103 protein-coding genes, 6 tRNA genes and 1 other RNA gene (1 of these 110 running past the window's edge) are annotated in these 114,224 nt (G+C 64.5%); 42 read left to right on the plus strand and 68 right to left on the minus strand.

Going from position 1 to position 114,224, the window contains the following annotated elements:
- Positions 1–119: 119 nt before the first annotated feature.
- The 4 genes from ACOJCM_RS17190 to bioA all read left to right on the plus strand — a co-directional run bounded on the left by ACOJCM_RS17190 (position 120) and on the right by bioA (position 3,064).
- Positions 120–803: a methyltransferase domain-containing protein gene (locus tag ACOJCM_RS17190; protein WP_445213497.1), complete on the plus strand. Its 684-nt coding sequence runs from the start codon at positions 120–122 to the stop codon at positions 801–803.
- Positions 800–1,501, plus strand: a complete 702-nt coding sequence (bioD, locus tag ACOJCM_RS17195; protein WP_445213291.1) for a dethiobiotin synthase — start codon at positions 800–802, stop codon at positions 1,499–1,501. Before ACOJCM_RS17190 ends, bioD begins: the two co-directional genes overlap by 4 nt.
- A gap of 44 nt (positions 1,502–1,545) precedes the next feature.
- Positions 1,546–1,630: transfer RNA gene (locus ACOJCM_RS17200), tRNA-Leu, on the plus strand.
- A 168-nt stretch (positions 1,631–1,798) separates the two neighbouring features.
- The gene (bioA, locus tag ACOJCM_RS17205; protein WP_445213498.1) at positions 1,799–3,064 is read left to right on the plus strand and encodes an adenosylmethionine--8-amino-7-oxononanoate transaminase; all 1,266 of its coding nucleotides are present in this window, start codon (positions 1,799–1,801) and stop codon (positions 3,062–3,064) included.
- A 66-nt stretch (positions 3,065–3,130) separates the two neighbouring features.
- On the opposite strand, the gene lpxC is transcribed toward bioA, so the two are convergent.
- From lpxC to rsmI, 17 genes are all read right to left on the minus strand, one after another.
- Entirely contained in the window at positions 3,131–4,042 is a 912-nt protein-coding gene (gene lpxC / locus ACOJCM_RS17210; RefSeq protein ID WP_445213292.1) for a UDP-3-O-acyl-N-acetylglucosamine deacetylase, read from the minus strand.
- Positions 4,043–4,154: 112 nt separating this feature from the next.
- Positions 4,155–5,321 (minus strand): cell division protein FtsZ, encoded by a 1,167-nt coding sequence (gene ftsZ, locus ACOJCM_RS17215; protein ID WP_445213293.1) that lies wholly within the window; start codon positions 5,319–5,321, stop codon positions 4,155–4,157.
- 33 nt (positions 5,322–5,354) lie between these two features.
- Positions 5,355–6,638 (minus strand): cell division protein FtsA, encoded by a 1,284-nt coding sequence (ftsA, locus tag ACOJCM_RS17220; protein WP_445213294.1) that lies wholly within the window; start codon positions 6,636–6,638, stop codon positions 5,355–5,357.
- A gap of 196 nt (positions 6,639–6,834) precedes the next feature.
- Positions 6,835–7,557 carry a cell division protein FtsQ/DivIB gene (locus ACOJCM_RS17225; RefSeq protein WP_445213295.1) on the minus strand — a complete coding sequence of 241 codons (723 nt, stop codon included), beginning with the start codon at positions 7,555–7,557 and terminating at the stop codon, positions 6,835–6,837.
- The gene (locus ACOJCM_RS17230) at positions 7,554–8,483 is read right to left on the minus strand and encodes a D-alanine--D-alanine ligase (RefSeq protein WP_445213296.1); all 930 of its coding nucleotides are present in this window, start codon (positions 8,481–8,483) and stop codon (positions 7,554–7,556) included. Before ACOJCM_RS17230 ends, ACOJCM_RS17225 begins: the two co-directional genes overlap by 4 nt.
- Complete coding sequence (gene murC / locus ACOJCM_RS17235) at positions 8,480–9,892, minus strand: UDP-N-acetylmuramate--L-alanine ligase (protein WP_445213499.1); 1,413 nt, start codon at positions 9,890–9,892, stop codon at positions 8,480–8,482. Before murC ends, ACOJCM_RS17230 begins: the two co-directional genes overlap by 4 nt.
- 58 nt (positions 9,893–9,950) lie before the next feature.
- Positions 9,951–11,006, minus strand: coding sequence for an undecaprenyldiphospho-muramoylpentapeptide beta-N-acetylglucosaminyltransferase (gene murG / locus ACOJCM_RS17240; protein ID WP_445213500.1), 1,056 nt, complete (start codon positions 11,004–11,006; stop codon positions 9,951–9,953).
- A gap of 29 nt (positions 11,007–11,035) precedes the next feature.
- Positions 11,036–12,292: a putative lipid II flippase FtsW gene (ftsW, locus tag ACOJCM_RS17245; RefSeq protein ID WP_445213297.1), complete on the minus strand. Its 1,257-nt coding sequence runs from the start codon at positions 12,290–12,292 to the stop codon at positions 11,036–11,038.
- Complete coding sequence (gene murD / locus ACOJCM_RS17250) at positions 12,282–13,664, minus strand: UDP-N-acetylmuramoyl-L-alanine--D-glutamate ligase (RefSeq protein WP_445213298.1); 1,383 nt, start codon at positions 13,662–13,664, stop codon at positions 12,282–12,284. Before murD ends, ftsW begins: the two co-directional genes overlap by 11 nt.
- Positions 13,665–13,701: 37 nt before the next feature.
- Positions 13,702–14,784, minus strand: a complete 1,083-nt coding sequence (mraY, locus tag ACOJCM_RS17255) for a phospho-N-acetylmuramoyl-pentapeptide-transferase (RefSeq protein WP_445213299.1) — start codon at positions 14,782–14,784, stop codon at positions 13,702–13,704.
- 9 nt (positions 14,785–14,793) lie between these two features.
- The gene (locus ACOJCM_RS17260; RefSeq protein WP_445213300.1) at positions 14,794–16,161 is read right to left on the minus strand and encodes a UDP-N-acetylmuramoyl-tripeptide--D-alanyl-D-alanine ligase; all 1,368 of its coding nucleotides are present in this window, start codon (positions 16,159–16,161) and stop codon (positions 14,794–14,796) included.
- A complete protein-coding gene (locus ACOJCM_RS17265) occupies positions 16,158–17,666 on the minus strand; it encodes a UDP-N-acetylmuramoyl-L-alanyl-D-glutamate--2,6-diaminopimelate ligase (protein WP_445213301.1) in 1,509 nt (502 codons plus the stop codon). The genes ACOJCM_RS17260 and ACOJCM_RS17265 overlap by 4 nt, the downstream gene beginning before the upstream one ends.
- Positions 17,667–17,697: 31 nt before the next feature.
- The gene (locus ACOJCM_RS17270) at positions 17,698–19,407 is read right to left on the minus strand and encodes a peptidoglycan D,D-transpeptidase FtsI family protein (RefSeq protein ID WP_445213302.1); all 1,710 of its coding nucleotides are present in this window, start codon (positions 19,405–19,407) and stop codon (positions 17,698–17,700) included.
- Entirely contained in the window at positions 19,404–19,736 is a 333-nt protein-coding gene (ftsL, locus tag ACOJCM_RS17275) for a cell division protein FtsL (protein ID WP_445213303.1), read from the minus strand. The genes ACOJCM_RS17270 and ftsL overlap by 4 nt, the downstream gene beginning before the upstream one ends.
- 8 nt (positions 19,737–19,744) lie before the next feature.
- Positions 19,745–20,701, minus strand: a complete 957-nt coding sequence (gene rsmH / locus ACOJCM_RS17280; RefSeq protein ID WP_445213304.1) for a 16S rRNA (cytosine(1402)-N(4))-methyltransferase RsmH — start codon at positions 20,699–20,701, stop codon at positions 19,745–19,747.
- A 64-nt stretch (positions 20,702–20,765) separates the two neighbouring features.
- Positions 20,766–21,130, minus strand: an RNA gene (gene rnpB, locus ACOJCM_RS17285) — RNase P RNA component class A.
- 32 nt (positions 21,131–21,162) lie between these two features.
- Positions 21,163–22,041 (minus strand): 16S rRNA (cytidine(1402)-2'-O)-methyltransferase, encoded by an 879-nt coding sequence (rsmI, locus tag ACOJCM_RS17290; RefSeq protein WP_445213305.1) that lies wholly within the window; start codon positions 22,039–22,041, stop codon positions 21,163–21,165.
- 101 nt (positions 22,042–22,142) lie between these two features.
- Here rsmI and ACOJCM_RS17295 point away from each other — a divergent pair, with 101 nt between their 5' ends.
- From ACOJCM_RS17295 to ACOJCM_RS17310, 4 genes are read left to right on the plus strand one after another with little or no spacing between them, the layout of a single operon-like run.
- Positions 22,143–23,909: a penicillin-binding protein activator gene (locus ACOJCM_RS17295; protein ID WP_445213306.1), complete on the plus strand. Its 1,767-nt coding sequence runs from the start codon at positions 22,143–22,145 to the stop codon at positions 23,907–23,909.
- Entirely contained in the window at positions 23,893–24,261 is a 369-nt protein-coding gene (locus ACOJCM_RS17300) for a YraN family protein (RefSeq protein ID WP_445213307.1), read from the plus strand. The genes ACOJCM_RS17295 and ACOJCM_RS17300 overlap by 17 nt, the downstream gene beginning before the upstream one ends.
- A gap of 37 nt (positions 24,262–24,298) precedes the next feature.
- Positions 24,299–24,892 carry a phosphoheptose isomerase gene (locus tag ACOJCM_RS17305; protein ID WP_445213308.1) on the plus strand — a complete coding sequence of 198 codons (594 nt, stop codon included), beginning with the start codon at positions 24,299–24,301 and terminating at the stop codon, positions 24,890–24,892.
- Positions 24,893–24,897: 5 nt separating this feature from the next.
- A complete protein-coding gene (locus ACOJCM_RS17310) occupies positions 24,898–25,476 on the plus strand; it encodes a BON domain-containing protein (protein WP_445213309.1) in 579 nt (192 codons plus the stop codon).
- A gap of 90 nt (positions 25,477–25,566) precedes the next feature.
- On the opposite strand, the gene ACOJCM_RS17315 is transcribed toward ACOJCM_RS17310, so the two are convergent.
- From ACOJCM_RS17315 to zapE, 8 genes are all read right to left on the minus strand, one after another.
- Positions 25,567–26,031: a ClpXP protease specificity-enhancing factor gene (locus tag ACOJCM_RS17315; RefSeq protein WP_445213310.1), complete on the minus strand. Its 465-nt coding sequence runs from the start codon at positions 26,029–26,031 to the stop codon at positions 25,567–25,569.
- A gap of 49 nt (positions 26,032–26,080) precedes the next feature.
- Positions 26,081–26,707, minus strand: coding sequence for a stringent starvation protein SspA (sspA, locus tag ACOJCM_RS17320; RefSeq protein WP_445213311.1), 627 nt, complete (start codon positions 26,705–26,707; stop codon positions 26,081–26,083).
- A gap of 151 nt (positions 26,708–26,858) precedes the next feature.
- Positions 26,859–27,626, minus strand: a complete 768-nt coding sequence (locus ACOJCM_RS17325; RefSeq protein WP_445213312.1) for a cytochrome c1 — start codon at positions 27,624–27,626, stop codon at positions 26,859–26,861.
- Complete coding sequence (locus ACOJCM_RS17330; protein ID WP_445213313.1) at positions 27,626–28,885, minus strand: cytochrome b; 1,260 nt, start codon at positions 28,883–28,885, stop codon at positions 27,626–27,628. The genes ACOJCM_RS17325 and ACOJCM_RS17330 overlap by 1 nt, the downstream gene beginning before the upstream one ends.
- Positions 28,885–29,484: a ubiquinol-cytochrome c reductase iron-sulfur subunit gene (gene petA, locus ACOJCM_RS17335; protein ID WP_445213314.1), complete on the minus strand. Its 600-nt coding sequence runs from the start codon at positions 29,482–29,484 to the stop codon at positions 28,885–28,887. The genes ACOJCM_RS17330 and petA overlap by 1 nt, the downstream gene beginning before the upstream one ends.
- A gap of 214 nt (positions 29,485–29,698) precedes the next feature.
- A complete protein-coding gene (gene rpsI, locus ACOJCM_RS17340) occupies positions 29,699–30,088 on the minus strand; it encodes a 30S ribosomal protein S9 (RefSeq protein ID WP_445213315.1) in 390 nt (129 codons plus the stop codon).
- A gap of 13 nt (positions 30,089–30,101) precedes the next feature.
- A complete protein-coding gene (gene rplM / locus ACOJCM_RS17345) occupies positions 30,102–30,530 on the minus strand; it encodes a 50S ribosomal protein L13 (RefSeq protein WP_445213316.1) in 429 nt (142 codons plus the stop codon).
- A 168-nt stretch (positions 30,531–30,698) separates the two neighbouring features.
- Positions 30,699–31,877, minus strand: coding sequence for a cell division protein ZapE (gene zapE, locus ACOJCM_RS17350; protein ID WP_445213317.1), 1,179 nt, complete (start codon positions 31,875–31,877; stop codon positions 30,699–30,701).
- A gap of 207 nt (positions 31,878–32,084) precedes the next feature.
- On the opposite strand from zapE, the gene ACOJCM_RS17355 reads away from it, so the two are divergent.
- The gene (locus ACOJCM_RS17355) at positions 32,085–32,534 is read left to right on the plus strand and encodes a YhcB family protein (protein ID WP_445213318.1); all 450 of its coding nucleotides are present in this window, start codon (positions 32,085–32,087) and stop codon (positions 32,532–32,534) included.
- A 22-nt stretch (positions 32,535–32,556) separates the two neighbouring features.
- Here ACOJCM_RS17355 and ACOJCM_RS17360 read toward each other — a convergent pair whose 3' ends face one another.
- Entirely contained in the window at positions 32,557–33,318 is a 762-nt protein-coding gene (locus ACOJCM_RS17360) for a Nif3-like dinuclear metal center hexameric protein (protein ID WP_445213319.1), read from the minus strand.
- Positions 33,319–33,417: 99 nt separating this feature from the next.
- On the opposite strand from ACOJCM_RS17360, the gene ACOJCM_RS17365 reads away from it, so the two are divergent.
- Complete coding sequence (locus ACOJCM_RS17365) at positions 33,418–34,629, plus strand: Do family serine endopeptidase (protein WP_445213320.1); 1,212 nt, start codon at positions 33,418–33,420, stop codon at positions 34,627–34,629.
- A 9-nt stretch (positions 34,630–34,638) separates the two neighbouring features.
- Here the strand turns inward: ACOJCM_RS17365 and hisD are convergent, their stop codons facing one another.
- From hisD to ACOJCM_RS17410, 9 genes are all read right to left on the minus strand, one after another.
- Positions 34,639–35,961 (minus strand): histidinol dehydrogenase, encoded by a 1,323-nt coding sequence (gene hisD / locus ACOJCM_RS17370; protein ID WP_445213321.1) that lies wholly within the window; start codon positions 35,959–35,961, stop codon positions 34,639–34,641.
- A 54-nt stretch (positions 35,962–36,015) separates the two neighbouring features.
- Entirely contained in the window at positions 36,016–36,678 is a 663-nt protein-coding gene (gene hisG, locus ACOJCM_RS17375; protein WP_445213322.1) for an ATP phosphoribosyltransferase, read from the minus strand.
- A gap of 34 nt (positions 36,679–36,712) precedes the next feature.
- Positions 36,713–37,975 (minus strand): UDP-N-acetylglucosamine 1-carboxyvinyltransferase, encoded by a 1,263-nt coding sequence (gene murA / locus ACOJCM_RS17380; protein ID WP_445213323.1) that lies wholly within the window; start codon positions 37,973–37,975, stop codon positions 36,713–36,715.
- 13 nt (positions 37,976–37,988) lie between these two features.
- Entirely contained in the window at positions 37,989–38,258 is a 270-nt protein-coding gene (locus ACOJCM_RS17385) for a BolA family protein (protein WP_445213324.1), read from the minus strand.
- A gap of 134 nt (positions 38,259–38,392) precedes the next feature.
- Entirely contained in the window at positions 38,393–38,725 is a 333-nt protein-coding gene (locus ACOJCM_RS17390) for an STAS domain-containing protein (RefSeq protein WP_445213325.1), read from the minus strand.
- Positions 38,722–39,384: an MlaC/ttg2D family ABC transporter substrate-binding protein gene (locus tag ACOJCM_RS17395; protein ID WP_445213326.1), complete on the minus strand. Its 663-nt coding sequence runs from the start codon at positions 39,382–39,384 to the stop codon at positions 38,722–38,724. The genes ACOJCM_RS17390 and ACOJCM_RS17395 overlap by 4 nt, the downstream gene beginning before the upstream one ends.
- A gap of 24 nt (positions 39,385–39,408) precedes the next feature.
- Positions 39,409–39,873, minus strand: coding sequence for an outer membrane lipid asymmetry maintenance protein MlaD (gene mlaD, locus ACOJCM_RS17400; RefSeq protein WP_445213327.1), 465 nt, complete (start codon positions 39,871–39,873; stop codon positions 39,409–39,411).
- Positions 39,874–39,898: 25 nt separating this feature from the next.
- Positions 39,899–40,681, minus strand: a complete 783-nt coding sequence (gene mlaE / locus ACOJCM_RS17405; protein WP_445213328.1) for a lipid asymmetry maintenance ABC transporter permease subunit MlaE — start codon at positions 40,679–40,681, stop codon at positions 39,899–39,901.
- Complete coding sequence (locus tag ACOJCM_RS17410; RefSeq protein ID WP_445213501.1) at positions 40,678–41,490, minus strand: ABC transporter ATP-binding protein; 813 nt, start codon at positions 41,488–41,490, stop codon at positions 40,678–40,680. Before ACOJCM_RS17410 ends, mlaE begins: the two co-directional genes overlap by 4 nt.
- A gap of 140 nt (positions 41,491–41,630) precedes the next feature.
- On the opposite strand from ACOJCM_RS17410, the gene ACOJCM_RS17415 reads away from it, so the two are divergent.
- The 11 genes from ACOJCM_RS17415 (at position 41,631) to ACOJCM_RS17465 (ending at position 49,802) form a co-directional block, all read left to right on the plus strand.
- Entirely contained in the window at positions 41,631–42,581 is a 951-nt protein-coding gene (locus ACOJCM_RS17415; RefSeq protein ID WP_445213329.1) for a calcium/sodium antiporter, read from the plus strand.
- A gap of 27 nt (positions 42,582–42,608) precedes the next feature.
- Positions 42,609–43,622 carry a KpsF/GutQ family sugar-phosphate isomerase gene (locus tag ACOJCM_RS17420; RefSeq protein WP_445213330.1) on the plus strand — a complete coding sequence of 338 codons (1,014 nt, stop codon included), beginning with the start codon at positions 42,609–42,611 and terminating at the stop codon, positions 43,620–43,622.
- A 24-nt stretch (positions 43,623–43,646) separates the two neighbouring features.
- Complete coding sequence (locus ACOJCM_RS17425) at positions 43,647–44,204, plus strand: KdsC family phosphatase (RefSeq protein WP_445213331.1); 558 nt, start codon at positions 43,647–43,649, stop codon at positions 44,202–44,204.
- 13 nt (positions 44,205–44,217) lie between these two features.
- A complete protein-coding gene (lptC, locus tag ACOJCM_RS17430) occupies positions 44,218–44,838 on the plus strand; it encodes an LPS export ABC transporter periplasmic protein LptC (RefSeq protein ID WP_445213332.1) in 621 nt (206 codons plus the stop codon).
- The gene (gene lptA / locus ACOJCM_RS17435) at positions 44,835–45,359 is read left to right on the plus strand and encodes a lipopolysaccharide transport periplasmic protein LptA (protein WP_445213333.1); all 525 of its coding nucleotides are present in this window, start codon (positions 44,835–44,837) and stop codon (positions 45,357–45,359) included. The genes lptC and lptA overlap by 4 nt, the downstream gene beginning before the upstream one ends.
- 7 nt (positions 45,360–45,366) lie before the next feature.
- Complete coding sequence (gene lptB / locus ACOJCM_RS17440) at positions 45,367–46,092, plus strand: LPS export ABC transporter ATP-binding protein (protein WP_445213334.1); 726 nt, start codon at positions 45,367–45,369, stop codon at positions 46,090–46,092.
- A gap of 155 nt (positions 46,093–46,247) precedes the next feature.
- Positions 46,248–47,666: an RNA polymerase factor sigma-54 gene (locus tag ACOJCM_RS17445; protein WP_445213335.1), complete on the plus strand. Its 1,419-nt coding sequence runs from the start codon at positions 46,248–46,250 to the stop codon at positions 47,664–47,666.
- Between the two features lie 108 nt (positions 47,667–47,774).
- Positions 47,775–48,083: a ribosome hibernation-promoting factor, HPF/YfiA family gene (hpf, locus tag ACOJCM_RS17450; RefSeq protein ID WP_086509853.1), complete on the plus strand. Its 309-nt coding sequence runs from the start codon at positions 47,775–47,777 to the stop codon at positions 48,081–48,083.
- Positions 48,084–48,089: 6 nt separating this feature from the next.
- Positions 48,090–48,560 carry a PTS IIA-like nitrogen regulatory protein PtsN gene (gene ptsN, locus ACOJCM_RS17455; protein ID WP_445213336.1) on the plus strand — a complete coding sequence of 157 codons (471 nt, stop codon included), beginning with the start codon at positions 48,090–48,092 and terminating at the stop codon, positions 48,558–48,560.
- Positions 48,561–48,610: 50 nt separating this feature from the next.
- Positions 48,611–49,561 (plus strand): RNase adapter RapZ, encoded by a 951-nt coding sequence (gene rapZ / locus ACOJCM_RS17460; RefSeq protein ID WP_445213337.1) that lies wholly within the window; start codon positions 48,611–48,613, stop codon positions 49,559–49,561.
- Positions 49,533–49,802 (plus strand): HPr family phosphocarrier protein, encoded by a 270-nt coding sequence (locus ACOJCM_RS17465; protein ID WP_445213338.1) that lies wholly within the window; start codon positions 49,533–49,535, stop codon positions 49,800–49,802. The genes rapZ and ACOJCM_RS17465 overlap by 29 nt, the downstream gene beginning before the upstream one ends.
- Before the next feature lie 150 nt (positions 49,803–49,952).
- On the opposite strand, the gene pmbA is transcribed toward ACOJCM_RS17465, so the two are convergent.
- On the minus strand, positions 49,953–51,293 hold the full coding sequence (pmbA, locus tag ACOJCM_RS17470) for a metalloprotease PmbA (protein WP_445213339.1): 1,341 nt from the start codon (positions 51,291–51,293) through the stop codon (positions 49,953–49,955).
- A 161-nt stretch (positions 51,294–51,454) separates the two neighbouring features.
- On the opposite strand from pmbA, the gene yjgA reads away from it, so the two are divergent.
- Positions 51,455–51,961 (plus strand): ribosome biogenesis factor YjgA, encoded by a 507-nt coding sequence (gene yjgA / locus ACOJCM_RS17475; protein WP_445213340.1) that lies wholly within the window; start codon positions 51,455–51,457, stop codon positions 51,959–51,961.
- A gap of 159 nt (positions 51,962–52,120) precedes the next feature.
- On the opposite strand, the gene tldD is transcribed toward yjgA, so the two are convergent.
- From tldD to ACOJCM_RS17510, 7 genes are all read right to left on the minus strand, one after another.
- Entirely contained in the window at positions 52,121–53,575 is a 1,455-nt protein-coding gene (tldD, locus tag ACOJCM_RS17480) for a metalloprotease TldD (RefSeq protein ID WP_445213341.1), read from the minus strand.
- Entirely contained in the window at positions 53,572–57,402 is a 3,831-nt protein-coding gene (locus tag ACOJCM_RS17485) for a YhdP family phospholipid transporter (RefSeq protein ID WP_445213342.1), read from the minus strand. Before ACOJCM_RS17485 ends, tldD begins: the two co-directional genes overlap by 4 nt.
- 7 nt (positions 57,403–57,409) lie before the next feature.
- On the minus strand, positions 57,410–58,873 hold the full coding sequence (gene rng, locus ACOJCM_RS17490; protein ID WP_445213343.1) for a ribonuclease G: 1,464 nt from the start codon (positions 58,871–58,873) through the stop codon (positions 57,410–57,412).
- A gap of 53 nt (positions 58,874–58,926) precedes the next feature.
- Entirely contained in the window at positions 58,927–59,523 is a 597-nt protein-coding gene (locus ACOJCM_RS17495; protein ID WP_445213344.1) for a Maf family protein, read from the minus strand.
- A 10-nt stretch (positions 59,524–59,533) separates the two neighbouring features.
- Positions 59,534–60,025 (minus strand): rod shape-determining protein MreD, encoded by a 492-nt coding sequence (gene mreD / locus ACOJCM_RS17500; RefSeq protein ID WP_445213345.1) that lies wholly within the window; start codon positions 60,023–60,025, stop codon positions 59,534–59,536.
- A complete protein-coding gene (gene mreC / locus ACOJCM_RS17505) occupies positions 60,025–60,900 on the minus strand; it encodes a rod shape-determining protein MreC (protein ID WP_445213346.1) in 876 nt (291 codons plus the stop codon). The genes mreD and mreC overlap by 1 nt, the downstream gene beginning before the upstream one ends.
- Before the next feature lie 131 nt (positions 60,901–61,031).
- Positions 61,032–62,069: a rod shape-determining protein gene (locus ACOJCM_RS17510; protein WP_104201758.1), complete on the minus strand. Its 1,038-nt coding sequence runs from the start codon at positions 62,067–62,069 to the stop codon at positions 61,032–61,034.
- Between the two features lie 178 nt (positions 62,070–62,247).
- Here ACOJCM_RS17510 and gatC point away from each other — a divergent pair, with 178 nt between their 5' ends.
- From gatC to ACOJCM_RS17535, 5 genes are all read left to right on the plus strand, one after another.
- A complete protein-coding gene (gene gatC, locus ACOJCM_RS17515) occupies positions 62,248–62,535 on the plus strand; it encodes an Asp-tRNA(Asn)/Glu-tRNA(Gln) amidotransferase subunit GatC (RefSeq protein WP_445213347.1) in 288 nt (95 codons plus the stop codon).
- Between the two features lie 80 nt (positions 62,536–62,615).
- Positions 62,616–64,076 (plus strand): Asp-tRNA(Asn)/Glu-tRNA(Gln) amidotransferase subunit GatA, encoded by a 1,461-nt coding sequence (gene gatA, locus ACOJCM_RS17520; protein ID WP_445213348.1) that lies wholly within the window; start codon positions 62,616–62,618, stop codon positions 64,074–64,076.
- Positions 64,076–65,530 (plus strand): Asp-tRNA(Asn)/Glu-tRNA(Gln) amidotransferase subunit GatB, encoded by a 1,455-nt coding sequence (gene gatB, locus ACOJCM_RS17525; protein ID WP_445213349.1) that lies wholly within the window; start codon positions 64,076–64,078, stop codon positions 65,528–65,530. The genes gatA and gatB overlap by 1 nt, the downstream gene beginning before the upstream one ends.
- A gap of 49 nt (positions 65,531–65,579) precedes the next feature.
- Positions 65,580–66,131, plus strand: coding sequence for a cupin domain-containing protein (locus ACOJCM_RS17530; RefSeq protein ID WP_445213350.1), 552 nt, complete (start codon positions 65,580–65,582; stop codon positions 66,129–66,131).
- Positions 66,132–66,364: 233 nt separating this feature from the next.
- Complete coding sequence (locus ACOJCM_RS17535; RefSeq protein WP_445213351.1) at positions 66,365–68,059, plus strand: methyl-accepting chemotaxis protein; 1,695 nt, start codon at positions 66,365–66,367, stop codon at positions 68,057–68,059.
- Positions 68,060–68,083: 24 nt separating this feature from the next.
- Here the strand turns inward: ACOJCM_RS17535 and ACOJCM_RS17540 are convergent, their stop codons facing one another.
- The 4 genes from ACOJCM_RS17540 to ACOJCM_RS17555 all read right to left on the minus strand — a co-directional run bounded on the left by ACOJCM_RS17540 (position 68,084) and on the right by ACOJCM_RS17555 (position 73,217).
- A complete protein-coding gene (locus ACOJCM_RS17540) occupies positions 68,084–69,460 on the minus strand; it encodes a DNA recombination protein RmuC (RefSeq protein WP_445213352.1) in 1,377 nt (458 codons plus the stop codon).
- A 63-nt stretch (positions 69,461–69,523) separates the two neighbouring features.
- On the minus strand, positions 69,524–71,032 hold the full coding sequence (locus tag ACOJCM_RS17545) for an aldehyde dehydrogenase (protein WP_445213502.1): 1,509 nt from the start codon (positions 71,030–71,032) through the stop codon (positions 69,524–69,526).
- Positions 71,026–72,435, minus strand: coding sequence for an aspartate aminotransferase family protein (locus ACOJCM_RS17550; protein WP_445213353.1), 1,410 nt, complete (start codon positions 72,433–72,435; stop codon positions 71,026–71,028). Before ACOJCM_RS17550 ends, ACOJCM_RS17545 begins: the two co-directional genes overlap by 7 nt.
- Positions 72,436–72,449: 14 nt before the next feature.
- Positions 72,450–73,217: a gamma-glutamyl-gamma-aminobutyrate hydrolase family protein gene (locus ACOJCM_RS17555; protein ID WP_445213354.1), complete on the minus strand. Its 768-nt coding sequence runs from the start codon at positions 73,215–73,217 to the stop codon at positions 72,450–72,452.
- A 234-nt stretch (positions 73,218–73,451) separates the two neighbouring features.
- On the opposite strand from ACOJCM_RS17555, the gene ACOJCM_RS17560 reads away from it, so the two are divergent.
- A complete protein-coding gene (locus ACOJCM_RS17560; RefSeq protein WP_445213355.1) occupies positions 73,452–74,831 on the plus strand; it encodes a glutamine synthetase family protein in 1,380 nt (459 codons plus the stop codon).
- Positions 74,832–74,879: 48 nt separating this feature from the next.
- On the opposite strand, the gene ACOJCM_RS17565 is transcribed toward ACOJCM_RS17560, so the two are convergent.
- The 12 genes from ACOJCM_RS17565 to hemA form a co-directional block, all read right to left on the minus strand.
- On the minus strand, positions 74,880–76,172 hold the full coding sequence (locus ACOJCM_RS17565) for an NAD(P)/FAD-dependent oxidoreductase (protein ID WP_445213356.1): 1,293 nt from the start codon (positions 76,170–76,172) through the stop codon (positions 74,880–74,882).
- A gap of 40 nt (positions 76,173–76,212) precedes the next feature.
- Complete coding sequence (locus ACOJCM_RS17570; RefSeq protein WP_445213357.1) at positions 76,213–77,049, minus strand: ABC transporter permease subunit; 837 nt, start codon at positions 77,047–77,049, stop codon at positions 76,213–76,215.
- 2 nt (positions 77,050–77,051) lie between these two features.
- Entirely contained in the window at positions 77,052–77,960 is a 909-nt protein-coding gene (locus ACOJCM_RS17575) for an ABC transporter permease subunit (RefSeq protein ID WP_445213358.1), read from the minus strand.
- Positions 77,961–78,011: 51 nt separating this feature from the next.
- Entirely contained in the window at positions 78,012–79,088 is a 1,077-nt protein-coding gene (locus ACOJCM_RS17580; protein ID WP_445213503.1) for an ABC transporter ATP-binding protein, read from the minus strand.
- Between the two features lie 266 nt (positions 79,089–79,354).
- Positions 79,355–80,458 (minus strand): polyamine ABC transporter substrate-binding protein, encoded by a 1,104-nt coding sequence (locus tag ACOJCM_RS17585; RefSeq protein WP_445213359.1) that lies wholly within the window; start codon positions 80,456–80,458, stop codon positions 79,355–79,357.
- 191 nt (positions 80,459–80,649) lie between these two features.
- Positions 80,650–81,996: a glutamine synthetase family protein gene (locus tag ACOJCM_RS17590; RefSeq protein WP_445213360.1), complete on the minus strand. Its 1,347-nt coding sequence runs from the start codon at positions 81,994–81,996 to the stop codon at positions 80,650–80,652.
- A gap of 38 nt (positions 81,997–82,034) precedes the next feature.
- Positions 82,035–83,330, minus strand: a complete 1,296-nt coding sequence (locus ACOJCM_RS17595) for an NAD(P)/FAD-dependent oxidoreductase (protein ID WP_445213361.1) — start codon at positions 83,328–83,330, stop codon at positions 82,035–82,037.
- Positions 83,331–83,707: 377 nt separating this feature from the next.
- Positions 83,708–84,457: a HesA/MoeB/ThiF family protein gene (locus ACOJCM_RS17600; RefSeq protein ID WP_445213504.1), complete on the minus strand. Its 750-nt coding sequence runs from the start codon at positions 84,455–84,457 to the stop codon at positions 83,708–83,710.
- Between the two features lie 5 nt (positions 84,458–84,462).
- Positions 84,463–84,963, minus strand: a complete 501-nt coding sequence (locus ACOJCM_RS17605; protein ID WP_445213362.1) for an Lrp/AsnC ligand binding domain-containing protein — start codon at positions 84,961–84,963, stop codon at positions 84,463–84,465.
- A 180-nt stretch (positions 84,964–85,143) separates the two neighbouring features.
- Positions 85,144–85,989, minus strand: coding sequence for a peptide chain release factor N(5)-glutamine methyltransferase (gene prmC / locus ACOJCM_RS17610; RefSeq protein WP_445213363.1), 846 nt, complete (start codon positions 85,987–85,989; stop codon positions 85,144–85,146).
- Positions 85,989–87,077, minus strand: a complete 1,089-nt coding sequence (prfA, locus tag ACOJCM_RS17615; protein ID WP_445213364.1) for a peptide chain release factor 1 — start codon at positions 87,075–87,077, stop codon at positions 85,989–85,991. The genes prmC and prfA overlap by 1 nt, the downstream gene beginning before the upstream one ends.
- 11 nt (positions 87,078–87,088) lie before the next feature.
- Positions 87,089–88,354 (minus strand): glutamyl-tRNA reductase, encoded by a 1,266-nt coding sequence (gene hemA / locus ACOJCM_RS17620; RefSeq protein ID WP_445213365.1) that lies wholly within the window; start codon positions 88,352–88,354, stop codon positions 87,089–87,091.
- 235 nt (positions 88,355–88,589) lie between these two features.
- On the opposite strand from hemA, the gene ACOJCM_RS17625 reads away from it, so the two are divergent.
- The 8 genes from ACOJCM_RS17625 (at position 88,590) to ACOJCM_RS17660 (ending at position 95,592) form a co-directional block, all read left to right on the plus strand.
- Complete coding sequence (locus ACOJCM_RS17625) at positions 88,590–90,377, plus strand: tetratricopeptide repeat protein (protein WP_445213366.1); 1,788 nt, start codon at positions 88,590–88,592, stop codon at positions 90,375–90,377.
- Entirely contained in the window at positions 90,374–90,994 is a 621-nt protein-coding gene (lolB, locus tag ACOJCM_RS17630; RefSeq protein ID WP_445213367.1) for a lipoprotein insertase outer membrane protein LolB, read from the plus strand. The genes ACOJCM_RS17625 and lolB overlap by 4 nt, the downstream gene beginning before the upstream one ends.
- Positions 90,987–91,847 carry a 4-(cytidine 5'-diphospho)-2-C-methyl-D-erythritol kinase gene (ispE, locus tag ACOJCM_RS17635; protein WP_445213368.1) on the plus strand — a complete coding sequence of 287 codons (861 nt, stop codon included), beginning with the start codon at positions 90,987–90,989 and terminating at the stop codon, positions 91,845–91,847. Before lolB ends, ispE begins: the two co-directional genes overlap by 8 nt.
- A gap of 96 nt (positions 91,848–91,943) precedes the next feature.
- A complete protein-coding gene (locus ACOJCM_RS17640; RefSeq protein ID WP_010629229.1) occupies positions 91,944–92,885 on the plus strand; it encodes a ribose-phosphate pyrophosphokinase in 942 nt (313 codons plus the stop codon).
- A 99-nt stretch (positions 92,886–92,984) separates the two neighbouring features.
- Positions 92,985–93,629 carry a 50S ribosomal protein L25/general stress protein Ctc gene (locus ACOJCM_RS17645; protein ID WP_445213369.1) on the plus strand — a complete coding sequence of 215 codons (645 nt, stop codon included), beginning with the start codon at positions 92,985–92,987 and terminating at the stop codon, positions 93,627–93,629.
- An 83-nt stretch (positions 93,630–93,712) separates the two neighbouring features.
- A complete protein-coding gene (gene pth, locus ACOJCM_RS17650) occupies positions 93,713–94,294 on the plus strand; it encodes an aminoacyl-tRNA hydrolase (protein ID WP_445213370.1) in 582 nt (193 codons plus the stop codon).
- A 70-nt stretch (positions 94,295–94,364) separates the two neighbouring features.
- A complete protein-coding gene (gene ychF, locus ACOJCM_RS17655) occupies positions 94,365–95,456 on the plus strand; it encodes a redox-regulated ATPase YchF (RefSeq protein WP_445213371.1) in 1,092 nt (363 codons plus the stop codon).
- Between the two features lie 59 nt (positions 95,457–95,515).
- A tRNA-Met gene (locus ACOJCM_RS17660) sits at positions 95,516–95,592 on the plus strand.
- Between the two features lie 51 nt (positions 95,593–95,643).
- On the opposite strand, the gene ACOJCM_RS17665 is transcribed toward ACOJCM_RS17660, so the two are convergent.
- Positions 95,644–96,942, minus strand: a complete 1,299-nt coding sequence (locus ACOJCM_RS17665) for a M18 family aminopeptidase (RefSeq protein WP_445213372.1) — start codon at positions 96,940–96,942, stop codon at positions 95,644–95,646.
- Positions 96,943–97,068: 126 nt separating this feature from the next.
- Between ACOJCM_RS17665 and ACOJCM_RS17670 the strand changes: the two genes are divergently transcribed.
- Both ACOJCM_RS17670 and ACOJCM_RS17675 read left to right on the plus strand, forming a co-directional pair.
- Positions 97,069–99,156: a carboxy terminal-processing peptidase gene (locus ACOJCM_RS17670; protein WP_445213373.1), complete on the plus strand. Its 2,088-nt coding sequence runs from the start codon at positions 97,069–97,071 to the stop codon at positions 99,154–99,156.
- 277 nt (positions 99,157–99,433) lie between these two features.
- Complete coding sequence (locus tag ACOJCM_RS17675) at positions 99,434–101,581, plus strand: putative bifunctional diguanylate cyclase/phosphodiesterase (RefSeq protein ID WP_445213374.1); 2,148 nt, start codon at positions 99,434–99,436, stop codon at positions 101,579–101,581.
- On the opposite strand, the gene ACOJCM_RS17680 is transcribed toward ACOJCM_RS17675, so the two are convergent.
- The 7 genes from ACOJCM_RS17680 to ACOJCM_RS17710 all read right to left on the minus strand — a co-directional run bounded on the left by ACOJCM_RS17680 (position 101,571) and on the right by ACOJCM_RS17710 (position 106,021).
- Positions 101,571–103,829 (minus strand): ATP-binding protein, encoded by a 2,259-nt coding sequence (locus ACOJCM_RS17680; RefSeq protein ID WP_445213375.1) that lies wholly within the window; start codon positions 103,827–103,829, stop codon positions 101,571–101,573. The genes ACOJCM_RS17675 and ACOJCM_RS17680 overlap by 11 nt on opposite strands.
- Before the next feature lie 9 nt (positions 103,830–103,838).
- The gene (locus ACOJCM_RS17685; protein WP_445213376.1) at positions 103,839–104,339 is read right to left on the minus strand and encodes a molybdopterin-dependent oxidoreductase; all 501 of its coding nucleotides are present in this window, start codon (positions 104,337–104,339) and stop codon (positions 103,839–103,841) included.
- Positions 104,340–104,460: 121 nt separating this feature from the next.
- Positions 104,461–104,536: transfer RNA gene (locus ACOJCM_RS17690), tRNA-Asn, on the minus strand.
- A gap of 43 nt (positions 104,537–104,579) precedes the next feature.
- A tRNA-Asn gene (locus ACOJCM_RS17695) sits at positions 104,580–104,655 on the minus strand.
- Between the two features lie 30 nt (positions 104,656–104,685).
- A tRNA-Asn gene (locus tag ACOJCM_RS17700) sits at positions 104,686–104,761 on the minus strand.
- Between the two features lie 143 nt (positions 104,762–104,904).
- Positions 104,905–104,981 (minus strand) — tRNA-Met (locus ACOJCM_RS17705).
- 77 nt (positions 104,982–105,058) lie between these two features.
- Positions 105,059–106,021, minus strand: a complete 963-nt coding sequence (locus ACOJCM_RS17710) for a choline ABC transporter substrate-binding protein (protein WP_445213377.1) — start codon at positions 106,019–106,021, stop codon at positions 105,059–105,061.
- A gap of 158 nt (positions 106,022–106,179) precedes the next feature.
- Here ACOJCM_RS17710 and betI point away from each other — a divergent pair, with 158 nt between their 5' ends.
- From betI to ACOJCM_RS17730, 4 genes are all read left to right on the plus strand, one after another.
- On the plus strand, positions 106,180–106,800 hold the full coding sequence (betI, locus tag ACOJCM_RS17715; protein WP_445213378.1) for a transcriptional regulator BetI: 621 nt from the start codon (positions 106,180–106,182) through the stop codon (positions 106,798–106,800).
- On the plus strand, positions 106,797–108,266 hold the full coding sequence (gene betB / locus ACOJCM_RS17720) for a betaine-aldehyde dehydrogenase (protein ID WP_445213379.1): 1,470 nt from the start codon (positions 106,797–106,799) through the stop codon (positions 108,264–108,266). Before betI ends, betB begins: the two co-directional genes overlap by 4 nt.
- A gap of 202 nt (positions 108,267–108,468) precedes the next feature.
- A complete protein-coding gene (gene betA, locus ACOJCM_RS17725; RefSeq protein WP_445213380.1) occupies positions 108,469–110,160 on the plus strand; it encodes a choline dehydrogenase in 1,692 nt (563 codons plus the stop codon).
- Between the two features lie 149 nt (positions 110,161–110,309).
- Positions 110,310–112,757, plus strand: a complete 2,448-nt coding sequence (locus tag ACOJCM_RS17730) for an acyl-CoA dehydrogenase (RefSeq protein WP_445213381.1) — start codon at positions 110,310–110,312, stop codon at positions 112,755–112,757.
- Positions 112,758–112,858: 101 nt separating this feature from the next.
- Here the strand turns inward: ACOJCM_RS17730 and ACOJCM_RS17735 are convergent, their stop codons facing one another.
- A protein-coding gene (locus tag ACOJCM_RS17735; protein ID WP_445213382.1) for an SLC13 family permease crosses the window boundary here: on the minus strand, positions 112,859–114,224 show its 3' portion. The gene runs 536 nt beyond the window's last position; the window shows 1,366 of its 1,902 coding nt (coding positions 537–1,902); its start codon lies off the right edge, out of view — the gene reads right to left on this strand; its stop codon occupies positions 112,859–112,861.

Here is a 114,224-nt window from a genome sequence, read left to right on the forward strand (position 1 = left end):
CACCGGCAATGCAATACTCCACTGCACCTTTCGAAGCCAGCGTCTGGCGCCGGCAAGTGGCACGAGCATTCTCACGCTCGTCGGAGCGTTACACTCGCCTGGCCACGGCACAACAGCGGATGGGCGAAGCGCTCTGGCCCTTGCTCCCACCAAGAGCGAGCCGCGTGCTCGACCTGGGCTGCGGTCCGGGCCACTGGGGCAGGCGACTCGCAGCCCGGTTCGGCTTGGACTGCCGCGTGTTTGGACTTGACTTGGCCATGGGCATGCTCGATATAGCCCGCCGGGAATCTGCGACGAATATCGACTGGCTGTGTGCGGACGCCGCTGCCCTGCCCCTGGCCAATGGCCGAGTGGATCTGGTCTTCTCCAACCTTGCCATCCAGTGGTGCCCCGATCTCGATGAAGTCATGGCGGAGCTCCATCGGGTGCTGCGTCCCGGCGGGCGCGCCGTGATCAATACCCTTGGCCCCGGTACGCTGAGCGAGGTCGCCCAGGCCTGGTCGTCGCCCCAGGCCTTGCTCGACTTTCGCGCACGAGACCAATACACGGCCTGCGCCCGCCTGGCCGGTTTCGCGCAAGTTCGCTGCCTTGAAGTTACCGAACGCTTCTTCTATCCGGACTTGGCAGCGGTCATGGCCTCGATCAAGGGGGTCGGGGCCCAGACCCCACGCCCTGCCGCACGACTCACCCGCTCCGACCTAACCCGCGCCCGGCAACGCTTCGAAGCGTTGCGCGAGCCAGCGGGACTACCGGTTAGCTACCGTCGCCTCACCCTACTTCTCGACAAGGAAGCGGAAGCATGACGTGCTACTTCGTCACCGGTACCGATACCGACGCCGGCAAGACCCTGGTGACCGCCGGGCTGCTGGCCCTGGCCCGCTCGCGTGGCCTGAGCACCCTCGGGCTAAAGCCCGTCGCTTCGGGATGCCGGCGAACCGACGCCGGCCTGCGCAATGACGACGCCCTTGCCCTGATGGCGCGAAGCATACCGACACCGGCCTACGAGACGATCAACCCCTTCGCTTTCGAACCGGCTATCGCCCCACACCTGGCGGCTCGCCAGGCGGGAGTGAGCATCGGCCTCGCTCAGCTCAGCAAGCATGTCGCTTCACTGCTGGAAGAGCCACGTGATCTCGTCCTGGTAGAGGGGGCCGGGGGCTGGCGCGTGCCGCTCAGCGACGGCGAGGACCTCGCTGGCCTGGCAACTCATCTCGGCCTGCCGGTCATCCTCGTGGTCGGTCTCAGGCTCGGCTGCCTCAACCATGCCCGCCTGACGGCCGAGGCCATACGCGCGGATGGAGCGATGCTGGCTGGCTGGGTCGGCAACTTGCTGGCCGTCGACTTCGCCCGTGACGCCTCGCTATATGCCGACAACCTGGCCACGCTGCAGCGCACCCTCGATGCGCCATGCCTGGGGGTGGTGCCGCGCCTGAGCCGGGTGGCTCGAGCAAGGCGCCCGGAAGCCGCCATTGCCCATCTCGAGCTGCCCAATGGCGATTGACTTGCGACCGAGGGTCCGTACAATGTGGACGCCTGCCCAGCCCTGCGGATGTGGTGGAATTGGTAGACACGCCAGATTTAGGTTCTGGTGCCTTCGGGCGTGGGAGTTCAAGTCTCCCCATCCGCACCATCGCGGCTCGCGCCTGACGAGCTTCGCGATACCCTTGCTACCCCCCAAGCCAAAGTCCTCGACGACCCCGGTGGCTGCCGTGCCTCCGCTCGGTTTCAGTGCGCCACGGGTAATTCCGGCTCACGCCCCGTCGTTAAACATATTTCTCCGGCCCGAAACGGAGGCATGATGGCTTCCCCCGTCTGGCATCCCTATGCCCACCTGCGAACCCAGCAAATCGCCCCCAGGGTCGTTGGCGGCGAAGGCCCCCGCTTCACCTTGGAGAACGGCGAGACACTGCTCGACGCCACCTGCTCATGGTGGTGCATGATCCATGGCTACGGTCACCCGCGCCTGGTCAATGCCATCAAGCAGCAGGCCGACACCTTGTGCCACGTCATGCTAGGCGGCCTGACCCATGAACCCGCCGACCGCCTGGCCAGCGAGCTGGTGCGGATCACGCCGCCGGGACTCAACCATGTCTTTTTCTCCGATAGCGGTTCGGTGGGCATGGAAGTGGCCATGAAGATGGCAGTGCAGTACCAGCACCTACGCGGAAAACCCGGCAAGCATCGCATGCTGTCGCTGATGAAGGCCTATCACGGCGACACCAGCGGCTGCATGGCGGTATGCGATCCCGCAGAGGGGATGCATCGCCTGTTCACCGGTTACCTGCCCAAACACCATTTCGCCCCGGCCCCCGCGGCGCCGTACGACGCCGATCCCAGAGCCGTGGAGCATGACCTCCTCGCCTTGCGCGCAGTACTCGAGCGCCATCACGATGAACTCGCTGCGTTGCTGATGGAACCGCTGTTGCAAGCCGCCGGCGGGCTGAACATGACATCACCGCTCTATCTCAAGCGGGCTCGCGCACTCTGCGATGAATTCGACGTGCTGCTGGTGTTCGATGAAGTCGCCACCGGCTTCGGCCGCACCGGCAAGCTGTTCGCTGCCGAGCACGCTGAGGTGACGCCGGACATCATGGTGCTCTCCAAGGGATTGACCGGCGGCTACCTGGGTCATGCCGCGACGTTGGCCACCGATCGCGTACATGACGCCTTCATCGGCGACACCCCGCTGCACGCCTTCATGCACGGCCCCACCTTCATGGGCAACCCGCTGGCCTGCCGCGTGGCGCTGGAGAGCCTCGCCGTGTTCGAGGAAGAGCACTATCTGGACAAGATCGCCAGCCTGAACCGGGTATTGCGCGATGAACTGCTGCAAGACCCAGCACTGCGCCACCATCCGAGGGTGAACGACGTCAGGGTGCTGGGAGCCACCGCCGTCATCGAGGCCAGAGCCTCAGGCGACCTGGCCGGCGTCGCCTCCTTCGCTCGCGCACGGGGCGTCTGGCTACGCCCCATCGGCCGCTGGCTCTACACCATGCCGGCCTACGTCACGTCTGAAGCGGACATGTGCCGCATCGCTCATGTCATGAAGGAGTGGTTTCGCTGACGACAACGCCGCCCTCTAGAGGACGGCGTTGGGCGTATCCGCTTGAAGGTACCGCTACCGGGGCCGTCAGGCCATGGCCGGCTGGGCATAGGAGATTGGCGCCAGCTCGCGTTCCTTCTCGAAGGTGACGATCTCGTAGGCATCGGGCTGGGCCAGCAGGGCGCGGCACAGCTGGTTGTTCAAGGCATGACCCGACTTCACACCGCGGAACTCGCCGATCAGGCTGTAGCCCAGCAGGTACAGGTCGCCGATAGCATCGAGCACCTTGTGTTTGACGAATTCGTCCTCGTAGCGCAGCCCACCCTCGTTGACGATGCGGTAGTCGTCGACGACGATGGCATTGTCGAGACTTCCGCCTAGCGCCAGGTTGTTGGCGCGCAGGTATTCGAGGTCACGCATGAAGCCGAAGGTCCTGGCGCGGGAGACTTCCTTGACGAAAGAGGTCGTGGAGAAGTCCACCACGGCGGTCTGCTTCTGGTCTTCGAAAACCGGGTGATCGAACTCGATGGCGAACGATACCTTGAAGCCCTGATGCGGCAGGAAGCGTGCTTCCTTGCCATCCTCCTGTACCACCACTTCGCGCTTGATGCGGATGAACTTCTTCGGCGCTTCCTGTTCGGCGATGCCCGCCGATTGGATCAGGAACACGAACGGGCCGGCACTGCCATCCATGATGGGCACTTCGGGCGCACTGAGGTCGATATAGGCGTTGTCGATTCCCAATCCGGCCAGAGCGGACATGAGGTGTTCCACTGTCGCGACCTTGACGTCATCGCAGGAAAGCGCGGTACACAAGGTCGTGTCGGTAACCAGAGCAGCGCTGGCCGGTACCTGGACTTCAGGCTCCAGGTCCGTACGCACGAACACGATACCAGTGTTCACCGGGGCCGGACGCAAGGTCAGGTAAACCTTCTTGCCGGAGTGGAGGCCAACGCCGGTGGCGCGGATGGTATTTTGCAGGGTGCGTTGTCTGATCATGGGCAGTAGCCAGGCCGTTGTAAAGTTATCAAACACCGTTCACTATAACACCGAACGAGTGTTTCAACAAAAAAACATCTCCCGGCTCTGCCCAAGCGTGCGATAGCTTTTATCAATCAGCCTGTCGACGCAGGAAGGCCGGGATGTCGAGGTAATCGTCAAGTTCCTGAGGAGAGCGGCGCTTCTCAGGCTGCGGCTTGGCGGCCTCCTGGGGCTCGGCCTTGGCCACCGCGCTCTGCTGGCGCATGGCCGGCTGCGGGCGCTGGCGATATTCGTTGCCCTCGCTGCGCTTCGCCGTCTGGCTTTGTGCCTTGACCTGGCGCCCCTCGAGACCCGCCGCCACCACCGTCACGCGCAACTCGTCGGTCATGTCCATGTCGATGGACGTGCCCACGACGATGGTCGCATCCTGGGAAGCGAACTCCTGCACGGTGGCGCCCACATCGTTGAATTCACCGATCGACAGGTCCGGCCCAGCCGTGATGTTGACCAGGATACCGCGTGCTCCATGGAGGTCGATGTCCTCCAGCAGCGGGCTGCGAATGGCCTTCTCGGCCGCCTCGCGGGCGCGGTTCTCGCCGGTGGCGCCACCCGTACCCATCATTGCCATGCCCATCTCCGACATCACGGTGCGGACATCGGCGAAGTCGACGTTGATGATGCCCGGGCTGGTGATCAGCTCGGCAATGCCTTGCACGGCGCCCAGCAGCACGTCATTGGCGGCGCTGAAGGCGGTCAGCAGGCTGGCGTTCTTGCCCAGTACCGAGAGCAGCTTCTCGTTGGGAATGGTGATCAGCGAGTCGACATGCTCGGAGAGCTCCTTCATCCCCTCTTCGGCGACGCGCATTCGCTTCGGGCCCTCGAAGGGGAACGGCCGGGTCACCACCGCCACGGTGAGGATGCCCAGCTCCTTGGCCACCTGGGCCACGACCGGTGCGCCGCCGGTGCCGGTGCCGCCGCCCATGCCGGCGGTGATGAAGACCATGTCGGCACCGCTGATCAGCTCGGCGATACGTTCACGATCCTCCATCGCGGCCTGACGGCCCACGTCGGGGTTGGCGCCGGCACCAAGACCCTTGGTGATCTCGTTGCCGAGCTGGAGCACGGTCTTGGCGGCCACCCGCTTGAGCGCCTGGGCATCCGTGTTGGCGCAGATGAACTCGACGCCTTCGATATTGCTTTCGACCATGTGGTTGACGGCATTGCCGCCGCCCCCACCTACGCCGACGACCTTGATGACCGCACTGCTCGAGGGTGCGCTATCTACCAGTTCGAACATAAGCCCCGTCTCCTGGACCGCGCCGCGGCCCTGTCAGAAATTTCCTTTCAACCAGCCCTTGAGTTTTGCCAGCGCCGGAATCCCTTCTCCTACCCCACGCTGGGAGACGTCATCACGCCTGGGTGGTGCAGCCACCGCCCTGCCCTCGCGGCCATGCCCATGCCGAGCCTCCTGAAGGGCGTAATGTAGCAAACCTACACCGGTGGAATAAATCGGATTGCGCACCACGTCGGACAGCCCGCGCACATTGAGAGGGCAGGCGATGCGAACCGGCATGTGAAAAATCTCCTCGGCCAGCTCGACGACGCCCTCCATGCGTGACGTACCGCCTGTCAACACGACGCCGGCCGCCACCAGGTCTTCATAGCCGCTGCGCCGCAGTTCGTCGCGGATCAACGTGAAAAGTTCCTCGTAACGCGGCTCCACGACCTCGGCCAAGGCTTGGCGCGATAGATCGCGGGAAGGGCGATCGCCCACACTCGGCACCTTGATCATTTCGTCGCTGGCGGCCAGTTGCGTCAAGGCGCAGGCGTACTTGACCTTGATCTCTTCGGCGTACTGAGTCGGTGTGCGAAGCGCCATGGCGATATCGTTAGTGACCTGGTCGCCAGCAATGGGAATCACCGCCGTGTGGCGAATGGCACCTTCGGTGAATACGGCAATGTCGGTGGTGCCGCCGCCGATGTCGACCATGCAGACCCCGAGTTCACGTTCATCCTCGGTCAGCACCGCCATGCTGGAGGCAAGTTGCTCGAGAATAATGGCATCGACTTCCAGGCCGCAACGACGCACGCACTTGTCGATATTCTGTACCGCATTGAGTGCTGCAGTTACAAGATGGACACGCGCCTCCAGACGTACGCCGGACATACCGAGCGGCTCGCGAATGCCGCCTTGGGTATCGATGGAGAATTCCTGAGGCAAAACATGAAGTACACGTTGCCCTTCGGAGATGGCTCGAGCCCGAGCTGAATCGATGACACGATCAATATCGGAAGGCGTCACTTCACGCTCTTTAATCGCCACCACGCCATCAGAATTCATCGAACTGATATGGCTGCCCGCCACGCCGACATACACCGAATGGATATCGCAGCCGGCCATCAGTTCGGCTTCTTCCACGGCACGCTGAATCGACTGTACCGTCGACTCGATGTTGATCACCACGCCTTTCTTCATGCCACGTGATGGGTGCGATCCGATGCCGGCAATCTCGATGCCACCGTCATCGGTTGGCTGTCCGACAATGGCCACTACCTTGGATGTTCCTATATCCAGCCCGACTACCATGTTGGATGAGTTGGAAGTGACTGCCATGCGCCGGAGTGTCTCCTGAACTTTGAACCGCTGGGTAACCCATTATTCTGATAAAAAGGTCATTGCGCCCATTATAGAAACAATTGACGTTAAACCACCAGTCCATTACGAAAAACCTGGATCACGATACGGGTTATTGGCGACAAAGAAAACACTGAAACAGCGACAAGACGGGATCAAAACGTGACGAAAGGTTTCAACCGGCGTCGTCGTCCTCTTCCTGGACCTCGGTTTCACCATGCCAGGCCACGGCGACACCGTTGGGATAACGCAGATCGATATAGCGAATGTGCGATGCCTGCGGCCCCAGTTGCCGCTGCCATGCGGCCGACAACCTGGCCAGGCGCGCTTCGCGATCGTTGCGCCCCAACATGACCCATACGCCGTCGTCCAGTTCTAGACGCCATGCGCCGCGGGGCTCCAGCCGCAGCTGCGTGATGGTCAGCCCCTGCCGCTCGAAGCGTGAGCTGAGCCGCTCGTGGTAGGCCAGAACCTCGGCACCGCTGCCCACTGGGCCAGCCATGTCCGGCAGTCCTTCGGGCGGCTCAATCGGCGCGAAGGCGAACGGCTCACCCTTTGCGTTAAGCAGGTAATCGTCGTTCCAGCGTGCCACCGGAACCTGCTCGACCAACTCGAAAACCAGCGCGTAGGGCCACTCACGCGACAGCCGGACCTCGGCCAGCCAATCGATGTTGCGTGCCGCGCGGCGCAGCTCGGGCAGGTCGGCGGAGAGCCAGGTCTGCCCCTGCAGCAGCGGTGCGAGCTGCGAACGCAGGTAGTCAGCGCTGACATGATGCAGCTCACCGCGGATCGCCACCCGTTCGATGGGCCGGTCGAGCCAGGTCCACAGGGCACGTCCACCCGCCCCCAGCAGGATCAGCAGCAGCAAGATACCCAACGTGGAGCCACGGGTACTCATGCCCTGCACGACTCCAGCGAGGTACGCAATATGCGCAACACCAGCTCATCGAAGCCAATCCCGGCATGTGCGGCAGACTGGGGTACCAGGCTATGGTCGGTCATGCCCGGCGAGGTGTTGACCTCAATCAGCCAGAACCCTCCCTCCCGGTCACGCATCACGTCGACACGTCCCCACCCCTCGCCGCCAACGGCCACGAAAGCTCGGCGGCACAACTCACCAAGCGCCGCTTCGCGTTCGGCATCGAGGCCGCAAGGGAGATGATAGCGGGTATCGTTGGAGAGGTACTTGGCTTCGTAATCGTAGAACCCGCTGGGCACTTCGACGCGGATGGCCGGCAGTACGCGCCCGCCCAACAGCGACACCGTGTACTCTTCGCCACGGATGAAGCGTTCGGCCATGACACGGGCATCAAAGCGGGCCGCCTCCTGGTAGGCCGATTTCAAGGCCTCCCGGCTTTCGACGATGCTGATGCCCAAGGTCGAACCTTCGTGCACCGGCTTGACGATCAACGGCAAGCCCAGCTGCGCGACGATGCCGTCCCAGTCGGCATCGTCGGCCAGCATCAGCGACTCGGGGGTAGGCAGCCCTTCTGCCTGCCAGATCTGCTTGGTACGCTGCTTGTCCATGCCCAGCGCCGAGGCCAGCACGCCGCTGCCGGTATAGGGTATGCCCAGCAGCTCGAGGGCGCCCTGGAGGGTTCCATCCTCACCGCCGCGGCCATGCAAGGCGATGAAGACTCGATCGGGGGCCAACGCCTCGAGCCCTACCAGCCCCCCTTCGGCAGGATCGTAGCCAAAGGCGTCGACGCCGCTGCGCTCCAGTGCCGCCAGCACCGCCGCCCCGCTCTTGAGCGAGACCTCGCGCTCGGCGGAGTTCCCGCCGTAGAGCACCGCGACCCGACCGAATTGCTGCGCTTGCGTCATAACACCACCTCATCGAGAATCAGCCGGCTCTCGGCCAGCCCCTGAGCGATGCCGCCCACGTCGCCCGCGCCCTGCGTGATCAATATATCGTCGTCGCGCAGTACTCTGGAAAGCAGCGCCGGCAATTCCGACTTGTGCTGCACGAAAATCGGGTCGAGGGAACCGCGCTGGCGTATGGAGCCGGCCAGGGTCTTGCCATCGGCGCCGGGAATGGGGGCCTCGCCGGCGCTGTAGACATCGAGCAGTAGCAACACGTCCACTCCGGCAAGCACGCGCACGAAATCCTCGTACAAGTCGCGGGTACGGGTATAGCGGTGGGGCTGGTAGATCATCACCAGTCGACGCCGCGGCCAGCCGGCCCGCACTGCATTGATGACCATTTCCACCTCGCGCGGGTGATGGCCATAGTCGTCCACCAGCATGACCTCACCGCTGCCGCTCGGCGGCTCAAAGCTGCCGTGCACCTGGAAGCGCCGCCCGACGCCGGCAAAACCCGCCAGCCCGCGCAACATCGCAGCGTCCTCGACGCCGGCATCGGTGGCCACGGCGATGGCCGCCAGAGCGTTCAATGCATTGTGCCGACCTGGCATGCCCAGGCGGACTTCCAACGGAGCCAGCCCATCGGGGCGCAGTGCGGTGAAACGAATCTCGCCGGCCTGCTGAGTGAAGTCGGCAATTCGATAATCGGCATCCTCGCTGAAGCCGTAGGTGACGAACTGACGGTGAATGCGGTCGAGCAACCCGCGTACGTGCTCATCGTCGATGCACAGGATGGCCAGGCCGTAGAAGGGCAGGTTGTGCAGGAACTCGATGAAGGTGCCCTTGAGCCGTTCGAAATCCCCCCCATAGGTGCTCATGTGATCGGCATCGATATTGGTGACGATGGAAACCATCGGCTGCAGGTGCAGGAACGAGGCGTCGGACTCGTCGGCTTCCGCCACCAGATAGTCGCCCTCGCCGAGTCGCGCATTCGTCCCGGCACTGGTCAGCTTGCCGCCGATGACGAAGGTCGGATCGAGCCCTCCTTCGGCCAATAGCGTTGCCGTCAGGCTAGTCGTGGTGGTCTTGCCGTGGGTACCGGCCACCGCGATACCATGGCGAAACCGCATCAGTTCGGCGAGCATCTCGGCGCGGCGCACCACTGGCACGCGATGCTCGTGTGCCCAGCGAATCTCGGGATTAGCAGGCTCCACGGCGGTGGAGACCACCACCACGTCGGCACCCAGCACATTATCCTCATGGTGACCGATGGCCACTCGGATACCGTGCTCGCGCAACCGGGACACTACCGGCGAAGCCTTGAGGTCACTGCCGCTGACCCGATAGCCCTGGTTGGCAAGTACTTCGGCAATGCCGCACATGCCGGCACCGCCGATGCCCACGAAATGGATGTGTCGAATCCGGCGCATGCCCAGGCCACGCCCGTGACGTGGCAGCTTTGCCTGGCCGGGAATCGGCCTCACGTTGCTATCGCTCAAGCGCTGTCTCCATGCAACCGGCCACCATGCGCTCGACGGCATCGAGGTGCGCGCAGTGGCGCGCCTGTCGAGCCATGGTGGCGAGAGTGTCGGGGTCGAGCAGCGTCGCCAGGCTCTCGGCCAGCGCCGCTGCACTCATATCCTTCTGCGGGATCAGGCGGGCCGCGCCCGCCGCCACCAAGGCTTCGGCATTGGCCGTCTGGTGGTCATCCACCGCGTGAGGCAAGGGCACGAACAGGGCCGGCTTGGCAGCGGCGGCCACCTCGGCCACGGTGAGCGCACCGGCCCGGCACACCACCAGGTCGGCCCAGTCGTAGGCCTCTGCCATGTCGTCGATGAAGGCGCTCACCTCGGCATCGACACCCTGCGTCGCGTAGGCCTCGCGGGTCGCCACATCCTTGTCGCGGCCGGCCTGGTGGCGCACCTCGGGACGGCTCACCTCGGGCAGCGTGGCCAGTGCCTCGGGCAGGCGCTGGTTGAGCGGCTGCGCCCCCAGCGAGCCCCCTACCACCAGCAGCCGTAGCCGCCGTCCACGCATCGCCTGTGCCTCTCGCGGCGACGCGCCCAGGGCCGCGATATCCTCGCGCACCGGGTTTCCAACCACCTCGCCCCGGCTACCGAAGGCCTGGGGGAAGGCGGCGTAGACGCGCCGCGCCAGTCGTGCCAAGGCACGATTGGTCATCCCTGCCACGGCATTCTGCTCGTGTATGACCAGTGGCCGGCGCAGCAGCCAGGCCGCCAGGCCGCCGGGGCCGCTGGCGAATCCCCCCAGCCCCACCACCAGCGCCGGGTCGAGCCGATGAATGATGCGCGCTGCCTGCCACACGGCACGGCTCAGGTTGAACGGCGCCTTGAGCCATCCCGCCAGGCCATTGCCGCGCAGCCCGGCTATCGAGATACGGTGCAGGGGGAGCTCGGCCGCTGGCACCAGGCGGTTCTCGATTCCCCTCGGGCTGCCCAACCAGTGCACTTCCCAGGCCTGTGCCTGTAACCCACGCGCCAACGATAGCGCAGGTATGACATGCCCGCCGGTGCCGCCCGCCATGATCAGTACGCGCCGCCTTGCTACCTGCTTCACTTCATGACCTCGTGTCCGTCGAGCCTGGGCTCACGCCGGCCCAGGGTTTCCCGCGGTGCCGTGGGCGTGGCACGCCGCAGCGCCGCGCGTGTGTCGATATCGGCACGCAGCAGTAGCGCCATCATCATGGTACTGATCAGCAGGCTTGAGCCGCCATAACTGAGCAGCGGCAGCGTCAGCCCCTTGGTCGGCAGCATCCCGGTGCTCACGGCGATGTTGATGAAGGCCTGGGCGCCGATCACCAGGGCGATCCCATAGCTGACATAGGCGGCAAAGGCGTGCCCCGCCAGTTCGGCTCGCCGTCCCACCGCCAGAGCGCGCCAGATCAACAGCGCGAACAGCCCCACCACGCCGATGGCGCCGAACAAGCCCAACTCCTCGGCGAGGACGGCAAAGACGAAGTCGGTATGCGCCTCGGGCAGGTAGAACAGCTTCTGTACGCTGTTGCCCAGCCCCATGCCCAGCCAATGGCCGCGCCCGAAAGCGATCAGCGCCTGGGTGAGCTGGTAGCCGCTGGCGAACTGATCTGCCCAGGGGTCGGAGAAGCTTGTCAGGCGCGCCAGACGATAAGGTTCGGCAATCGCCACATAGAAGCCAAGCAGGCCCACCGCCGCCAGTATCAGGACGAATCGCCCCCAGGGGGCACCCGCCAGCAGCAGCATGCCCATGACGCACCCGGTCATCACCACCACTGCCCCATAGTCGGGCTCGAAGATCAGCAGCAGGGCAATGACGCCCATCACCAGCAGTGGCCGCAGGAAGGCGCCCCAGCTACGGCGAACCTCGGGCAGAAATCGCTCGAGATAGCCGGCCAGATAAACGATCAGGCACAGCTTGGCTACTTCCGATATCTGCAAATTGAACGGCAGCAGCGGAATGGCCAGCCAGCGGCGGCTACCGTTGACTTCACGACCGACCAGCAAGACCAGCAGCAGCAGTACGATGCTGACCAGCAGCAGCAGCGGTCCATTGGCTCGCCACCACGCCAATGGCGAACGCAGCGTGGCTGCCGCCGCGAACAGGGCCATGAAGACGAACAGCGCGTGCCGCTGGCTGAAGTACCAGGGGTTGCCGGTCAGGCTCGCCGCCACCTCGGTGGAGGCCGAGGTAACCATGATCCAGCCGATCAGAATCAGTGAAAGCGCCGCGAAGAGCAGCCACCCGTCGAACGGTTGATTGCGGGTCGAGAGTCGCTCGCGCAGCTGTCGCAGCCGGGCAACACTATGGGCTGCTCGCTTGGTCCTAGACACCATGTCCCGCCTCCTCGGCAAACTGCTGGGCTCGCTGTCGAAACGCCTCCCCACGGGCTTGATAGCCTGGGAACTGATCGAGGCTGGCGCAGGCCGGCGAGAGCAGCACGCAGTCGCCCGGCCTGGCGATCTTTCGCGCACGCTCCATGGCCGCCTCGAGATCGGCGACGCGGGTCACGGTCACGCTACCTTCCAGGGCGCTGGCAAGCTTGTCGGCATCGGCGCCGAACAGAATGGCTTCACGCCCATGGCGCGCCATGGGCTCGGCCAGCGGCGTGAAATCAGCTCCCTTGCCGAGCCCGCCCGCGAGCAGCACCAGACGCCCCTGCAGGGTCGGACCCAGCCCGGCAAGCGCGGCCAGGGTGGCGCCTACGTTGGTGCCTTTCGAATCGTTGATCCAGGGTATACCGCCGACATGGGCAACCAGCTCGCTGCGATGCGCCAGCCCCTTGAAGCGGCGCAGCACCTGACACATCGACTCGAGAGAAAAACCGAGACGGCTGCCCATGGCCAAGGCCGCCAGTGCATTGGCCTGGTTGTGCCGACCGGCCAGTCCCAACTCGGCGGTCGCCAGCACCGGCGTGCTGCCATGCATCAACCAATCGCACCCACGGTGTGTGGCAATGCCCCACTCCAGCCCTTGCGGTGGCTGGGTAGTGAAGCGATCCATGGCCGAAAGCGGCTCGAGCGGCCATGTCATGGGGTCCTCGGCGTTGATCACGGCGTGTCGCGCGCCGCGGAAGATACCCAGCTTGGCGGCGCGATACCCCGCCATGTCGCCATGACGATCCAGATGATCCTCGGAAAGGTTGAGAAAGGCTGCGGTCTCGGCACCCAGGCACGGCGTGGTCTCGAGCTGGAAGCTGGAGAGCTCGAGTACATAGAGCTCCGCCCCGGGGACCTCGACCAGTAGATCGAGCGCCGGCGTGCCCAGATTGCCCCCGACCGCCACACGGCATCCGGCGGCTCTTGCCATGTCGCCAAGCAGTGTGGTCACGGTGGACTTGGCATTCGAACCGGTGACGGCCGCGATGGGAGCACGCGCTGCGCGCACGAACAGGGCGATCTCCCCCACGACCAGCGGCTCGCCGTCATCCCGCCGGCGTCCGTGTATTTCGGCCAGCCCCGGCGTATGCGGGTCGACGCCGGGGCTCACCACGATCTCCTGCGCCTCGCTCATGTCAAGCGTGGCGAGGGAGCCGCAGTGAAGCGGCACGCCAGGGTGAGCGGCACGGAATTCATCGACTCCCGGCGGCGTGGCTCGGGTGTCCACGACCATGAACGGCGTGCCTTCCCGAGCCAGGTATCGGCAGATCGCCCGACCGGACAGGCCAAGCCCGACCACCAATGTCACACCCTTCGGCACCTTGAGCATGCAAGCCTCCTCGCCCGGTCGGAGCGGTATCGCCCGGTCAGCGAATCTTCAACGTGGCCAGGCCGGCCAGCACCAGCACCACGGTGATGATCCAGAAACGCACGATGACGCGAGGCTCAGGCCAGCCCTTGAGCTCATAGTGGTGATGCAACGGTGCCATGCGGAAGATGCGGCGTCCGGTAAGCTTGTAAGAACCGACCTGCAGGATCACGGAAACGGTCTCCATGACGAAGATGCCACCCATGACGAACAACACGATTTCCTGGCGCACGATGACGGCGACCACGCCGAGCGCCGCCCCCAGTGCCAAGGCGCCGACGTCGCCCATGAAAACCTGGGCCGGGTAGGTGTTGAACCACAGGAAGCCGAGGCCGGCCCCGGCGATGGTGGCGCAGAATACCGCCAGTTCGCCGGCACCGACGATGTTGGGAATCTGCAGGTAGTTGGCGAATACCGCATTGCCGCTGGCGTAGGCGAATATCGCCAGGCCCATGGCCACCATCACGGTCGGCATGATCGCCAGCCCATCGAGGCCATCGGTGAGATTGACCGCATTGGAACTGCCGACGATCACCAGGTACGTGAGCACCACGTAGAACACGCCCAGCGGAACCACGATATCCTTGAACAGCGGCACGATCAGGCTGGTCTCCACCGCGCTCGTTGCCGTCAGGTAGAGCATCAGGGCGGTACCCACGCCGATGACCGACTGCCAGAAGTATTTCCATCGCGCCGGCAGGCCTCGAGGGTTCTTCTCGACGACCTTGCGGTAATCGTCGACCCAGCCGATCGCCCCGAAGCCCAGCGTCACGACCAGCACGATCCATACGAATCGGTTGTCCAGGTCGGCCCACAGCAGCGTGCTGACCGCGATGGCCATGAGTATCATCGCCCCGCCCATGGTCGGCGTACCCGCCTTGGATAGGTGCGACTGCGGTCCGTCATCGCGAACCGCCTGACCGATCTGGCGCTCCACCAGCCGGCGAATCATCCACGGGCCCAGCCAAAGGCACAGCAGCAAGGCCGTCATGGTGCCCAGTATCATGCGCAGGGTCAGGTAATTGAAGACGTTGAAGGCGCTCTGGTACTGCGCCAGGAAATTAGCCAGAAAAAGCAGCATGTGTTGCGTTCACCTTGATGCGTCAGCTCGTAGCGCCGCCACTACCCGTTCCATGCCAGCACTGCGCGACCCCTTGACCAGTACGCTGGCACCGACGGGCAGATGGTTCAGGACATGGCGCAACAGCGCCTCGTGATCGTTGAAATGACACCCATCGCCGCCAAAGGCCTCGCTCGCGGCGCGTGCCGGCTCCCCGCAGGTCATTAGCACGTCGATGCCCGTTTGTCGTGCGTATTGGCCGACTTCGGCATGGAGCCGCTCCGAATCCGCCCCCAACTCGCCCATGGCACCCAGAAGGCACCACCGTGGGCCCGGCAATTCCGCCAGAAGCCCCAGTGCCGCCTTTACCGCCCCCGGGTTGGCGTTATAGCTATCGTCCAGTAACCGGCACTCCCGGATCCCCGGTAACGGGCTCAGCCGTCCCGCCATCGGCTCCGCTGCCGCCAGGCCTGCCAGCACCCGCTCCTCACCGAGCCCCAGCGCCAGCGCTCCCGCCGCGGCGGCCATGGCGTTGGCCACGCTGTGGCGACCCAGTAGCGCAAGCTGCACGCGTCCGATCCGGCGGCCGTCCACGACAAGCGTGAAAGCATAGCGTCCCAGGACGTCGCAGGCCAGCTCGGTCGCCCGCACCCGGCTGTCTGCGGCGAAACCGAAGTCGAGCACCTCACGCGGCGCGGCCAGCCGCTCCCAAACCGGAAAGTAGCGGTCGTCGCGGTTGAGCACCGCCACGCCGTCACCGCCGAGACCGACCAGAATCTCGGCCTTGGCCTGCGCGATCTGGCCCATGCCGCCGAATTCGCCGACGTGGGCGCCGGTGACGTTGGTAATGATGGCCACCTGCGGTTCGGCCAGGGTCGCGGTCCAGGCGATTTCACCGAGATGGTTGGCGCCCAGTTCCACGACCGCCTGGCGATGCTCGTCGGTCAGCTCCAGCAGGGTGAGAGGAGCGCCGATATCGTTATTCAGATTCCCCCGTGTCGCCAGCGTCTTGCCGCGCCGGCCAAGCATATGGGCAAGCAGTTCCTTGACGCTGGTTTTGCCGCTGTTACCCGTCACCGCCACTAGCGGGCCAGCCCAGGCACGGCGTCGAGCACGCCCCAGCAGACCCAGTGCCAGGCGTGTATCCGGCACCACCAACTGGGGCAGTGGATCGTCGACACGCCGTTCGACCAAGGCCGCCGCCGCTCCGGCTTCACGCGCCTGGGCGATGAAATCATGGGCATCGAAGCGCACCCCGCGCAGCGCCACGAACAGGCTGCCTGGGGTGAGCCGGCGCGTGTCGCTGACGATATCGCCTAGCGGGATGTCTTGGCCGGGGGCTCTCACGCCCAGCGCTTCGGCTACGGCAGACAGGGTTTTCAGACCGGAACCGCTCACTGTCTCACCTCACGTCGAGTGAGGGCGGCCTCGGCCTCGGTCACGTCACTGAAAGGGTGGCGCACGCCGTCGATCTCCTGATAAGTCTCGTGGCCCTTGCCGGCGATCAGCACCACGTCGGCGTCGCCAGCCTGTGCCAAGGCACGGGCAATGGCTGCGCTGCGACCCGGGATGCTCTCGGTGCGCTGCCTGGCCTCGTCCGATACCCCGGCGAGTATCTGCTCGCGTATGCGGGCGGGATCCTCGCTGCGGGGATTGTCGTCGGTGATCACCAGTCGGTCGGCGTTACGCTCCGCCGCGGCGCCCATCAGCGCACGCTTGCCGCTGTCGCGATCCCCTCCACAGCCGAACAGGCACCAGAGCCGACCTTGGCCGGGCAAGTGCTCGCGCAGCGCACCCAGGGCGTTTTCCAGCGCCTCGGGAGTATGCGCGTAATCGACAATCACCGTGGGGGTCCCGGGACCTTCCATTCGCTGCATGCGACCCGGAACGGGGGTCAATCGAGCCGCCGCGTCGAAAAGACGACTCAGCGGCTCCCCGCGTCCGTACAGGGTAGCGACGGCCAGCAGGACGTTGTCGAGATTGAAGCGCCCCATGAGCGGAAGTTCGAGCGAACGCTCCCCTTCCGGCGTCGCGACCAGCGCCACCTGACCGGAGCGCGTCGGTTGCCAGTCGACCACTCTCAGCGTCGCCGCGGGGTCATCGCCGACGGCAAGCACCCTCACGCCTTCGGGCAATCCGGCCAGCATCAGGCGCGCCAGCGGATCATCGGCATTGACCACCGCCAACGCCAACTCGGAACGGCGGAACAGACGCGCCTTGGCGGCGGCATAGGCCGCCATGCTGCCATGGTAGTCCAGGTGATCGCGGCTGAGGTTGGTGAAGACCGCTGCGGTGACGTGGCAACCATCCAGGCGCCCCTGCTCGAGCGCATGTGAGGAAACCTCCATGGCTACCCGATCGATGCCGCTGGCGGCCATCTCACCCAGCGCTGCCTGCAGGGCCAACGGACCCGGCGTCGTCAAGCCTGTATCCTCGAGGCGTCCGGGGCGCCCCGTTCCCAACGTTCCCACGAGACCGGCATCACGGCCCAGCGCTCTGCTCAACTCAACGAGGTAATGGGTGACCGAACTCTTGCCGTTGGTTCCGGTAACGCCGATCAGCTCCAGCGTCTCGGGTACCGCGAAGAGTCTGCGTCCCAGCTCACCGAGTCGCTGACGCAGGAACGGCAGACCCAGCACCGGTCGCCCCAGCGCCGAGTCGGGAAGCGATTCGTCCGGTTCCAGATGGTAGAGTACCTGTATGGCGCCAGCCTCAAGCGCTTCGGACAAGTACTCGCGACCGTCGCCGGCCACCCCCGGCACGGCGACGAAGACATCGCCCGGCGCAAGCCGGCGGCTGTCGAGTACCAGGCGGACCGGTGCATCATGGGGCAGCTCCGGTATCGCCAGGTTGAGCCAGCAGTGCTGCAGTGCCGACTGGAGACGGGTAGCACTCACCTGCATCGACACACCTCTGTCGTGGAAAAGGCAGGATTCATCTTGTTTGTTGATCCGGTGGTACGTCCAGCAGACGCAGGGCGCTCCCGGTGACCCGCGAGAACACCGGGGCCGCCACGGCACCGCCAAAGTAGTCGCCGGCTCGCGGATGGTCGATCATGACGATCGTGACGATACGCGGGTCGGAGACGGGCGCAATGCCGGCGAACAGGCTGCGATAGGCATTCTCTTCATAGCCCTGAGCCGAGCTCTTGCGTACTGTACCGGTCTTGCCGGCCACTCGATAGCCCGGCACTGCCGCCCGCCTCCCACCGGTACTCGGCTGCACGGAGCGCTCCATGATGCGCAGCAACTCGTGGGCCACTTCTGGATCGATGGTCGGCGTGCCAGTCGGCGGTTCGTCAAGCTTCAGCAGAGAGGGCGGCATTCGCACCCCGCCGTTGGCCAACGCCGTGTAGGCGCTGGCCAGCTGCAAGGCGGAGACCGACAGGCCATAGCCGTACGAGAGCGCCGCCCATTGACTGCGCGACCAGCGCACCGGTGCCGGCAGATAGCCCACGGCTTCGCCGGGAAACCCTGTCTCGGTGCTCTGTCCGAAGCCGAGCCGGCGATACAGTTCGGGTACCAGCGGATCGTCCAGTTCGAGTACCAGCTTGGACATGCCGATATTCGACGACTTCTCCAGGATACCCGCCAGATCCAGCTCGCCGTAGTTACGTATGTCGCGAATGGTGAAGCGGTCGATGCGCATCCAACCCGGCGACGTATCGACGACGACATCGCTGTCGAAGCGACCGCTTTCCATGATCGCCGCCATGGCCAGCGGCTTCATGACCGAACCCGGCTCGAAGACGTCGACGACCGCCTGGTTGCGCAACCCGCGCGGATCGAGGCCAGCGCGGTTATTGGGGTTATATGAGGGCTGGTTGGCCATGGCCAGCACTTCGCCGGTGAGGGCGTCCATCATCACCACGACGCCACCGTCGGCCTCGTGTTCGGCGACGGCGGCCTTGAGCTCGCGATAAGCCATGTATTGCAGCCGCTGGTCGATCGCAAGTGTCAGCTCGCCACCCGGCTGAGCCTCGCGCAGCACTGCCAGATCACGGACCAGGCGCCCGCGCCGATCCTTGATCACTCGCCGTTGCCCCGGTGTGCCGGCCAGATAGGGCTGGTAGGCGAGCTCCACGCCCTCCTGCCCCATGTCGTCCACGTTGGTCACGCCCAGCAACTGGGCAACGACCTCACCGGCCGGATAGTAGCGCTTGTATTCATGCTGGCCATATACCCCCGGCATGCGCAGATCGAGCACCCGCTGGGCTGCAACCGGCGTGAGCTGGCGCCGCAGGTACATGAATTCGCGCTCGGCGAAGCGCTCCAGCCTGGCATCGAGCTCGTCGAGCCCCATGCCCAGCGCCTGGGCCAGCATCAACCGCTGGATGCGATCCTCGGGCACTTCCTGGGGGTTGGCCCACAGCGTCACGACCGGGGTGGAGATGGCCAGCGGCTCGCCGTTGCGATCGGTGATCATGCCACGATGGGCGGTGAGCGACTCGGTGCGCAGGGTACGCGCATCACCCTGGCCTTGCAGAAAGGTACGGTCGAAGACGTGCAGCGTCACGATACGCCCGGCCAGCAGCAACAGGCCCAGGATGACCAGGCCGAGCACCACGCTGTAGCGCAGCCCGCCCATCGGCGCCATGGGTGCACGGCGACGGGGCGTCACACCGCTACGCACATCCGTGCTCATGGTCGGATGACCTCGACTTCGTTGACATTGGGGAGTCGCATTTCAAGCCGATCGACGGCCAGGCGTTCGATACGCGCCGGCGACGACCACGCGCTCTCCTCGAGCAGCAGTTGCCCCCACTCCGTCTGCAGCTGGTCGCGCTCGCGCTCGAGCTGTTGCAAACGCGCGTATTGCTCGCGAGTCTGGTGACTGGTCCCGATGACGGCAAAGGCGCTGGCCAGACAGGCCAGCGCCAGGCCGCCTATCAGCAATAGCCGTCCACTGGGCCACCTGGCCTTGGGCCAGGCGGCGCGCAACATACGGGGCGACAGTCGTCCTTGTTGAGCCATGGGGTTCCTCAAAACCGCTTGCGCGCCGCACGCATTACGGCACTACGCGCGCGCGGATTGGCTTCGACTTCCGCCGGGGAGGGACGACGCGCCTTGCCCAGCATCTCCAGCCGCTTGGCGAGCTGTTCCTCCCGCACCGGCATGCCGCGCGGCAGGTCGCTATCGCCGCGCACGTGCTCGCGTATGAAACGCTTGACCCGACGATCCTCGAGCGAATGGAAGCTGATCACCACCAGGTGCCCTCCCGGCGCCAGCGCCTCGAGCGCTGCCGAAAGCGCCGCATCCAGCTGCTCGAGCTCGCCGTTGATGTGGATGCGCAAGGCCTGGAAGGCTCGCGTCGCAGGATGCTTGCCCTTCTCCCAGGCAGGGTGCGCCGCCTTGAGCACCTCGGCCAGGTCGCCGGTGCGCAGGAACGGTTTATCCGCACGCCGCGTGACGATGGCTCGCGCCAGACGGCGGGCGAAGCGCTCTTCGCCATAGACTTTGAACACGTGGGCGATGTCCGCTTCTCGGGCCCGGGCCAGCCAATCGGCGGCACTCTCGCCGTGCGTGGGGTCCATGCGCATGTCGAGCGGGCCGTCACGCAGGAAACTGAAGCCTCGTTCGGGGTCATCCAACTGAGGCGACGACACGCCGATATCAAGCAGAACGCCGGCTAGTTTTCCATGCAGATCATGGCGAGCGGCGATATCGCCCAGGCGGGCAAACTCACCCTGCTCGATGGCGAAGCGGGAGTCGTCGATACTGAACGCCTCGGCGATGGCCTGGGGATCGCGGTCGATGGCGAGTAGACGGCCCTGCGGCGCCAAGCGCTCGAGGATCGCGCGAGAATGGCCGCCACGACCAAAGGTTCCATCGAGATAAGTGCCACTGGGATCGTGAACGAGGACATCCACGGCGCCGTCCAGCAGCACGCTGGCATGACGAAAGCCAGGTCGGCTCGGTTCAGCTGCGGATGGCGGCATGCGCTTTCCTGATGTCTCGTCTTGTGGAGGCGCACCGGTACAACCGGCCGCGGAGGGTTCGATATGGGGGAGTCGGCCGATAAGCCGGGTTCTGTCGTGGACAGCCATTCATCTAGGAGCCGCGTCACCGCGGCCCTCCAGCAACCTACCCGAACCCGACGCGGGCCACGCCATGGGGTTCCTATTTGGTCTTGCTCCGGGTGGGGTTTACCTTGCCACGCACTGTTGCCAGGCGCGCGGTGCGCTCTTACCGCACCCTTTCACCCTTGCCGGCCTCCCGAGGGAGACGTAGGCGGTCTGCTCTCTGCTGCACTTTCCGTCGGCTCGCGCCGCCCAGGCGTTACCTGGCACCCTGCCCTATGGAGCCCGGACTTTCCTCCCCCGGATCGAGCGTAAGCTCGATCCGGCGGCGACTGTCTGGCCGACTCCGAGCGCAAGAATACCAGTGCGCCCAAGGCCTCTCAATGTCTTTCCTCGTCTTGACCGCGCAGCTCCTTCAGCGCCTGGGCGCGGCTGTACCATGCCTTCTTCGCACCGCCCAGCAGGCGCGCCGCCACCGCTGCCGCCTGCTTCACGCCTACGCCCTCGTTGAGTAACGCCTCGAGCACGGCATCAGCCTCCAGGCTGACTGCCGCGGCGTCCTCGCGCGCCTCGGCGCCGGCCAGCATGATCACGAACTCGCCGCGAGCCTGGTCCGGGTCGGCCTCCATGCGCGAAAGCAGCGCCTCGGCCCTGCCGTCGAGAAAGGTCTCGAACGATTTGGTCAATTCCCGCGCCAGGACCAGCCGCCGGTGGCCGAAGATCGTCGCGATGTCGGACAACGTATCGCGGATGCGATGCGGTGACTCATAGAAGACCAGCGTCTCGGTACGCTGCTCGAGTGCATCCAGGCGCTGCCGCCGCCCTCCCGCCTTGGCAGGCAGAAAGCCCTGGAAAGAGAAGCGATCGGTCGGCAACCCTGCAGCGCTGAGCGCCGCCACCAGGGCACAAGCCCCCGGCACCGGCACGATACGGCGTTCCCGGGCGCGCAGCTCGCGCACCAGCACGAAACCGGGGTCGCTGATCAACGGCGTCCCGGCGTCACTGACCAGGGCGATGCTCTCGCCGCGCTGCAGTCGCTGGTCGAGCTGCTCGACACGGGCCGCCTCGTTGTGCTCGTGCAGCGAGAGCATCGGGACCGCAAGCCCCAGGTGACGCAGCAAACGCGATGTGTGACGGGTATCTTCGGCGGCGACAAGGGCGACCTCCCCCAGGATCCTGGCGGCCCTGTGGCTCAGGTCCTCCAGATTCCCAATCGGTGTGGCGACCACGTACAATGTGCCCAGATCAATGTCGGACATGGCGACTCCTCAGGAAACTGTCGGACTTGGCCGAACGTGGATGGCTGGTCGGCCTGCGTGACAGACGCTGGCCCTCTGAGCCTGCAGACAAGGAAGATGACATGCTGAAAATGCCTTACGGCCTGCTGGCCATCGTGCTTCTCGCCCTTCTGGTGGCCGGCTGCGCGCCCCCCGGCATCGTCGAGCGCGCGCCCGAAGACGACCCCGGCTACCTGCTCGAGCAGGCCGAGCAGCAGGATCCCGAACAGGCGGCACTCAGCCGGCTTGAGGCGGCGGACATCCTAGCACGCCGCGGCCAGCGCACCCAGGCACTCGAGATCGTCCGCGACATCGACGATACCCGGCTGCCCGCCGAGTATCGCCTGCATTGGGCCATGCTGACGTCAGAGCTGGGCGAAGCACTCGAGGACCCTTGGGCCGTGATCCAGGCCGGCCAATTGCTCGACGAGGCCGAACTTCCGCGCGATGCCGCCCTGATCCTGCGTGGACGCATGGGCCTCGCGCTGGCGGAGGTCGAAGAGCACCGGGCGGCAGCTGCCATGCTGATGTACGTGCAGGCACGTACCGAGCAGGAGGCGCTCAACGACGCTATCTGGGCTTCGCTTTCCCGGCTCGATGGCAGCGAGCTGGCCAGCCTGCGAGAAGGTGCCGACGAGCTGACCCTCGGTTGGCTGGAATTGGCCAGGATGGTGCGCGAGAGCGACGGCGACATCGAACGCCTTTTTGGCCGCCTGGAAACCTGGCGCGAGCGCAACCCCCGGCATCCTGCGGCACGAAACGTGCCTTCCGAGCTGCTTGCCCTGCGTGAGCTGCGCGGCAAGGAGGTCCGCCATATTGCCGTGTTCCTGCCTGACAACGGTCCATTGAGCGGTGTTGCCGAATCGATTCGTACCGGTATGCGCCTGCATCACCTGCATAGTGTCGAGCGCAATGGGGGTGTAAGGCTCTCGTTCCTCGACGCCAGCCACGGCGACCTCGAGGCTCTGTATACCGAGGCGCGCAATCTCGGCGCGCAGGTGGTTATCGGTCCCCTCGACAAGGGACAGGTCAGCGAACTCGAGGGCCGCGATAGCGTTCCGCTGCCGACATTGGCCCTGAACTACGGGGCAACCGGGTCCAACCGCACCGAAGGGCTATTCCAATACGGGCTGTCGGCCGAGGATGAAGCACGGCAGGTTGCCAGACGCGCCCGCGAGGATGGCCATCGCCGTAGCGCCCTCCTGGTACCGGACAACGAGTGGGGCGCGCGGGTCGGCAGGGCCTTCGAGCAGGAGTGGCGCGACCGTGACGGCGATATCACCAATGCCGTCGCCTACGATCCACAGGGCTCGGCGACAGAGAGTACGCGGCGCGTGCTGAGCGCGGGACGCCCCGACATGCTGTTTCTGCTTGCCCTGCCGAGCTACGCGCGCCAGGTGCCGCCAACGCTCGACTATTTCGACGCTGCGGAGTTGCCCATTTACGCAACCTCGCATCTCTACGAAGGTCGCCACCAGCCACTGCTCGACCACGATCTGGATGACGTCCAATTCCTCGACATTCCCTGGCAGATACCCGATGCCGCGGTGGGTGGCGAGGAAGCGCTGCCCTATTTCGACAGCTATCGGGAACTGCAGGAGGAAGCCGACCCCTCGACTTTTCGGTTGATGGCGATGGGTGTCGATGCCTATGAACTTGCTCGACGCCTGCCCCAGTTCCAGCTACTGCCGGAGAGCGAGATGTTCGGCGCCACCGGGGTGCTGGTCCCCGGGCCCGACGGCCGCATCGAGCGTCGGCTGCCGTGGGCGCGCTTCGAGCGCGGCGTACCGCGCCCCATTCTGAGCTTCGATTTGCTCGAGGATGGCCAGGACGATGACCCGCTCCGCTGATGCCCGCGCTCGCGGCGCTCGCATAGAGCGACTGGCCGCCGCGTGGCTCACCACGAGGGGGTTGAGGCTTATCGCCAGCAACCAGCAATTCAAGGGCGGCGAGATCGACCTGGTGATGGGCGATGGCGAGACGCTGGTCTTCGTGGAGGTCCGCCATCGTACCGATGCCCGTCACGGGCACCCGCTGGAGACGGTGACTGCCACGAAGCAGCGCAGGCTGGTCCATGCCGCGCGTTTTTATCTGGCACGCAACCGGCTATCATGTCCGTGCCGTTTCGACGTGCTGGCCGTAACCGGCACCCCGCCCGCACTTGATTTCGAATGGGTACAGGGCGCTTTCGAAGCGTACTGACCGGCTCTTTTGTCCCTGCGACCAGGACTTTGACAGAATGGACTTTCAGCAACGCATACTTGGCCATTTCAATGCCAGCATCGATACCAAGACCTATGCCAGCGAGGTTTTGCCACCCTTCATCGAGGTGGCTAGCCAGATGATGGTCCAATGTCTGGTCAGTGAAGGCAAGATACTGGCTTGTGGCAACGGCGGCAGTGCCGGAGACAGCCAACACTTCTCCTCCGAACTGCTCAACCGATTCGAGCGCGAACGCCCCAGCCTGCCGGCGCTGGCGCTGACCACGGACACTTCGACGCTGACCTCGATCGCCAATGACTACAGCTACACCGAGGTCTTTTCCAAGCAGATCAGGGCCCTCGGTCAGCCCGGAGACATTCTGCTGGCCATCTCGACCAGCGGAAACTCGGGCAATGTCATCCAGGCCATCCAGGCGGCTCACGACCGCGACATGGCCGTCATTGCCCTGACCGGTCGTGACGGCGGCGACATGGCCTCCCTGCTCGGCCAGGACGATTGCGAGATACGCGTTCCTGCCACTTCCACGGCACGCATTCAGGAAGTTCACCTACTGGTGATCCACTGCCTATGCGATCTCATTGATGAACAACTGTTCGGTAGCAGCGAGTAACCCTCATGACCCCAACAAGACTGTTTGCATGCGTTTTCGCCGCCCTGGCTTTGACCGTTAGCGGCTGCACCACGGTGACCGGCGTCGCCAATCCCGGCACCATCGACGAAAACTACGGCAAGCGCACGCTCGGTGCCCAGGTGGAGGATGAAAGCATCGAAACCAAGATTGCCCACAACCTGCGCCGCAGCGATGCACGCCTCGGCGATGCACGCATCAATGTCGATAGCTATAACGGCATTGTGCTTCTCACCGGCCAGGTACCCAGCGAAGAGCTGAAGCAGAAAGCCAACGAGATAGCGCTTGAGGTACGCAACGTTCGCGACGTACACAACGAGCTCTCGGTGGCCGCCAACCTTCCGGCAAGCCAGCGGCTCTCGGACACCTGGGTGAATACGCGCATCCGCACGACGCTGGCGGCAGACCAGAGCATCGATACGGGGCGCCTACGTTTCGTGACAGAAAACGATACCGTTTACGTCATGGGCATGGTCAGCCGGGCCGAAGCAGATCGCATCGTCAACGCCATTGCGGATATCGGCGGCGTGCAGCGGATCGTCAAGGTGTTCGATTATCTCGATTGAACGCCTCCACTTTCCTTGAAGCAGAACGGCAGGTCCCGAGGACCTGCCGTTCTGCTTTGCACATTACAGCGACACGAAGAATCAACGCGATTATTTGATGACGCGAAGCGATGGGCGCTTCTTGGCCGACTCCTTGTCGCTCCCCGGCTTCGCCGTGCCAGCAGGCTCACCGTCATCATTCTCGATGCTGCTGAGTTCGGGCCTGGCAGTCTTCTCGGCCTCCTCTTCGCGTGGCGCCGGCATGCTCGGCTCGTGACCGAAGACCATGCCCACGCCGTTCTCCTTGGCATAGAGGGCAACGAGCGCCGGCATCGGTACCATGACCTGCATGGGTTGACCACCGAATCGGGCGTGGAAGCTGATGGCATCGTTCTCGATGTGCAGATCGCGCACGGCCGCAGGTCCCACGTTCAGCACGATCTGTCCATTCTGTACGAACTGGCGCGGCACCTTGACCCCGGGCTGCTCGGCATCCACCACGATGTAAGGCGTATGTTCATTATCCAGGAGCCATTCGTAGAGGCCCCTGGCGAGATAGGGACGGCTCGACAACATGGTTCTGCCCTCCTCCATTCTGGTGGCGACGGACACGCCGTCGCCTGGTTCAGGTGCGCATCTCGCGCTCGTTCTCGCTCAGCGACGATACGAAGGAATCACGCTCGAACAGTCGCTCCATATAGGCCAGGAGCGGCTTGATCTGCTTCTCGGGCAGTTCGATACCCAGCACGGGAAGGCGCCACAGTATCGGAGCGATACAGCAATCCACCAGCGAGAACTCCTCGCTCATGAAGAAAGGCATGTCCTCGAAGATCGGCGAGATGCCAACGAGGCTCTCCCGCAATTCCTTACGCGCCTTTTCGATTTCCTTCTTGCCACCGCTCTCGATCTGCTCGACGAGTGGGCACCACTCTCGTTCGATCCGATGCATCCAGAGCCGGCTCTGCGCCCGAGCGACCGGGTATACCGGCAGCAGCGGTGGATGAGGGAAGCGCTCGTCCAGGTATTCCATCATGACCTTGGACTCGTACAGCACCAGATCGCGATCGACCAGGGTCGGCACGCTGTTGTAGGGGTTCAGGTCGGCGAGTTCCTCGGGACGCTGATCACCGCTGACCTCCACGATATCGACCGCCACGCCTTTTTCGGCGAGCACGATACGCACGCGATGACTGAAGTGATCATCGCTTCCGGAATAGAAGATCATCGACGACCGCTTGGCCACTACACCCATGTAACAATCCTCGCATCAATTCGAACCAGCATGATAGCACGCACACCGGGCTTCGGTGTGCGTCAGGCAACTCCAACCAGGACAATGCACAAGGGGCGCATGGCACGATGGCCATACGCCCCCTGCGTCACGACGGACCGATTCGGTCGAATCAGTGTATGTCGCGCCAATACTCGCGCTTGAGCAGATAGGCCAGTACGCCGAAGATGAAGATGAAGATCAGCACCTTCGGCCCCAGCACCTGCGCCTGCAGCTTGGAGGGTTCACCCACGTAGGCCAGGAAGTTGGTCAAGTCATAAACCGCTTCCTCGAACTCGTCGGGCTCCATGCTGCCGGGGCTTGTGACTTGCAGCACTTCGCAGGATTGGTACTTCCCGGTCAGCGGGTCGAGTTCGGCACCGTCAACGGGGCGATCGGTCTCCGCACACACTTTCTCCTGCACGCCCTGTAGCGGCTCCAGCACATTGGGCATGGCCACCAGGTCGAACACTTCGTTGTTGACCCCATTGGGACGGCTCGGGTCACGGTAGAAGGTCAGCAGGTAGGAGTAGATCCAGTCCGTGCCACGCAGCCGCGCCTCGAGCGTCAGATCGGGGGGCGGCGCGCCGAACCAGCTTTCCCCATCGTCGGTGCTCATGGCGTTGTGCATCTGGTCGTTGTAGGCCAGGTCGGAGGAGAAGATCAGGTTCTCCTCGATCAGCTCCTGCGGAACCTCCAGATCCTCGGCCGCACGCGCAAAACGCTGATGCTCGAGCGAATGGCAACCCATGCAGTAGTTGACGAAAAGCTGCATGCCTCGCTGCAGCGACGCCTTGTCATGAAGGTCGGGCGTCATCGAGTACGGCACACTCTCTCCCCCTGCGGCCAACGCCGTAAAGGGCACCAGCGCGAAGAGCAGTGCGAACAGTTGCTTTTTCATTAGCCAGTCACCCTCTCCGGAATGGGTTTTGTTTTCTCCATCCTGGTGTAGAACGGCATCAGCAGGAAGTAGGCGAAGTAGATCGCCGTGCAGATCTGCGCCACCACGGTACGGCCGTCTGTCGCCGGCAGCACGCCCAGTACGCCGAGGATGACGAAGCTGATGGAGAACAGGACCAGCATCACCTTGGACATCCAGCCCTTGTAGCGAATGGAGTTCACCGGGCTGCGATCGAGCCAGGGCAGAACGAACAGCACCGCGATTGCCGCCCCCATGAAGACCACACCGAGGAACTTGGCATCCAACCCGAAAACCGAGAAGGTGATCGCCCGCAGGATGGCGTAGAAGGGCGTGAAATACCACACCGGCGCGATGTGATCCGGTGTCTTCAGTGCGTTGGCCGGTTCGAAGTTGGGCCTCTCGAGGAAGTAGCCGCCGCCTTCCGGGAAGTAGAACAGCACCACGCAGAACACGAACAGGAACACGGCCACCCCGAAGATGTCCTTGACCGTATAGTACGGATGGAAGGGAATGCCGTCGACCGGCTTGCCGGTCTCATCCTTCCTGGCCTTGATATCGATGCCATCCGGATTGTTGGAACCGACTTCGTGCAACGCAATGATGTGCAGCACCACCAGTGCCAGAATGACAATGGGCAGCGCCACGACGTGCAGGGCGAAAAAGCGGTTGAGGGTAATGCCGGAGATCAGGTAGTCACCGCGCACCCACTGTGCCAGGTCAGGGCCGATGCCGGGAATCGCCGAAAACAGTGAAATGATGACCTGGGCGCCCCAGTAGGACATCTGGCCCCAGGGCAGCAGGTAGCCCATGAAGGCCTCTGCCATCAGCGCCAGGTAGATGGCCATGCCGAAGATCCAGACCAGCTCGCGGGGCGCCTTGTAGGAACCGTAGAGCAGGCCACGGAACATGTGCAGGTAGACCACCACGAAGAAGGCGGAGGCGCCCGTGGAATGCATGTAGCGGATCAGCCACCCCCACTCGACGTCGCGCATGATGTACTCGACGGAAGCGAAGGCACCCTCAGCCGAGGGGTTGTAGCTCATGGTCAGCCAGACACCGGTCAGGATCTGGTTGACCAGGACCAGCAACGCCAGGGAGCCGAAGAAATACCAGACGTTGAAATTCTTGGGCGCATAGTACTTGGACAGGTGCTCCTGCCACATCTGCGTGGCAGGGAAGCGGTCATCCACCCAACGCATGAACCCGCTTTCTGCCTTGACACGATTCGGGTTACCCATCACGCGGTCTCCTCATCTTCGCCGACAACGATGACGCTGTCGCCATCAAAGCGATACGGCGGCACCTCGAGATTGGTCGGAGCCGGTACGTTGCGGAAAACGCGGCCCGCGAGATCGAAGCGCGAACCGTGACAGGGACAGAAGAAACCACCCGGCCAATCGTCGGTACCCACCCCCTCGGCATTCGGCTCGGGACGGAAGAGTGGCGAGCAGCCCAGGTGCGTGCAGATGCCGATCAGCACACCGAGCTCAGGCCTGATCGAGCGTAACGGTCCTTCGACGTAGCCGGGCTGCTGCGGCTCTTCGGAATCGGGATCGGCCAGTCGGGAAGGATCGAAGCCCTCGGTCCGCTCGATCATTTCCGGGGTACGGTTGATGATCCATACCGGACGACCTCGCCACTCTACGGTCATGCGTTGGCCCGGCTCGAGTTTCGATACGTCCGCCTGAACGGGTGCCCCCGCCGCCCTCGCCTTGGCACTCGGCTGCCATGAAGCCACAAAGGGAACCGCCACTCCGACTGCGCCCACCGCCCCCATGACAGTTGTCGCACCCAGGAGTAGTCGGCGCCGCCCTTTGTTCACGCCGTTATCTGCCATTTTCTGGTTTCTCCCATCAGCTTATCCGTTGATCCTGCACGGGGGATGACCCGCGACCACGGATACCAAATCCGGCATATCTTAAGGAATCGCACCGCTTCGCACAAGCCGATACGGGCCTGACCAAGGTGGTATCTACGCGGCAATTGGCTGATACGAAAATAAAAAAAGCCCGGGCAATGGCCCGGGCTTTTTTTGTCGCAGGTGCGTACGATCAGCGCTTGGAGAATTGCGGCCGACGACGCGCCTTGCGCAGACCGACCTTCTTGCGCTCGACCTCGCGTGCATCACGAGTGACGTAACCGGCGGCGCGCAGCGCCGGACGGAAGTCCTCGTTATAATCCATCAGGGCGCGGGTGATGCCGTGACGAATGGCTCCCGCCTGCGCGGAGCCGCCGCCGCCCTTGACAGTAACGTAGACATCGAACTGACCGGTCGTTTCGGTCAACTCGAGCGGTTGACGCACCACCATGCGACCGGTAACGCGACCGAAATACTGATCCAATTCACGGCTGTTCACCGTGATCTTGCCGGTGCCCGGCTTGAGGAAGACGCGGGCCGTTGAAGTCTTGCGGCGCCCGGTACCGTAATACTGCTGTGCCATGGTGATGTTCCCCTCAGATGTTCAGTTCTTGCGGCTGCTGGGCGGCGTGCGGATGTTCGGCGCCGGCGTAGACCTTGAGCTTGGTGTACATGGCGCGTCCCAGCGGCCCTTTCGGCAGCATGCCCTTGACGGCCGACTCGATCACGCGCTCGGGAGCATGCGCGATCATCTTCTCGAAATTCATTGAGCGAAGACCGCCCGGGTAGCCGGTGTGACGATAGTAGGTCTTGGCCTTGGCCTTGTTGCCGGTAACCTGCACCTTCTCGGCGTTGATCACGACGATGTAGTCGCCGGTATCGACATGAGGGGTGAACTCGGGCTTGTGCTTGCCGCGCAGACGACGAGCGATTTCGGTTGCCAGACGACCGAGCGTCTTGCCCGTCGCGTCGACGACGTACCAGTCGCGCTGCACCGACTGCGGCTTAGCAGTGAACGTTTTCATGGAGAAATCACCACAAATCAGACAAATGTATTGGATTCCGCACGTCTGGGCGTAACCGGAATCATCCCTATTTTTCTTGGTTGTCGCCGCCCGCGGGCGAGACAACGGTCGAGGAGCGCATATTCTACACGATTCGCACGCCCGGATTAAAGCCCTATCGCGCTTGCATCACGGCTTGTGCGGCAGGGCGAGATACTCATGGGATTGCATCTCCTGCAACCGTGACAAAGTGCGCTGAAACTCGAAGGCGAGACGCCCATCGGAGTAGAGCTGCTCGGCGGGGACTTCGGCCGACATCAGCAATTTGACGCCGCGATCGTAGAATTCATCGACCATGTTGATGAAGCGCCGCGCCTGGTCGTCCGTCGACGCCCCCATGCGGGTCACATTGGAGACCAGCACGGTATGGAATTCACGCGCCAGCTCGATGTAGTCATTCTGGCTGCGTGGTCCGTCGCATAGCTCCCGAAACTCGAACCATACCACGTCGTCGTGCAGCTGGCGCGCGCGCAAGACACGGTGGTTGATCTCGATCTGCACGTCGACCTCGCCCCCATGGCCGGCTACCTCACGAAAGCTGCGTGACAACTCCCGTTCAGCCATTTCATCCAGCGGCGCATGGAATATCTCGGCCCGTTCCAGCGCACGCAGCCGATAGTCGATGCCGGAATCGACATTGACCACTTCGCAATGGCGCTTGATCAGGTCGATTGCGGGCAGAAAGCGCGCACGCTGCAAACCATCCTTGTACAGCTCGTCGGGGACGATATTCGACGTAGCGACCAGCACCACGCCACGTTCGAACAGCGCTTCAAGAAGGTTGGCCAGAATCATCGCGTCGGTAATGTCCTTGACGAAGAACTCGTCGAAGCAGATCACCCGCGCCTCCGCAGCGAACTTGCCTGCGATCAAGGTCAACGGGTTCTTCTCTCCCTTGTAGTGCTCGAGTTCGTTGTGCACCCGTTGCATGAAGCGATGAAAATGGGTGCGCATCTTGTCGGGGAAAGGTAGCGATTCATGGAAGGTGTCGACGAGATAGGTCTTGCCGCGCCCCACCCCACCCCAGAAGTACAGGCCACGAATGGCTGGCAGGACGGGCTGCGTCGGGCCTTTTTCGCGTCTGCCGAAGAACCCGGCCACTTTTGACTTGAGGCCACGGCCGGTCGTGACGGAAAGCGGCTCGGTTCTTGGCGACGCCACGAGCTCGTCATAGAGCCGCTGGAGGTGCTCCACGGCCCGCTCCTGGGCCGGGTCGTAGTGAAAGTCGTCGCGCTCTAAGTCGGCCCGGTAACGCGCCAGCGGCGTGCCGGCAGCAGCGGGGCGGGGCTCCGTTGGGATCGCGCACATGTAAATTTCCTTGCTGATCGTATCGATGCAGGCCACGCATTATACGCATCCGGGGCAGCGCGCGCAGATAAATGGACGGTAGTGGCGCAGTGCGATCGTTGACCCGCCGACTGCCAACGCTTCTATAATGGGCCGGCCAGACAAGACTCGTGCGCCGAACCGGGAGCGACCATTGGCACCGGCGTGTATCAGCATCAGGAGATTTTCGTGGATTACGGCAATGTGAATTGGATCGTGGCTATTGTCAGCTTGCTGGTCGGCCTTGGCATCGGCGCCATCGGCTACCGCATGTTCGGCACGTCGGCAACCCGTACGCAGGAACTGCGTCGCCAGGCAGCCGAACGCGAGCACGAGCTGAAAGTGCTTCGGGAGGGGATGAACGACCACTTCAGCCAAGTGGGCATGATGGTGAGCAACATCCAGCGCGAGATGCGCACCCTCGAGCATCGCCTGACCGAGGATGCCAGCACGCTACACTGCGAACCCCTGAACGACCGGAAACTCGAGGCGGCGGATCAGCCGACCCTGACCGGAACCGACGACACCCTACCGGCACCTCGCGACTACGCGGATGGCTCCGGCGGCACCCTATCGGAGGACTTCGGCCTCAAGTCCCGCAGCGACAAGAGCGATCAGCCGCAACCGCCGCGCTACTGATCAACGGTCCCCGGCCAGCCGTTCACGCCGGGTTGTCGATGTCGACGAAGCGATGCTCGATACCGAACTCGTGCTCCAACCAGACACCCAGGGCCTGGACACCGTAACGCTCCGTGGCATGGTGACCTGCAGCCAGGTAATGGATGCCGAGCTCACGCGCCAGATGGGTGGTGCGCTCGGAGATCTCGCCCGAGATGAACGCGTCGGCACCGGCCTCATAGGCCTGGGTAATCATGTCCTGCGCCCCGCCGGTACACCATGCCACGCGACGTATGTCGCCTCTTCCCGGTGCCTCGATAAGCAGCGGCTCACGCGCCAGGCGCTCTGCGACATGCTGCGCCAAGGCTCTCGGAGAGGCTGGCTCGGACGGACTGCCAAGCCACACCAGTCCCTGCCCCAACGCGCCGTCGGCGCAGCCCTCCACGCGAAACCCGAGCCGCCGAGCGAGTTCAGCGTTGTTGCCAAGCTCGGCATGGGCATCAAGGGGAAGATGATAGGCGAGAAGGTTGATGTCATTGAGCAGTAGGGTTCGAATCCGCCGCTGCTTGATCCCGGTGATGGGAATCGGCTCGTTCTTCCAAAAGTAGCCATGATGGACGAGCAACAGGTCCGCCCCCCATGCCACCGCTTCGTCGAGCAGCGCCTGGCAGGCGGTTACGCCACTCATCACACGCTGGACTTCGCTTCGCCCCGCCACCTGCAGGCCGTTGACGGTATAATCCTTGAAGGCGGGAGCATCGAGCAGGGTATCGCAGGCCTGCACCAGGTCGTTTCGTAAAATCATCCTGCCTCCGGACAGCGCTTCGGTGTCGATGTTACAATCGCACTTATTGTAACGACTGAGCGGGATACCATCGACTGCCCGCCGACCAGGAAGCGCCGCATGCGTCGTTCTCTCATCGCCTATGCTCTGCCTGTGCTCATCGGCCTGCTGCTGGCCCTAGTGCTGCTCAATACCTTTCCACAACTGCTCCGATCTCCTTCGGCTCCGGAGACGACCACCACTCCGCCCGCGCCTCCGAGCGAGGTACAGCCCCTCTCGCGCCCCTCCCCCGAGCTGCAACAGGCCGCCCCCCTCGCTCGGCAACAGGGGCCGGTCAGCTACTCGGAAGCTGTCGAGAAAGCCGCTCCGGCGGTAGTCAACATCTACTCGTCGCGGGTCGTGGCACGCGAAGAGCATCCGCTGATGTCAGACCCCTTCTTTCGGCAGTTCTTCGGCGACGACATGCCTACCCAGCAGCGCCTTCTCTCCAGCCTGGGCTCCGGCGTCATCGTCAGCGAGGATGGCTACGTGTTGACCAACCATCATGTCATCGATGGGGCCGACGAGATTCAGGTCGCCCTACGCGACGGCAGGGAAACGTTGGCGGAAGTGATCGGCACCGACCCCGAGAGCGACCTGGCCGTGCTGCGCATCGGACTCGAGGACCTTCCGGTCATCCAGCTGTACGATTCCGGAGACGTGGCAGTGGGCGACATCGCCATGGCCATCGGCAATCCGTTCGGTGTCGGCCAGACAGTCACCATGGGCATCATCAGCGCCACTGGTCGCAGCCACCTGGGGCTGAGCGCCTATGAAGACTTCATCCAGACCGATGCCGCGATCAATCCGGGCAACTCGGGCGGCGCCCTGATCAATGCAGAAGGCTCACTGGTCGGCATCAATACCGCCATCTTTTCCCGCTCGGGGGGCTCCCAGGGCGTCGGCTTCGCCATCCCTACCCGACTGGCCCGCTCCATTCTGGAAGATCTGGTGACTCAGGGACGTGTAATTCGCGGCTGGCTTGGTATCGAAGCACAGGAGATGACGCAGGATCTGGCCGCATCCTTCGGTTTGCAGACGCCGCGCGGCGTCGTCATTTCAGGCGTCGTGCCGGACGGCCCGGCCGACCAGGCCGGCTTGCGCCCCGGCGACGTGCTGCTGGAGGTCGACGGAAGCCCCATTCTCGATGCGCGTGCCGCCATGAGCGATATCGCCGCCATCGAGCCGGGCGCAACGCTGCCACTCACGCTGGTGCGCAGCGGCGAGACCTTCACCGTCGAACTTGAGGTGGGGGAGCGCCCGCTGCCGGTTAGCCGGTCTCCCGAGCGCTGACGCGAAGCGCTACGGTTTGATGCGGAACTCGGCGGAGCGGGCATGGGCCGTCAGCGACTCGCCGCGTGCCAGCACCGAGGCCACCTTGCCTAGCGACGACGCCCCCTCCTCGGAGCAATGGATGATCGAGGAACGCTTCTGGAAATCATAGACGCCCAACGGTGAGGAGAAGCGCGCCGTACCCGACGTCGGCAGCACATGGTTGGGCCCGGCACAGTAGTCGCCCAACGCTTCCGCCGTGTAGCGACCCATGAAAATGGCGCCGGCATGGCGCACCTCGGGCAGCAGCGTATCGGGGTCGGCCATGGAGAGCTCGAGGTGCTCCGGCGCGATACGATTGATGAGCCGCACGGCTTCGTCGCGGTCACGACAATGGATCAACGCCCCGCGGCGCGCCAGCGACTGGCGCACGATGGCTTCACGCTCCAGCGTCGGCAACAGGCGTGCGACTGCCGCCTCGACCTCGGCCAGGTGACGTTGGTCCCAGCTGATCAGCAAGGCCTGGGCATCCTCGTCGTGTTCGGCCTGGGAAAACAGATCCATGGCCAGCCACTCGGGATCGGTACCACCATCGGAAACAACCAGTATCTCCGACGGTCCGGCAATCATGTCGATACCCACCTGGCCGAATACCGCCCGCTTGGCAGTCGCCACGTAGATATTGCCGGGACCCACTATCTTGTCGACCCTCGGCACGCTCTCGGTGCCATAGGCCATGGCCGCTATCGCCTGGGCGCCGCCGATGGTGAACACCTGCTGCACCCCGGCCAGGTGAGCCGCCGCCAGTACGAGTTCGTTGAGCACGCCATCAGGGGTAGGCACCACCATGACGATTTCGCGCACTCCCGCCACGTGCGCAGGGACGGCGTTCATCAACACCGAGGAGGGATAGGCCGCCTTGCCGCCAGGCACGTAGATACCGGCCCGATCGAGAGGCGTGACCTGCTGGCCGAGAACGCTGCCATCGTCCTCCACGTAAGACCAGGAGACGGGTTTCTGGCGCTCGTGATAGAGGCGAATGCGCTCGGCCGCCTGGGCCAACGCGTCGCGCTGCTCCTCGGGGAGCTCCCGGTAGGCACGTTCGAGGCACTCGGCGCCAAGCGTCAGATCGGTCATGGCCGATGCCGACAGACGGTCGAAGCGATTGGTGTATTCGATCAGCGCCGCATCGCCACGCGAACGGACCGCGGTCAGGATCTCGTCGACACGCGACTGCACATCGGCATCGGATACGCCCTCCCACGCCAGCAGCGCCCCGAGGCGCGCCTCGAAGTCGACGTCTGCGGTCGACAGCCGGGCGATGTCGACGGAATCGGCAAGGGTCTCGCTCATGATCGCTTTCGCCTCCAGATGAATCGGTTGGATCTCTTTCGCTTGCCGTGCGCGTCAGCCGGCTGGCGATGCTGCCCCGACCCGGCGCGCTTCGACCGCTTCGGCAAGGCGCGCGATGAGCGGCTTGAGACGCTCATGCTTCATGGTCATGGCGGCCTTGTTGACCACCAGGCGTGTGCTGATCGTCGCAATGAGTTCCCGCGGCGACATACCGTTGGCGCGCAGGGTGTTGCCAGTGTCGACGATATCGACAATTTCATCGGCCAGATTCATCAGCGGGGCCAATTCCATCGCACCATAGAGCTTAATCACCTCGGCCTGGATGCCCTGTTCGGCATAGTAGCGACGCGCCACGTTGACGAACTTGGTGGCGACTCGACGCCGGGCACGAGCCGGCTTGGCGCCATCGATACCGGCCGTCATCAACTTGCACCGGGCGATCTCCAGGTCGAGCGGTTCGTAGAGCCCCTCGGCACCGTGCTCGAGCAACACGTCCTTGCCCGCCACGCCCAGATCGGCGGCTCCCAACTGCACGTAGGTGGGAACGTCGGTGGCACGAATGACCACCAGCTTGACATCGGCCAGGTTGGTGTCGAAGAGCAGCTTGCGGCTCTTGCCCAGATCCTCGGCCGGCTCAATGCCGGCGTCAGCCAACAACGGCAGGGTTTCATCGAGGATGCGGCCCTTCGACAGGGCCAGGATCAGTTGCTTGCTCATGGTCTCGCCTATGGTCGGAAGCGGCGCAGCCCGCTCAGCCCGGGATGCGACGAATCCGGGCACCCAGCAGCTGCAGCTTTTCTTCGATGCACTCGTAGCCCCGATCGATATGGTAGATACGATCGACCAGGGTCTCGCCCTCGGCCATCATCGCCGCGATCACCAACGAAGCCGAGGCGCGCAGGTCGGTCGCCATCACCGGGGCGCCCGAGAGACGCTCGACGCCGGTGATCATCGCCGTGTTGCCCTCGAGGGCTATCCTGGCTCCCATGCGATTCAATTCCTGCACGTGCATGAAACGGTTTTCGAAGATGGTCTCGACCACCCGCGAGGTCCCGTCGGCCACGGCATTGAGGGCCACGAACTGGGCCTGCATATCGGTCGGGAAACCCGGATACGGAGCGGTGCGGATGTTGACCGGACGCGGGCGACGGCCCTCCATGTCGAGCTCGATCCAGCCGTCACCAATGGTCACCTTGGCACCGGCCTCCTCGAGCTTGGCCAAAACCGCCTCGAGAATATCGGCGCGAGCGTTGCGAACACGGATACGGCCCCGCGAGAGGGCGGCAGCGACCAGAAAGGTACCGGTCTCGATACGGTCGGGCATGACGTCATGATAGGCGCCGTGCAGCCGCTCCACGCCCTCGACGATGATGGTGTTGCTGCCCTGGCCACGGATCCTGGCACCCATCTTGTTCAGGCACTCGGCCAGGTCGACCACCTCGGGTTCGCGCGCGGCATTCTCGAGTATCGTGGTTCCTTCCGCCAGGGTGGCGGCCATCAACAGATTTTCGGTGCCGGTGACGGTCACGGTATCGAAGAACACGGTGGCGCCCTTGAGCCTGCCGTCGACCCGGGCGCGAATGTAACCGCCTTCGACACGAATCTGCGCCCCCATGGCCTCGAGGCCGCGGATGTGCAGGTCGACCGGCCGCGAACCGATGGCGCAGCCGCCCGGCAGCGAGACGTCGGCATGACCGAAGTGCGCCAGCAGGGGCCCGAGCACCAGGATCGAGGCGCGCATCTTCTTGACCAACTCGTAGGGCGCATGGCAGTCGCGCATCTGGGAGCCGTCGAGCTGGATGGTCATCTTTTCGCCCATCACTGGCTCGACGCCCATGCGCCCCAGCAGCTCGAGAGTCGTGGTGATGTCCTGGAGGTGCGGCAGGTTGCCGATGGTCACCGGCTCGTCGGCCAGCAGGGTGGCACACAGGATGGGCAGTGCCGCGTTCTTGGCACCGCTGGCCCAGACCTCGCCATCGACGGGGCCATTTCCGGTAATGATCAACTTGTCCATGATGACTCGACCGTCAGGCGCCCTGGCCAGGTGAAGCCGCGTTCTCCGGTGCGCTGGCCCACTGCGCCGGGGTGTAGGTCTTGATACTCACGGCATGCACGGCACCGGAGGCGATCTCGTCGGAGAGCGCGCCATAGATCAGCTGCTGACGCTTGACCGGTGACAGGCCGTCGAAGACCTCGCCTACGGCAATGACCTGGAAGTTGCAGCCTTCGCCCTGGATGTAGAAATCGCAATCCTCGAGGCGTGCCTCGAGCAGCGCCTTGATGTCACTGGGTTGCATGAAAAACGGAACTCCTGTGGGACGAATGGAGCGGCGCGCGATCCCAAACGGAAACGCGGCCAGGTACAAGAATCCCTCTATGGTAAAGAAAAGCATCGCGCTTGGCGATGCTGGGGCCGGGGTTTGCTGCCTGCTTATCCCGTGTCGGCAAGCGGCAGCAGGTCGTCGAGCCCCACCACACGCGTCAGGCGTGCAAGCGGTCTGGAAAGCCTGACCTCACGAATCTCCACTCCGGCGCTGCGCCCCTGTCGCGTCCACTCGAGCAGCACGCTCACGGCAGCACTGCTCACCCGCTCGACGCCGCTCAGGTCGAGGGCGACACGACTGCCGACGGGCTGCTCGGCAAGCCAGGCCGTACCGGCCTCGGCCAGCGATGCGGCAATCTCGAAGTCGACATTGCCACTAACGGCCAACCCTTCCGGAGCGGCCTCAAGCAGCACGCCAGCGCGCTCGAGCAGGCGGCTCATGCGTCCCCGCCCTGCTCCAGCTCTTCGGTGGCGATCTCCGGTGACCAATTGTCTATCACCGCATCGTAGTCGCGACCTTCGTCACGCATGGCCTGGTCGAACTGATTGCGGAACGTCAGCCCCAGGTTGATGCCATTGACGATGACGTTGACGACCTTCCACTGACCGTCCGAGAGGCGCATCGTGTAGCTGACCGGATAGACACTCCCGTCCGTTGCCACCACTTCCATGGCTACCGAGGCCTGGTCGTCATGACGCTGGGGGCGCTGGGTGTCGAGTACGCGCAACTCGCGATAATCGAAGGTGACGAGCCCCTTGGAATAGGTGTCGATCAGGGTCTGGCGAAAGACGTTGACGAACCGGGAGCGCTGCTGTGGCGTGGCGTTCCGAAAGTAGCGACCCATCACGCTGGCACCGATGTAGCGAAAATCGGCGATATCGTCGAGGCTGTCGTCCACCAGCCCCTTGAGCTCATCCATGTTGTCGGCATAGTAATCCCTGCGCCCCTCGATCTGTCCCATCAGCTCGTCGATGCTGCCGCGGATGACCTGCTCGGGGCTACGCTCGGGTTCGGCCACTGCCGCCAGGCTGGCAAGCATCAGGCACAGTCCGACCAGCAGACGGCGAAACAGGGGGAAGGAGTGTGACATCTGGCTCATGGCTCGACCTCGTGAAGGGTTGACTTAATCGTTGACCATATTGGACACGAACTGCTGGATGAGTTCTTCCAGCACGACGGCAGACTGGGTGTCACGAATGGTGTCGCCATCTCCCAGCGTCTCGGGATCGCCACCGACGCTGAGTCCGATATACTGCTCGCCGAGCAGGCCGGCGGTGAGGATGGCCGCCGTAGTGTCACGCGGCAGTTGATCCTCCAGCTCCGAGTCAAGTTCCAGAATCACTCGCGCATCGTACCATTCACGGTCGAGCTCGATGGCACTGACCCGCCCCACCGTGACACCCGACATGGTGACGCGTGCGCGCGGCTTGAGACTGCCGATATTGGCGAAGTTGGCTTCGAGCTGAAAGGTATCTCCCGGGGCCGTGAAGGTCAGCCCGCTGACCCGCAGCCCCAGGAACAGCAGCCCCAGGATACCGGCCAGCATGAAAAGACCGACCCCGAGCTCCATTGTCTTGCTGCGCTTCATCCTGCTTCTCCATACCGCTCAGTCATCAGGAAAATCCTCCGAACATGACGGCGGTGAGCACGAAATCGAGCCCCAGCACCGCCAATGAGGAGTAGACCACCGTGCGTGTAGTGGCACGCGAGATCCCCTCCGATGTCGGCACCAGGTCATAGCCCTGAAACACGGCGATCCAGGTCACCACCAGGGCGAACACCAGACTCTTGGCCATGCCGTTGCCGACGTCCTCCACGAACGCGACGCTGGCCTGCATATTGCCCCAGTAGGAGCCTTCGAATACCCCCAGCCACTCGACGCCGACCAGATAGCCGCCGAAGATTCCGACCACGCTGAAGCCGACGGTCAGAAGCGGCAATGCCACGAAACCGGCCCATAGCCTTGGGGCCACCACCCGACGCAGCGGGTCGACGCCGATCATCTCCATGCTCGTGAGCTGCTCGGTGGCCTTCATCAGGCCAATCTCGGCAGTCAACGCCGAGCCGGCGCGACCGGCGAACAGCAGGGCCGCTACCACCGGTGACAGTTCGCGCAGCAATGACAGCGAAACCATTTGCCCCAGCGCCTGCTCGGCACCGAAATCCACCAGGATGGTATAGCCCTGCAACGCCAATACCATGCCGATGAAGAGACCGGACACCAGGACGATGGCGAGCGACAGCACCCCAACGAAGTGCATCTGCCGCAGCCAAAGGTAAAAACCCTCACGAGACGGTACGCCGATCGCCGACTGGGCCAGGAACAGGCCCGAGCGACCCAGCGCCTCGAGCACGTCGCAGCCGTGGCGCCCCAGACTCAGTATGCGCCCCATCATGGCCGACCCTCCTGATCGAGGATATCGTGGAAGAAATCGGGCGCGGCGTAGTGAAAGGGCACGGGACCATCCGGCTCGCCGTGCACGAATTGGCTCACCCGCGGGTCCTCGTCGACGTCGAGGCTCTCCGGCGTGCCATGAGCCATGACCTTGCCATCGGCAATGACATAGACGTAATCCGCGATGGAAAGCGTTTCCTGAATATCGTGCGACACCACGATGGAGGTCAGCCCCAGCGCCTCGTTGAGCTTTTTGATCAGCTGCACCAGCACGCCCTTCGAGATCGGGTCCTGCCCTACGAAAGGCTCGTCATAGAGCACCAGATCGGGGTCAAGCGCAATGGCCCGGGCCAGGGCAACGCGCCGCGCCATGCCGCCGGAGAGTTCGGCGGGCATCAACTCGCGCGCCCCGCGCAGCCCCACGGCCTGCAGCTTCATCAACACCAGGTCGCGTATCATCGCTTCCGGCAGGTCGGTATGCACTCGCAGCGGAAATGCCACGTTCTCGAATACGCTGAGATCGGAGAACAGGGCGCCGCTCTGGAACAGCATGCCCATGCGACGGCGCAGGACGAACAGGGCCCTGCGCGACAAGGCGTGAACGTCCTGCCCGTCGACGAGGACCCGGCCGACATCGGGCACGAGCTGGCCGCCGATCAGCTTCAGCAGCGTCGTCTTCCCGGTCCCGCTGGGCCCCATGATGGCGGTGATCCTGCCCCGGGGAATCTGCATTTCGACGCCACGAAAGATGGCCTTCTCGGCGCGGGAGAAGTGCAGTCCTTTCACCTCCACCAAGGGGGAATCGATCATGCCGCAGAGATCCTTGGAAAAATTATCGAACATCGTATCCTAACTCCGCCGCTCGGCGCCAGCCTGCACCTCGGCCGCTTGCACATGAGCCAGCTTAGACGTCTAATGTGCCCCCTTATTCGCTGCCATGTGGCTTCGCCATGCTGCTTCCCCTGATCGCACTCGCCTTGGGTCTGGTCGGCCTGACCTGGAGCGCCGATCGCTTCGTCAATGCCGCCGCCGCCACGGCAAGCCGCACCGGGCTGAGCGCCATGCTGGTCGGCATGACCGTGGTGGCGCTGGGTACCTCGGCCCCGGAGATGGTGGTGGCGCTCTTTGCTGCCCTGGACGGCGTACCCGACCTGGCCACGGGAAACGCACTGGGCTCCAATATCGCCAACATCGGCCTGGTATTGGGCGCAACGGCGCTGGTGCGCCCCATTCCGGTCCCCTTTTCCCTCGTGCGCCGAGAGCTACCGCTGCTGCTCGGGGCGACCGGCGTCACCGGCTATGCCCTCGCCAACGGCGTCCTGGGGCGCTTCGACGGCCTGATTCTGCTGGTATTGTTGGTCTTCAGCATCTGGTGGTTGGTGCGCGCCGACACCCCCGACGCCAACCCGGCCGACAATCTACCCGACATGACGCTGAAGCGCGCGCTGCTCTGGCTCGTTGCGACCCTGCTTCTGCTCTCGCTGAGTTCACGTGCGTTGGTATGGGGCGCCAGCGAACTCGCACGCAACCTGGGCATCAGCGAACTGATCATCGGGCTTACCGTGGTCGCGGTGGGCACCAGCCTGCCGGAACTGGCGGCCTGCGTGGCCAGCGCGCTCAAGCGCCACCATGGCCTGGCGATAGGCAACGTGATCGGCTCCAATCTGTTCAACCTGCTCGCGGTACTGCCGATTCCGGCCATGATCGCCCCCGGGCCACCGCATCCGGATGCCGCGGGACGTGACTACCGCGTGATGCTGGTGCTCACCTTGGCCCTGGCCATCTTGCTGCTATGGCATCGCCAGGGACGTCTCGGCCGCCCCATCGGCGTCTGCCTCCTTGTCGCCTACGCCGGATACCTGGCCTGGCTCGGCTTCAGCGGAGGTGCCACCCTTGAGTGAAACCTCACATCGGGCAACAATCTCGCTATGACCTCAGACGCCCCCACCGCCTCCGTCGACGCTTCCGCCCCGGGCTCTTCGCCGCTGCGAGACAGCGCAAGGCGCACCTTGCAGATCGAGGAGCAGGCCATCGCGGCGCTCTTCGAGCGTCTCGACAGCCATTTCGACCGCGCCTGCGAGCTGATGCTCGCCTGCCAGGGTCGAGTGGTCGTGACCGGCATGGGCAAGTCGGGCCATATCGCCGGCAAGATTGCCGCTACGCTCGCCAGCACCGGCACTCCAGCCTTCTTCGTGCATCCCGGTGAAGCCAGCCACGGCGACCTGGGCATGATCACGCGGGGCGATGTGGTCCTGGCGCTGTCGAACTCCGGCGAAACCGCCGAGGTCACCGCCCTGCTGCCCCTGCTCAAGCGCATCGGCACGCCCCTGATCAGCATGACCGGACGCCCCGACTCGACGCTGGCTCGCCATGCCGACGCCCATCTCGATGCAGGCGTCGAGCGCGAAGCCTGTCCGCTGGACCTGGCGCCGACCGCCTCGACCACCGCCGCACTGGCTCTGGGTGACGCCCTGGCCGTCGCCCTGCTCGAGGCACGCGGCTTCACTGCCGAGGATTTCGCCCTCTCACACCCCGGCGGCAGCCTGGGCAAGCGCCTGCTGCTGCGCGTCAGCGACCTGATGCACCAGGGCGAGCGGCTGCCGCGCGTGCCGCTGGGCAGCCCGCTGCGCGACGCCCTGCTCGAGATTACTCGGCAGGGGCTCGGCTTCACCTGTGTCGTCGACGAACACGACCGCTTGATCGGCGTCTATACCGACGGCGACCTGCGTCGTACGCTCGACCAGTATCAGGACCTCAGCCGACTGACGGTGGATGACGTCATGACTCGCCCCGGCAAGCGGATAGCCCCCGACGTGCTGGCTGCCGAAGCGGTGCGAGTCATGGAGGACAACCTGATAACGGCGCTCGCCGTCGTCGATGACGAGGGCCACCCGATCGGTGCCCTGCACATGCACGACCTGCTGCGAAGCGGCGTGATCTGACCCGACCCTGTCCAAGGAGAGCCCATGGCTCCGGCCACTTCCACACTCGATCACAATCTTCTCGACCGCCTGCGCAGGATACGCCTGCTGGCGCTGGACGTGGATGGCGTACTCACCGACGGCCGTCTCTACTTCCAGGCCGACGGCATCGAGATCAAGGCGTTTCATACCCAGGATGGTCTCGGCCTCAAGCTGCTGCGGCGCGCCGGACTACAGGTCGCATTCCTGACCGGCCGCGACTCGCCCATGGTCAGCCATCGCGCTGCCGCCCTAGGCGTCGACCACGTCTTTCAGGGCTGCGAGGACAAGCTCGCCATCTTGCGTGAACTCTGCTCCCGCAGGGGCATCGAACTCGAGCAGGTAGCCTATTGCGGTGACGACCTGCCCGATCTGGCGCCCATTCAGCGCGCCGGCGTCGGCATCGCCGTTCCCGGCGCCCCCTCCTACGTCCGTGCCCTTGCGGATTACGTTACCGAGCGCAGCGGCGGTCATGGCGCGGTACGCGAGATTTGCGACCTGCTGCTCGAGGCGCAGGGACATCGCGACGCCCTTATCGACACCTACCTCCACGGCAAGCGCTGAGGCCGCCCCGCCGATGCTACGTCGTCTGCCACGCCCGTCGTTCCGCCTATGGCTGCTCCTGCTGCTGCTCGGTCTAGGCGGCCTGATCGCCTGGCTGGATCCTTGGCAGGAGCCCGTGACCGGACCGGTGCCCACCGACGAGGCCGGTGAGCCTGACTACTTCCTCGAAGAAGCACGCGTGACCCGCTTCGACGCCGAGGGTCGACCGCACCAGCGCCTGGAGAGCCCGCGCCTGGTCCATACGCCTCATGACGACGTCACCCGTGCGGTCACGCCGCTGGCCCACATGATCGACCGTGAAGGCCGGCTATGGGTGGCAAATGGCAATGAAGGCCGTCTCGGTCCGGGCGGAAATCCCCTGACCCTTTCCGGCGACGCCCGGCTGCTTGCCCCCGAGGAGCGCTGGCAGCTCGATACCGAAACCCTGCATTTCGACGCCGACCTGGGACACGCCTGGAGCGAAACGTCCGCCCTGCTGCAGCAGCCGCCGCAACGCATGCGCGGCGAGCGCTTCGATGCCTGGATCCATGACAACCGGGCGCGATTGACCGACAATGTCCGCGGCTTTCATCCCCCGGAAAACGCCCAACCGGGGCGGGCCAATGCAGACACCCAAGAGGATTCCACGCCATGAAGCGATGCAAGCTCCCGACCGCCCGACTGCTGTTCACCCTGGCGCTGGCCGGCATGGTGTGGGGGATGCCGGCCATGGCACAGCAACGCGATGCCGAGCAGCCCGTCGAGGTCGAAGCCGACCGGCTCGACCTCGATGACAGCGCCGGCACTGCCATCTATACCGGTAACGTCGACATTCGCCAGGGCACCATGCGGCTGACCGGCGATCGCGTCGAGATTCATCGCAACGCCGCGGGCGAACTCTCCCGTGCCACGGCGCGTGGGCAGCGCGCCTATATCGAGCAGCAACCCGACCCCGACCAGCCCGTGGTACGCGGCTGGGGAAGAACCATCATCTATCACGTGGCCGAGCGCCGGGTGGAGCTCATCGACCGGGCCGAGCTGCACCAGGGCGGCGACACCTTCGAAGGCGGCTATCTCGAATACTTCCTCGACCGCCGCGTCGTCCAGGCCCGCGCCGAGGGAGAAGGGGTAGAGGGGAACCAGCGTATCCGAATGACGCTGCAGCCGGAGCGCTGAAATGGCGATGAAAACCCTGAAAGCTCATCATCTGGCCAAGAGCTACAAGCGGCGCCGCGTGGTGCACGACATCAGCCTCTCCATCCAGCAGGGCTCGGTGGTGGGTCTGCTTGGCCCCAACGGGGCCGGCAAGACCACCTCGTTCTATATGATCGTGGGCCTGGTCAAGGCGGACGCCGGCGAGGTCTTCATCGACGACCTGGATCTCTCGCGCAGCGCCATGCACGAGCGAGCCCGGGCAGGCATCGGCTACCTGCCCCAGGAGGCATCGATATTTCGCAAGCTGTCGGTAGCCGACAACATCATGGCCATTCTGGAAACACGCAGGGACCTGGATCGCCGAGGCCGGCATGCGAGACTCGAGCAGCTGCTGGAAGACTTCCACGTCACTCACATCCGCGACAACCTGGGCATGAGCTTGTCGGGCGGCGAGAGACGACGGGTCGAGATCGCCAGAGCGTTGGCAACCGAGCCGGCGTTCATCCTGCTCGATGAACCCTTCGCCGGGGTCGATCCGATCTCGGTTGGCGAGATCAAGAGCATCATACGACAGCTCAAGGCTCGCAATATCGGTGTACTGATCACCGACCACAACGTACGCGAGACACTCGACATCTGTGATTCCGCCTATATCGTCGGCGACGGCCAGATCATTGCCGACGGGGACGCCGAGGCCATTCTGGCCAACCGGCGGGTGCGGGAGGTGTACCTGGGTGAAGATTTTCGGCTATAGCCACTTTTTCTCTGAGCAACCTCTTGATCGGCAAGCGCATATACTGTAAAGGCATGAATATTGCCGATGGCATGCTTATTGCAGAGCTTATCCTTGCAAGTCATCGCCCGGCGGTCTAGGGTAGAGCTTCCCCGGCAGATGAGCCCGTTATCCTCATGGCCATGAAAGCATCCTTGCAACTACGGGTCGGCACCCAGCTGACCATGACACCGCAACTGCAGCAGGCTATCGCCCTGCTGCAGCTCTCGACACTCGACCTGCGTCAGGAGATACAGCAGGCGCTCGAGTCCAATCCCATGCTGGAGCTTGACGACGGCTTTGGCGAACAAGCGGTCGGCCAAGCCGAGAGCGACGACTGGGCCAGTGAAATCCCCAGCGAACTGTCTACCGACAGCGACTGGACGGATACCTATCCCGATCATGCCATGAACTCAGGCAGTAGCGGTGAAGGACCGGATTTCGAACGCCAGGCGTCGGGGCAGACACTCGCCGGCCACCTGATCTGGCAATTGGCGATGACCGATCTGAACGAACGCCAGCGCCAGATCGCTGAAAGCCTGATCGATGCGGTCGACGGCACGGGCTATCTGGCCCAACCGCTGGAGGAGATTCGCGACGGGCTGCGCCAGCAGGGGCTCGAAGGGCTGCCGACCCGTGAAGTCGAGCAGATACTACTGCGCCTGCAACAGTTCGAGCCTACCGGCGTCTTCGCTCGCGACCTGCGCGAATGCCTGATGTTGCAGTTGGCCACGCTGCCCGACGATACGCCTCTGCTACCTCAGGCGCGGCGCCTGGTTCGACAATTCCTCGAGGCACTGGCAGCCGATGATCGCCGCCTGCTCAAGCGCCGCCTGGGGCTTGACGACGAGTCACTCGACGATGTCATCGCCCTGGTGCGCTCGCTGGACCCGCGCCCGGGCAGCGCCTATGCCGAGGTCGGCAGCAATTACATCACGCCGGACCTGATCGCCTATCACGATGAGTCGGGCTGGCGTGTGGAGCTCAATGCAGAGGCGCTTCCGCGGCTGCGCATCCAGCCCGACTACGTTGCCCTGGTGCGGCGCGCGGACAAGAGCCAGGACAACCAGTTTCTCAAGGATCACCTGCAGGAGGCACGCTGGCTCATGAAGAGCCTGGCGAGCCGCAACGATACGCTGCTGCGCGTCGGGCGCGAAATCATGGCACGCCAGATCGACTTCCTCGAACAGGGCGAGGAAGCCATGAAACCGCTGGTGCTGGCGGACATCGGCCAGGCGGTCGACATGCACGAGTCGACGATCTCTCGGGTGACGACACAGAAGTTCATCCACACGCCCCGTGGCGTCTTCGAGTTGAAGTACTTCTTTTCCAGCCAGGTCGGCGGCAACGGTGACGGCGATGCTCACTCAAGCACGGCCATCCGCGCCCGAATTCGCAAGCTGATCGCCGACGAACCGCCACGCAAGCCGCTCTCCGACAGCCGCTTGGTGGAACTGCTGGCCGACGATGGCATACAGGTGGCACGCCGGACCGTTGCCAAGTATCGTGAAGCACTGGGAATCCCTTCCTCGAGCGAACGCAAGCGTTTTCGCTGAGCCCAGAGCGAAGCGTTGACGCCGGGCAAGGCCTTCGTTCGGAGGGGTTTGCAGGGAGGCAAAAAGGGTTACAATCGTACTACCACACGAAGGACGAAGGAGCTTGTCATGCAAGTCAACATCACCGGCCATCATGTTGAGCTGACCGATTCGCTGCGTGACTATGTGAGCGAAAAGCTGAACCGCGTCCAGCGACATTACGACAATATCACCAATGTTCAGGTCACCCTCTCCATCGAGAAGGAGCGCCAACAGGCCGCCTGTACGCTGCACGCCGCCGGTGCCGATCTGCACGCCGAAGCTTCCGATCCCGACATGTACGCCGCCATCGATGCGCTGACCGACAAGCTCGACCGCCAATTGGTCAAACACAAGGAAAAGGCCCAGGCCCGCGCCCAGGGCGCCGGCATTCGCTGAGACGCCATGACACTGGAAACCATCCTGCCCCCGGAGCGTGCCCTGTTCGACGTTCCCGGGGGCAGCAAAAAGCGGGTGCTGGAGTTCTTCAGCACTTTCATTGCGCAGAACACCCCGAGCCTCGACAGCCAGGAGGTCTTCGGCAGGTTGATCGGTCGCGAGCGGTTGGGTAGCACCGGCATCGGCAATGGCGTGGCTATTCCGCATGCGCGCAACCCTCACTGCCATAGCCCGGTAGCCGCCTTCCTCAAGCTGGCCGAGCCCATCGACTTCGATGCCATCGACGGCGAGCCGGTGGACCTGGTCTTCGTGCTGCTGGTACCCGAGGAAGCCGACGACACGCATCTGTCGCTGCTGAGTCAGGTTGCCAGCGTAATGAACGATTCCGAAACACGTGCGCGGCTGCGCAAGTGCAAAAGCCAGCGTGAACTTCACCAGGGCCTCATCGAGGCCATTCGACGACACTCTTCGGCCTGACCCCTCCTCCCTAGACGCCGCTCGGCCAGCCCCTGATCAGGAGAAACGCCATGCAGCTTGTGATCATCAGCGGCCGTTCAGGCTCCGGTAAGTCGATCGCACTGCAAGCGCTCGAGGACATCGGTTACTACGCCATCGATAATCTGCCGGCGATGCTGCTCGGCTCTCTTGTCGAGGAACTGCGCCATGCACCCTCGATCCAGAACTCGATTGCCGTGAGCATCGATGCCCGCAATCTGCCTCACGCCCTGGAGCGCTTTCCACGTCTGCTGGAGGAACTGCGCAACAAGCAGGTCGACTGCCAGGTCATCTATCTGACCACCGATGCCCGCATTCTGCTCGAGCGCTATTCCGCCACCCGTCGCCGCCACCCGCTGACTCGCGGCCGGGACATGACCCTGAACGAAGCCATCGAGTCGGAAGACACCACGCTGAGCGACATACGTAACCTGGCGGATCTGGTCATCGACACATCGCGGCTGTCGGTCCACGACCTGCGCGGCCGCATTACCGAGCAGGTGGCCAGCCACCGTGCCGATCAGCTGACCCTGACGGTGGAATCGTTCGGTTTCAAGGGCGGCGTGCCACTCGATGCCGATATCGTGTTCGATGCCCGTTGCCTGCCCAATCCGTACTGGGACCCGCGACTGCGCTCGGCTACCGGGCGGGAGCCCAGCATCGTGGCGTTTCTGGAGCAGTATCCCCTGGTTCATCAAATGCTCGACGACATAACCGCCTGGGTCGACCGCTGGCTGCCGGCGTATCGCGACACTCACCGCAGCTACCTGACCGTTGCCATCGGTTGTACCGGGGGTCAGCACCGCTCGGTGTACCTGGCCGAGCGCCTGGCGCATCACCTGGCACGTCAGCAGCCTGACGTGCGGCTGCGCCATCGTGAACTCGGCATCCATACTCCGTTTACCTCAGCGCAGGAGCTGACCGGCCCATCGTCTGAACGCAAGGATTCTGAGCGTGCCCAGCCGCAAGCTGACGCTGAATAACAAACGCGGCCTTCACGCCCGCGCTGCCACCAAGCTGGTGCAGTGCTGTCAGCCCTTCGATGCACGTGTCATCGTCAGCCGCGGGCCGCAACAGGCCGATGCCAGCAATATAATGGCACTGCTGATGCTGGGCGCCCCGTGCGGCACCGAGCTGGAGGTCAGCGCCGAGGGAGAGGAGGCCGAAGCGGCGCTGGAGGCCATTGAAGCCCTGTTCGACGCCCGCTTCGAAGAGGATTATTAGGAAATAGAGGAATGGCTGCCATTCGGCCATGCAGCGCTGAAGCCCGCTTCGCAATGCTCGTTTAGGTTCCCTAAATTCCGCTTGCTCATCGGGCTTCGCCTGTCCATCGCTCGCTCATTCCCGCCGATTCTGCGGTAAGGCATATCCGGTTCAGCTGCCGGCCACGGTCATTTCGTCGATCAGCCAGCTGCCGGTATGGATGCTGCCGCGAGTATCAATGTCGTTGCCTACGGCCTGCAGCCCCTGGAACATCGCCTCGAGGTTACCCGCGATGGTAAATTCCTCGACCGGATATTGTATCTGGCCGTTTTCGACCCAGAAGCCGGCGGCACCACGCGAATAGTCGCCCGTCACGCCATTGACCCCCTGCCCCATCAGCTCGGTGACCAGCACGCCACGCCCCATCCTGGCGAGTAACGCTTCACGTGAACGCAACGGCGCCATGATGCGCAGGTTGCGCGCGCCACCCGCGTTGGCGGTAGTCTGCATGCCGAGGCGACGCGCACTGTAGGCCGAGAGCATGTAACTGGACAACCGGCCATCTTCGATGAAGACGTTGTCACGGGTTTGCACACCGTCCCCATCGAACGGCGAGCTGGCCATGGCACCGCGTTCCATGGGCCGCTCTCCCAGGCTGAACCAGCCGGGAAACAGCGGCTCGCCCAGCCGGTCGCAGAGAAACGAGGCCTGGCGATAGAGCGATCCTCCGGCGATGGCGCTCATCAAGTGACCGACGAGGCCGCTGGCCACGCTGGCATCGAACATCACCGGCAGGCGCCCCGTGGCCGGGCGACGCGCTCCCAGACGACTCAGGGTGCGCTCGGCAGCACTCTTTCCCACCGCCTCGGCGTCCCGCAGGTCGCTGGGGTTGCGCGCGCTGGTGTAGTCATAGTCGCGCTGCATGCCGTTCTCGTCCTCGGCGATCAGCATGCAGGAGAGCGAGTGGCGGCTGCCGCGCTGGCTGCCCAGAAAGCCATGGCTGTTGGCATAGACCCGGACGCCTTCGCCACTGGAGAGCGAACCTCCCTCGGATTGTCGGATACCAGGCTCGGCCAAACCGGCCGCCTCACAGGCCAGCGCCAGCTCAATAGCCTGCTCGGTAGAGAGTGGCCAGGGGTGGTGCACATCGAGATCGGGCAGCTCGGTCGCCATCAGCTCCGGGTCGGCCAATCCTGCAGCGGGATCCTCACCGGTGTACAACGCAATGGCCATGGCCTTTTCCACGACCTCACGGATCGAGGCTTCCCCAGCATCGGTGGAAGATGCGCTGCCCTTATGTCCACGCAAGTAAACCGTGACGGCAACCCCCTGGTCGCGGGAGAGCTCGACGGACTCCACCTCCCCTTCGCGCACACTGATGCCTATCCCCTGATCGACGCTGGCCCCCACCTCACAGGCATCGGCTCCCAGGTGTCGGGCCAGGGCCAGCGCCTGCTCGGCACGCGATTCCAGCAGGGCTTGCTGGGCGGCGGCATCGAAAGCCTTGCTCATGTTCATCTCCCTCGTTCACCGGCCGTACCGGTTTGCGTACTGATCGCTTCCCGCCGCGGGGAAACACTTCCCCTGGCAGCGGACTGGTATACTGCTGTCATTCGAGCCTAATCGCTTCTCGATGGCCAAGAAACTTTCGACTTCCACCAATTGGATTCGGCATGACCCAGGATATCCCCTCTTCCGCTGACGAAAGACCCAGCAAGTCCCAGCTCAAGCGCGAAATGCACGCGCTGCAAGCGCTGGGGGAACAGATCATCGCCATGACGCCCACCGAGCGAGCACGTTTTCCGCTGTCGGATGACATGCTGGCCGCGGTGGAGGAAACCTCCCGCATCCGCTCCCACGAAGGGCGCCGGCGCCACATGCAATACGTCGGCAAGCTGATGCGGCGCGAGGACCTGGAAGCGATCCAGGCCGTGTTCGACGAGATCGAGCTGGAGAACCGCCGCCGCGACCTGGCCTTCCATCGTCTCGAAAAATGGCGCGACCGCCTGATCGACGAGGGCGATGGGGCTGTCGAAGCCTTCGTCGAAGAGCATCCCGACGTCGATCGCCAGGCGCTGCGCCAGCTCATTCGCAACGCCAAGAGCGAACGCGAGCGAGGCAAACCGCCGGCCAATGCGCGCAAACTGTTCAAGCTGATCCGCGATACGGCGGGACTGTGAAAACGCAAGAGCAGATCAGAGCCTGCCACTGATCGCCTGACTTAACGGGGCCGCGGCGGCAGGCTTTCGAGAAGGCGCTGCAACCCCTTCCCTGGGCGCTCCCTACGCCCTGAGCCCTCGCCGCCGATAAAGGCACCCTCACGAAATCCTTTGCATCACTCAGGAGGCGGTCCCGCCTACCGTAAGCTCATCCAGCTTGAGTGTCGGCTGCCCCACCCCCACCGGCACGCCCTGCCCCTCTTTCCCGCATACGCCAATACCGGTATCCAGTTCCAGGTCGTGCCCGATCATCGACACCCGCCCCATCGCCTCGGGCCCGTTACCGATCAATGTCGCGCCCTTGACCGGTACGGTGACCCTGCCGTCCTCGATCAGGTAGGCCTCGCTTGCCGAGAACACGAACTTGCCCGAAGTGATGTCAACCTGGCCACCACCGAAGCTGACCGCATAGATGCCGCGCTTGACGCTCGCCAGGATATCGGCCGGATCATCCTGGCCGGCCAACATGTAGGTATTGGTCATGCGCGGCATCGGCATGTGAGCGAATGACTCGCGCCGGGCATTGCCGGTGGGCTTCATGCCCATCAGCCGGGCATTGAGCTTATCCTGCATGTAGCCGGTAAGGATGCCGTCCTCAATCAGCGGGGTGTACTGGCCCGGCGTACCCTCGTCGTCCACGCTCATCGAGCCGCGACGGTCGGCCAGGGTGGCATCGTCCACCACCGTGACACCGGGCGCGGCCACGCGCAGCCCCATGCGTCCGGCGAAGGCCGAGCTGCCCTTGCGGTTGAAATCCCCCTCGAGGCCGTGCCCGACCGCCTCATGCAGCAAGATACCGGGCCAGCCGGGACCGAGCACGACCGGCATCTGACCGGCGGGGGCATCGACGGCGTCGAGATTGACAAGGGCCTGGCGCACGGCTTCCTTGGCGAAGCGCTCGGCAACGTTGTCGTCGCGTAGCCGTGACATGGCATAGCGGCCTCCGCCGCCGGCACTGCCGCGCTCGCGGCGGCCGTTCTTCACTGCGATGACGCTGACGTTAAAGCGCACCAGCGGGCGCACATCGGCCGCCAGGGAGCCGTCGCTGGCACGCACCAGCACGACTTCGTGCACGCCGGTCAGCGATGCGCTGACCTGACGGATAGCCGGATCAGCAGCACGCGCTACCCGGTCGGCCTGCTTCAGAAGCGCGATCTTTTCCTCCGCCGAGAGCCCCGACAGGGGATCGATCGAGGCGTAGCGCAACGTCGTCCGGCTCACGACCCGCGAACCGGCCGACAGGGTGGCGCCGCTGCGGACGATACCCGCAGCCGTACGCCCCGTTTCGGCCAGGGCATCGACGGTGATCTGGTTGGAGTAGGCGAAGCCGGTCTTTTCACCGGCCATGGCACGCACCCCGACGCCCCCGTCGATGTTGTAACCGGCCTCCTTGACTTCTCCATCTTCGAGAACCCAGCTTTCATGCCAGCTCCGCTGAAAGTAGAGGTCGGCGTAGTCGATGCCGGGCGCCAGCACATGGCCTAGGCCGTCGTCGAGCGAGTCGATGCCCAGCCCACCGGGATGCAGGAGAATCTCGGCGGCGGTATCGAGCAGTGCGGTGGAAGATGTCGTCATTCGGCGGTTTCCAGTGTGATGTCCGGCGAGGTCCAGGGACCGCGCACGCGATAATGGATTCGAGTGACCTGGTCGAGGGCGCTGCCAAACAGCTGGTTGGCAATGTATAGAGCGCCGCCCACCACCGGCGCACCAGCGATCACGGCGGCAAGCGGCAGACTACTGCTGACTGGCACTGTGACGCCCAGGCGCTGGTCCAGTTCCCTGCGGGCGAGATCGACGGTACCGTCCAGCGTGAAAGAGGTGGCCGGACCATCGATCCTGACCGGGCCGTTGGTTTCCAGTACACCCCCATACAGGGTAGCCGCCCCGACCACTTGGTCGAAAGCCGTGCCCTGGCCGGTCACGTCGGAGAAATCCATGCGCAGGCGGCGTAGCAGGTTGTCGACGTTGAGCAAGCCCACCAGACGCGCCGTGGTCGACTCGAGATTGACGAAACGGCCTTCGCGCAGTTCCACGTCGATACTGCCGCGTGATCGTGCCAGGGCGAACTGCCAGGGCGGGCCCGGCCAGGCGAGTTGGCTGCGTACGCGAGTTTCATCACTGGTAATGGATACCGGCTGGCCGAGGCGCTCCAGGGCGGTACCCAGGTCGCCCCCATCAAGGTCGATGCGTGAACGCGTCAGGCTGTCGCCTGGGCCAGCGGACTCCCAGACGATTTCACCCCGCGCCGTAACCTGACCCAGCGTCAGACCCAGGGGAGCCAGCGTGAGCCGTTGCGCGCCCCCCTCCCAGTAAGCGGTCAGCGGGCCGATCTCTCGCCCTTGGTAAAGTATCCCGGCAAGGCGCAGACGGCCATTGGGCATGTCCGCGGTCCAGTCGGGAAGAGGCGTCGGGTCGGGCGGTACATCGAGATCTTCCAGCAGGTTGCCGGCCCCTTCCGTCTGGGCAGGCAACAGGCCATCCAGGGTTACCCTGTCGATATCGATATCAAGCGGCGCGGCAAGATCAGGGCGGTAATCGAGGCGACCCTCGAGCAGATCGCCCTGAAGGGCCACACGCCAGCCTCCTTCGTCGTGCGGGCGCGCTTCTGCCGTCATTATCCCCTGGCACTCCTGGCGTAACACGAGGCAGGCGGTCTCCACCCGCAAGCGCTGCAATGGTGAGGCGTCGTTATCTTGCGTCGGCGCCCCGCCGGAGAGCAGCGGCGCCAAGGCCTCCCCCCACAGCAACGGGTCGAGTTGCGAGTGGTAGAGGGTGCCCGACCAACCCTCATGCGCTGGCCACTCGGGAGAATCCGGCAACCGCCCCAGCCAGAACTGTCCCTGCCCAAGGTCGGACCACGGCAAGCCTCGCCAGCGCAGGCGCGCGTCGCCGCCCAGTTCGGCTTCGACCCGCTGCTGATCCAGATCGGCCGTCACCCACAGCGGCCGAGCCTCGTCCTGCGCCTTGCCCAGCGGTGCCGGCAAGTCGATGGCCACGCCCTGTAGATTGCTGTCGAAGCGGAAGGTAGTGCGCTCCTCGCCGAGCGAGAACCGGCTTCGCCAGGGCAGGCGTCCCGAGACTTTTGTGCCTAGATCGGCAAGATCGAAGCGTTGTAGCACTCGCGCCACCTCGAAAGCGCCGTCGAGCTCAATGTCACCGGCCAGGGTGTCGATGTCCGCATTGAACGGGCCGCCGAATAGGCGTGCCTCCAATTGGCCCTCGAGGCCGCTCTCGTCATCACGTTGACGCCAGGCAAGCGGTCCCTGCACATTGTGCCAGTTGACGTCCAGCGGCAAATAGACCAACCGCTCCATGTCCACATCGGCATCGAGATCGAGCCGAAAGCCCTCTTCCTGACCGAGGCGTGTGGTCAGGTCGAGCCGACCTTCCGCGCGGCCCTCGCCGCGCCAGTCTGCCACCTGCTCCATGCCATCGACGGGGATCGCTTGAAGGTAGCGGCGCAGGGCATCGCCATCCGCTGCCAGATCGCCCGTCACCCGCAACACATCGTCCTCGATGGTGACTCGCCCTTCGGTGCCCTGGACGCCCAGACTTTCGGCATGCCGCACCACGGCGTCTAGGCTGCCGATGCCGGCGCGCAGCTGCCCCTCGAGCGATTCGATGACCGGCCATTGCGGATCGAACGGCAGCCTGCCCTCCTCGATTTCCAGGTCGAGCTGCAAGCGGGGCTCGACGCCACTGCCACCCCGCCGCAAGGGCAAGTGGAGGCGCAGCTCGCCGGAAGGCACGCGCCCGGCCAGGCCTGCGGCCAGCCAGGCGTCCAGCTCTTCTCCCAATACATCGGCAGGCAACCAATCCATCAGCGGCCTTTCCAGGGCATCCACGTCGCGGAAGCGCAGGTCGAGCCCCAGGCCGCCGTGTACGCCGCCTCCGATCGCCAGGCCGAACCCCCCCTCGACCTCGGCTCCCTGCCAGCCCGCCATGAGGTTGCGTCCGCTGACGAAGGTACGTGGCCCCTCATAGGTCCAGCGCACCTCGCCGCTGGCATGGGAGAGTTCCATCGGCGCCTCGTAGAGCTGCGGCAATTTCAATACCGGCTCGCCGACCCCGACAAACTCGACACGCCCTGTGAGATCGCGCGCTTCGACCCAGGCGTCCAGCGGGCCGCCTCCCGGCACCTCATCCCAGGGCTCCACCTCGACCTGATGCACGGCCGCCTGCGCCAGCCACTCTCCGTTGCGCCGCCCCACGGCCAACCCGGACACCAGGCCGCGGGGCTCCAAGGCATCGATGGTGCGCACCAGACCTTCCGGCAGCAGGATGCGCTCACGCCAGGCGGCGAGCGAAGCCAGCTCGAACTGGCTGGTGGTCAGCCACCAGCCGTCACCGTCATGGCGAAGATGCCAGAAGTGCGGCAACGCCGGCTCCTGCTCGCGCTCCAGTTCATGGGGCTCCGCCCAGTCGGCGGCTGAAGCATCGCCCTGCAGCCACGCTTCCCAGCCCTCGTCGTTGCGCAGCCATTGACCGCGCGCCCGGAACGGCTCCAGCACGATCGGCTCGTCGTCGCGGCGCAGCGCCAGGCGAGGAATGTCGGCATCGACCCGGGCATCTGCCAGCTCACCGCGATGCCAGCGGCCCCAGAGCGTGACGTCTCCGTCAGCATCCACCAGACGCAGGGGGTCGTCAGGGGTGAAGACCTCAACCAGATCGATCAAGGTGTCGAGCTTCATCTCCGCCTGGAGCGCGGCGCTGAAGTCGCGAAAGCCGGCCGGCCCCGGCAAGACTTCCAGTGCGGCCTGCAACGAGGCCTCCTGCTGTCCCTCGAGATGCACCTCACCCTCGAGATGGGCACGCCGTTCGTCGCCGGTGAGCAGCAGGCGAGGCGCCAGCATGTCGACCCGGCGCTCACTCCCGTGCAGCACCAGCCTGACGTCCTCGACCCAGGCACGCTGACGCAGCAACAGCCCCATCCAGGAATCGAGCTGTTCCAGCTCGAATTCGCCCTCGAGCAGTTCCGGGGGGATGCTGGCCGGGTCCGGCCAGTGCCAGCCACCCTGCTCGTCCTGATACAGGTGCAGCGTCAGGCCGCTCAGCTGCGCATCCTCCACCAACGGCACCCCGGTCCGCAGGCTGGCAACGGTACCGAGGCGCAGGCGGACATGCTCGACCTCGAGCAGCGGCAAGCCGGCCTCGCCCTCATGGGTGCTCAGCGTGAGGCCTCCCGCTTCGACCAACGGGTCGAGTCGAGCGAATCGCGCCTCCAGCTCGCGCAGCTCCACCGCGGCGCCGGTGCGCGCCTCGAGCAGGCGCTCGAGGCGAGGCGCCAGGTGGTCGGCCTGGGACAACGCCAGCCGCAGTGCCAGCAGCAGCAGCGCAACCAATGCCAGCAGCACGGCGACAAGCGTAAGGATCCAGCGGCCTACCTGACGGGACGGATGCATCGGCCGCTCACATCAGCACGATATCGTACTGCTCCTGAGAATAGTGGCCTTCAACCTGGAAGCGAATGGTCTTGCCGATGAAGGCTTCCAGATCGGCGACCGCCGCGGACTCCTCGTCGAGCAGCCGGTCCACCACCGGCTGGGAAGCCAGAACCATGTAGGTTTCGGCGTTGTAGGCGCGCTCCTCGCGCAGGATTTCGCGAAAGATCTCGTAGCAGACCGTCTCGGCCGTCTTCAAGGTGCCACGCCCGCTACAGGTCGGACACGCCTCGCACAAGGTCTGCTCCAGGCTCTCACGAGTCCTCTTGCGGGTCAGCTGCACCAGCCCCAGCTCGGTGACACCGGTGCACTTGGTCTTGGCGTGGTCGCGCTCGAGCGCCTTTTCGAGTACCCGCAGCACCTGGCGTTGATGCTCCGGATCCTCCATGTCGATGAAATCGATGATGATGATGCCGCCCAGGTTGCGCAGGCGCAGCTGGCGGGCGATGGCGTTAGCCGCCTCGAGGTTGGTCTTGAAGATGGTCTCCTCGAGGTTGCGATGCCCCACGTAGCCACCGGTATTGACGTCGATGGTGGTCATCGCCTCGGTGGGGTCGATCACCAGATAGCCACCGGACTTGAGCTGTACCTTTCGACCCAGCGCCTTCTGAAGCTCGTCCTCGACGCTGTAGAGGTCGAAGATCGGTCGCTCGCCGGGATAATACTCGATACGCGCAGAGGAATCGGGCATGAACTCCTCGGCGAACTCCAGCAGCTTGACGTAATTCTCCCGCGAATCGATGCGCACCTTCTCGATCTCGTCGCGCATCAGGTCGCGCAGCGTACGGATGAACAGCGGCAGGTCGTCGTAGATGACGCTGGGTGCCGGGGCCGTCACCTTGCGCTCGCTGACCTTGCGCCACAGGCGCAGCAGGAAGTGCATATCGGCAAAAAGCTCATCCTTGCCCACGTTTTCCGCCGCCGTACGCACGATGAACCCACCGGTGATTTCGATTTCCTGCTCGCTCTGGCACTGCTCGAGGAGTTCGCGCAGACGCTCACGCTCGCGCTCGTCCTCGATGCGCTGGGAGACACCATGATGGGGGGAGTCAGGCATGTAGACCAGATAGCGGGACGGCACCGAAAGGTGCGTCGTCAGGCGCGCGCCCTTGGAAGCGATGGGATCCTTGGTGACCTGGACGACGAGGGCCTGCCCCTCGTGGAGCAGCTGACCGATCGACGCCTGCTCCTCGGGCGGCGTGCCCGGCGGCATCACTTCGTGGGCATGGATGAAGGCCGCACGGTCGAGGCCGATATCGACGAAAGCCGCCTGCATGCCCGGGAGGACTCGCACCACGCGGCCTTTGTAGATATTGCCCACGATGCCGCGGCGCCGCGTACGCTCGATCAGCGCCTCTTGCAGCACGCCGTTCTCCACCACCGCCACACGGGTTTCCATCGGCGTCAGGTTGATCAGTACTTCGCCGCTCATGCGGAAATCCTTGTCCAGTTCAGTCTTCGCCGCATTATGACATAGAGCCGCGACTAGGCAGCACCCTTCCACAGCGGCACGCCTTGCCGCGCCAGCAGCCGAGCCGTCTCGAACAGCGGCAGACCGACCACCGCCGAATGGCTGCCCTCGATGCGCTCCACGAAAATCGCCGCCAACCCCTGAATGGCATAGCCCCCCGCCTTGTCGGCCGGTTCTCCGGTGGCCCAGTAGGCGGCCATCTCTTCTTCGGCAATCTCGCGCAGGCGGACCCGGGTCGTTGCACACGCATCGAGCAGGCCTGCCGGGCCCGTGACGGCCACGCCGGTCAACACTTCGTGGCTGCGCCCGGACAGCATGCGCAACATGGATAACGCTTCGGCCTTGTCGGCGGGCTTGCCGAGAATGCGGCCGGCGCAGACCACGGCGGTATCCGAGCCCAGTGTCGGCAACGACGAGAGGCGTCCGCCCGCCAACGCCTTCTCGCGAGCCAGACGCAGGACATACGCCTCGGGCCGCTCGCCTGGCCGCGGGGTCTCGTCGATATCCACCGGCCTGACCTCGACCGCGACGCCAATGCTGCCAAGCAGCTCGCGGCGACGCGGCGAGGCCGATGCCAGGCAGAGGACGGGAGTTTGGGGGAGTTCGGTCATGCGTCGCGCCTCAGTCTCTTTCCGCCAAGCGCCGCTCGAAGGCCCGGAACATGGTCGCCAGCCACGGCCACAGCGCCGCACCGATCAATGAGGGCAACAGGAAGGCGAGGTGAATTGAGAAGGGGCCGAACAGGGTGCGCAGCCACTGCTCGACCAGTTGGGCCAGGCCCAGCAGCACCAGGATCAGCAACGATTGCTGGAGCAGGGAATAGGTGCGAAAGCGGGGATAGACCAACGCTGCGAGAAAGGCCAGCAGCGACAGGGTCAACGCGTTCTGCCCCAGCGGCGCCCCTTCGATGAGGTCAAGCAGGAAGCCCAGCACGAAGCCATGGAAGACGCCCACGCGGTCGGGGGTCGACATGCACCAGTAGATGAGCATCAGCCCCAGCCAGTCGGGACGCCAAATCTGCCAGCCCTCGGCCAGCGGCATCACCTGCAGGCAGAGCGCCAGCAACAGCGTGAGCCAGACCCACGGCAGGGCCGTTTGCGGTCCGCTCGGCATCAGTCCACTTCCTCTGTCGCTGATGCCGTATCAATAACGTCATCGATCTTTTCAGGCAATTCACGGTCCCACATCGCTTCGTCGGGCACCGGCGGCGGCTCGGGCGGAAAGATCAGCAGGAAATGGCGCGAGCGCTCCAGGCGAGCCACGGGTTCGGCAGATACCCGCGCGAACGGCTGCCCCGGATCGTGGACCACCTCGGTTACCCTGGCCACCGGGTAGCCAGGCGGGAAGCGACCGGCCAGCCCCGAGGTCACCAGCAGATCCCCTTCGCGTACATCGGCCGTGTCCGGCACATGCATGACGCGCAGGGATTCGTATTGGCCGCCACCCTGCAGCACGAAGCGCAGACCGTTGCGATTGATCTGTACCGGGAGCGCATGGCTGGCATCGACCACCATCAATACCCGGCTGGAATAGGCCGAGACGGCCGTCACCTGCCCCACCAGTCCCGAGGCATCGATGACCGGCTGCCCCACGTGGACACCGTTGCGACGACCGCGGTCGATCACCATCTGGTGGGTGAACGGGTCGGCATCGAGGGAGAGCAGTTCGGCGGTGATGTAGGATGCCTCCGGCCGCGGTGCAGCATTCAGCAACTCGCGCAGACGCACGTTTTCCGCTGTCAGACTCGACATGTGCTGGACCCGATGGGAGAGGTGCAGGACCTGCTCGCGCAGGCGGCGATTCTCTTCCACCAACGCACGCTGATCGGAAAGGGCCAGCGAGCCCCAGGTGAGCACGTCGCTGGGCAGGGCGACCAACCACTGGATCGGCGCCACGATGGTGGTGAGCTGCGCACGCACCTCTTCCATCCGGGTAAAGCGATGATCGACGAACATAAACGCGGACGCGGCCACCGCACAGATCAGCATGCGGTAGCCAGGCACAGAACCGTGCGAGAACAGCGGTTTAATAGACGTCCCCCCCGCACCGGGCGCAGCACACCAGCTGGCAATATCTGTTCATACGTCGATTCGCACTGGTAGGCGGCCTTGCGGCAGCGTCAGTCGCTCGAGAGCAGCTCGAAGGTATGGCGATCAATCATCTCGAGTGCCTTGCCGCCCCCGCGCGCCACGCAGGTCAGCGGATCCTCGGCGACAATAACCGGCAGGCCGGTTTCCTCGGCGATCAGCTTGTCCAGGTCGCGCAACAGGGCACCACCACCGGTCAGCACCAGGCCGCGCTCGGCAATGTCGGAAGCCAGCTCCGGCGGAGATTGCTCAAGCGCACTCTTGACCGCGGCGACGATCGAGGAGAGCGTTTCCTGCAGGGCGTCGAGAATCTCATGGGAATTGAGGGTGAAGCTACGCGGAATGCCTTCGGCCAGGTTGCGCCCACGCACGTCGATCTCACGCAGCTCGCCACCAGGATAGGCGCAGCCGATCTCCTCCTTGATGCGCTCGGCGGTGGCCTCGCCGATCAGGCTGCCGTAATGACGGCGCACGTAGGCGGAGATGGCTTCATCGAAGCGATCGCCACCGACCCGGATCGACTCGGAGTAGACCACGCCGTTGAGCGAGATGATGGCGATCTCAGTGGTACCGCCACCGATGTCCACCACCATCGAGCCCTGGGCATCGTCAACGGGCAGGCCGGCGCCGATCGCGGCGGCCATGGGTTCCTCGATCAGGAAGACTTCGCGGGCACCGGCGCCCTCGGCGGACTCCTTGATCGCCCGTCGCTCGACCTGGGTCGACATGCAGGGTACGCAGACCAGCACCCGCGGGCTAGGCGTCAGGAAAGTGCTCTGGTGAACCTTGCGGATGAAGTGCTGGAGCATCTGCTCGGTGACGGTGAAGTCGGCGATGACGCCATCCTTCATCGGCCGAATGGCCGTGATGTTGCCCGGCGTGCGGCCCAGCATGCGCTTGGCGTCGGCGCCAACTGCGGCCACGCTGCGCATGTTGCCGGACTGGCGAATGGCCACCACCGACGGCTCATCGAGCACGATACCGCGACCGCGAACGTAAATCAGTGTATTGGCCGTACCCAGATCGATGGAAAGATCGCTGGAGAACAGCCCCCTCAAGCGTTTGAACATGGACGTCGTTACCTAGTGCAGACCGGGAGCAGTGCGGAGGCAAACGGTATCATTGCCGCCTCCATGCAGCAAGCGAGATGGCTCCGCCCCAGGCGCGAGAAGAGTGCCCGACAGGCCTCGGATATGGTACCTTTTCCTGCTGTTCATAACACTCCATCCGTGCGAGGACACTCAGCTCATGGCGCTTGAACACGCAGACGTGCAGCGGGCCGCCCACCTGGCCCGACTCGGCCTGACCGACGACGAGGCCGCCCGTTACGTGGACGATCTTGGCCGCATTCTCGAGATGGTCGACCAGCTCCAGGCACTTGACACCGACGGCGTCGCCCCGCTGGCCCATCCGCTCGACGTCACCCAGCGCCTGCGCGCCGACGAAGTCACCGAGGGTGACCAGCGCAGCCGCTTCCAGCGCTGCGCCCCGGCCGTCGAGAACGGACTCTACCTGGTTCCCCGCGTCGTCGAGTGAACCTGGCCGGCCGACCCGGTCGCCAGCCAACCAGGATCCGCCTTCTTCAACCACGGCACGCCTTCATGGAGCCATGCCGCATGCATGACAAGACCCTTGCCGAACTGACCCGTTCGCTCGAAGCCGGTGAGTTCTCCAGCCGCGAACTGACCCAGCACCTGCTGGGCCGCATCGACCGTCTCGACGGCACGCTCAACAGCTTCATCACCGTCACCTACGACCAGGCCCTGGCCGACGCCGATACCGCCGATGCCGCCCGCGCCGCAGGCAAGGCCGGCATGTTGACCGGGTTGCCGCTGGCACTGAAGGACATCTTCTGCACCCGGGACGTGAAGACCAGCGCCGGCTCACGGATGCTGGACAACTTCATCGCCCCCTACGATGCCACCGTGGTCGAGAAGCTTGCCGCCGCCGGCACGGTGAGCCTGGGCAAGACCAACATGGACGAGTTCGCCATGGGCTCATCCAACGAGAACAGCCACTACGGCCCGGTGAAGAATCCCTGGGATCTCACCGCAGTGCCCGGCGGCTCCTCAGGCGGCAGCGCCGCGGCGGTGGCTGCCGGCCTGGTGCCGGCCGCCATCGGCACGGACACCGGCGGCTCCATCCGCCAGCCCGCCGCCTTCTGCGGCATCACCGGGCTCAAGCCCACCTACGGCCGGGTGTCTCGCTACGGCATGATTGCCTACGCCTCGAGTCTCGACCAGGCCGGCCCCATGGCTCGCTCCGCCGAGGATTGCGCCCTGCTGCTGGCCGCCATGGCCGGCCACGACCTGCGCGACTCCACCTGCGTGGCGCGCGGCGTACCCGATTACACCGAGGAGCTCGATACCCCCCTTGCAGGGCTGAAGATCGGCCTGCCCCGCGAATACTTCGGCGATGGCCTGGATCCGCAAGTCGAGGCAGCGGTACGCGATGCCATCAAGGTCTTCGAGTCGCTCGGCGCCAACGTGCGCGAAGTGAGCCTGCCCCACACCCACTACGCGATACCGGCCTACTACGTGATCGCTCCCGCGGAAGCCTCGTCGAACCTGTCGCGCTTTGACGGCGTCCGTTTCGGCCACCGCTGCGACAGCCCCGTCGACCTGATCGACCTCTACAAGCGCAGCCGCGCCGAGGGCTTCGGCGACGAAGTCAAGCGCCGCATACTGATCGGCACCCATACCCTTTCCGAAGGCTTCTTCGACGCCTACTACAAGAAGGCCCAGCAGGTGCGTCGCCTGATACGTCAGGACTTCCTCGACGCCTTCGAGGAAGTCGACGTGCTGATGGGCCCCGCCTCCCCTACCCCGGCCTTCGACCTGGGGGCCAACAAGGACCCGGTATCGATGTACCTGCAGGACATCTACACCATTGCCATCAATCTGGCGGGCATACCCGGCATGAGCGTGCCGGCCGGCTTCGTGGGCAACCGCCCGGTAGGCCTGCAGATACTGGGCAGCCATTTTACCGAGGCACGCCTGCTCAACGTCGCCCATCAGTTCCAGCAGGCTACCGATTGGCACCGTCAACGCCCCGCCTTCGCCGAGGAGAAAGCCTGATGCAATGGGAAACCGTGATCGGGCTGGAAGTTCACGTCCAGCTCGCCACCCGCTCCAAGATATTCTCCGGTGCCTCCACTGCCTTCGGCGCCGAGCCCAACACCCAGGCGTGCGCTGTCGACCTGGGCCTGCCCGGCGTACTGCCGGTGCTCAACGAGGCTGCGGTGGCGATGGCGGTGAAGTTCGGCCTGGCGATCCATGCCGAGATCCCCGAGGTCTCGATATTCGACCGCAAGAACTACTTCTACCCGGACCTGCCCAAGGGCTACCAGACCAGCCAGATGTATCAGCCCATCGTGGGCGCGGGCGTGGTCGAGATCACCCTCGAGGACGGCACCACCAAGCCGATCCGCGTCCATCATGCGCATCTTGAGGAAGATGCCGGCAAGTCGCTGCACGAGGACTTTCACGGCATGACCGGCGTCGATCTCAACCGCGCCGGCACGCCGCTGCTCGAGATCGTCTCGGAGCCCGACATGCGCTCGGCGAAGGAGGCCGCCGCCTACCTCAAGGCGATCCACTCGATCGTCACCTACCTGGGCATTTCCGACGGCAACATGGCCGAGGGCTCGATGCGCTGCGACGTCAACGTCTCGGTGCGCCCCCAAGGACAGGAGGCCTTCGGCACCCGCGCCGAAATCAAGAACGTCAACTCCTTCCGCTTCGTCGAACGTGCCATCGCGTTCGAGGTGGAGCGGCAGATCGAGCTGCTGGAGGACGGCGGCAAGGTCGTGCAGGAGACCCGACTGTTCGACCCTGAGCGCGACGAGACACGCAGCATGCGCACCAAGGAGGAAGCCAACGACTACCGCTATTTCCCCTGCCCCGACCTGCTGCCGGTGGTGCTCGACCAGGCCTACATCGACCACCTGCGCGACAACCTGCCGGAGCTGCCCGCCGAGAAGCGTTCCCGCTTCGAAAACGAGCTGGGGCTCTCCGCCTACGACGCCAGCGTGCTCTCCGCCACCCGCGAGATGGCCGACTACTTCGACGAAGTGAAGGATGTCTGCGGTGATGCCAAGCAGGCCGCCAACTGGGTCCAGGGCGAACTGGCGGGCGCTCTGAATCGCGAGGGGCTGGCGATCAAGGACAGCCCCGTGTCGGCCCGCCAGCTCGGCGAGCTGATCGTGCGTGTGATGGATGACACCATCAACGGCAAGGCTGCCAAGCAGGTCTTCCAGGCGCTGTGGAACGGCCAGGGCGCGAACGCCGACGACATCATCGAGGCCCAGGGGCTAAAGCAGGTTACCGACACCGGCGCCATCGAGGCGATGATCGACCAGGTAATCGAAGACAGCCCGGCCCAGGTGGCGCAGTACCGCGATGCCGAGCCGGACAAGCGCGGCAAGATGATCGGTTACTTCGTCGGCCAGGTCATGAAGGCTTCGCGCGGCACTGCCAACCCCCAGCAGGTCAATGCACTGCTCAAGCAGAAGCTGGACGACCTCTGCTGAGCCTGTCGGGGTGCCGTTGCCGGCGGCGCCCGCCTGGAAGGAGACTGGCATGTCGGACGATGTCGGCACGCGCCTGCGTGCTCTGCGCAATCTGCGAGGCATTTCCCAGCGTGAGCTGGCCAAGCGCTGCGGCGTGACCCACTCGAGCCTGTCGCTCATCGAACAGGGCAAGGTCAGCCCTTCGGTCAGCTCGTTGAAGAAGATTCTCGATGCTATCCCCATCAGCGTCGGGGACTTCTTCACCATGGACATGGAGAGTCGCAACCAGGTCTTCTATTCCGCCGACGAGTTGACCGACGTCGGGAGTGGCGAAGTCATCTACAAGCTGGTCGGCGCCAATCGCGCCAGCCGCGCGCTGGCCTTCATGATCGAGACCTACCCAGCCGGTGCCGACACCGGCCGCGAGATGATCGCCCACCAGGGCGAGGAGGCCGGCGTGGTGCTGGAAGGCGAGATCGAGATCACCATCGGCCCCGAAACCCGCCTGCTCGGCCCCGGTGAAGCCTACTACTTCGACACTAACGTTCCCCACCGTTTCCGCAACCCCAGCGGTGTGCCCTGCCGCCTGGTGAGCTGCTGCACGCCGGCGCGTACCTTCTAGCGACTGTCGCGATATAACCCCTGCCTCCTATTTGTACAAATTTCTTATACCTTTCTTAGGGAAAGGTTTCTTTGCTTCCATTTTTTCCAGACATTGGCGGGTTCGGCGTGCCTATTAACCTGATAGTCATATTGCTCTTGTACACTACATGTACAAGTTTTAGAGTGTGGCTTGTACAATAAATGAAGCATCCGGAGGCCAACCCCTCCACGCCACGCACAAGGAACCACACCATGAAGGCACTCTCCGCCAGCCTTGCCCGACTCGGCATCCGCACTCGCCTGCTCGGCGGCTTTTCCATCGTCCTCGCCCTGATCGTCCTTCTGACCGCCATCGGCATCGTCCAGGTCAACCGCATCGACCGCAGCCTGACAACCATCAACGACGTCAATGGCGTGAAGCTGCGTCACGCCATCGACTGGCGCGGTAGCGTGCACGACCGCGCCATCCTGCTGCGCGACATGACCCTGGTCGAAACGCCGGAAGCGCTGGACTCGCTGCAGCGCGACTACCAGGCCCTGGCCGATGACTACCAACTCGCAGCCTCCGCCATGGACGACCTCACCGCGGAGAGTGTCACGGCACGAGAGCGGGAACTGCTGGCTGCCATAGAGCGCCAAGCCGATACCACCCAACGCCTGGCGGGGGAGGTCATGCAGCGACGCCAACAGGGGGATCTCGCTGGCGCCAGGGAGCGGCTGCTCGACGCTGCCGGTCCGGCCTTCTTCGCCTGGCTCGATACCATCAATGCCTTCATCGATCATCAGGAAGCCGAAAGCGCCGCCGACACCCTTCTGGCCCGCGACACCGCTTCCGGCTTCCAGTTGCTGATGCTGGTCCTGTGCCTCGCGGCGCTGGTCGTCGGTGGTGGCATTGCCTATCTGCTCGCCCGGCAGCTGCTGAGGGAGCTGGGTGCCGAGCCGCATGAGGTCCGCGCTTTCGCCGAAGCGATCGGCCGCGGCGAACTGGCCACGGCGGGTCGCCTGCGCCGGAATGACGAGCGCAGCATCATGGCCGCTCAGGTGGTGATGGCACGCCAGCTGCAGGAAATCGTTGCCCAGGTCCGGGCCGCCGCCGAAGCCGTGGCAGGCAACAGCGAGCAGATCGCCGAAGGCAATACCGATCTCGCCTCACGCACCCAGCAGCAGGCCAGCGCCCTGACCCAGACCGCTTCGGCCATGGAGGAACTCAACGGCACGGTAATCCAGAACACCGAGAACGCCGGCATGGCGAGCCGTGAAGCGGAGAACGCCTCGCAAACGGCACGCCAGGGCGGTGCAGCGGTGGAACAGATGGCCTCGACCATGAATGAACTCGATACCAGCGCTGGCGAGATCGCCAGCATCATCTCCACCATCGACGATATCGCCTTCCAGACCAATATCCTCGCCCTCAATGCCTCGGTGGAGGCGGCGCGGGCAGGCGAGCATGGCCGCGGCTTCGCCGTGGTCGCCGCCGAGGTGCGCAAACTGGCCCAGAAGAGTGCCGATGCCGCCAGCGAGATCAGCGAGCTGATCAACAGCAACATCGAACGCGTCAAGAACGGCAACGCCCGGGCAGCGGAAGCACGTCATGCCACCGAACAAATCGTCGAGGCAATCGGTCGCGTCAGCCAGTTGATGCGCGAAATCAGCCAGGCGAGCGTAGAGCAGAGTGCGGGGGTTCAGGAGGCCGGTACCGCCGTGGCCGAGATGGACCGAGTCACCCAGCAGAATGCTGCCTTGGTGGGCGAGAGCGCGACCGCTGCCGACAACCTGCGCCAGCATGCGCGCCAGTTGATGACGGCCATGGCGGCCTTCCAGCTACCGACAGGTGCTCATCAAAACGTCGGCTGGAGGGAGGCGACACCCCAGCCGGCAATGCCGCCCATCTTGCGCCAGCTGCCGTTGGCGGAGAGGAGACCTGAACCCGAATGGGCGAGCTTCTGAATCGTCCGACGCCAGGGACAGTAGCTAGTCCACAGCGCCCCCGTCCGGCACTGCCGTACGGGGGCGTTCGCTATCAAGCTCCAGCCCTGCCCGCTCGACCAGTTCGGCGGGGAGTTCCTTCTTTACTGCCACGCCCAGCTCCTGGAATTCGGCGGCCTGCTTGATCAGGTTGCCACGGCCATTGACCAGCTGGCCCATGGCGCGATCATAGCTGTCGCGTGCACCGTCGAGCCTGCTCTGCACCTCCTGCATACTCTCGAGGAACAAACGCAGCTTGTTGTAGAACTTCTCGGCACGGCTGGCGAGTTCGGCGCTGTGGCGGCTCTGGTCCTCGAAACGCCACAGCTGGCGTACCACGTTGAGGCTGGTCAGCAGCGTGGTGGGCGTGGCCACCAGTACATTGTGCTCGATGGCACGTTGATACAATGTCTCATCATGCTTGAGCGCCTCGACGTAGGCCGACTCCACTGGGATGAACATGACCACAACGTCGGGCGAGTTGAGCCCCGGCAGGTCGTAGTAGTGCTTGTCGGCGAGCTCGGCGATGCGCTCGCCTACCGCCGCGGCATGATCTGCCAGCGCCAGCTCGCGCTCGCGCTCGTCCTCGGCGTTGACGTAGCGCACGTAGGCGGCAAGCGAGGTCTTGGCGTCGATTACGAGATGGCGCCCCTGGGGCAGGTAGACCACCGCATCGGGGCGACGACGCCCTTCGGCGGTAGCAAAGCTCACCTCGCGCCGGTAATCCTTGCCGGCGCGCAGGCCGGAGCCCTCCAGCACGTTCTCCAGCATCAGCTCGCCCCAGTTGCCCTGGACCTTCTTCTGCCCCTGCAAGGCCTGGGTCAGGCGCTCGGCCTGATCGGTGATCTCACGATTGAGCGCCTGCAGGTGACGCAGCTCGGCGCGTAGACCGGCGCGCTGCTCGGTATCGTGGCGGTGGATCGTCTCGACCTTCTCGCGAAAACCCTTCATCTCGGCCTGAATCGGCTGCAGCAGTCCGCTGATACGCTGCTGGGAGAGCTCGGAGAAGGCCCGCCCCTTGCGCTCGAGAATCTCGTTGGCCAAGTTCTCGAATTCCTGGCGCAGCTGGTCGCGGCTGTCGCGCAGCAAGGCCAGCTGGGCCTCGAAGTGCTGCTGCTTCTGCTCGAGGGTGGTGGCCAGGCGCGCCTCGCGCACCTGGGTCTCGGCCAGTTCACTGTGCAGCTCTTCGAGCCGGCGTTCGCGCTCGTGAAGCCGTTCGCGCAGTTCGGCCTGCACGGAAATATGACGCTCACGCTCGGCCCTCCGCTGACGTGCGCCAATCAGGCTGGCCAGGCCGAAGGCGAGCAAGAACGCTACCAGCGCAGCAAGTACCATGGCATTGCCGATGGTCAGGGAGGTCAGCAGCTTTGGAAGATCGATCAAGAGGCTTTCTCCTGCAAGCGGTGCGGGCAGTATACCTGTCGCGGCCGCCCGCTGATCCCCGGATCAGTCCATCTGCAGCGACATCCACACACTCTTGAGTTCGGAATACTCCTCCAGGCTGTGGTGCGACTTGTCGCGCCCGTTGCCCGACTGCTTCACACCGCCGAAGGGCATGGTCTGGTCGCCCCCGGCCCAGTTGTTGACGAAGACCTGGCCCGACTGCAGCCGTCGCGTCACGCGCATGATGCGGTCGATGTCCTGGCTCCACAGCCCCGCCGCCAGGCCGTAGGGCGTGTCGTTGGCCATGGCGACCGCCTCGTCCTCGGTGTCGAAGCCGAACACCGCCAGCACCGGGCCGAAGATCTCCTCGCGGCCGATGGCCATCTGCGGCGTCACGCCGTCGAACACCGTGGGCGGGATGAACAATCCCGGGCCGTCGATGGCCTGGCCGCCGCTGCGCAGCCGCGCGCCCTCCTCCACCCCCTGGCGGACGTAGTCGAGAATGCGGCGATGCTGGGTCTCGTCGACGATGGCACCCATGAAGCTCTCGGGGTCGAGGGGGTCACCGGGTTGCATGGTCTCGGCCGCCTTCAGTACACGCTCGACGAATTCCTCGCGAATCGAATTTTCCACCAGCAGCCGGGAGCCCGCGATGCACACCTCGCCCTGGTTGTGGAAGATCGCCGCGGCGGCGTGGCTGGCCACCTGGTCGAGATCCTTGCAGTCGGCGAAGACGATATTCGGCGACTTGCCGCCACACTCGAGATAGACCCGCTTGAGGTTGGATTGGCCGGCGTACTGCATCAGCTGCTTGCCCACCGCAGTGGAGCCGGTGAAGGCCAGGCAGTCGACCTCCATAGAGAGCGCCAGCGCCTTGCCCACGGTATGGCCGTAGCCGGGCAGCACCTGGAACACGCCGCGGGGCAGGCCCGCCTCCCGGGCCAGCTGGGCCAGGCGCAGCGCGGAGAGCGGCGACTTCTCGGAGGGTTTCAGGATCACACTGTTGCCGGCGGCCAGCGCCGGGGCGATCTTCCAGGCCGTCATCATCAGCGGGAAGTTCCACGGCACGATGGCCGCCACCACACCGATCGGCTCGCGCAACACCAGCGCCAATGCGTCTTCGCCGGTGGGGGCCACCTCGCCGTAGAGCTTGTCGATGCACTCGGCCTGGTAGCGAATGCAGGCAATAGCGCCGGCCATGTCGCCCAGCGAACTGGAGATCGGCTTGCCCATGTCGAGAGTGTCGATCAGCGCCAGCTCGTGCTTGTGGGCCTCCATCAGCTCGGCCAGGCGCAGCAGGGTCTTCTTGCGCTTGGCCGGTGCCAGGCGCGACCACGCGCCACCGGCAAAGGCATTGCGCGCCGCTGCCACCGCGCGCTTGGCGTCGGGCTCGTCGCAGCTCGCCACCTGGACCAGGATTTCGCCGGTCGCCGGATTGCGCGATTCGAAGGTATCGCCGCTTTCGGCGTCGACGAAGGTGTCGTCGATGAAGGCGCGCGACTCGAAGGCGAGCTCGGCGGCCCTGGCCTGCCAGTCGGCCAGGGTACGGGGGGATGGCGTACGGCTCACGATGGGGTCTCCTCTGTGAACGGTTCGATGCTCTCGCGCCCGGCCAGCCGCCGCGCGGTCTCGTTCAACGCCGCTTCGGCCAGGTGCACCAGCTTGTCGACTTCGGCATGAGTGATCACCAAGGGAGGTGAGATGATCATCGTATCACCCACCGAGCGCATCACCAGGCCGAGGTCGAAGCAGATGTCGCGGCACAGGTTGCCGACGGCAAGCGACTTGGGGAAACGTTCGCCGCTGGACTTGTCGGCGACCAGCTCCAGCGCTCCGATCAACCCCAGCGAGCGCGCCTCGCCCACCAGCGGGTGATCGGCCAGCGTGGCCCAGCGCTTGGCCAGGTAGGGCCCGATGTCGTTACGCACGCGCTCAACGATACCCTCGGCCTGCATCAACTCGAGGTTCTTCAGCGCCACGGCAGCACAGGCCGGATGGCCAGAGTAGGTAAAACCGTGGAAGAACTCGCCGCCCTGCTCGATCAACGTCTCGGCCACCCGATCGCCCACCAGCACCCCGCCGATCGGCAGGTAGCCGGACGAGAGCCCCTTGGCGATGGGCATCAGGTCGGGCTCGAGGCCGTAGTGCTGGCTGCCGAACCACTCGCCCAGGCGGCCGAAACCGCAGATCACCTCGTCCACCACCAGGAGAATGTCGTAGCGCGCCAGCACCTCCTTCACCGCTGGCCAGTAGCTCGCCGGCGGGATGATGGCCCCGCCCGCGCCCTGTACCGGCTCGGCAATGAAGGCGGCGACGTTTGCCTCGCCGAGTTCGAGAATCTTGGCTTCGATCGCTGCGGCGCATTCGCGACCGAACGCGTCGGGGCTCAGCCTGATACCTGTCGAGTCGTGCCCCTCACCGAACCAGTAGGGCTGGCGCACGTGGGCGATCTTCGGCACCGTAGGGCCGCCCTGGGCGTGCATGGGCGCCATGCCACCGAGGCTCATGCCGGCGACCGTGGAGCCGTGGTAGGCATTCTCCCGAGAAATGAACCACTGCTTGTCGGGCCTGCCTTTCAGCGCCCAGAAACGGCGCACCATACGCAGCACGGTGTCGTTGGCCTCGGAGCCCGAGCCGGTGAAGAAGACACGATTCATATGCGCCGGGGCCAGCCGGCTCAGCGTCTCGGCCAGTTTCACCGCCGGTGGGTGAGTGCTCTTGAAGAAGGTATTGTAGTAGGGTAGCCGGCGCATCTGTTCGCTGGCCACCTCGACCAGCTCCTCACGCCCATAGCCCAGGTTCACGCACCACAATCCGGCCATGGCATCAAGAATGCGATGGCCCTCGCTGTCGTGGATGTAGACGCCTTCGGCGTGTGTGACGATGCGGCTACCCTCCCCTGCCAGCACCTTGTAGTCGGTAAAGGGGTGAAGATGATGTTCGCGATCCAACTGACGGTAGGTCTCGGTCTGCATGGGGCCTCTCCGGCTCAGGTAGTGAGCGGCTCTGCGATGGCCCGGCTGGTGTGGTAAGCACGGCAGGCGACAGCAAAGGCCTCGAACAGGGCGTGATAGAGCGGATGCTCCCGCACCCGCCACTCGGGATGCCACTGTACCGCCAGGGCAAACCCGCGCGCTTCGGTGATCGAGATCGCCTCGATCAATCCATCCGGTGCCAGTGCTTCCACCCTCAGCCCTTCACCCAACCGGTCGATGCCCTGCTGGTGCAGCGAATTCACCTTCGCGAGCGGCTCGGGATGAAGCGCTGCCAAGTGACCGCCAGGCTGAATCTCGATGTCGTGCGCCGGCGCATAGCGAGTCGCGTAGTCGGCTTCCGGCTCGCGATGATCGGAAAGACCGGAGACATTCTGAACCGCCTGGTGCAGCGTGCCACCGTAGGCCACGTTGATCTCCTGAAAGCCGCGGCAGATGCCCAGCAGCGGCAGGCCGCGCTGTATGGCGGCGGGAATCCAGGCCAGTGCGGCGGCGTCGCGGTGCGGGTCGTCGCGGGTGTTTTCCGGCGCGCGCTCGACACCATAGCGGGAGGGCTCGACATTGGAGTAACTGCCGGTCAGCAGCAGGCCGTCGAGGTGAGCGAGCAGATCGCCGTCCACGGCATCCTGCCATACCGGCAATACGACAGGCGCCAGGCCGTAGGCGCGGAGCGCACTCAGGTACTTGTCGGTCACCACGTGGGCGAGATGCCCCTCCACCTCGCGGCGGCAGGCAATGACACCCACAAGGGGTCGGCTTGGCATGGCAGTCTCCTTCACGAAACGAGAGGAACGAGAGTGTTGATTAAACTTTCCACCAATATCGAAGGAAAATCCACCCCAGTATTGAAACGATGCAATTAACCCAAGAATAATAAGAGTTTTCGCTAATAGAGCCAGCTTGACACGAAGCACGGCCGTAAAGGATTTGACAACAATTGCCGGGCGTCGAAAGATAAGGACAACCATGCCCATCGATAAAAACTTAGAGGTGCCGCCATGTCGCTGCTGCTCAGCGCCGACCAGGCCCGGGAATTTCTCGAGCGCCATCCCGACATCGACAGTATCGACCTGCTGATCAGCGACCTCAACGGGGTCATGCGCGGCAAGCGCATTCCGCGCGACAACCTGTTCAAGGTCTGCGAACAGGGCGTCAACCTGCCGGCGTCGGTCTTCGCCCTGGATATCAACGGGCATACCATCGAGGCGACAGGCCTGGGGCTTGCCACGGGCGATGGCGACCGTGTCTGCCGGCCACTGGCGGGCACCTTGGTGCCGACGCCGTGGTTGCGAGGCGGTCGCCAGGCACAGCTTTTGATGACCATGTTCGAGCCAGACGATACGCCTTTCTTCGCCGACCCTCGTCAGGTACTGTCCCGCCAATCGCTGCGCCTGCACCAACACGGCCTGACGCCGGTAACGGCCGTCGAGATGGAGTTCTACCTGGTCGACCGCGAGCGTACCCACGAGGGCCTGATACAGCCGCCGCGCTCACCGCGCAGCGGCGAGCGCGCTACTGAGAGCCAGCTCTACTCCATTGGCGAACTCGACGAGTACGCCGACTTCCTGGAGGACGTGCGCAAGGCAGCACAGTGCCAGGCATTGCCCCTGGATACGGCACTCAAGGAGTGCGCACCCGGACAGTTCGAGATCACCCTTGGCCACTGCGACGACGTACTCAAGGCCTGCGACAGCGCCGTACTGCTCAAGCGGCTGATCAAGGGCGTGGCTCAGAATCACGGCTTCGAAGCGACCTTCATGGCCAAGCCATATGGCCTCGAAGCCGGCAACGGCACGCATGTGCACCTCAGCCTGCTCGACGACAGCGGCCGCAACGTCTTCGCCGACACTGGCGGCGACCCGCTCGGCAGCACCACCCTGCATCAGGCCATCGCCGGCATGATAGCGCTGATGCCCGCCTCGATGGCGATCTGCGCGCCCAATCTCAACTCTTTCCGGCGCTTCCAGCCGGGGCTCTACGTGCCGATGACTCCTACCTGGGGCTTCGACAACCGCTCGGTCGCCTTGCGCATCCCATCGGGTGACAATCACGCGAGGCGCATCGAGCACCGCGTCGCCGGCGCCGACGCCAACCCCTACCTGCTGCTGTCCGTGCTGCTGGCCAGTATCGAGCATGGTATCCGCCAGCGACTGGTGCCGCCCGCCCCTGTGGAAGGCAATGCCTACGAGCAGTTCGACCCCACCCTGACCAACAGCTGGCACCAGGCCCTCGACCTGCTCGAAGCCAGCGAACCGCTAAAAAGTGCCCTGGACGACGACTTCGTCCATGTCTTCGTCGCCAACCGGCGCGCCGAGCGCGCCAATGCCTTGCAGGCCGTCAGCCAGATGGAATATGCCTGGTATCTCAGGCACGTCTAGACACGGGACGAGAAAGCCCGACCGCGGTCGAGGCGCGTCACCGGCACTTCACCAGCCTAGTCTGTCCCGCGTGGCGTAATACCAGGCGCCCAGTGCCGAGAGCGGCACGCGCAGCAGTCGCCCACCGGGAAACGGCAGGTGCGGCAGCCCGGCGAAGGCATCGAAGCGCTCACTCGCGCCGCGCATCACCTCGGCGATCAGCTTGCCGGCCAGGTGCGAGCAGGTCACCCCGTGCCCCGAATAGCCCTGGGCGTAGTAGACGTTGTCGTTGAGACGACCGAACTGCGGCAATCGGTTGAGCGTCATGAGGAAGTTACCGCTCCAGGCGTAGTCGATGCGCGTATCGGCCAGCTGAGGAAAGGTCTTGAGCATCTTGGGGCGAATGACCGCCGCGATGTCCGAAGGATCCTGGCCGCCGTAGTTAACGCCACCGCCGTAGAGCAGACGGCCATCGGCGGTGAAGCGATAGTAGTCGAGCAAATAGTTGCAATCCTCCACCGCCTTGTCGTGGGGGATCAGCTCGTGACGTAGCACTTCCGGTAGCGGCTCGGTGGTGATGATCTGGGTGCCGCAGGGCATCGACTTGCTCTCCAGCTCCGGCAACACCCCCTGCAGGTAGGCATTGCCGGCCATGACCACCCGCTGGGCACGTACGCTCCCCTGCGGCGTGCGCAAGGTCACCGTCGCGCCGTGACGTACCTCGAGCACGGGTGTTTGCTCATGGATCGTGCCGCCCAGCGACTCGAACGCAGCGGCCTCGCCCAATACCAGATTGAGTGGGTGCAGGTGGCCTCCGGAGTGGTCCACCAGTGCGCCGACATAGCGCTCGCTGCCGATCTCACGCTTGTAGGCTTCGCCCTCCAGCAGCTCCAACTGATGATTGCCGTAGCGCTCCCACAGCGCCTTGTGCTCTCGCAGCCCGTCGAGTTGCTTACGGTTGCAGGCGGCGAACACGTTGCCCTCCTTCAGGTCGCAGGCAATATCGTAGCCGGCGATGCGGTCGCGAATGATGCGATTGCCCTCGAAGGCCATGTCGCCCAAGGTCCGCGCGATGTCGGCGCCGTATCTGGCCTCGATCACGTCCATGTCGCGGCTGTAGCTGTTGACGATCTGGCCGCCGTTGCGACCGGACGCACCGAAACCCACCCGAGCGGTTTCCAGCACCACCACTCGATGCCCCTGCTCGGCGAGATGAAGCGCCGCCGAAATGCCGGTGAAGCCCGCCCCGACCACGCACACGTCACATTCGATATCGCCCACCACGGCGGGCCGCTCCGGTGCCGGGTTAGCCGTGGCCGCATAGTAGGAAGCCACATGCTCGGTGGCGGTAGTCAACGACATAACAGTACCTCACGTTCAGAAGGGAGCGGCTTGGTCGCGACTAGCGCCCCGCCGTCATATCCTGCAACATCGCCTGCTTGCGCCTTGCCTCGCTGCGCCGCATCAGGTACCAGGCGATAAAAGTGGCCAGCGATACCGCCAGGATGATCAACGTGGCCAGGGCATTGATCTTGGGCGAAACACCCAGTCGTACCGAGGAGAACACCACCATGGGCAGCGTGGTCGCGCCCGGGCCGGAAACGAAACTGGCGATTACCAGGTCGTCCAGCGACAGGGTGAAGGCCAGCAGCCAGCCCGCCGCCAGCGCCGGGGCAATCACCGGCAGGGTGATCTGAAAGAAGGTACGCACGGGCCTGGCGCCGAGGTCCATGGCCGCCTCCTCGATCGAGAGATCCACCTCGCGCAGACGAGAAGCCACCACTACCGCCACATAGGCGCTGCAGAAGGTGGTGTGCGCGATCCAGATGGTGATCATGCCGCGATCCGCTGGCCAGCCGATCAGCTGCGCCATATGCACGAACAGTAGCAACAGCGACAGTCCAGTGATTACCTCGGGCATCACCAGCGGCGCGGTGACCATGCTCGAGAGTGCGGTCTTGCCGCGGAAACGGGTGAAACGCACCATCACGAAGGCGGCCAGCGTACCCAGGCACACCGCCATCGAGGCGGAGAAGAAGGCGATGCGCAGGCTGGTCCAGATCGCCGAGAGGATCTGCCGATCGCGGAACAGCTCGACGTACCAATGTGCCGAAAAGCCCGCCCACACGGTGACCAGCCGCGACGAGTTGAACGAGTAGATCACCAGGATGATCATCGGCAGGTAGAGGAAGACCAGCCCGGCGACCAACATCAGTGTGGTGAAGGATGGCTTGCGCATGGTCAATCCTCCAGCTCGCGAGACTGGTAGCGGTGGAACAGGGCAATGGGCACGATCAGTATCGCCAGCATCACCATCGCCAGCGACGAGGCCACCGGCCAGTCGCGGTTATGGAAGAACTCCTCCCACAAAACCTTGCCGATCATTACCGTGTTGGGGCCGCCCAGCAGCTCGGGAATCACGTACTCGCCCACCGCGGGAATGAAGACCAGCATCGAACCGGCGATGATTCCGCCCTTGGAGAGCGGCAGGGTCACCTTGAGAAAGGTATTGAGCTTGCGCGAGCCGAGATCCGAAGCCGCCTCCAGCAGCGAGCCGTCGAGTCGGGTCAGGTTGGCGTAGAGCGGCAGTACCATGAACGGCAAGTAGGCGTAGACGATGCCGAGGATCACGGCGAAGTTGGTATTGAGCATGCGGATCGGCGAGTCGATCAGCCCGGCCCAGATCAGCAGGCTGTTGATCAGCCCGTTGTTGCTCAGAATGCCCATCCACGCGTATACGCGGATCAGAAAGGAGGTCCACGACGGCAGCATCACCAGCAGCAGCAGAACCAGCTGCCAGCGCGCCGGTGCTCGGGCCATGGCGTAGGCCATGGGATAGCCGAGCAGCAGGCACAGCACGGTGGCGAGCAGCGCGACCTTCACCGATCCCCAGTAGGCCGAGATGTAGAGCGTATCGGTGGTCAGGAACAGGTAATTGCCGAACGTAACGACAACATTGAGCGTCTGGTTGGCGTAGTCGAAGATGGCAGCGTAAGGAGGCACCGAGATGGCCGCCTCGGATAGACTGATCTTGAGTACGATGCCGAACGGCAGCAGGAAGAACAGGGTCAGCCACAGCAGCGGCACGGCGATGACCCAGCCACGACCGGGCTTGAGCAGCCGCCGCAGGCGAACGGAAACATTGGACATGCGGATCCCCCCTGGCGGGCCGTGAAAGCAGGACGGCCCGCACATTATCGCTCAGTCGTGCAGAATCACGGCGCTCTGCTCGTCCCAGTGGATGAACACCGGCTCGTCCCAGCGCGGCCGGTCGCCGCGCCGTTCGGTATTGGCCATGCTGGCCTTCACCAGGTGGCCGCTGTCGATGCGCACGTAGTAGACCGATAGCCCCCCCAGGTAGGCGATATCCTCGACGATACCGGCTGCCCAGTTAGTCTCCCCGCTTGGCCGCTCACGGGTCAGCCAGGTCTTTTCCGGGCGCACCGCCACCCATACCCTGCGTTCGTCCGCCTGGGTACTGACGCCGTGACCGATACGGATGACCCGGCCCAGCGAGGGACAGTCGATAAGGCAGTGGTCGACCTCGTCGACCGTGATCTCACCCTCGAACAGATTCACCGTGCCCACGAACTCGGCCACCATTCGATTGGCCGGGCTCTCGTAGACATCCATCGGCGTTCCCACCTGAGCGATCCAGCCGTCGGACATGATCGCCACGCGGTCGGCCATGGTCATGGCCTCCTCCTGGTCGTGGGTGACCATGATGCAAGTCACGCCGACCCGCTCGAGGATCTGCACCACCTCGAGCTGCATCTCGGTACGCAGCTTCTTGTCCAGCGCCCCCATCGGCTCGTCGAGCAGCAGCAGTTTGGGCCGCTTGGCCAGCGAACGCGCCAGGGCCACACGCTGGCGCTGGCCGCCCGAAAGGTGGTGTGGCTTGCGCCGGGCGAACGCTTCCATGTGCACCAGCTTGAGCATGTCTGCCACGCGCTCGTCGATCTCCCGGCGCGGCAGCTTGTCCTGCTTGAGGCCGAAGGCGATGTTCTGCGCCACGCTCATGTGAGGAAACAGGGCATAGGACTGGAACATCATGTTGATCGGCCGCTCGTAGGGGGGCATGGCGGTGATATCTTCGCCGTCGAGCAGGATCTGGCCCTCGCTGGGCTTTTCGAAGCCGGCCAGCATGCGCAGCAGCGTCGACTTGCCCGAGCCGGAACCGCCCAGGAGGGCGAAGATTTCACCGCGCCGGATCGACAGACTGACGTCATCCACGGCCAGTACGCCATCGAAGCGCTTGCTCACGCGGCGAATCTCCATCAATCCCTCTCCGCGGGCCGGCCGCGGCTTGCCAAGCCCCCCCTCGGCATGCGCCATGCTCTCGACGGTTCGTCGCGGTGGTTCCGAGGCTTGAGTTCGGGTCTGCGGCATCACAGCGTCTCCTGTGGAAAACAAGGATGAAGCGAAGGCTGAACCTGCCAGCCGCTGTGCCCGGGACCGAGCAGCTGACCCGGTGCTTGTCAGCCTGGCGGGCGCAGCGGAATGGCTGCCTGTGTGCCGGCCCCGGAGGGCCGGCATGCGAGGGGTTAGGTGCCGGACTTCACCCGGTTCCACGTGCGCGTGCGCACACGCTGCACGGCCAAAGGCTTCTCTACCTGGACGTACAGGTTGTCCATCACCTCCTGATCGGGATAGACGGAGGTGTCGTTGAGAATATCGGGGTCGAGGTACTCGTTGGCGGCGATGTTGGGATTGGCATACACCACGTACTCGGTGATCTCGGCGGCGATCTCGGGCTCGAGGATGAAGTTGATGAAGGCGTGAGCGTTATCGGGGTTGGGTGCATCGGCCGGAATCGCCATCATGTCGAACCACAGCGCCGCGCCCTCCTTGGGGATGGTGTAGGCGATCTCGAAGTCGCGCTCCGCCTCATCGGCGCGGTCGGCCGCCTGGAAGATGTCGCCGGAATAGCCCGCCGCCACGCAGATGTCGCCGTTGGCCAGGTCCGAGATATAGCGTGAGGAGTGGAAGTAGGTGATGTTGTCGCGCACCGCGGCGATCAGGTCGCCTGCCGCCTCGATGTCTTCGGTCTTCTCGGAAACCGGCGACAGGCCCAGGTAGGCCATGGCGGCGGAAAGCATGTCGTCGCCCGTGTCGAGCATGGCGATACCGCAACCGCCCTCGTTGAGCGCCGTGGTCACCTCGGGATCGAAGATAAGCGCCCAAGAGTCGGTCGGGGCATCCTCGCCGAGGATCTCGGTGACCCGCTCGACGTTGTAGCCGATACCGTTGGTGCCCCACATGTAGGGAATCGAGTACTGGCTGCCCGGATCGATCGATTCCAGCTGCTCCATCAATTCGGGATTGAGGTTCTCCATGTTGGGGAGCTTGTCGTGATCCAGTTCCTGGTAGACCCCGGCGCTGACCTGTCGGGTCAGGTAGTAGTTGGAGGGCACCACCACGTCATAACCGGAACGGCCCGCCAGCACGGCGGCGTCGAGTACCTCATTGCTGTCGTAGACGTCGTAGATCACTTCGATGCCGGTGGCCTCGGTGAACTTTTCCAGGGTATCCGGCGCAATGTAATCCGACCAATTGTAGACGCGGACCTCGTCGGCCTGAGCGGCAGTCGCGGCCATGGCCAGTGAACCCAGCGCAATGGCCAGGGACAGCTTGTTTCGACAGGACATGATGGCACCTCGTATTTGCATTGTTTTCGTCAGCCCGACCGAGCAGCCGGCCGGAGGTTTCTTCTCGCCTGTTTCATGGCCCGTCGTCCGAACAGCGGGCCGAACGGCGCAGCACGCCGCTTCCGAGCGCTCCCGTATCCTGAGCCTGGCCACGCCGGCCCCTCGCGACAAAGCGGGCCGGGCCCAGGGTACTAGACGCTCAGCAGCAGGAACTCCCTTTCCCATGAACTGATGACTTTCTTGAAGTTCTCGTTCTCCACCCGCTTGACCGCAACGTAGCCGGTCACGAAACGATGCCCCATGTAGCGTTCCAGCTCGGCGCAGTTTTCCATGCGCTCCAACGCCTGTTCGAGGGTAAACGGCAGGCGCAGGTTGCGCCGCTCGAAGGCACGCCCCTGCACCGGCGCAGAGGGGTTGAGTTTTTGCACCATGCCCAGGTAGCCGCACAGCAGGCTGGCCGCAATGGCCAGATAGGCATTGGCATCGGCGCCGGGCAGGCGATTCTCGATGCGCCGGCCTTGCGGCGAGGAGTCGGGTACGCGCAGCCCACAGGTGCGATTCTCCTCCCCCCACTCGACGTTGACCGGCGCCGACGTATCAGGCAGGAAGCGGCGGAAGGAGTTGACGTTGGGTGCCATCAGCGGCAGCGCCTCGGGGATGAACCGCTGCATGCCGCCGATATGGTGCAGGAAGAGCTGGCTCATGGAGCCGTCCTCGTTGGCGAACACGCTTTTTCCAGTCGTGGCATCCAGCACGCTCTGGTGGATGTGCATGGCGCTGCCGGGCTCGTTGGTGATCGGCTTGGCCATGAAGGTGGCCACGACGTCGTGTTTGAGCGCCGCCTCGCGCAGGGTGCGCTTGAACAGGAACACCTGGTCGGCCAGCATCAGCGGGTCGCCGTGACGGAAGTTGATCTCCATCTGGGCGGTGCCCTCTTCATGGATCAGGGTGTCGATGTCGAGCCCCTGAACCTCGCACCAGTCGTACATGTCCTCGAACAGCGGATCGAACTCGTTGGCCGCATCGATGGAGAACGACTGCCGGCCGGTTTCCTGGCGCCCGCTACGGCCAATGGGCGGCAGCAACGGCAGGTCGGGGTCCTCGCAGCGTTTGGTCAGGTAGAATTCCATCTCCGGCGCCACCACCGGCTTCCAGCCCTGCTCGGCATAGAGCGCCAATACTCGTTTCAGCTGGTTGCGGGAGGAGAGTTCGATGGGGTTGCCCATCTTGTCGTAGCAGTCGTGGATGACCTGGGCGGTGGGTTCAAGCGCCCAGGGGACCGGGTAGACCGCAGAGATATCCGGCCGGCAGAGCATGTCGATATCGGCGGGATCGAGCAGCGAGTAGTAGAGCTCGTCCTCCACGTAGTCGCCGGTGACGGTCTGCAGCAGCACGCTCTCCGGCAGGCGCATGCCCTTCTCGGCCATGAACTTGGAGACGGGCGTGATCTTGCCGCGGGCAATGCCGGTGATATCGCTGACCAGGCACTCCACCTCGGTGATGCGTCGCTCCTTCAGCCAGCTTTCCAGGTCTTTCATGGGAACCTCGTTGCGGCCCGTCCCGGGCATCTCGTTCGTTATAATCGGTCGCGCAGTTTGTAGAAAGTGGTTGCCAGAACCAGCAGCGGCGTACGCAGGCGATCGCCGCCGGGGAAGCGGCGATGCGGCATGGCGGCAAAGACATCGAAACGCTCGCTCTGCCCCGCTATGGCCTCGGCCATCAGCTGGCCCGCCATCCCCGCCAGTGCCATGCCATGCCCCGAATAGCCCTGGGCATAATAGATGTTATCGCCGATGCGTCCGAAATCCGGGGCGCGATTGAGCGTGATCGCCACGTCGCCGCCCCAGCGATAATCGATGCGCACCCCCTTGAGCACCGGGAACAGCCGAGCGATCTTGGCATCCATGCGCTGCTGCAGGCCACGGGGCTCGCGTCCATCGTAACTGACCTCCCCGCCATAGATCAGGCGCCGGTCAGCGGAGAGTCGATAATAGTCGAGTACGAAGTTGGCGTCGGAGATAGCGTCGTTCTGCGGCAACACCCGAGCGACCCGCTCTTCCCCAAGCGGCTCGGTGGCGACGATGTAGTTGGCCGCACGCATGACACGCCCCTCGAGCTCAGGCAGCAGGCGCCCCAGGTAGGCATTGGCGCCCACGACAACGAAATCCGCCCTGATCTCTCCCTGTCTCGTAACGACGGTGGCCGGCTGTCCACGGCGAATGTCCAGGGCCGGGCTGTGCTCATGAATGGTCACACCGGCCTGCTGGGCCGCTCGCGCCAGGCCCAGGGTGTAATTGAGAGGATGCAGGTGGCCGCCCTCGCTCTCGAAGAGGGCACCCGGATAGGCGTCGGTGACCACACGTTCGCGCAGCGCGTCTCCCTCGAGCCAGCGCAACGCCAGGTAATCGTAATCGCGAGCCATACGCTCCTGGTATTGCTGCATCTCCCTCACGTGACGCGGCTTCACTGCCGCATGCAGGTAGCCCCAGGCAAGGTCGCAGGGAATGGCATGGCGTTCGATGCGCGCGGCCGTGAGGCGCACCGCCTCACGGCTCATCTGCCATACCTCGCGCGCACGCTCGCGGCCAAGCACCTGCTCTACAGTAGCGATATCCGTCCCCAGGCCGGGCAGTATCTGGCCACCGCTGCGGCCGGAGGCACCATAGCCCAATTCGCGCGCTTCGAGCAGCATGACCGTATAGCCTCGCTCGGCCAGGTGCAGCGCCGCGGAGCAGCCCGTGATGCCGCCGCCAATGACGCAAACATCAACCCGCTGGTGCCCGACCTGCGGCGGACAGGGTTGCGCGAGACGTACCGTGAGCGAGTCGCGATAATAGGAGGCGGGGCTGTCGGTCGTTTCGCCAGTGGTCATGCAGCATTTCCTGAACAGGGGCCGGATCGCCTCTCTCGATAGGCGCTTTCAGTTCCGGCAGGGTTCGACGCGGTCAGGGAGTCGGCAGTCCCAGCTAGTCTGGCATCAAACCGCCCGAGGCTGTCAAGTATTCAATAACGAAAGCAGCCAACACAAGCTCACCTTTGACGAGAGAAGAACCGTTGGAAATACCGCAACCAGGCACTTCGTTGCGTCACTCAAGGAAATCGAGCCGAGCCGCTGCTACATGGACGCAACCACCCCACCATGTCAATTAAACACCATCACCACGGGTGACCCGAGCGAAAGACACCCCGATCGGGAGCCGACATTGCAGAATCAAGAGGAGGGCTGGCATGGCCCCCGCATGGCGCCGTTCAGTGCGTACCACAGACCGGACAGGCTGGATCGCGGGGCACATGGAAGTGGCGCCACTGCCCGCTCAAGCCATCGAAGGTGGAAAGGCCGCGGTGCACCGCGCCAGCACCGCACAATAGCTTGACCGCCTCCAACGCCTGGAAACAACCGATCAACCCGACCAGGGGGGCTACCACACCGTTCTCGGCACAGCGCAGCTCTTCGTCGTCCCCCTCTCCCGGTGGGTAGAGGCAAGCGTAACAGGGCGAGGAGGGATCGCGCGGATCGAACACCGCCAGCTGCCCCGAGAAGCGTATCGCCGCCCCCGAGACCAACGGCACCCCGGCCCGATGACAGGCGGCATTGATGGCATAGCGGCTGGAGAAGCGGTCGGTGCAATCGAGTACCAGATCGACCCCCGCGACGACCCCATGCAATGCCTCGCCGACCAGATGCTCGGCGATAACGCGGATGTCGCAGCTCGGGTTCAGCGCCAGCGCCGCCTCGCGGGCGGACTCCGCCTTGTTGCGCCCCAGGTCGGCCATGCCATGGGCGATCTGTCGCTGTAGGTTGGAGAGCTCCACGGTATCGACATCGGCGAGGGTCAGGTGTCCCACCCCGGCCGCGGCAAGATAAAGCGCCACCGGCGAACCCAGCCCACCGGCTCCTACCACCAGCGCACGCGAAGCCAGCAGGTTCTCCTGCCCCTCGATGTCGATCGCGTCCAGCATGATCTGCCGGCTGTAGCGCAGCAGCGCTTCGTCGTTCATTGCCATTACTTGCCTTCGAGCTCCTCGATGTCGGGAACGTAGAGCGAGAACTCCTCCTTGACCTCCTCCATCACCACGTAGCTCTTCGACTCCTTGACGCCGGGCAGGGTCAGCACCACGTCGCCCAGCAACTGGCGGTAAGCGGACATCTCGGGAATACGACACTTGAGAATGTAATCGAACTGCCCCGAGACCAGATGGCACTCCTGGATCTGTGGCAGTCGGGCCACGGCGCGCCGGAATTCGTCGAACACCGCCGGCGACTGGGTCTCGAGACTGATCTCGACGAACACCAGCAGATTGGCCTTGAGCGCGCGCGGATCGAGCACCGCCTTGTAGCCGCGTATGACACCGGCCTTCTCGAGACGCTTGACGCGCTCCAGGCATGGCGTGGTGGAGAGTCCGACCTGGGCGGCCAGGTCGACGTAGGAGATGCGGGCGTTGTCCTGCAGGCAGCGCAGGATCTTGAGGTCAATACGGTCGAGTGAGCGCGTCTTGGTTTTCATTATGGTGTCGAGGGATGCCGAATCAGGGTGAGTGAAGCGTCGCCATGACAGCAGATCGACCTGAAAAAGCGCGGTAATCAGGCGCGGTGCTGGTGTTCGGTCGCACAAACATGCCGACATTTGGAATTATTTCCTGAACAGATGTACCACAGCGACCGCCCACCCTCCAGTGGGACACCCTCAACGTTGGCTGGACCGCCGGCCGAACGTCACGCGTTCCTGGCCGCCCAGGTCCCGCCGGCTGGTTACCTCGACGTAACCGCAGGCCTCCAGCAATTCCCGAACGGCGCGCGCCTGGTCGTGGCCGTGCTCCATAACCAGCCAGCCGCCGGGTTCGATGTGGCCCAGGGCAGCCTCGCCGATAAGGCGCAGGTCAGCCAGCCCCGAATCCGCCGCCACCAGGGCACTTCTCGGTTCGAAGCGCAGATCACCCTGCCCCAGGTGCGGATCCTGCTCGTCGACATAGGGGGGATTGGCCGCCACCAGGGCAAAGCGCTCTCCGGCCAGCGCAGCGAACCAGTCGCTGACAAGGAAGCGCGCGTTGTCGATGCCCAATCGATTCGCGTTGGTGTCGGCCAGCGCCACCGCCTCTGGCACCCGGTCGATGCCAAGTACCTCCCAGCCCGACCGCTCGCTGGCGAAGGCCAGGGCGATAGCACCGGTGCCGGTGCCGAGGTCAAGCAGGCGGCCCGAGGCTTGTTGCGCCAAACCGAGCAACACTTCCACCAGGGTTTCGGTATCGGGCCGGGGGATCAGGGTGTGGGGTGACGTCGCCAGGGAGAGCCCCCAGAATTCCCGCTTGCCGGTGAGATAGGCCACGGGCTGACCCACCGCACGCGCTGCGATCAGCGCTTCGAAACGGGCCCGCGCGAACGTTGGTGCGATACGGTCGCCCCAGGTATAGAGCCAGGTGCGATCGACCCCCAGCGCATGGCACAACAGCACCTCGGCGTCGAGCCGCGCCGTGGGCGTGCGCGACCGCTCCAGGCGCTCAGCCGCCCATGCCAGCAAGGCATCGATACGCATCAGGCTTCCTGCTGCAGCGCCGCGAGCTGCTCGGCCTGGTGCTCATTGATCAGAGGCTCGACTACTTCATCCAGCTCACCGCTCATGACCTCGCCGAGCTTGTAGAGGGTAAGGTTGATGCGGTGGTCGGTCAGCCGCCCCTGAGGAAAATTGTAGGTACGAATGCGCTCGCTGCGGTCCCCGGATCCCACCAGGCTGCGCCGGGTGTCGGCTCGCTCGCGTTGATGACTCTCCACGGCGCTCTGCTTGAGCCGGGCGGCCAGCAGCGACATCGCCTTGGCCCGGTTCTTGTGCTGGCTGCGCTCCTCCTGGCACTCCACCACCACACCGCTGGGCAGGTGGGTAATGCGAATCGCCGAATCGGTGGTGTTGACGTGCTGCCCCCCGGCGCCGCTGGAGCGGAAGGTATCCACCCGCAGGTCGGACGGATTGATGTCGATGTCACCGACCTCGTCGGCCTCGGGCATCACCGCCACGGTACAGGCAGAGGTATGGATCCGCCCCTGGGACTCGGTGGCGGGCACCCGTTGCACCCGGTGAGCCCCCGACTCGAACTTCAATCGGGCATAGACGCCCTCGCCTTTCACCCGTGTGATGATCTCCTTGTAGCCACCCTGCTCGCCATGGCTGGCGCTGATCACCTCGACCTTCCAGCCTTGCCTTTCGGCATAGCGGGAGTACATGCGAAACAGATCGCCGGCGAACAGGGCCGCTTCATCGCCACCGGTACCGGCGCGAATTTCGAGGAAGACGTTGCGGCTATCGTCCGGATCCCGAGGCACCAGCAGCCGCTTCAGCCGTGCTTCCAGGTCGTCGAGCCGCTCCCGCCCTTCTTCGAGCTCCATCTGGGCCAGCTCGCGCATCTCGGCATCGCTGTCGCCGGCCAACTGCTCGGCATCCTCCAGGTCGCGCTCGGTCGCCCGGTAGTCGCGCCAGGCCTCCACCAGAGACTCGAGCTCGGCATACTCGCGCGAATAATCGCGAAAGCGAGGCTGATCGCTTATCACCTCGGGCTCCGCCAGCAGGGCGGCGAGCTCCTCGAAGCGTTCGACGAAGCCGTCGAGACGCTGGCGTAGGGTCGCTTTCATGGCGTGTCCTGTCAGGGTTTCGTTGATGGTGAGTCAAGCAGCAGCGCTTCGGCAGCGCTGAGCAGGTCGCGGCGCTCGCTGCCCGACGCCTCCCGCAGTGCCACCGTGGGACGATGCAGCAGGCGATTGGTGAGCTGATGCGCCAACAGGCGGATGACCTCCTCGGGGTCCTCGCCACGTGCCAGCCTTGCCAGGGCCTGGCGCTCGGACTGCTCGCGCAGGTCGGCCGCCTGGTCGCGATAGCGCCGAATCAGCTCCCCGCCACTGCGTATGCGACGCTCGTGCAGCCAGACGTGCACGCCGTGCTCGATCAGGGCTTCCGCCTGGTCGGCGGCCGCCTGGCGATGCCGACGATTCTCCTGTATCACCTCGTTGAGGTCGTCGACGGTGTACAAGAAAATGTCGTCAAGGTCGCCGACCTCGGGCTCGATGTCCCGCGGCACGGCGATGTCGACCATGAAGATCGGTCGATGGCGGCGCTTCTTCAGTGCTCTCTCCGCCATGCCCTTGCCCAGGATGGGCAAGGGGGACGCAGTCGACGAGATGACGATGTCGGAACGGGCCAGGGCATCGGGGATCTCGTTGAGCGAGATCGCCTCGGCGCCGAATTCGCCGGCCAGCAGCTCGGCACGCTCCCGCGTGCGGTTGGCCACGATCATGTCGCGCACCCCGGCTTCGCGCAGGTGCCTTGCCACCAGCTCGATGGTTTCGCCGGCGCCGATCAGCAACGCCCGCGAGCGGCTGAAATCCTCGAAGATGCGACTTGCCAAGCTCACCGCGGCATAGGCCACCGAGACCGGATTCTGGCCGATGCCGGTCCGCGTGCGCACCTGCTTGGCCACGGCGAAGGTGTGCTGGAACAGCAGCTCCAGCTCACCGCCCAGGCCGCTCGCCTCGCGTGCCGACTGGTAGGCATCCTTGAGCTGGCCCAGGATCTGAGGCTCCCCCAGCACCATCGAATCCAGCCCCACGGCTACGCGCATCAGGTGACGCGCGGCGTCGTTGTCGAGATAGTGATAGGCGCAAGGCGTCAGCTCATCGAGCGACAGCCCGTGAAAATGACTCAGCCAGTCGAGTATCACCCGCTCCCCGCTCGGCTCGGTAACGCAGTAGAGCTCCGTGCGGTTGCAGGTCGAGAGCACTGCCGCTTCATGCACCTGGGGAATCCGGCGCAGCTCGGTCAGCGCCGACTCCAGCTGAGCGGGGGCGAAGGCGACCCGCTCGCGTACCGCGATAGTGGCCGTCTTGTGGTTGATTCCAAGGGCAAGAAGCGTCATGCGATAAGCGTCATCGGTGGTATCGGCCGGCGGCACCGTCAAAAGTGAAAAACGTCTCTGCGGCGCTGCATTCTATCACAGCCTTTCGGTCTCGGCGCCAAGCCCACGGAGCGTGCAATTGACGCACGACAAGGCAGGATGCATTCGAAGCGCATGGCGCGGCTAACGCAGCGACCCTTTGCCCACGGATGGCTAGTCGGTATGCTGGCGGCTTGGGACACCGGATGAGATACGCATGCCCTCGACGCTGATACGCTCTTCTCGCCATGGATGGGCAGCGCTCGGCCTCGCTGCCCTACTGAGCGGCTGCCAAGGCCTGGCCACCCATCCTTTCGCCACCTCTTCGCCAGAGGACCCCATGGCCACGGCGCCTCCCATCGAACGAGGGCTGGATGCCGAGGGGCTGGCAACGCTGCTGACGGCGGAGCTGTCCGGACAGCGCGGCAATTATCGTCGCGCCACCCTGGGCTACCTGGCCATGGCCGAACGCTACGATGCCGCGCAATTGGCCGAGCGCGGCACGCTGGCGGCGCGTTTCAGCAACGACCCCTTGTTGCTCGAACAGGCAGTGAACGCCTGGCACCAGCTCGCGCCCCGGGACGAAGCGCCGCTACGCCTGCTGGCCGGCCTGGCCCTGCAGCGCGGCGACTGGCCGACGGCACTCGACTGGCGCCTGGCGCTGGCCGAGCAGGGCCAACCTGCCGAGCTGGCGCTGTTTGCGGAACTGGCGCTCGAGGCGGATACCGATCCGCTCCCCCTGCGCGAACGCTTGCGTGACTATCTCGAACGCACCGGTGCGCAGACCCACCCTCACTACCACGATGCGGTACTGGCAACCGCCATCCTCGAGGCGGCCACCGGGCAGCGCCAGCAAGCAGAGAGGCGCCTGGAGCTGCTCGCCCGCGACCACTCGGAACTTCCTGCCCTGTGGCTGACCCGAGCCCAGCTGGAGCTGGAGGCGGACAATCCGAGCCGGGCCCGCGAGGCAGCGCGCCAGGGCCTTGAAATCTCCCCCGGCGACCCCCGCTTCCTGCTGTTGATGGCCCAGGCCGAGCTGATGCTGGGCAATGTCACCGCCGCCGAACGGCACACCTCGACTCTGCTGGACGAGCACGTCGGCGGCCAGGAGCTGCGCCTCTCGCTGGCACGTCTCTATCTGGAAGGCGGCCATCTCGAAGCCGCCCGGCGACTCTTGCTGCCGCTGGTCAGCAGCGACGAGCCGCCGCCGACCGCCTTCTACCTGATGGGCCTCATCGCCGAGGAAGAGAACGAGGTCGACAACGCGCTACTATATTACCGCCAGGTGAGCCCCGGCAGCGATTTCCTCCGCGCCCGCATGCGAGCGGCCAGGATGCTGATCGAGGACGATCGCCTGCTCGACGCCCGCGCCTTCCTGCGCATCGAGCGCCTGCGTCATGAAACCCGCTTCAGTGAGCTGGTGGCACTGGAGGTGGAACTTCTCGACGAAATCGGCATGCACGCCGAAGCGGACGCCCTGCTCGACCGCGAGCTGTCTCGCACCCCCAACGACGAAGCGCTGCTTTATTTGCGCGCCATGCGCGCCTGGGGGAACGGCGACCTCGAGGCAATGGAGCGGGATATGGGACGCATCATCGAGGCCAACCCGGACAACGCCGCCGCCCTCAATGCTCTGGGCTACACCCTGGCGGAACTCGATATCGAGGATCGGCTGGAAGAAGCGCGCGACCTGATCGAGCGAGCCCATGAACTCGAGCCAGGCAATCCCGCCATCATGGACAGCCTGGGCTGGGTCTACTATCGACTGGGCGACCCGGAGCGTGCCCTGCCCTGGCTGGAGCGTGCATACGCCGCGATGCCGGACCAGGAGATCGCCGCCCACCTGGCCGAAGTGCTGTGGGTCCTGGAGCGCCAGGACGCGGCTCGTGGCATTGTCGAGCAGGCGATGCACCGTCACGACGAGCGCCCTCTCATCGACGCGTTGCTGGAGCGCATTCCCCAACTGGCGCCCGACTCATCCACCGCCAACGAGACAACGCCATGAAAAGCTACACTGCTGCGATTCGCTGGGCTGCCACGTGCCTCACCCTCGCCTTGCTGGCCGGCTGCGCCACCCCCGGGACGTCGCCTGACGGCGACCGCAGGTCCGACCAGTGGCAGGCCCAGCAGGAGCGCCTGGAGGCGCTGGATACCTGGGTACTGACCGGCAAGGCCGGGCTGCGAACTCCCCAGGAGACCACTAGCGCCAACCTGGATTGGAGTCAACATCCTCATTACTACCGCATGCTGATCAGCGGACCCTTCGGCAGCGGCCGCAACCTGCTCGAGGGCCGTGAGGGACGTTTCACGCTGGCTAACGCCGAAGGCCGCTTCGAAGCCGAGACGCCCGAGGCGCTGATGCAGCAGCAGCTCGGCTGGTCGCTGCCGGTCAGCTCGCTCTCCGACTGGATTCGCGGCCTGCCCGCGGAGCATAGCCAGTATCGGATCGAGCGCGACGACGACGGCTTTCCGCAGCGGCTCGAACAGGATGGCTGGCTGATCGAATATCGCGACTGGACCGAGGTCGAGTCGTTGATCCTGCCCCGCCGGCTGGTCATGGAATTTGACGATCTGCGCGTGACGCTGGTGGTCACGGAGTGGCGCCCCACCCTCGATGACTGACTCCAAGCGCGAGCTCGTGCTGCCGGCGCCGGCCAAGCTCAACCGCATGTTGCATATCGTTGGTCGTCGGGCCGACGGCTACCACGAGCTGCAGACGCTGTTCCAGTTCCTCGACCATGGCGACGAGCTGCGGCTGCGCCCGAGAGAAGACGGTCAGATCCGCTTGTCGCCTTCGCTTGCCGGCGTACCCGAGGAGGCCAACCTGATCGTACGCGCCGCTCGCCTGCTGCAGGCCCAAACCGGCTGCCGGCTGGGTGCCGATATCCAGTTGACCAAACGCCTGCCCATGGGCGGCGGGCTGGGCGGTGGCAGCAGCGATGCCGCCACCACGCTGCTCGGGCTCGACCGGCTCTGGCAGCTGGACCTCACGCTCGACCGCTTGGCGGAACTCGGGCTGCGCCTCGGCGCCGACGTGCCGGTCTTCGTCCACGGGCATGCCGCCTGGGCCGAGGGGGTCGGTGACAAGCTCACACCGGTCGCGCTCGACACGCCCTGGTTCGTGGTCGTGCATCCCGGCATCGAGATCGCCACCGCCGCGGTGTTCGGGGCGGCGCAATTGACACGTGACACTGCCCCGATTACCATGGCGCGCGCACTGCAGGGGGGAGCGCCCAGCTGGCACAACGACTGCGAGCCGACGGTCAGATCACTCTATCCGCCGGTCGCCGAAGCACTCGACTGGCTTGGCAACCGGGCACCCGCCATGCTGACGGGAACCGGTGGCTGCATTTTTGCCCGTCTCGATTCGCAGGCCGAGGCTCGGCAACTCATGGCTGATCTGCCGGGCCGCTATACTGCCTTCACGGCCCGCGGCCTGAACCTCTCCCCGCTACATGCTGCTCTAGGCCGTTGAACATGATGCCGCCAAGCGCTCGCTCCTACACGCTGCGCTCATGACATCCTGGCTCATCGCCAACGGAGCTCCCCAACACTGCATAGGTGGATGCGCGTGTCAAAATTGATGGTTTTTGCCGGGAATGCCAACCCCGAACTCGCCCAGAAGATCGCCGAGAGTCTCGATACTCGCATGGGTAACGCCACGGTCGGGCAGTTCAGCGATGGCGAGATCGCGGTCGAGATCAACGAGAACGTTCGCGGCAAGGATGTCTTCATTCTGCAATCCACCTGCGCGCCGACCAACGACAACCTGATGGAACTGATCCTGATGGTGGATGCCCTGCGCCGGGCCTCGGCCACGCGGATCACCGCCGTGGTTCCCTACTTCGGCTACGCGCGCCAGGACCGCCGGGTGCGCTCCGCCCGGGTTCCCATCTCGGCCAAGGTGGTTGCCGACATGATGGTCAAGGCCGGCGTCGACCGGGTCATGACCATGGACCTTCACGCCGATCAGATTCAGGGTTTCTTCGATGTGCCGGTGGACAACGTCTACGGCTCGCCGATCCTGCTCGACGACATCGAGCGCCAGAACTACGACGACCTGGTGGTGGTATCGCCCGATGTGGGCGGCGTGGTACGCGCCCGCGCCATCGCCAAGCAGCTCAACGCCGATCTCGCCATCATCGACAAGCGCCGCCCCCAGGCCAATCAGGCCCAGGTGATGCACATCATCGGCGAGATCGAGAACCGCACCTGCGTGGTGGTCGACGACATGATCGATACCGCCGGCACCCTGTGCAAGGCCGGCGACGCGCTGAAGGACCACGGCGCGCGCCGGGTGGTGGCCTACGCCACCCACCCGATCCTCTCGGGCCCGGCGGTGGAGAACATCACCGGCTCGGTGCTCGACGAAGTGGTCGTTACCGATACCATTCCGCTGTCCGACGTTGCCCGTCGCAGCGGCAAGATTCGCCAGCTCAGCGTGGCGGGGCTGATCGCCGAAGCGATCCGCCGCGTCAGCAACGAAGAATCCGTCAGCGCCATGTTCCATTGAGGAACGCGCCGGAGTAGCGCCCCTGCGGGGGCTTTCGGGAACGTTGCGATCAGGTCGCGGGTCGCACGTCTCCCTTACATTCAGCAAGAGGCACTATCAATGTCAGATTTCACACTCAATGCCAGCGTTCGTAACGACCTGGGGAAAGGTGCGAGCCGCCGCCTGCGTCGTGCGAACCTCGAGGTGCCGGCCATCGTCTACGGTGGCGACAAGGCACCCCAGCCGATCGCCCTCGACAAGGCTCCGTTCTACAAGGCCATCGAGGATGAAACCTTCTTCTCCTCCGTGCTCAACCTGGTCATCGACGGCAAGAGCGAGCAGGTGGTAGTACGTGATCTGCAGCGCCATCCGTACAAGCCGCTGATCACGCACGCCGACTTCCTGCGTGTTGACGCCACCCACGAAATCACCATCAACGTGCCGCTGCACGTCGTGGGCGAAGAGAAGTCCAAGGGCATCAAGGATCAGGGCGGCGAGCTGCACGTGCTCTCCACCGAGGTTCAGATCAGCTGTCTGCCGAAGGATCTGCCCGACTTCCTCGAGGTCGATATCAGCGACGTCGAGATGGGTACCACCCTGCACCTCTCCGATCTCAAGCTGCCGGCTGGCGTGACCCTGGTCGAACTCACCCACGGTGCCGACCACGACAACGCCGTGCTGAGCATCACCAAGCCGAAGGGCCGTAGCGAGGCCGAAGAAGGCGCGGAAGGTGAAGGCGAGGAAGGCGAAGGCAGCGGCGAGTAAGCGTTGCTGTCGGGGCCGTCCGCTGGCGGCCCCTTCCCGACCCGACCAAGCGCTGCGGCGCTTTTTTCGTTTGGAGGCCTCGCATGCCCCAAGTCAAGGCGATCATCGGGCTGGGCAATCCCGGTGACAACTACGCCGCCACGCGCCACAACGCCGGCGCCTGGCTGGTGGAGATCCTGGCTCGCCAGGCCGGCACCGAGCTGCGCCCCGAGAAGAAGTTCCTCGGCCTTTACGCCAAGGTGCTGCTCGACGGCCACGAACTGCACCTACTCGAGCCCACCACCTTCATGAACCGCAGCGGCGCAGCAGTGGCGGCGCTGTGCCAGTTCTTCAAGATCGCCCCGGCGGAGCTGCTGGTAGCCCACGACGAGCTGGACATTCCCCCGGGCACGGCCCGCTACAAGCAGGGCGGCGGGCACGGCGGGCACAACGGCCTGCGCGACATCATCAGCGCACTGGGCGACAAGAACTTCAACCGATTGCGCATCGGCATCGGTCACCCCGGCGACTCGCGCCAGGTGACAAACTACGTGCTGGGGCGCCCCGGCAAGGCGGAGCTCGAGGCCATCGGCGCGGCTCTCGAGGAGTGCCTGGCGACACTGCCGCTCGCCGTGTCGGAAGACTGGGCCCGGGCCATGAGCCGGCTGCATAGCTTCACGGGCTGAACCGGATCGAACGCTGATCTAGAATAGCCCCCACTGCGACGCCATCCGCCATCTTACTCAGGACAATACCATGGGTTTCAACTGCGGTATCGTCGGCCTGCCCAACGTCGGCAAGTCGACTCTCTTCAATGCCCTGACCAAGTCCGGCATCGACGCCGAGAACTTCCCCTTCTGCACCATCGAACCCAACGTCGGCATCGTGCCGATGCCCGACCCGCGCCTCGACAAGCTGGCCGAGATCGTGAAACCGCAGAAGGTGATCCCCACCACCATGGAGTTCGTCGATATCGCCGGTCTGGTGGCGGGCGCCTCCAAGGGTGAAGGGCTCGGCAACCAGTTCCTGGCCAATATCCGCGAGACCCAGGCCATCGCCCACGTGGTGCGCTGCTTCGACAACGACAATGTGATCCATGTGTCCAATCAGGTCGATCCGCGCGCCGATATCGAGACCATCAACCTGGAACTGGCACTGGCCGACCTCGACACCGTCGAGCGTGCCATCCAGCGCCTGGTTCGCGTGGTCAAGGGTGGCGACAAGGAGGCCATCGCCACCAAGGCGATCCTCGACCGCATCCAGCCCCACCTGGCCGAGGGCCAGCCGCTGCGCAGCTTCGGCCTCGATGACGAAGAGAAGCGACAGCTCAAGAGTTTCGGTTTCCTGACGCTCAAGCCGACCATGTACATCGCCAACGTCAACGAGGACGGTTTCGACAACAACCCCTACCTCGACGTCGTCAATGCGATTGCCGCCGAAGAGGGCGCCGTCGTGGTACCGGTATGCAACCAGCTGGAAGCCGAGATTGCCGAACTGGATGACGAAGAGCGCGCCATGTTCCTCGACGAAATGGGCATGGAGGAGCCTGGGCTCGACCGGGTGATTCGCGCCGGCTACAAGCTGCTCGGACTGCAGACCTATTTCACCGCGGGGGTCAAGGAAGTGCGCGCCTGGACGGTCAGGATCGGCGCCACCGCCCCCGAGGCGGCGGGCGTGATCCACACCGACTTCCAGAAGGGTTTCATCCGCGCCGAGGTCATCGCTTATGACGATTTCGTCGCGTTGGGCGGTGAACAGGGTGCCAAGGACGCCGGCAAGTGGCGGCTCGAAGGCAAGGAGTATGTCGTCCAGGATGGGGACGTGATTCACTTCCGCTTCAACGTGTGATCGTCATCGCCAGGCTTGACCTGGGAGAGGTGAATCCGTAAACTTCGCCTCCGTTGATTGGCTACGTAGCTCAGTTGGTTAGAGCACATCACTCATAATGATGGGGTCCCCTGTTCGAGTCAGGGCGTAGCCACCAGAGATCGAAAAAACCCGGCGTCCTTGGCGCCGGGTTTTTCGTGGTTGCGATTCAGCTCAGCTGCGGGCGGTTGGCGAAGGCGACCAGCGCCCGGGTCAAGTATTCCACATCGTTGGCACCGGCGGTTTCGCGAATCGAGTGCATGGCCCACTGCGGCACGCCCACGTCCAGCGTCGGTACGCCGAGCTCGGTGGCGGTGATCGGTCCGATGGTGCTGCCACAGCCCATGTCGGCACGAGTCACGAAGGTCTGTACCGGCACGCCGGCTTCGCGGCAGAGATCACGGAACAGCGCCGAGGTCGCACTGTTGGTGGCGTATCGCTGGTTGGCGTTGACCTTGATCACCGGCCCGCCGTTGATCGCCGGCCCATGGGCGGCATCGTGCTTGTCGGTGAAGTTGGGGTGGAGGGCGTGGGCATTGTCGCAGGAGATCATGCGCGAGGCCTGGATCAAGCGAATGAAGCCTTCGTCGCCGGCCTCGCCGAGCTGCGCGTTGACACGGCGCAGCACATCGCCGAGGAAGGGCCCCTGGGCACCGCTGGCACTGGCACTGCCTACTTCTTCATGATCGTTGGCCACCAGCACCACGCCCTGGCTGCCGTCGCTCTCGAGCAGCGCCTCGAGACCGATGAAACAGGAGAGCAGGTTGTCGAGTCGCGCACTGGCCACCAGTTCGCGCTCGACACCGATCAGCGCCGGAGGCTGCACGTCAAACAGTGCCAACTCGAAGTCGAGAATCTCGGCGCCCGCGATGCCGTGCTGAGCCTCCAACCACTCGAGCAGCAGCCGCTGCAGGTCGGCCTTCTCCCCGCCCTGCAGGAAGACCGGGGGCATCTGGGTCTGGGCATTGATGGGCCGGCCATTGTTCACCTCGCGATCGAGATGGATGGCGAGACTCGGAATGACGGCGACGGGTCGGTCCACGTGCAGCAGCACGCCTTCGATACGGCCTTCGGGATGGCGCACGTGGACGCGACCTGCCAGGCCGAGGTCGCGATCGTACCAGGGCGCAAGCAGCACGCCGCCATAGAGTTCGACACCGAGCTGTAGCCAGCCGGCCGAGACTTGAGCGGCTTGCGGTTTCAAGCGCAGCCCGGGGCTATCGGTATGAGCGCCGACCATCCGCAACGACTCGAGACCGTCTCGAGGCAGTTGCAGCGCAACGATCGACGAGTCGTTGCGCGTGGCATAGACTCGCTCGCCGGGCACAAGCTGCCAGGGCAGTCGTTCGTCAAGCCGGCGATAACCGGCGGCTTCGAGCCGTTCGGCCATGACCGAGACGGCATGCCAAGGAGTGGGAGAACGGTGCAGGAAATCGAGCAGGCGCTCGAGACGGGCTTCCCGAGACATGTGAATCCTCATCAGGGGTCGTGGTTGACGCGAGAGCTGCTACAATGCGATGTCTGCCTTGGCAACTCATGAGCCATACGCTTGTCTAGGGAAGGAAGTGTACACGAAACCAGGGGTGCTTCATTGATGAGCCTGTTAGCCGTTCTTCGGCGCACCGCGATCCTGTCGCTGGTGCCGCTACTGTCGTGCGCTCAACTGGCGCTCGCCCAGATCCAGCCCAGCGACGATCAGCGGCAGGCCGCCCTGGAGGTGGCCGAGTCGCTGCGCTACGGCCATTATGCCGAAACCGCCCTCGACGACGCCTGGTCGCGCCGGGCGTTCGAGCGCTACCTCGAAGTGCTCGACGGCCAGCGCGCCTTCCTGCTCGAGAGCGACGTGGAGGAATTCCGCCATCTCGAGGCGCGTATCGACGACATGCTCTTCGAAGGCGAACTGGCTCCCGCCTACCAGCTTTACCAGCGCTACCACGACCGCGCCGAGGCGCGCTTCGAATGGTTGCTCGACGCCCTCGACGAAGGTCTCGAGTTTTCCTATGAAACCGACAAGCGTCTGGATCTGGACCGTCGCGAGGTTCCCTGGGCAGAAAGCGAAGCCGAACTGGAGGAGCTCTGGAGCCGGCGGCTGAAGAATGACGCCCTCACCCTGGACATCAGCGGCCAGGACGACGAGCAAGTGGAAAACAACCTGCGTCAGCGCTACGAGGGCCAGCTCTCGCGGCTGCGCCAGACGAATGGCGAGGACGTCTTCGGCCTGTTCATGGCAGCGGTGACCAGCAGCATCGACCCGCATACCGAATACCTTTCTCCTCGCCAGGGCGAATCCTTCGATATCCAGATGCGGCTGTCGCTGGAGGGTATCGGTGCCATGCTGCAGTCCGACGGCGAGTACGTGAAGGTGACCAGCCTGGTGCCGGGAGGCCCCGCGGATCGCGCCGGGGTGCTGGAACCCGCCGACCGCATCGTCGGCGTGGGCCAGGAGGACGAGGACGAAGTCGTCAACGTGGTCGGCATGCGGCTGGACGAAGTGGTCGACCTGATCCGCGGCCCCAAGGGCACCCTCGTGCGCCTCGAGGTCGTGCCGGCGGAAGCCGTGGACATGACCCGCTCGCATAGCGTCGAGATCACCCGAGACACCGTGGATCTCGAAGAGCAAGCAGCGAAGGGCGAGATCGTCGAAGTGGAGCGCGACGACGGCAAGCAGCGTATCGGCGTGATCACCATTCCCACCTTTTATGTCGACTTCGATGCCTGGCAAGCCGGTGCCGAGGAGTTTCGCAGCACCACGCGTGACGTCGCGCGCGAAGTCGAACGGCTGAAAGGGGAAGGCATCGACGGCCTCATGCTCGACCTGCGCAACAACGGTGGCGGCGCCCTGCAGGAAGCCAACTCCCTGCTCGGCCTGTTCATCGACCGCGGCCCGACCGTACAGGTGCGGGATGCTCGCGGACGGATCAGCCTTTACGGGGATACCGAAACCGGCACCCTCTACGACGGCCCGCTGGCCGTGCTGGTCAACCGGCTCTCGGCCTCGGCCTCGGAGATCTTCGCCGGCGCCATCCAGGACTATGGCCGCGGCCTGGTATTGGGCAGCGCCACCTTCGGCAAGGGCACCGTGCAGACCCTGAACGACCTGAGCCATGGCCAGATCAAACTGACCCGAGCCAAGTTCTACCGTATCTCGGGCGAGAGCACGCAGCACCGCGGCGTCGAGCCCGACATTCTCTTTCCCGACCTGGTCGACCCTGAGCGAATCGGCGAAAGCAGTTTGGACAACGCGCTCGAATGGGACACCGTGCAAGCCGTGCAGTACCGTCACTACGGCGAACCCTGGGAGTACCTCGAAACGCTGCGGTCCCGGCATCGCGAGCGGGTCGATTCGCACCCCAACTTTATCTACCTGAAGGAGCGGGTCGAACTGGCACGCCGCATGCGTGAGGAGCACACCAGTGTGAGCCTCGACCGGGACCAGCGCCAGCGTGAGGTAGAGGCCCGCGACGCCGAGCAGCTTGATCTGGAGAATCGACGTCGCAGGGCACTGGGGTTGGAACCGCTTGACGAACTGGTCGATGCACGCGCCGACCTGACGGGCACAGAGGAAGCCGAGGCCGAAAACGACGAAGACGAGCCGGTGGAACGCGTGCAGGTGACCGAGGCGGCCGCCATCCTCGCCGACTATGCCGAACTCACCGAACGGCGCCTGGCCGGCCGCTTCTGAACGAGCCGTTTCCGGCAGCGTTGCCCTGCCGCCGGGCATCCAGTGCGACGAACCTCGACTGGGTGCCCTCCCCTGCCGGCCGGACCGCACATTAAGCGGTCGCACTGGATCGCCCCCTTACCTCTCAGGCCAAGTAAAGTTGACGGCTTCGTTAACGAGGCCATTTGTCGGCGCCTCGCTTTTGCTCGACCATGAGGTAACCGGTAACGACTCGATAGCGAGGCATACCGGCCCGTAGCGCAGGCCATCATGCGCTCGCTTGAGTGGAGGGCTTCTTGTGAATGATCCGAGCGGGCTGAACCCATCCACCGATACCACGCATGACGCCGAGAAACGCGGCGCCTCCCACGGCAAGGCCGGAACGGGCGACAGCGTGCTGGTTATTGACGATGACCCCACCATCCGGCTGCTGATTGAATCGGGCCTTAAGCGCAAGAATTATCGGGTGGTGCTCGCGGCCGATGGCCAGCAGGGCCTTGAGGCGTTCGCACGACACGCTCCCGACCTCGTGCTGGTGGACGTCAGCATGCCAGGACTCAACGGCTTCGATACGCTGCGCGCCCTCCGAAGCGGCCAGGTCGGTCGAAAGGGTCTGCACGTGCCCCTGCTGATGCTGACCGGAAGCGACGACGTCGGTTCCATCAACGATGCCTTTGAGGCTGGCGCCACCGACTTCCTGACCAAGCCGATCAATCTCCCGCTCCTCGCCGAACGGGTACGCTACGCGCTGAGCGGTGCCGAGCGCGAGAGAGCCCTGCGTGAAGCTCAACTGGAGCAGGCCAGCGCCTGCAAGCTGGCGCGCCTGGGCTTCTGGCATCTCGATATCCAGAGCGGCAGTCTGACATGGTCGGAGGAAGCTGCCGAGATGCTGGGCTGGCCAACCTTGCCCGCTACTATCGATGAACTGGTTGCCTTGGCGGATTCCAAGGCGCGGCCGCACCTGGAAACCGCCCTCAGTGTCGCCAGCCAGAACCGCGAAGGGCTCGACCTGGAGCTCACCATCGGCAAAGGCTGCCAAGAGCGCACCCTGCGCCTGCAAAGTGTCGACCAGAGCCACGAGCAGCAGCTGGTGGGAGCTTTTCAGGATGTCACGTCATTACGGGCGTTCGAGGACAAGGCCCTCTACCTGGCAGCTCATGATGAGCTGACCGGACTGCCCAAGCGGCACTGTTTCCTCAGCTTGCTTGCCGAGCGTCTGGGCCAGGCGGGTGAGACCCGCTGGCTGGTTGCGGTGCTCAATATCTGCCGCCTGCATCGAATCAACGAAGCGTTGGGGATACGCGCCGGTGACCAGGCCCTGATGCTCTTTGCGCGCCGCTTGACGCAGCACATGCCGGGCCGTGCCCTCATCGGGCGCCTGGAAGCCGATACGTTTGGCATCGCCATTCCGCTCTTGGGGTCGATGGACCCGCGGCAGCTTTGTCAGCAGTGGCTACCGCCCCTGGCGCAAGCCCAGCAGATTGCCGGGGAAGAAGTCTTCATCGACTTCACTGCCGGCGGCAGCGTGTTTCCCGAGGATGCGCAGGATGCCGAGGCGCTACTGGGCGCTGCCTTGCAAGCACAGCGGCTCGCCCGCTCCCAGACAGGCCATCAGCGACTGCTGTTCAAGCATGAGATCCTGGGCCGCTGCGATATCGGAGCATTGAGCCTCGAGGCGCATCTCCAACAGGCGCTACAAAAGCAAGAATTCTTCCTCGTCTACCAGCCGCAGCAGCATCTCTCAGATGGGCATATCAGCGGAGTGGAGGCGTTGTTGCGCTGGCGTCATGAAGATCGCGGGGTGGTTTCGCCCGTTGAATTCATTCCGCTTTTGGAAGAAACGGGGCTTATCGTCGAAGTCGGTGACTGGGTCATCCGGGACGCCTGCCGTCAGCTCGCCGAGTGGAACCGAGCCGGCTTGCACCTGCGCATGAGCATCAACCTGTCAGCCGTGCAGTTCAACGAGCCAGGTTTCACTCAGCGCATCATGGCTCATGTGAATGCCCATCGGCTGTTGCCCAAGCAGCTCGAACTGGAAATTACCGAGAGTGCGGCCATGGGCCATCCCGAGCAGACCCTGGCTATTCTGCAGGAACTGAAGGATCTGGGGTTCTCCATTGCCATCGACGACTTCGGGACAGGCCACTCCTCATATAGCTATCTGTTGCGCTTCCCCATCGACACGCTGAAGATCGATCGCAGCTTCACCAACCGCATTACCGAGGATCGCGCCAGCCGCGCGATTGTCCGCTCGTTGACTACGCTCGGCCAAGGACTGGGATTCAGGACCATTGCCGAAGGCGTGGAGACTCAGCGCCAGCGCGATTATCTGGAAGCTCTCGATATCGAGGAGATCCAGGGGTTCTGGCTGGCAAGACCCATGGAGGCGAAACGGCTGGTCGACTTCGTCGTGGCCACCGCCGATAAGCTCGCGCTCACGCGCTAGTGTTCGACGCACCCTCAGTCCGGGGATAACCCAGCAGGGCAAAGGCTGCCTCTGCCCTGTGACCAAGATGGATCAAGCGTTTCACTGCCGCTTCGAGGATGTCCAGCTCCGTCTCGTCCGCCATGAGCTCGAGCTTGGCTGACGCTTGCGCAAGGTCCGTACAGCCCATGGAAGCCGATGCCCCCTTCAAGGAGTGCGCGGTTTCACGGACCCCCGTACGGTTCTCCTGGCGAAGGCAGAGGAGCAAGGTCTCGCCATCCTCCTTCAGCCTCTCGACAAAGCGCTGGACCAGGTTGCGCAATGCCGCTTCATCGAGAGCATCGCGCAGCGCGGCCAGGATCGTGGGGTCAATCGCTCCCCCCGCTTCGCGTGAAGAATACCCGGCGATGGAAGGCTCCCCGCCTGACTGCACCGTGGCGCAGACTGCGTCCTCCGTCTCGCGTCGACGACTCGCCAGCGACCACTGTTGCAGCACGCGCTGCAGCTCCTGGCGCGTGTAAGGCTTGCAGAGCACATCGTCCATGCCGGCCTCCAGGCAACGTTGCCTTGCCGAGGGAGTCGCATTGGCCGTCAAAGCTACGATAGGGGGGTAACCGGACCCATCCCGCCGACGCCATCGGCGCGTGGTTTCCAACCCATCGAGCGTCGGCATCTGCATGTCCATCAGCACGAGGTCGAACCGGTGGCTTGCCATCTCCTCGATCCCGGCCAGGCCGTCGGCTGCTACCCTGACGGTCTGACCCAGCCGCTCGAGCATGGCCCTGGCCAGTTCGCGGTTGGCCGGCTGGTCCTCAACGATGAGAACCTGCCCTCTGGGTAGCTTCGTGGCCGACTCCTGTCGCGCCCTCGCATGGCATTCAATGGCAATCGGGGTCGGCTCACACAACGGCAGGGATACGTGAAAGCAACTGCCCACCCCCTCCTGGCTCTCAACGTCGATCCGTCCCTGCATGGCCTTGACCAGGCGCTCGCAAATGGCCAGCCCCAGCCCCGAGCCGCCATAGCGCCGGGCGATGGTACTGTCCGCCTGGGTGAAAGGCTTGAAAATCAGTGTCTGGCTCTGCTCGGGAATGCCGCACCCGGTGTCTTCCACGCTCAAGCAGAGCGTGTCGTCCCCGGCAGCGCGAACCGACAGTCGCACTTCCCCCGTGCTAGTGAACTTGAAGGCATTGTTGAGCAGGTTCATGAGGACCTGTCCGATGCGTGTGGTGTCGCCCAGCAGCCAGGTTGGCAGAGCCTCGTCCACGCTCACGACGAAGGCGATTCCCTGCCCTTCGCTCAGCAGCCGGTAATGTCGGCTCAGCTGGGCCACGAACTCTTCCAGGTGAAACGGCTGGGGATCGATATCCAGCGCACCGGCATCGTACTTGGTATAGTCGATGACGTCATTGATGACCGACTTCAGCGTCACGAGGCTGTCGTTCAAGGTTTCCAGAAGCTGAGTCCCCCGAACGGTGAGCGGCTCATAGGCGAGCAGTTCGGCGACCCCGACCACGCCATTGAGCGGCGTGCGTATCTCGTGGCTCATCACTGCCATGAACTCGGACTTGGCCTGGCTGGCATGCTCCGCTCGCTGGACCGCGGCATCGAGATCGCGCGCCTGCACCTCGAGCAAGTCGCGCCGCTGGCGATTGGCCCTGCCCTCCTGGATCAGCGACACCACCAGGACGGATCCGGCCACCATCAACAGCACGATCAATGCCAGCAACACCTTGTAGAGGTGCCAGAGGTTGTCGCGCTCCTGGGTTCGCATCCTCGCGACATGCGCATTGATATCGAGCAATAGTCGTGAGGTGAGTTCCTGCAGCATAGACAACCGCTGCGACAGGTCCTGGTGGAGGACCTGGTCGAGCAGCCGGTGGTCGCCTGCCAGTGCCGACATGAGCGGGTCGAGTTCCCGAACCGCACCGATAGCCTGTTCCAGCGGCTCCCCCAGGGGCTGTTGCGTCAGCGTCTGCTTGAGCTCTCCCCGGCCAAACAGATCGGCACGGCTGAACAATATTTCATAGCGCAGCAGCACGGCATCGAGGCCGGCCTCCTGCCATCCCGACAGCGCCAGCCGCATCTCGTTGACTTCACGGTCGAACTGGTAGGCGGACCAGGTGAGATCCTCGAGCATCCTGTGCTCGATCTGCTGCTGGCGGTCATAGATGATCTTCACGGTCAGCAGCGCCGAACAGAACAGCAACACCGCCGCGAAGGCTGCGATTCGATAACGCAGGGCAAGACTGCCCTTCAACCTGGACATGGCCGGCCATCACTCTGGGAGGACATCGATACGCACTACCTGCCAGACCGAGCGCGTCATGACCTTCTCGGTGAGCAGTTCTGGGAAATCGTCGAAGGGATAGATGATGAACAGGGGCCCCTGGTCACGCACTCTCAGGGGAGCGCCGTCGAGGGTCATCGCCAGTATCACGTCATGCTCCATGAAATCGGCGACCGGCACGTTGGCACCGTAGCCATTGAGCGCCGTCACCCGCAGCATGCTACCCTGTGCCCCCACGGCTTCCAGCACGTCACGCCCTAGAGGGCCCGTAAAGGTAACCTGACCGTCGTGCCACGGGGTATGGGTCTGCGTCGTACGCTGCTCCAGCGACTCGAGCATCTGACGGTCGAAAAGGGCTTCACCGTGTGCGTTGGCCTCGGTGATGCTGCCGCTGATGGTCAGGATCACCTTCCCTTCGGGCTTGTCGAGTGCATGCCCCGTACCGATCAGGCAAAAGAGCAACAAGCCCCCTATCAAAGCCCTGCGCATCCGCCCTCTCCCGCGCCATTGTGCCCAAACGAGTATACGGCAGACGACGCCGCGATCGCTTAACGAGAGTCAACGCTCGGACGAGGGCTGTGCTATGACTTGAAGGGGAAAGTTAGGACACTGGCTCCCGGAGCAGGACTCGAACCTGCGACCCAGTGATTAACAGTCACTTGCTCTACCGACTGAGCTATCCGGGAACGATACGGCCGGGAGGCGAGGGCTTCCCTGAAGATAAGCTGATGGCTCCTCGAGCAGGACTCGAACCTGCGACCCAGTGATTAACAGTCACTTGCTCTACCAACTGAGCTATCGAGGAATGACGAGCGTCAGGATCAGCGGTGTTCATTGGCTCCCGGAGCAGGACTCGAACCTGCGACCCAGTGATTAACAGTCACTTGCTCTACCGACTGAGCTATCCGGGAATGGCCCTGAACACGGTGCGTAGTATACGGATCGGCCACATAAGGTCAAGGGCGGATCTTGCCGGGCCCGTTGCAGTGACTGTCGTGTCGACCATAAGCACGACGCCCATGTAACCGAAGTCACACGGGCGTCGTACGCGATCTGGTGGCTACGCCCTGATTCGAACAGGGGACCCCATCATTATGAGTGATGTGCTCTAACCGGCTGAGCTACGTAGCCTTTTCTCACCACGCGTACACTGGCGCGGCGGGATGGGGCAGGATTATGCCCGCCCCCCGCTGCCTTGGCAAGGGTATTCAGGCATCGATGTCTAGCTCCGCCTTGACGGCTTCGGTGCCGGGCTCGCCTGTGCGCGTACTGACCCCTTCCAGCCAGTCGTCGAGCACATCGGGATTTTCCTGGAGATAGTCCCGGGCGGCTTCGCGCGGGTCGGCGCCCTCGTTCATGATTTCGTCCATCAGACGGTTTTCCATCTCCAGGGTAAAGGTGAGGTTCTCCAACAGAGCGCCGACGTTTTGACACGCTTCGGTGAAGCCGGCACGGGTATTGGTGTAGACCGTGGCGCCGCCCAGGTCGGGACCGAAATAGTCGTCGGCATCTTCCAGGTAAGCGATATCGAAGGAGGTGTTCATCGGATGCGGTTCCCAGCCGAGAAAGACCATCCACTCTTCCCGAGGCACCCGGGCGCGCAGTTCGGCCAGCATGCCGGCTTCGCTGGAATCGATCAGCTCCCAGTCGCCCAGGCCGAAGGCATCGTCATCGATCATTTGCTGGATCAGCTCGTTACCGTCGTTGCCCGCCTCGATGCCATGAATGCTGGACTCGAACCGATCGGCATGGTCGGCGAGGTCGGCTACCGAGGTGATACCCGTGTCATGGACGTATTGCGGTACCGCCAGGGTGTACTTGGCGCCCTCCAGGTTGGCCGACAGGCGGTCGACCTCACCTCGTTCGATGTACGGGTCGCTGATCGACGCCATGGAGGGCATCCAATTGCCCAGGAAGATATCAAAATCGCCATTGCGCATGCCCGAGTAGGCTATGGGTACGGAGACCGTATCGACCCGCGTGTCATAGCCCAGCGCCTCGAGTACTTCTCGGGCCATCGCTGTCGTGGCCGTGATGTCGGTCCAACCCACCTCGGCAAAGCGTATCGTGCCACAACTCTCCGGCTCGTCGGCAATGGACGGAGCCGCAAGCCCAAAGGCGAGCATGCCAAGCCCCAGTGCGGTGGAGTGCATGACGGTCGTCTTGTTCATAGGATGTCCTCTTGCTGTGAAAAGATCCTGGCCGGATGAAGCACCACGGCAGTGACTTTTTATTGATTGAACGTTCAATGAAAAAATGCCAAGCTAACCTAAAGGTAACTACGCAAGGCCGTGGTTGCAAATCGTTACCCGCGTCAGGAGAACCCAGGGTGCCCAAGACAGGTATGGAGCCGATCCGGCGCAGCCAGCTCATCCAGGCCACCATGACCGCCATCGACGAAGTCGGCCTGGCGGACGCCACGGTGCTGCGGATCGCTCGCCATGCCGGCGTATCGGCCGGGATCATCAGCCACTATTTCGGTGGCAAGGACGGCCTGCTCGAGGCGACCATGCGCCAGATCCTCACCGACCTGGGCCAGGCGGTTGCCGAGCGCCGTCGCAAGCTGGCCACCGACTCGCCGCGCGACCATCTCGGCGCCATCATCGACGGCAACTTCGACCGTAGCCAGATCTCGGGGCCAGCGGCCAAGACCTGGCTTGCCTTCTGGGCCAGCAGCATGCACAGGCCGCAGTTGCAGCGACTGCAGCACGTCAACGACCAGCGCCTGTTCTCCAACCTTTGCTTCCAGTTCCGTCGTCTGATGCCCCGCGACAAGGCTCGCGACGCCGCCCGCGGACTGGCGGCGATGATCGACGGCCTGTGGCTTCGGGGCACCCTGAGCCCCGATGGGCTGGAGTGCGAACTGCCCCGTCGCCTGGCTCATGCCTACCTCGACCAATTGCTGGCCGATTACGAAAGCCTCCCTGCGTTTCCCAAGGAGACAGCATGACAGCTTGCAACACCGAGACCCTTTACATCGCGGGCCGCCGTCAACCGGCGACCTCCGGCGAGACCTTCGACGTTCTCAACCCCTTCGACGGCAGCCTGTTGGCCAAGGTCGACCAGGCCAGCCCGGCCGATGTCGATCATGCCGTTGCCACGGCCCGTGAAGGCCAGCGCCACTGGGCGGCCATGACCGGCATGCAGCGCGGACGCATCCTGCAGCGCGCCGTGGCGCTGTTGCGCGAGCGCAACGACGAGCTGGCCGCGCTCGAGACGCGCAACACCGGCAAGCCGATCAGCGAAACCGCCGCGGTGGACATCGTCACCGGTGCCGATGCACTCGAGTACTATGCCGGCCTCGCTCCGGCCATCGAGGGCGCGCAGATCCCCTTGCGCGAATCCTCCTTTGTCTACACCCGCCGCGAGCCGCTGGGCGTGATCGGCGCCATTGGCGCATGGAACTACCCCATTCAGATCGCCTGCTGGAAAGCGGCGCCGGCGCTGGCGGCCGGCAACGCCGTGGTGTTCAAGCCCAGCGAGGTCACGCCGCTGACCGCCATGAAGCTGGCCGAGATCTTCACCGAAGCCGGGCTGCCCGACGGGGTGTTCAACGTCGTGCACGGTGACGGTCGCGTCGGACAGATGCTGACCGAGCACGAAGGCATCGCCAAGGTGTCGTTCACCGGTGAGGTCGGTACCGGCAAGAAGGTGATGGCGGCTGCCGGCGGCTCGACCCTCAAGGACGTGACCATGGAACTCGGCGGCAAGTCACCGCTGATCGTGTTTGCCGACGCCGACCTGGATCGCGCCGCCGACGCCGCGATGATGGCCAACTTCTACTCGAGCGGTCAGATCTGTACCAACGGTACGCGGGTTTTCGTCGAGCGCTCGGTCAAGACCGCCTTCGAAGAGAAGATCGTCGAGCGCGTTGCGCGCATCCGCGCCGGCGACCCGCTCGATCCCAGCGTCAACTACGGGCCGCTGGTGAGCTTCGAGCACCAGGCCAAGGTGCTCGCCTACATCGAGTACGGCAAGCAGGACGGCGCACGCGTCCTGGTCGGCGGCGAGCCGCTCACCGATGGCGACTTCGCCCACGGCGCCTGGGCTCCTGCCACGGTGTTCACCGATTGTCACGACGACATGCGCAACGTCCGCGAGGAGATCTTCGGTCCGGTGATGTCGATCCTCGTCTTCGACGACGAAGCGGAGCTTATCCGGCGCGCCAACGACACCCACTACGGCCTCGCCGCCGGGGTGTTCACCGAGAACCTCGCCCGCGCGCACCGCACCATCCATCGTCTCGAGGCCGGCATCTGCTGGATCAACACCTGGGGCGAGTCGCCGGCGGAGATGCCGGTAGGCGGCTACAAGCAGTCCGGCGTCGGCCGCGAGAACGGCATCGAGACCCTGGCCCACTACACCCAGACCAAGTCGGTGCAGGTGGAAATGGGGCCTTTCGAGTCGGTGTTTTGAGCCCTAGGCCGGACCTCGAGCCACAATCCGTGAGTTTTCTGCCACCGAGATGAGCGGCGCCGGGGACAGGTCGTAGGGGGGGTCCGATGCCAGGATGGCATCGGTAGCGTCCAGGGATGGATTCACAGCGCCTCCTCGTAGACCTGTCTGCGGATCAGCCGCGGCTAGGCTGCGCAGCCCCCCGTTAGCCTTGGGAGATCGCATGTCCCAGATTCGTGAATTCGATTACGTCATCATCGGTGCCGGTTCCGCCGGCAACGTGCTGGCCACCCGCCTCACCGAGGACGCCGACGTCAGCGTGCTGCTGCTAGAGGCGGGCGGGCCCGACTACCGCTTCGACTTCCGCACCCAGATGCCTGCCGCCCTGGCCTACCCGCTGCAGGGCAAGCGCTACAACTGGGCCTTCGAGACCGACCCGGAGCCGCACATGAACGGCCGCCGCATGGAATGCGGCCGTGGCAAGGGGCTCGGCGGCTCGTCGTTGATCAATGGCATGTGCTACATCCGCGGCAACGCGCTGGACTATGACAACTGGGCCAGCAGAGCCGGCCTCTCGGACTGGCGTTATACCGACTGCCTGCCCTATTTCAAGAAGTCCGAATGCCGCGATATCGGCCCCAATGCCTATCACGGCGGCGATGGCCCCGTCAGCGTGGCCACGCCCAAGGAGGGCAACAACGAGCTCTACCGCGCCTTCGTCGATGCCGGCGTCGAGGCCGGCTACGCCGAGACCGAGGACGTCAACGGCTACCGGCAGGAGGGCTTCGGGCCCATGGACCGCTTCGTCACGCCCAAGGGGCGTCGCGCCTCCACCGCCCGCGGCTATCTCGACCAGGCCAGGCAACGCGACAATCTCACCATCGAGACCCACGCCACCACGGACGTGATCGAATTCGAAGGCAAGCGCGCCGTTGGCGTGCACTACCTGCGACGCGGCCAGGCCCATCGGGTACGCGCCCGCCGCGAGGTACTGCTGTGCGCCGGCGCCATCGCCTCGCCACAGATTCTGCTGCGCTCGGGCGTGGGCAATCCCGTACATCTGCGCGAGTTCGACATTCCCGTGGTGCATGACCTGCCCGGCGTCGGCGAGAACCTGCAGGACCATCTGGAGATGTACATCCAGTACGAATGCAAGCAGCCGATCACCCTCTATCCGGCGCTGAAATGGTTCAACCAGCCGAAGATCGGTGCCGAATGGCTGCTGCGCGGCACCGGTATCGGGGCCAGCAACCAGTTCGAGTCGTGCGCCTTCATCCGTACTCACGATGAAGAACCCTGGCCCAACCTGCAGTACCACTTCCTGCCCATCGCCATCAGCTACAACGGCAAGAGCGCAGTGCAGGCGCACGGATTCCAGGCCCACGTGGGCTCGATGCGTTCCGAGAGCCGCGGCAGGATACGCCTGACCTCACGCGACCCCAAGGCGGCGCCCAGCATCCTGTTCAACTACATGTCCAAGGCGAAGGACTGGCAGGAGTTCCGCGACGGTATTCGGCTGACCCGCGAGATCATCGCCCAGCCCGCGATGGATCCGTATCGCGGCCGCGAGATCTCGCCGGGGCCGGACGTCCAGTCCGACGAGGAGCTGGATGCCTTCGTGCGCGCACACGCAGAGACCGCCTACCATCCCTGCGGCAGCTGCCGCATGGGCGAGGGCGACGATGCGGTGGTCGACGGCCAGGGTCGCGTACACGGCCTCGAGGGGCTGCGCGTGGTGGACGCCTCGCTGTTCCCGGTGATACCCACCGGCAACCTCAACGCGCCGACCATCATGCTGGCCGAGAAGATCGCCGATCGCATACGCGGCCGTGAGCCGCTGCCACCCTCCGATGCCCCCTATTTCGTTGCCGGCGACACACCGGCTCGCAGCGAGCCCCAGCGTCGCCTGACCTGAGCACCTTCACGCCCTACCATACAGCGCCCTGCCTACGAGCAGGGCGCTGTCATTGGTAACGTCGCAGGGCTGGCCAGCCATCCTGAGATCGGCTAGGCTGACACACATTCAAACGAACGTTCTAAACATGAACAAGGGAGCGCTGACTCATGCTCACGCTGTTTCTCATTATCCTCACCGTCGTCGGCCTACTGGTGGTCATGCGGCGCGAGGCCGGCGCCGTGCCGACCCTCGCCTTGCTTGGTCTGCTTGGCCTGGCGGGGCTGCTGCTCGGCTCTCCCGTGCTTGGCGTACTGCTGCTACTCGGTGCGGCCGGCGTGGCCGTGGCCGGCCTGCCGGCTCTGCGCATTCGCTGGCTCACGCCACGCCTGTTCGCCATGTTCAAGCGCGTCTCGCCCAAGGTGTCGGATACCGAGCGCATCGCGCTGGAAGCCGGCACCGTGGCCTGGGACGGCGAGCTGTTCTCGGGCCGGCCGCAGTGGAACACGCTGATGAGCTACCACGATGACGGCCTGAGCGAGGAGGAGCGTGCCTTCATCGAGCATCAGTGCAGCGTAGCCGCCGGCATGTGCAACGCCTGGGAGATCGCCAAGGAGCGCGCCGACCTGCCCGAGGAACTATGGCAGTACCTGAAGCAGGAAGGCTTCTTCGGCATGATCATCCCCAAGGAGTACGGCGGCCTCGGGTTTTCGGCCAAGGCGCAGTCGCTGGTGCTGCAGAAGCTCTCCATCAGCGAGACGCTGATGGTCACCGTGGGTGTACCCAACTCCCTGGGACCGGGCGAACTGTTGCTCAAGTACGGCACCCAGGTGCAGAAGGAGCACTACCTGCCGCGCCTGGCCGACGGCCGCGAGATTCCCTGCTTTGGTCTCACCGGTCCGCGTGCCGGCAGTGACGCCACCTCGCTGCCCGACACCGGCATTGTGTGCAAGGAGGAGATCGACGGCGAGGAGGTGCTGGGCCTGCGCCTCAACTTCGAGAAACGCTGGATCACCCTGGCACCCATCGCGACGGTGGTGGGCCTGGCTTTCCGTCTGTTCGACCCCGACCACCTGCTGGGCGAGGAGGAAGATCGGGGCATCACCCTGGCGCTGGTGCCGCGCAATACCCAGGGCATGGAGATCGGACGCCGCCATCACCCCATCGGCAGCCCCTTTCTCAACGGCCCGATCAAGGGCAAGGACGTCTTCGTGCCACTGGATACCATCATCGGTGGCACCGAGATGATCGGCCAGGGCTGGCGCATGCTGGTGGAGTGCCTCTCCATCGGACGCTGCATCACCCTGCCCTCCGGCGCCAGCGGCACCTCACGCTATGCGCTGGGCTGGACCGGCGGCTTCGCCCGCATTCGCCGCCAGTTCAACGTGCCGGTGGCAGAGATGGAAGGCGTGCAGGAGCCGCTCGCACGCCTGGCCGCGCTGGGCTACATCTCTCAGGCGGCGGTCTACCAGACCGCCAATACCATCGATCGCGGCGAAAAGCCGGCGGTGCCCTCGGCGATCCTCAAGAGCCAGCTCACCGAGTTCCAGCGCATCGCCCTTTCCGACGCCATGGACATTCACGGCGGCAAGGCGGTCACCCTGGGGCCGCGTAACTACCTGGGCATCGGCTACAGTGCAAACCCCGTGTCGATCACGGTCGAAGGCGCCAACATCATGACCCGCAACCTGATGATCTTCGGCCAGGGCGCCATCCGCTGCCATCCGTTCGTGCTTAAGGAGCTCGCCGCCTCGGACAGCAACGACCTGCCGGCCTTCGATCGCGCCTTCTTCGGCCATGCGGCGCTGGTCTTCGGCAATGCGGCGCGGGCCTTCACCATGGGGCTCGGCTTCGGCAAGCCGAGCGTTCCCTTCGATGCGGTGGCGGCCCCCTATGCTCGCGACATGGCACGCCTGTCGGCCGGCTTCAGCTTGTGCGCCGATGCCGCCATGGCCAGCCTCGGCGCCACCCTCAAGCAGCGCGAGATGATTTCGGCACGCCTGGGCGACGTCCTCTCCAACCTCTATCTCGCCTCGATGGTGCTCAAGCACTGGCAGGAGGGAGACAAGGTCGAAGGCGAAGCCGCCCTGCTCCACTACAGCTGCACGCACTTGCTCCAGCGCGCCGAGCAGGCTTTCGACGAGCTGTTCGACAACCTCCCCAACCGGGCACTGGCCGGCGTGCTGCGTGCCGTGACGATGCCGCTGGGTCGCCGCTGGAAGCGCCCCGCCGACCGGCTGACTCGTGAGATCGCCCAGGCCGTGTCGCGCGACACCCCGCTGCGCACCAAGCTGCTCGCGGCGGCCTGGCTAGACGACGACGGCGTCAAGGACAATCCGCTGGCCCACTACAACGCCCTGCTGGCCGACTATGACCGCGCCGAGGCGCTCTACCGCACCATCAACAAGGCCTATGCCAAGGGCGAGCTGCCGCGACAGGCGCTGCACACCGAGGTGCGCCTGGAGGCGGCGCGGGAGAAAGGACTGGTGAGCGAGGAGGACGCCGCGTTCATGCGCGACTTCGAAGCCAAGGTGCTCGAACTGCTCAGCGTGGACGACTTCGAGTACGACGAATTCGCCACCGACAAGTCGAAGGTTCTACTCCACAACGCCGCCTGAAGACCACTCTCAACTGCAACGCCCCTCCGCCCCGGCCCAGCGCCGGGGCTTGCATTTCAGCTGTTCGTGAAGCACAAGCGAGCGTGGTGAATCGTGATTTCTTACAAGGGCCAGACCAGCAATATCATCGGCACCGCCACCGTCATCACCAGCAGCGAGAGCGGCAGGCCCATCTTCCAGTAGTCGCCGAAGCGGTAACCGCCCGGCCCCATCACCAGGGTATTGGATTGATGCCCGATGGGCGTGAGGAAGGCACAGGAAGCGCTGACGGCAATGATCATCAGGAACGGATCGATCGAGGCACCAAAACCTTCGGCCAGACTGGCGGCGATGGGCGCCATCAGCAGTGCCGCCGCCGCGTTGTTGATGACGTTGGAGAGCAGCATCGAGAGCAGAAACAGGCCGACCAGGAGCACCACGACCGGCCACTGGTCGCCGGCCTGAAGCAGACTTTCGGCCACCAGGGCCGCGCCGCCGCTGGTTTCCAGCGATTGGCCTACGGGGATCATGGCGCCCAGCAGGACGATGACCGGCCCATCGATGGCCTGATAGGCCTCGCGCAGCGGCAGCACACCCGCCAGCATCGAGACCAAGGCAGCGGCCATCAGCGCCACCGCTGCCGGCAACAGGTCGAACAGCATGGCCATGATGGCCACGGCGAAGACGGCCACCGATACCAGCAGCATGCGTGGCTGGCCCAGCGGCAGGTTGCGCCGGGCCAGCGGCAGGCAGCCCAACATCGACAAGCTCTCGCTGAGGTTGCTCTCGCCCCCCTGAAGCAGCAGTACGTCGCCGGCGCGAAAACGGATGTCACGCAAGCGCTGCTTGAGCCTCCCGCCGTCGCGAGCCACGGCGATCAGGTGCAGGCCGTACTGGTTCTGCAGCCGCAGCTGGGTAACGGTTCGGTTGATCATCATGGAATCGTTGCGCACTACCGCTTCGACCAGTTCGAGTCCTTCGGTATCGGTCGGCTTCTTCTTGGGTTCGTCCTTCTCGTTCGTCTTGCCAAGCGTCACCCCCTCGCCTTCCGATCGTATCGGCCCGATGTTCGCCCCGGTGTTGCGCGCATCGTTCCCCTCCGCCTGGGCCTCGTTCTCCTGCGCCTTCTGCTCTTCAGGATCGAGCCCCACGTGCAGCCCAGCCTTGTCCTCGAGCAGCTTCATCTCCTCGGGCCCGGCTTCGATCAGGAGGATATCGCCCTCCATCAGGGTGCCAAGGAAGGCGTGCCCGGCCCACCGCCGATCGCCGCGCAACACGGCCAGCACGGGCACGCTCTCCTCCACCTCCCGCTGCAATTCGCGCAGCGTCCAGCCCACCGCCTTGGACTTCTCATTGACCTTCAGTTCCACGAGATAGTTGGCGGTATCGAACATCTCCTCGGTGGTTGCCTTGCCTACCCGCTTGGGCACGAGCCGCCAGCCAAGCAGCACGATGAAGGCGAGCCCTGCCAGGGCGACCAGGGCGCCC

The sequence above is a fragment of the Billgrantia hypersalina genome, from assembly GCF_052584175.1.

Coding starts and splice junctions, on each gene's coding strand:
- ACOJCM_RS17190 (WP_445213497.1), top strand. CDS start 120: ATGGGCGAAGCGCTCTGGCCCTTGCTCCCACCAAGAGCGAGCCGCGTG.
- bioD (WP_445213291.1), top strand. CDS start 800: ATGACGTGCTACTTCGTCACCGGTACCGATACCGACGCCGGCAAGACC.
- bioA (WP_445213498.1), top strand. CDS start 1,799: ATGGCTTCCCCCGTCTGGCATCCCTATGCCCACCTGCGAACCCAGCAA.
- lpxC (WP_445213292.1), bottom strand. CDS start 4,042: ATGATCAGACAACGCACCCTGCAAAATACCATCCGCGCCACCGGCGTT.
- ftsZ (WP_445213293.1), bottom strand. CDS start 5,321: ATGTTCGAACTGGTAGATAGCGCACCCTCGAGCAGTGCGGTCATCAAG.
- ftsA (WP_445213294.1), bottom strand. CDS start 6,638: ATGGCAGTCACTTCCAACTCATCCAACATGGTAGTCGGGCTGGATATA.
- ACOJCM_RS17225 (WP_445213295.1), bottom strand. CDS start 7,557: ATGAGTACCCGTGGCTCCACGTTGGGTATCTTGCTGCTGCTGATCCTG.
- ACOJCM_RS17230 (WP_445213296.1), bottom strand. CDS start 8,483: ATGACGCAAGCGCAGCAATTCGGTCGGGTCGCGGTGCTCTACGGCGGG.
- murC (WP_445213499.1), bottom strand. CDS start 9,892: ATGCGCCGGATTCGACACATCCATTTCGTGGGCATCGGCGGTGCCGGC.
- murG (WP_445213500.1), bottom strand. CDS start 11,006: ATGGCGGGCGGCACCGGCGGGCATGTCATACCTGCGCTATCGTTGGCG.
- ftsW (WP_445213297.1), bottom strand. CDS start 12,292: ATGGTGTCTAGGACCAAGCGAGCAGCCCATAGTGTTGCCCGGCTGCGA.
- murD (WP_445213298.1), bottom strand. CDS start 13,664: ATGCTCAAGGTGCCGAAGGGTGTGACATTGGTGGTCGGGCTTGGCCTG.
- mraY (WP_445213299.1), bottom strand. CDS start 14,784: ATGCTGCTTTTTCTGGCTAATTTCCTGGCGCAGTACCAGAGCGCCTTC.
- ACOJCM_RS17265 (WP_445213301.1), bottom strand. CDS start 17,666: ATGCAGGTGAGTGCTACCCGTCTCCAGTCGGCACTGCAGCACTGCTGG.
- ACOJCM_RS17270 (WP_445213302.1), bottom strand. CDS start 19,407: ATGAGCACGGATGTGCGTAGCGGTGTGACGCCCCGTCGCCGTGCACCC.
- ftsL (WP_445213303.1), bottom strand. CDS start 19,736: ATGGCTCAACAAGGACGACTGTCGCCCCGTATGTTGCGCGCCGCCTGG.
- rsmH (WP_445213304.1), bottom strand. CDS start 20,701: ATGCCGCCATCCGCAGCTGAACCGAGCCGACCTGGCTTTCGTCATGCC.
- rsmI (WP_445213305.1), bottom strand. CDS start 22,041: ATGTCCGACATTGATCTGGGCACATTGTACGTGGTCGCCACACCGATT.
- ACOJCM_RS17295 (WP_445213306.1), top strand. CDS start 22,143: ATGCTGAAAATGCCTTACGGCCTGCTGGCCATCGTGCTTCTCGCCCTT.
- ACOJCM_RS17300 (WP_445213307.1), top strand. CDS start 23,893: ATGACCCGCTCCGCTGATGCCCGCGCTCGCGGCGCTCGCATAGAGCGA.
- ACOJCM_RS17305 (WP_445213308.1), top strand. CDS start 24,299: ATGGACTTTCAGCAACGCATACTTGGCCATTTCAATGCCAGCATCGAT.
- ACOJCM_RS17310 (WP_445213309.1), top strand. CDS start 24,898: ATGACCCCAACAAGACTGTTTGCATGCGTTTTCGCCGCCCTGGCTTTG.
- ACOJCM_RS17315 (WP_445213310.1), bottom strand. CDS start 26,031: ATGTTGTCGAGCCGTCCCTATCTCGCCAGGGGCCTCTACGAATGGCTC.
- sspA (WP_445213311.1), bottom strand. CDS start 26,707: ATGGGTGTAGTGGCCAAGCGGTCGTCGATGATCTTCTATTCCGGAAGC.
- ACOJCM_RS17325 (WP_445213312.1), bottom strand. CDS start 27,626: ATGAAAAAGCAACTGTTCGCACTGCTCTTCGCGCTGGTGCCCTTTACG.
- ACOJCM_RS17330 (WP_445213313.1), bottom strand. CDS start 28,885: ATGGGTAACCCGAATCGTGTCAAGGCAGAAAGCGGGTTCATGCGTTGG.
- petA (WP_445213314.1), bottom strand. CDS start 29,484: ATGGCAGATAACGGCGTGAACAAAGGGCGGCGCCGACTACTCCTGGGT.
- rpsI (WP_445213315.1), bottom strand. CDS start 30,088: ATGGCACAGCAGTATTACGGTACCGGGCGCCGCAAGACTTCAACGGCC.
- rplM (WP_445213316.1), bottom strand. CDS start 30,530: ATGAAAACGTTCACTGCTAAGCCGCAGTCGGTGCAGCGCGACTGGTAC.
- zapE (WP_445213317.1), bottom strand. CDS start 31,877: ATGTGCGCGATCCCAACGGAGCCCCGCCCCGCTGCTGCCGGCACGCCG.
- ACOJCM_RS17360 (WP_445213319.1), bottom strand. CDS start 33,318: ATGATTTTACGAAACGACCTGGTGCAGGCCTGCGATACCCTGCTCGAT.
- ACOJCM_RS17365 (WP_445213320.1), top strand. CDS start 33,418: ATGCGTCGTTCTCTCATCGCCTATGCTCTGCCTGTGCTCATCGGCCTG.
- hisD (WP_445213321.1), bottom strand. CDS start 35,961: ATGAGCGAGACCCTTGCCGATTCCGTCGACATCGCCCGGCTGTCGACC.
- hisG (WP_445213322.1), bottom strand. CDS start 36,678: ATGAGCAAGCAACTGATCCTGGCCCTGTCGAAGGGCCGCATCCTCGAT.
- murA (WP_445213323.1), bottom strand. CDS start 37,975: ATGGACAAGTTGATCATTACCGGAAATGGCCCCGTCGATGGCGAGGTC.
- ACOJCM_RS17385 (WP_445213324.1), bottom strand. CDS start 38,258: ATGCAACCCAGTGACATCAAGGCGCTGCTCGAGGCACGCCTCGAGGAT.
- ACOJCM_RS17390 (WP_445213325.1), bottom strand. CDS start 38,725: ATGAGCCGCCTGCTCGAGCGCGCTGGCGTGCTGCTTGAGGCCGCTCCG.
- ACOJCM_RS17395 (WP_445213326.1), bottom strand. CDS start 39,384: ATGAGCCAGATGTCACACTCCTTCCCCCTGTTTCGCCGTCTGCTGGTC.
- mlaD (WP_445213327.1), bottom strand. CDS start 39,873: ATGAAGCGCAGCAAGACAATGGAGCTCGGGGTCGGTCTTTTCATGCTG.
- mlaE (WP_445213328.1), bottom strand. CDS start 40,681: ATGATGGGGCGCATACTGAGTCTGGGGCGCCACGGCTGCGACGTGCTC.
- ACOJCM_RS17410 (WP_445213501.1), bottom strand. CDS start 41,490: ATGATCGATTCCCCCTTGGTGGAGGTGAAAGGACTGCACTTCTCCCGC.
- ACOJCM_RS17415 (WP_445213329.1), top strand. CDS start 41,631: ATGCTGCTTCCCCTGATCGCACTCGCCTTGGGTCTGGTCGGCCTGACC.
- ACOJCM_RS17420 (WP_445213330.1), top strand. CDS start 42,609: ATGACCTCAGACGCCCCCACCGCCTCCGTCGACGCTTCCGCCCCGGGC.
- ACOJCM_RS17425 (WP_445213331.1), top strand. CDS start 43,647: ATGGCTCCGGCCACTTCCACACTCGATCACAATCTTCTCGACCGCCTG.
- lptC (WP_445213332.1), top strand. CDS start 44,218: ATGCTACGTCGTCTGCCACGCCCGTCGTTCCGCCTATGGCTGCTCCTG.
- lptA (WP_445213333.1), top strand. CDS start 44,835: ATGAAGCGATGCAAGCTCCCGACCGCCCGACTGCTGTTCACCCTGGCG.
- lptB (WP_445213334.1), top strand. CDS start 45,367: ATGAAAACCCTGAAAGCTCATCATCTGGCCAAGAGCTACAAGCGGCGC.
- ACOJCM_RS17445 (WP_445213335.1), top strand. CDS start 46,248: ATGGCCATGAAAGCATCCTTGCAACTACGGGTCGGCACCCAGCTGACC.
- hpf (WP_086509853.1), top strand. CDS start 47,775: ATGCAAGTCAACATCACCGGCCATCATGTTGAGCTGACCGATTCGCTG.
- ptsN (WP_445213336.1), top strand. CDS start 48,090: ATGACACTGGAAACCATCCTGCCCCCGGAGCGTGCCCTGTTCGACGTT.
- rapZ (WP_445213337.1), top strand. CDS start 48,611: ATGCAGCTTGTGATCATCAGCGGCCGTTCAGGCTCCGGTAAGTCGATC.
- pmbA (WP_445213339.1), bottom strand. CDS start 51,293: ATGAGCAAGGCTTTCGATGCCGCCGCCCAGCAAGCCCTGCTGGAATCG.
- yjgA (WP_445213340.1), top strand. CDS start 51,455: ATGACCCAGGATATCCCCTCTTCCGCTGACGAAAGACCCAGCAAGTCC.
- tldD (WP_445213341.1), bottom strand. CDS start 53,575: ATGACGACATCTTCCACCGCACTGCTCGATACCGCCGCCGAGATTCTC.
- ACOJCM_RS17485 (WP_445213342.1), bottom strand. CDS start 57,402: ATGCATCCGTCCCGTCAGGTAGGCCGCTGGATCCTTACGCTTGTCGCC.
- rng (WP_445213343.1), bottom strand. CDS start 58,873: ATGAGCGGCGAAGTACTGATCAACCTGACGCCGATGGAAACCCGTGTG.
- ACOJCM_RS17495 (WP_445213344.1), bottom strand. CDS start 59,523: ATGACCGAACTCCCCCAAACTCCCGTCCTCTGCCTGGCATCGGCCTCG.
- mreD (WP_445213345.1), bottom strand. CDS start 60,025: ATGCCGAGCGGACCGCAAACGGCCCTGCCGTGGGTCTGGCTCACGCTG.
- mreC (WP_445213346.1), bottom strand. CDS start 60,900: ATGCTGATCTGTGCGGTGGCCGCGTCCGCGTTTATGTTCGTCGATCAT.
- ACOJCM_RS17510 (WP_104201758.1), bottom strand. CDS start 62,069: ATGTTCAAACGCTTGAGGGGGCTGTTCTCCAGCGATCTTTCCATCGAT.
- gatC (WP_445213347.1), top strand. CDS start 62,248: ATGGCGCTTGAACACGCAGACGTGCAGCGGGCCGCCCACCTGGCCCGA.
- gatA (WP_445213348.1), top strand. CDS start 62,616: ATGCATGACAAGACCCTTGCCGAACTGACCCGTTCGCTCGAAGCCGGT.
- gatB (WP_445213349.1), top strand. CDS start 64,076: ATGCAATGGGAAACCGTGATCGGGCTGGAAGTTCACGTCCAGCTCGCC.
- ACOJCM_RS17530 (WP_445213350.1), top strand. CDS start 65,580: ATGTCGGACGATGTCGGCACGCGCCTGCGTGCTCTGCGCAATCTGCGA.
- ACOJCM_RS17535 (WP_445213351.1), top strand. CDS start 66,365: ATGAAGGCACTCTCCGCCAGCCTTGCCCGACTCGGCATCCGCACTCGC.
- ACOJCM_RS17550 (WP_445213353.1), bottom strand. CDS start 72,435: ATGCAGACCGAGACCTACCGTCAGTTGGATCGCGAACATCATCTTCAC.
- ACOJCM_RS17555 (WP_445213354.1), bottom strand. CDS start 73,217: ATGCCAAGCCGACCCCTTGTGGGTGTCATTGCCTGCCGCCGCGAGGTG.
- ACOJCM_RS17560 (WP_445213355.1), top strand. CDS start 73,452: ATGTCGCTGCTGCTCAGCGCCGACCAGGCCCGGGAATTTCTCGAGCGC.
- ACOJCM_RS17565 (WP_445213356.1), bottom strand. CDS start 76,172: ATGTCGTTGACTACCGCCACCGAGCATGTGGCTTCCTACTATGCGGCC.
- ACOJCM_RS17570 (WP_445213357.1), bottom strand. CDS start 77,049: ATGCGCAAGCCATCCTTCACCACACTGATGTTGGTCGCCGGGCTGGTC.
- ACOJCM_RS17575 (WP_445213358.1), bottom strand. CDS start 77,960: ATGTCCAATGTTTCCGTTCGCCTGCGGCGGCTGCTCAAGCCCGGTCGT.
- ACOJCM_RS17580 (WP_445213503.1), bottom strand. CDS start 79,088: ATGGAGATTCGCCGCGTGAGCAAGCGCTTCGATGGCGTACTGGCCGTG.
- ACOJCM_RS17585 (WP_445213359.1), bottom strand. CDS start 80,458: ATGTCCTGTCGAAACAAGCTGTCCCTGGCCATTGCGCTGGGTTCACTG.
- ACOJCM_RS17590 (WP_445213360.1), bottom strand. CDS start 81,996: ATGAAAGACCTGGAAAGCTGGCTGAAGGAGCGACGCATCACCGAGGTG.
- ACOJCM_RS17595 (WP_445213361.1), bottom strand. CDS start 83,330: ATGACCACTGGCGAAACGACCGACAGCCCCGCCTCCTATTATCGCGAC.
- ACOJCM_RS17600 (WP_445213504.1), bottom strand. CDS start 84,457: ATGAACGACGAAGCGCTGCTGCGCTACAGCCGGCAGATCATGCTGGAC.
- ACOJCM_RS17605 (WP_445213362.1), bottom strand. CDS start 84,963: ATGAAAACCAAGACGCGCTCACTCGACCGTATTGACCTCAAGATCCTG.
- prmC (WP_445213363.1), bottom strand. CDS start 85,989: ATGCGTATCGATGCCTTGCTGGCATGGGCGGCTGAGCGCCTGGAGCGG.
- prfA (WP_445213364.1), bottom strand. CDS start 87,077: ATGAAAGCGACCCTACGCCAGCGTCTCGACGGCTTCGTCGAACGCTTC.
- hemA (WP_445213365.1), bottom strand. CDS start 88,354: ATGACGCTTCTTGCCCTTGGAATCAACCACAAGACGGCCACTATCGCG.
- ACOJCM_RS17625 (WP_445213366.1), top strand. CDS start 88,590: ATGCCCTCGACGCTGATACGCTCTTCTCGCCATGGATGGGCAGCGCTC.
- lolB (WP_445213367.1), top strand. CDS start 90,374: ATGAAAAGCTACACTGCTGCGATTCGCTGGGCTGCCACGTGCCTCACC.
- ispE (WP_445213368.1), top strand. CDS start 90,987: ATGACTGACTCCAAGCGCGAGCTCGTGCTGCCGGCGCCGGCCAAGCTC.
- ACOJCM_RS17645 (WP_445213369.1), top strand. CDS start 92,985: ATGTCAGATTTCACACTCAATGCCAGCGTTCGTAACGACCTGGGGAAA.
- pth (WP_445213370.1), top strand. CDS start 93,713: ATGCCCCAAGTCAAGGCGATCATCGGGCTGGGCAATCCCGGTGACAAC.
- ychF (WP_445213371.1), top strand. CDS start 94,365: ATGGGTTTCAACTGCGGTATCGTCGGCCTGCCCAACGTCGGCAAGTCG.
- ACOJCM_RS17665 (WP_445213372.1), bottom strand. CDS start 96,942: ATGTCTCGGGAAGCCCGTCTCGAGCGCCTGCTCGATTTCCTGCACCGT.
- ACOJCM_RS17670 (WP_445213373.1), top strand. CDS start 97,069: ATGAGCCTGTTAGCCGTTCTTCGGCGCACCGCGATCCTGTCGCTGGTG.
- ACOJCM_RS17680 (WP_445213375.1), bottom strand. CDS start 103,829: ATGTCCAGGTTGAAGGGCAGTCTTGCCCTGCGTTATCGAATCGCAGCC.
- ACOJCM_RS17685 (WP_445213376.1), bottom strand. CDS start 104,339: ATGCGCAGGGCTTTGATAGGGGGCTTGTTGCTCTTTTGCCTGATCGGT.
- ACOJCM_RS17710 (WP_445213377.1), bottom strand. CDS start 106,021: ATGAACAAGACGACCGTCATGCACTCCACCGCACTGGGGCTTGGCATG.
- betB (WP_445213379.1), top strand. CDS start 106,797: ATGACAGCTTGCAACACCGAGACCCTTTACATCGCGGGCCGCCGTCAA.
- betA (WP_445213380.1), top strand. CDS start 108,469: ATGTCCCAGATTCGTGAATTCGATTACGTCATCATCGGTGCCGGTTCC.
- ACOJCM_RS17730 (WP_445213381.1), top strand. CDS start 110,310: ATGCTCACGCTGTTTCTCATTATCCTCACCGTCGTCGGCCTACTGGTG.